General features: G+C 35.7%; 99 protein-coding genes and 1 riboswitch (2 of these 100 only partly in view). Of the genes, 15 read left to right on the forward strand and 84 right to left on the reverse strand.

The window, feature by feature from the left end:
* From ACVWM0_RS06310 to ACVWM0_RS06335, 6 genes are all read right to left on the reverse strand, one after another.
* Positions 1 to 493 carry the 5' portion of a thymidylate synthase gene (locus ACVWM0_RS06310; protein ID WP_476471798.1) on the reverse strand. 455 nt of this gene lie to the left of the window's left edge, so only the first 493 of its 948 coding nucleotides appear in the window; the start codon lies at positions 491 to 493; its stop codon lies beyond the left edge, outside the window.
* Between the two features lie 11 nt (positions 494 to 504).
* Entirely contained in the window at positions 505 to 2,406 is a 1,902-nt protein-coding gene (locus ACVWM0_RS06315) for an ABC-F family ATP-binding cassette domain-containing protein (RefSeq protein WP_476471799.1), read from the reverse strand.
* A gap of 112 nt (positions 2,407 to 2,518) precedes the next feature.
* Positions 2,519 to 2,977, reverse strand: coding sequence for a hypothetical protein (locus ACVWM0_RS06320; protein WP_476471800.1), 459 nt, complete (start codon positions 2,975 to 2,977; stop codon positions 2,519 to 2,521).
* A gap of 110 nt (positions 2,978 to 3,087) precedes the next feature.
* Positions 3,088 to 3,450 carry a thioesterase family protein gene (locus tag ACVWM0_RS06325; RefSeq protein WP_476471801.1) on the reverse strand — a complete coding sequence of 121 codons (363 nt, stop codon included), beginning with the start codon at positions 3,448 to 3,450 and terminating at the stop codon, positions 3,088 to 3,090.
* Entirely contained in the window at positions 3,447 to 4,661 is a 1,215-nt protein-coding gene (locus tag ACVWM0_RS06330) for a CCA tRNA nucleotidyltransferase (RefSeq protein WP_476471802.1), read from the reverse strand. The genes ACVWM0_RS06325 and ACVWM0_RS06330 overlap by 4 nt, the downstream gene beginning before the upstream one ends.
* A 10-nt stretch (positions 4,662 to 4,671) precedes the next feature.
* On the reverse strand, positions 4,672 to 5,001 hold the full coding sequence (locus ACVWM0_RS06335) for a nucleotide pyrophosphohydrolase (protein ID WP_476473678.1): 330 nt from the start codon (positions 4,999 to 5,001) through the stop codon (positions 4,672 to 4,674).
* A 164-nt stretch (positions 5,002 to 5,165) separates the two neighbouring features.
* Between ACVWM0_RS06335 and ACVWM0_RS06340 the strand changes: the two genes are divergently transcribed.
* The gene (locus ACVWM0_RS06340) at positions 5,166 to 6,026 is read left to right on the forward strand and encodes a YitT family protein (protein ID WP_476471803.1); all 861 of its coding nucleotides are present in this window, start codon (positions 5,166 to 5,168) and stop codon (positions 6,024 to 6,026) included.
* Between the two features lie 10 nt (positions 6,027 to 6,036).
* Here ACVWM0_RS06340 and ACVWM0_RS06345 read toward each other — a convergent pair whose 3' ends face one another.
* From ACVWM0_RS06345 to ACVWM0_RS06395, 11 genes are all read right to left on the reverse strand, one after another.
* On the reverse strand, positions 6,037 to 6,579 hold the full coding sequence (locus ACVWM0_RS06345; protein WP_476471804.1) for a YpiB family protein: 543 nt from the start codon (positions 6,577 to 6,579) through the stop codon (positions 6,037 to 6,039).
* Positions 6,580 to 6,594: 15 nt separating this feature from the next.
* Positions 6,595 to 7,836, reverse strand: a complete 1,242-nt coding sequence (locus ACVWM0_RS06350) for a tetratricopeptide repeat protein (protein ID WP_476471805.1) — start codon at positions 7,834 to 7,836, stop codon at positions 6,595 to 6,597.
* The gene (locus ACVWM0_RS06355) at positions 7,823 to 8,893 is read right to left on the reverse strand and encodes a hypothetical protein (RefSeq protein WP_476471806.1); all 1,071 of its coding nucleotides are present in this window, start codon (positions 8,891 to 8,893) and stop codon (positions 7,823 to 7,825) included. Before ACVWM0_RS06355 ends, ACVWM0_RS06350 begins: the two co-directional genes overlap by 14 nt.
* Positions 8,894 to 8,917: 24 nt before the next feature.
* Positions 8,918 to 9,163 carry a GlsB/YeaQ/YmgE family stress response membrane protein gene (locus ACVWM0_RS06360; protein ID WP_476473679.1) on the reverse strand — a complete coding sequence of 82 codons (246 nt, stop codon included), beginning with the start codon at positions 9,161 to 9,163 and terminating at the stop codon, positions 8,918 to 8,920.
* 110 nt (positions 9,164 to 9,273) lie between these two features.
* Positions 9,274 to 9,549 (reverse strand): HU family DNA-binding protein, encoded by a 276-nt coding sequence (locus ACVWM0_RS06365; protein WP_476471807.1) that lies wholly within the window; start codon positions 9,547 to 9,549, stop codon positions 9,274 to 9,276.
* Positions 9,550 to 9,784: 235 nt separating this feature from the next.
* Complete coding sequence (gene der / locus ACVWM0_RS06370) at positions 9,785 to 11,095, reverse strand: ribosome biogenesis GTPase Der (protein WP_476471808.1); 1,311 nt, start codon at positions 11,093 to 11,095, stop codon at positions 9,785 to 9,787.
* A 125-nt stretch (positions 11,096 to 11,220) separates the two neighbouring features.
* Positions 11,221 to 12,402 carry a 30S ribosomal protein S1 gene (gene rpsA, locus ACVWM0_RS06375; protein ID WP_476471809.1) on the reverse strand — a complete coding sequence of 394 codons (1,182 nt, stop codon included), beginning with the start codon at positions 12,400 to 12,402 and terminating at the stop codon, positions 11,221 to 11,223.
* Between the two features lie 93 nt (positions 12,403 to 12,495).
* Complete coding sequence (cmk, locus tag ACVWM0_RS06380) at positions 12,496 to 13,170, reverse strand: (d)CMP kinase (protein WP_476471810.1); 675 nt, start codon at positions 13,168 to 13,170, stop codon at positions 12,496 to 12,498.
* Positions 13,171 to 13,232: 62 nt separating this feature from the next.
* Positions 13,233 to 13,883 (reverse strand): LysM peptidoglycan-binding domain-containing protein, encoded by a 651-nt coding sequence (locus ACVWM0_RS06385; protein WP_476471811.1) that lies wholly within the window; start codon positions 13,881 to 13,883, stop codon positions 13,233 to 13,235.
* A gap of 63 nt (positions 13,884 to 13,946) precedes the next feature.
* A complete protein-coding gene (locus tag ACVWM0_RS06390; RefSeq protein ID WP_476471812.1) occupies positions 13,947 to 15,380 on the reverse strand; it encodes a RecQ family ATP-dependent DNA helicase in 1,434 nt (477 codons plus the stop codon).
* The gene (locus tag ACVWM0_RS06395) at positions 15,368 to 16,426 is read right to left on the reverse strand and encodes a helix-turn-helix domain-containing protein (RefSeq protein WP_476471813.1); all 1,059 of its coding nucleotides are present in this window, start codon (positions 16,424 to 16,426) and stop codon (positions 15,368 to 15,370) included. Before ACVWM0_RS06395 ends, ACVWM0_RS06390 begins: the two co-directional genes overlap by 13 nt.
* 23 nt (positions 16,427 to 16,449) lie before the next feature.
* Here ACVWM0_RS06395 and ACVWM0_RS06400 point away from each other — a divergent pair, with 23 nt between their 5' ends.
* On the forward strand, positions 16,450 to 16,656 hold the full coding sequence (locus ACVWM0_RS06400) for a ferredoxin (RefSeq protein ID WP_476471814.1): 207 nt from the start codon (positions 16,450 to 16,452) through the stop codon (positions 16,654 to 16,656).
* Between the two features lie 35 nt (positions 16,657 to 16,691).
* On the opposite strand, the gene ACVWM0_RS06405 is transcribed toward ACVWM0_RS06400, so the two are convergent.
* From ACVWM0_RS06405 to xerD, 6 genes are all read right to left on the reverse strand, one after another.
* Positions 16,692 to 18,545: an acyltransferase family protein gene (locus ACVWM0_RS06405; protein WP_476471815.1), complete on the reverse strand. Its 1,854-nt coding sequence runs from the start codon at positions 18,543 to 18,545 to the stop codon at positions 16,692 to 16,694.
* A 234-nt stretch (positions 18,546 to 18,779) separates the two neighbouring features.
* Positions 18,780 to 19,367: an ECF transporter S component gene (locus ACVWM0_RS06410; protein ID WP_476471816.1), complete on the reverse strand. Its 588-nt coding sequence runs from the start codon at positions 19,365 to 19,367 to the stop codon at positions 18,780 to 18,782.
* A gap of 127 nt (positions 19,368 to 19,494) precedes the next feature.
* Positions 19,495 to 19,620, reverse strand: a riboswitch (FMN riboswitch).
* 56 nt (positions 19,621 to 19,676) lie between these two features.
* Positions 19,677 to 20,396: a pseudouridine synthase gene (locus tag ACVWM0_RS06415; RefSeq protein WP_476471817.1), complete on the reverse strand. Its 720-nt coding sequence runs from the start codon at positions 20,394 to 20,396 to the stop codon at positions 19,677 to 19,679.
* 11 nt (positions 20,397 to 20,407) lie between these two features.
* Positions 20,408 to 20,998, reverse strand: a complete 591-nt coding sequence (gene scpB, locus ACVWM0_RS06420) for an SMC-Scp complex subunit ScpB (RefSeq protein ID WP_476471818.1) — start codon at positions 20,996 to 20,998, stop codon at positions 20,408 to 20,410.
* Between the two features lie 17 nt (positions 20,999 to 21,015).
* Positions 21,016 to 21,756 (reverse strand): segregation/condensation protein A, encoded by a 741-nt coding sequence (locus ACVWM0_RS06425; RefSeq protein ID WP_476471819.1) that lies wholly within the window; start codon positions 21,754 to 21,756, stop codon positions 21,016 to 21,018.
* A 20-nt stretch (positions 21,757 to 21,776) separates the two neighbouring features.
* Entirely contained in the window at positions 21,777 to 22,673 is an 897-nt protein-coding gene (xerD, locus tag ACVWM0_RS06430; protein WP_476471820.1) for a site-specific tyrosine recombinase XerD, read from the reverse strand.
* Between the two features lie 153 nt (positions 22,674 to 22,826).
* On the opposite strand from xerD, the gene ACVWM0_RS06435 reads away from it, so the two are divergent.
* Positions 22,827 to 23,588, forward strand: a complete 762-nt coding sequence (locus tag ACVWM0_RS06435) for a hypothetical protein (protein ID WP_476471821.1) — start codon at positions 22,827 to 22,829, stop codon at positions 23,586 to 23,588.
* A 38-nt stretch (positions 23,589 to 23,626) separates the two neighbouring features.
* Here the strand turns inward: ACVWM0_RS06435 and ACVWM0_RS06440 are convergent, their stop codons facing one another.
* Complete coding sequence (locus ACVWM0_RS06440; protein WP_476471822.1) at positions 23,627 to 24,817, reverse strand: coenzyme F420-0:L-glutamate ligase; 1,191 nt, start codon at positions 24,815 to 24,817, stop codon at positions 23,627 to 23,629.
* A gap of 118 nt (positions 24,818 to 24,935) precedes the next feature.
* Between ACVWM0_RS06440 and ACVWM0_RS06445 the strand changes: the two genes are divergently transcribed.
* Entirely contained in the window at positions 24,936 to 25,829 is an 894-nt protein-coding gene (locus ACVWM0_RS06445) for a LysR family transcriptional regulator (RefSeq protein WP_476471823.1), read from the forward strand.
* A 2-nt stretch (positions 25,830 to 25,831) separates the two neighbouring features.
* Here the strand turns inward: ACVWM0_RS06445 and ACVWM0_RS06450 are convergent, their stop codons facing one another.
* Positions 25,832 to 26,203: a TIGR02328 family protein gene (locus tag ACVWM0_RS06450; RefSeq protein WP_476471824.1), complete on the reverse strand. Its 372-nt coding sequence runs from the start codon at positions 26,201 to 26,203 to the stop codon at positions 25,832 to 25,834.
* A gap of 124 nt (positions 26,204 to 26,327) precedes the next feature.
* Between ACVWM0_RS06450 and ACVWM0_RS06455 the strand changes: the two genes are divergently transcribed.
* The gene (locus ACVWM0_RS06455) at positions 26,328 to 26,885 is read left to right on the forward strand and encodes a hypothetical protein (RefSeq protein WP_476471825.1); all 558 of its coding nucleotides are present in this window, start codon (positions 26,328 to 26,330) and stop codon (positions 26,883 to 26,885) included.
* Positions 26,886 to 26,926: 41 nt separating this feature from the next.
* Here the strand turns inward: ACVWM0_RS06455 and ACVWM0_RS06460 are convergent, their stop codons facing one another.
* Positions 26,927 to 27,820 carry a LysR family transcriptional regulator gene (locus ACVWM0_RS06460; protein WP_476471826.1) on the reverse strand — a complete coding sequence of 298 codons (894 nt, stop codon included), beginning with the start codon at positions 27,818 to 27,820 and terminating at the stop codon, positions 26,927 to 26,929.
* Positions 27,821 to 27,947: 127 nt separating this feature from the next.
* On the opposite strand from ACVWM0_RS06460, the gene ACVWM0_RS06465 reads away from it, so the two are divergent.
* Positions 27,948 to 29,342, forward strand: a complete 1,395-nt coding sequence (locus ACVWM0_RS06465) for a pyridoxal phosphate-dependent decarboxylase family protein (RefSeq protein ID WP_476471827.1) — start codon at positions 27,948 to 27,950, stop codon at positions 29,340 to 29,342.
* A gap of 38 nt (positions 29,343 to 29,380) precedes the next feature.
* Here ACVWM0_RS06465 and ACVWM0_RS06470 read toward each other — a convergent pair whose 3' ends face one another.
* The 6 genes from ACVWM0_RS06470 to recQ form a co-directional block, all read right to left on the reverse strand.
* A complete protein-coding gene (locus ACVWM0_RS06470) occupies positions 29,381 to 29,554 on the reverse strand; it encodes a hypothetical protein (RefSeq protein WP_476471828.1) in 174 nt (57 codons plus the stop codon).
* 13 nt (positions 29,555 to 29,567) lie between these two features.
* The gene (locus ACVWM0_RS06475; RefSeq protein ID WP_476471829.1) at positions 29,568 to 29,816 is read right to left on the reverse strand and encodes a hypothetical protein; all 249 of its coding nucleotides are present in this window, start codon (positions 29,814 to 29,816) and stop codon (positions 29,568 to 29,570) included.
* 89 nt (positions 29,817 to 29,905) lie between these two features.
* Positions 29,906 to 30,616 carry a LutC/YkgG family protein gene (locus ACVWM0_RS06480; RefSeq protein ID WP_476471830.1) on the reverse strand — a complete coding sequence of 237 codons (711 nt, stop codon included), beginning with the start codon at positions 30,614 to 30,616 and terminating at the stop codon, positions 29,906 to 29,908.
* Positions 30,616 to 32,082 (reverse strand): LutB/LldF family L-lactate oxidation iron-sulfur protein, encoded by a 1,467-nt coding sequence (locus ACVWM0_RS06485; protein WP_476471831.1) that lies wholly within the window; start codon positions 32,080 to 32,082, stop codon positions 30,616 to 30,618. The genes ACVWM0_RS06480 and ACVWM0_RS06485 overlap by 1 nt, the downstream gene beginning before the upstream one ends.
* Before the next feature lie 22 nt (positions 32,083 to 32,104).
* Positions 32,105 to 32,857, reverse strand: coding sequence for a (Fe-S)-binding protein (locus ACVWM0_RS06490; RefSeq protein WP_476471832.1), 753 nt, complete (start codon positions 32,855 to 32,857; stop codon positions 32,105 to 32,107).
* Positions 32,858 to 33,428: 571 nt separating this feature from the next.
* Complete coding sequence (recQ, locus tag ACVWM0_RS06495) at positions 33,429 to 35,192, reverse strand: DNA helicase RecQ (RefSeq protein WP_476473680.1); 1,764 nt, start codon at positions 35,190 to 35,192, stop codon at positions 33,429 to 33,431.
* Between the two features lie 167 nt (positions 35,193 to 35,359).
* Here recQ and ACVWM0_RS06500 point away from each other — a divergent pair, with 167 nt between their 5' ends.
* Positions 35,360 to 35,824, forward strand: a complete 465-nt coding sequence (locus ACVWM0_RS06500) for an FUSC family protein (RefSeq protein ID WP_476473681.1) — start codon at positions 35,360 to 35,362, stop codon at positions 35,822 to 35,824.
* A gap of 31 nt (positions 35,825 to 35,855) precedes the next feature.
* Here the strand turns inward: ACVWM0_RS06500 and ACVWM0_RS06505 are convergent, their stop codons facing one another.
* The 3 genes from ACVWM0_RS06505 to ACVWM0_RS06515 form a co-directional block, all read right to left on the reverse strand.
* The gene (locus tag ACVWM0_RS06505; protein WP_476471833.1) at positions 35,856 to 42,575 is read right to left on the reverse strand and encodes a SpaA isopeptide-forming pilin-related protein; all 6,720 of its coding nucleotides are present in this window, start codon (positions 42,573 to 42,575) and stop codon (positions 35,856 to 35,858) included.
* A 477-nt stretch (positions 42,576 to 43,052) separates the two neighbouring features.
* Positions 43,053 to 43,409, reverse strand: coding sequence for a hypothetical protein (locus ACVWM0_RS06510; RefSeq protein WP_476471834.1), 357 nt, complete (start codon positions 43,407 to 43,409; stop codon positions 43,053 to 43,055).
* Positions 43,410 to 43,537: 128 nt separating this feature from the next.
* Positions 43,538 to 44,425: a helix-turn-helix domain-containing protein gene (locus ACVWM0_RS06515; RefSeq protein ID WP_476471835.1), complete on the reverse strand. Its 888-nt coding sequence runs from the start codon at positions 44,423 to 44,425 to the stop codon at positions 43,538 to 43,540.
* A 145-nt stretch (positions 44,426 to 44,570) separates the two neighbouring features.
* Between ACVWM0_RS06515 and ACVWM0_RS06520 the strand changes: the two genes are divergently transcribed.
* Positions 44,571 to 44,789: a helix-turn-helix domain-containing protein gene (locus ACVWM0_RS06520; RefSeq protein WP_476471836.1), complete on the forward strand. Its 219-nt coding sequence runs from the start codon at positions 44,571 to 44,573 to the stop codon at positions 44,787 to 44,789.
* 324 nt (positions 44,790 to 45,113) lie between these two features.
* Here ACVWM0_RS06520 and ACVWM0_RS06525 read toward each other — a convergent pair whose 3' ends face one another.
* From ACVWM0_RS06525 to ACVWM0_RS06600, 16 genes are all read right to left on the reverse strand, one after another.
* A complete protein-coding gene (locus tag ACVWM0_RS06525) occupies positions 45,114 to 45,797 on the reverse strand; it encodes a class C sortase (RefSeq protein ID WP_476471837.1) in 684 nt (227 codons plus the stop codon).
* The gene (locus ACVWM0_RS06530; protein WP_476471838.1) at positions 45,798 to 46,625 is read right to left on the reverse strand and encodes a class C sortase; all 828 of its coding nucleotides are present in this window, start codon (positions 46,623 to 46,625) and stop codon (positions 45,798 to 45,800) included.
* Between the two features lie 71 nt (positions 46,626 to 46,696).
* Positions 46,697 to 48,490 (reverse strand): SpaH/EbpB family LPXTG-anchored major pilin, encoded by a 1,794-nt coding sequence (locus ACVWM0_RS06535; RefSeq protein ID WP_476471839.1) that lies wholly within the window; start codon positions 48,488 to 48,490, stop codon positions 46,697 to 46,699.
* A 49-nt stretch (positions 48,491 to 48,539) separates the two neighbouring features.
* Complete coding sequence (locus ACVWM0_RS06540; protein ID WP_476471840.1) at positions 48,540 to 52,292, reverse strand: SpaA isopeptide-forming pilin-related protein; 3,753 nt, start codon at positions 52,290 to 52,292, stop codon at positions 48,540 to 48,542.
* 166 nt (positions 52,293 to 52,458) lie between these two features.
* The gene (locus ACVWM0_RS06545) at positions 52,459 to 53,526 is read right to left on the reverse strand and encodes a response regulator (protein ID WP_476471841.1); all 1,068 of its coding nucleotides are present in this window, start codon (positions 53,524 to 53,526) and stop codon (positions 52,459 to 52,461) included.
* 1 nt (position 53,527) lies between these two features.
* On the reverse strand, positions 53,528 to 56,518 hold the full coding sequence (locus tag ACVWM0_RS06550) for a histidine kinase (protein WP_476471842.1): 2,991 nt from the start codon (positions 56,516 to 56,518) through the stop codon (positions 53,528 to 53,530).
* Positions 56,519 to 56,677: 159 nt separating this feature from the next.
* Positions 56,678 to 57,859, reverse strand: a complete 1,182-nt coding sequence (locus ACVWM0_RS06555) for an iron-containing alcohol dehydrogenase (RefSeq protein WP_476471843.1) — start codon at positions 57,857 to 57,859, stop codon at positions 56,678 to 56,680.
* Between the two features lie 179 nt (positions 57,860 to 58,038).
* The gene (locus tag ACVWM0_RS06560) at positions 58,039 to 59,292 is read right to left on the reverse strand and encodes a hypothetical protein (protein WP_476471844.1); all 1,254 of its coding nucleotides are present in this window, start codon (positions 59,290 to 59,292) and stop codon (positions 58,039 to 58,041) included.
* Positions 59,293 to 59,386: 94 nt separating this feature from the next.
* Positions 59,387 to 59,860 carry a GNAT family N-acetyltransferase gene (locus tag ACVWM0_RS06565; RefSeq protein WP_476471845.1) on the reverse strand — a complete coding sequence of 158 codons (474 nt, stop codon included), beginning with the start codon at positions 59,858 to 59,860 and terminating at the stop codon, positions 59,387 to 59,389.
* Entirely contained in the window at positions 59,857 to 60,330 is a 474-nt protein-coding gene (locus tag ACVWM0_RS06570; RefSeq protein ID WP_476471846.1) for a hypothetical protein, read from the reverse strand. The genes ACVWM0_RS06565 and ACVWM0_RS06570 overlap by 4 nt, the downstream gene beginning before the upstream one ends.
* Before the next feature lie 74 nt (positions 60,331 to 60,404).
* On the reverse strand, positions 60,405 to 60,848 hold the full coding sequence (locus ACVWM0_RS06575) for a YaiI/YqxD family protein (RefSeq protein ID WP_476471847.1): 444 nt from the start codon (positions 60,846 to 60,848) through the stop codon (positions 60,405 to 60,407).
* 25 nt (positions 60,849 to 60,873) lie between these two features.
* On the reverse strand, positions 60,874 to 61,341 hold the full coding sequence (locus ACVWM0_RS06580; RefSeq protein ID WP_476473682.1) for a YehS family protein: 468 nt from the start codon (positions 61,339 to 61,341) through the stop codon (positions 60,874 to 60,876).
* Positions 61,342 to 61,451: 110 nt separating this feature from the next.
* Positions 61,452 to 61,973: a hypothetical protein gene (locus tag ACVWM0_RS06585; protein WP_476471848.1), complete on the reverse strand. Its 522-nt coding sequence runs from the start codon at positions 61,971 to 61,973 to the stop codon at positions 61,452 to 61,454.
* Between the two features lie 32 nt (positions 61,974 to 62,005).
* Positions 62,006 to 63,262 carry a hypothetical protein gene (locus ACVWM0_RS06590; RefSeq protein ID WP_476471849.1) on the reverse strand — a complete coding sequence of 419 codons (1,257 nt, stop codon included), beginning with the start codon at positions 63,260 to 63,262 and terminating at the stop codon, positions 62,006 to 62,008.
* Between the two features lie 16 nt (positions 63,263 to 63,278).
* Complete coding sequence (locus tag ACVWM0_RS06595; protein ID WP_476471850.1) at positions 63,279 to 63,794, reverse strand: hypothetical protein; 516 nt, start codon at positions 63,792 to 63,794, stop codon at positions 63,279 to 63,281.
* 118 nt (positions 63,795 to 63,912) lie between these two features.
* Entirely contained in the window at positions 63,913 to 65,091 is a 1,179-nt protein-coding gene (locus tag ACVWM0_RS06600) for a multidrug effflux MFS transporter (protein ID WP_476471851.1), read from the reverse strand.
* Positions 65,092 to 65,426: 335 nt separating this feature from the next.
* Here ACVWM0_RS06600 and ACVWM0_RS06605 point away from each other — a divergent pair, with 335 nt between their 5' ends.
* Positions 65,427 to 66,197, forward strand: coding sequence for a DeoR/GlpR family DNA-binding transcription regulator (locus ACVWM0_RS06605; protein ID WP_476471852.1), 771 nt, complete (start codon positions 65,427 to 65,429; stop codon positions 66,195 to 66,197).
* Positions 66,198 to 66,220: 23 nt separating this feature from the next.
* Here the strand turns inward: ACVWM0_RS06605 and ACVWM0_RS06610 are convergent, their stop codons facing one another.
* The 17 genes from ACVWM0_RS06610 to ACVWM0_RS06690 all read right to left on the reverse strand — a co-directional run bounded on the left by ACVWM0_RS06610 (position 66,221) and on the right by ACVWM0_RS06690 (position 88,124).
* A complete protein-coding gene (locus ACVWM0_RS06610; protein WP_476471853.1) occupies positions 66,221 to 67,120 on the reverse strand; it encodes a phosphate acyltransferase in 900 nt (299 codons plus the stop codon).
* Positions 67,121 to 67,144: 24 nt separating this feature from the next.
* The gene (locus ACVWM0_RS06615) at positions 67,145 to 68,518 is read right to left on the reverse strand and encodes an aldehyde dehydrogenase family protein (RefSeq protein ID WP_476471854.1); all 1,374 of its coding nucleotides are present in this window, start codon (positions 68,516 to 68,518) and stop codon (positions 67,145 to 67,147) included.
* Between the two features lie 31 nt (positions 68,519 to 68,549).
* Positions 68,550 to 69,635, reverse strand: a complete 1,086-nt coding sequence (gene buk / locus ACVWM0_RS06620) for a butyrate kinase (RefSeq protein ID WP_476471855.1) — start codon at positions 69,633 to 69,635, stop codon at positions 68,550 to 68,552.
* Positions 69,636 to 69,661: 26 nt separating this feature from the next.
* Complete coding sequence (locus tag ACVWM0_RS06625) at positions 69,662 to 70,702, reverse strand: s-methyl-5-thioribose-1-phosphate isomerase (protein WP_476471856.1); 1,041 nt, start codon at positions 70,700 to 70,702, stop codon at positions 69,662 to 69,664.
* Complete coding sequence (gene mtnK, locus ACVWM0_RS06630) at positions 70,699 to 71,898, reverse strand: S-methyl-5-thioribose kinase (RefSeq protein ID WP_476471857.1); 1,200 nt, start codon at positions 71,896 to 71,898, stop codon at positions 70,699 to 70,701. The genes ACVWM0_RS06625 and mtnK overlap by 4 nt, the downstream gene beginning before the upstream one ends.
* 52 nt (positions 71,899 to 71,950) lie before the next feature.
* Complete coding sequence (locus tag ACVWM0_RS06635) at positions 71,951 to 73,099, reverse strand: iron-containing alcohol dehydrogenase (RefSeq protein WP_476471858.1); 1,149 nt, start codon at positions 73,097 to 73,099, stop codon at positions 71,951 to 71,953.
* Positions 73,100 to 73,113: 14 nt separating this feature from the next.
* Positions 73,114 to 73,752, reverse strand: a complete 639-nt coding sequence (locus ACVWM0_RS06640) for a class II aldolase/adducin family protein (protein ID WP_476471859.1) — start codon at positions 73,750 to 73,752, stop codon at positions 73,114 to 73,116.
* 22 nt (positions 73,753 to 73,774) lie between these two features.
* A complete protein-coding gene (locus ACVWM0_RS06645; RefSeq protein WP_476471860.1) occupies positions 73,775 to 75,172 on the reverse strand; it encodes a YfcC family protein in 1,398 nt (465 codons plus the stop codon).
* Between the two features lie 25 nt (positions 75,173 to 75,197).
* Positions 75,198 to 75,770 (reverse strand): GNAT family N-acetyltransferase, encoded by a 573-nt coding sequence (locus ACVWM0_RS06650; protein ID WP_476471861.1) that lies wholly within the window; start codon positions 75,768 to 75,770, stop codon positions 75,198 to 75,200.
* A 220-nt stretch (positions 75,771 to 75,990) separates the two neighbouring features.
* Positions 75,991 to 77,031 (reverse strand): NAD(P)/FAD-dependent oxidoreductase, encoded by a 1,041-nt coding sequence (locus ACVWM0_RS06655; protein ID WP_476471862.1) that lies wholly within the window; start codon positions 77,029 to 77,031, stop codon positions 75,991 to 75,993.
* Between the two features lie 204 nt (positions 77,032 to 77,235).
* On the reverse strand, positions 77,236 to 77,562 hold the full coding sequence (locus ACVWM0_RS06660) for a hypothetical protein (RefSeq protein ID WP_476471863.1): 327 nt from the start codon (positions 77,560 to 77,562) through the stop codon (positions 77,236 to 77,238).
* 17 nt (positions 77,563 to 77,579) lie between these two features.
* A complete protein-coding gene (locus tag ACVWM0_RS06665; RefSeq protein ID WP_476471864.1) occupies positions 77,580 to 82,883 on the reverse strand; it encodes an ATP-binding protein in 5,304 nt (1,767 codons plus the stop codon).
* Entirely contained in the window at positions 82,864 to 84,207 is a 1,344-nt protein-coding gene (dptG, locus tag ACVWM0_RS06670; protein WP_476471865.1) for a DNA phosphorothioation-dependent restriction protein DptG, read from the reverse strand. Before dptG ends, ACVWM0_RS06665 begins: the two co-directional genes overlap by 20 nt.
* A 2-nt stretch (positions 84,208 to 84,209) precedes the next feature.
* Complete coding sequence (gene dptF / locus ACVWM0_RS06675; RefSeq protein WP_476471866.1) at positions 84,210 to 86,129, reverse strand: DNA phosphorothioation-dependent restriction protein DptF; 1,920 nt, start codon at positions 86,127 to 86,129, stop codon at positions 84,210 to 84,212.
* Positions 86,130 to 86,295: 166 nt separating this feature from the next.
* Entirely contained in the window at positions 86,296 to 86,721 is a 426-nt protein-coding gene (locus tag ACVWM0_RS06680; RefSeq protein ID WP_476471867.1) for an Rrf2 family transcriptional regulator, read from the reverse strand.
* Between the two features lie 19 nt (positions 86,722 to 86,740).
* Complete coding sequence (locus tag ACVWM0_RS06685) at positions 86,741 to 87,550, reverse strand: MBL fold metallo-hydrolase (protein WP_476471868.1); 810 nt, start codon at positions 87,548 to 87,550, stop codon at positions 86,741 to 86,743.
* A 13-nt stretch (positions 87,551 to 87,563) separates the two neighbouring features.
* Positions 87,564 to 88,124, reverse strand: coding sequence for an NADPH-dependent FMN reductase (locus tag ACVWM0_RS06690; RefSeq protein WP_476471869.1), 561 nt, complete (start codon positions 88,122 to 88,124; stop codon positions 87,564 to 87,566).
* A gap of 224 nt (positions 88,125 to 88,348) precedes the next feature.
* Here ACVWM0_RS06690 and ACVWM0_RS06695 point away from each other — a divergent pair, with 224 nt between their 5' ends.
* Positions 88,349 to 88,549, forward strand: coding sequence for a hypothetical protein (locus tag ACVWM0_RS06695; RefSeq protein ID WP_476471870.1), 201 nt, complete (start codon positions 88,349 to 88,351; stop codon positions 88,547 to 88,549).
* 57 nt (positions 88,550 to 88,606) lie between these two features.
* On the opposite strand, the gene ACVWM0_RS06700 is transcribed toward ACVWM0_RS06695, so the two are convergent.
* The 10 genes from ACVWM0_RS06700 to ACVWM0_RS06745 all read right to left on the reverse strand — a co-directional run bounded on the left by ACVWM0_RS06700 (position 88,607) and on the right by ACVWM0_RS06745 (position 102,057).
* A complete protein-coding gene (locus ACVWM0_RS06700) occupies positions 88,607 to 89,776 on the reverse strand; it encodes a M20 metallopeptidase family protein (protein ID WP_476471871.1) in 1,170 nt (389 codons plus the stop codon).
* Positions 89,777 to 89,802: 26 nt separating this feature from the next.
* Positions 89,803 to 90,915, reverse strand: coding sequence for a sensor histidine kinase (locus tag ACVWM0_RS06705; RefSeq protein ID WP_476471872.1), 1,113 nt, complete (start codon positions 90,913 to 90,915; stop codon positions 89,803 to 89,805).
* Positions 90,905 to 91,606, reverse strand: coding sequence for a response regulator transcription factor (locus ACVWM0_RS06710; RefSeq protein WP_476471873.1), 702 nt, complete (start codon positions 91,604 to 91,606; stop codon positions 90,905 to 90,907). Before ACVWM0_RS06710 ends, ACVWM0_RS06705 begins: the two co-directional genes overlap by 11 nt.
* A gap of 12 nt (positions 91,607 to 91,618) precedes the next feature.
* Entirely contained in the window at positions 91,619 to 92,494 is an 876-nt protein-coding gene (locus tag ACVWM0_RS06715; protein ID WP_476471874.1) for a D-alanyl-D-alanine carboxypeptidase family protein, read from the reverse strand.
* Positions 92,495 to 92,665: 171 nt separating this feature from the next.
* The gene (locus ACVWM0_RS06720) at positions 92,666 to 93,655 is read right to left on the reverse strand and encodes an alpha/beta hydrolase family protein (protein ID WP_476471875.1); all 990 of its coding nucleotides are present in this window, start codon (positions 93,653 to 93,655) and stop codon (positions 92,666 to 92,668) included.
* 183 nt (positions 93,656 to 93,838) lie between these two features.
* Positions 93,839 to 94,993 carry a class C sortase gene (locus tag ACVWM0_RS06725; RefSeq protein WP_476471876.1) on the reverse strand — a complete coding sequence of 385 codons (1,155 nt, stop codon included), beginning with the start codon at positions 94,991 to 94,993 and terminating at the stop codon, positions 93,839 to 93,841.
* Positions 94,990 to 96,204 carry a class C sortase gene (locus tag ACVWM0_RS06730; RefSeq protein WP_476471877.1) on the reverse strand — a complete coding sequence of 405 codons (1,215 nt, stop codon included), beginning with the start codon at positions 96,202 to 96,204 and terminating at the stop codon, positions 94,990 to 94,992. Before ACVWM0_RS06730 ends, ACVWM0_RS06725 begins: the two co-directional genes overlap by 4 nt.
* 142 nt (positions 96,205 to 96,346) lie before the next feature.
* Positions 96,347 to 97,987 carry a SpaH/EbpB family LPXTG-anchored major pilin gene (locus ACVWM0_RS06735; protein ID WP_476471878.1) on the reverse strand — a complete coding sequence of 547 codons (1,641 nt, stop codon included), beginning with the start codon at positions 97,985 to 97,987 and terminating at the stop codon, positions 96,347 to 96,349.
* Between the two features lie 51 nt (positions 97,988 to 98,038).
* A complete protein-coding gene (locus tag ACVWM0_RS06740; protein WP_476471879.1) occupies positions 98,039 to 98,824 on the reverse strand; it encodes a pilin N-terminal domain-containing protein in 786 nt (261 codons plus the stop codon).
* The gene (locus ACVWM0_RS06745; RefSeq protein ID WP_476471880.1) at positions 98,821 to 102,057 is read right to left on the reverse strand and encodes a SpaA isopeptide-forming pilin-related protein; all 3,237 of its coding nucleotides are present in this window, start codon (positions 102,055 to 102,057) and stop codon (positions 98,821 to 98,823) included. Before ACVWM0_RS06745 ends, ACVWM0_RS06740 begins: the two co-directional genes overlap by 4 nt.
* A 534-nt stretch (positions 102,058 to 102,591) precedes the next feature.
* On the opposite strand from ACVWM0_RS06745, the gene ACVWM0_RS06750 reads away from it, so the two are divergent.
* Entirely contained in the window at positions 102,592 to 103,962 is a 1,371-nt protein-coding gene (locus ACVWM0_RS06750; RefSeq protein WP_476471881.1) for a helix-turn-helix domain-containing protein, read from the forward strand.
* Here the strand turns inward: ACVWM0_RS06750 and ACVWM0_RS06755 are convergent.
* Both ACVWM0_RS06755 and ACVWM0_RS06760 read right to left on the reverse strand, forming a co-directional pair.
* Positions 103,954 to 105,330 (reverse strand): helix-turn-helix domain-containing protein, encoded by a 1,377-nt coding sequence (locus ACVWM0_RS06755; protein ID WP_476471882.1) that lies wholly within the window; start codon positions 105,328 to 105,330, stop codon positions 103,954 to 103,956. The genes ACVWM0_RS06750 and ACVWM0_RS06755 overlap by 9 nt on opposite strands.
* 355 nt (positions 105,331 to 105,685) lie before the next feature.
* The gene (locus ACVWM0_RS06760) at positions 105,686 to 106,135 is read right to left on the reverse strand and encodes a GNAT family N-acetyltransferase (protein ID WP_476471883.1); all 450 of its coding nucleotides are present in this window, start codon (positions 106,133 to 106,135) and stop codon (positions 105,686 to 105,688) included.
* Positions 106,136 to 106,297: 162 nt separating this feature from the next.
* On the opposite strand from ACVWM0_RS06760, the gene ACVWM0_RS06765 reads away from it, so the two are divergent.
* Complete coding sequence (locus ACVWM0_RS06765; protein WP_476471884.1) at positions 106,298 to 106,729, forward strand: GNAT family N-acetyltransferase; 432 nt, start codon at positions 106,298 to 106,300, stop codon at positions 106,727 to 106,729.
* Positions 106,730 to 106,809: 80 nt separating this feature from the next.
* On the opposite strand, the gene ACVWM0_RS06770 is transcribed toward ACVWM0_RS06765, so the two are convergent.
* The gene (locus ACVWM0_RS06770; protein ID WP_476471885.1) at positions 106,810 to 107,763 is read right to left on the reverse strand and encodes an alpha/beta fold hydrolase; all 954 of its coding nucleotides are present in this window, start codon (positions 107,761 to 107,763) and stop codon (positions 106,810 to 106,812) included.
* Positions 107,750 to 108,409: a TetR/AcrR family transcriptional regulator gene (locus tag ACVWM0_RS06775; RefSeq protein ID WP_476471886.1), complete on the reverse strand. Its 660-nt coding sequence runs from the start codon at positions 108,407 to 108,409 to the stop codon at positions 107,750 to 107,752. The genes ACVWM0_RS06770 and ACVWM0_RS06775 overlap by 14 nt, the downstream gene beginning before the upstream one ends.
* A 457-nt stretch (positions 108,410 to 108,866) precedes the next feature.
* On the opposite strand from ACVWM0_RS06775, the gene ACVWM0_RS06780 reads away from it, so the two are divergent.
* Positions 108,867 to 109,337: a YdeI/OmpD-associated family protein gene (locus ACVWM0_RS06780; protein ID WP_476471887.1), complete on the forward strand. Its 471-nt coding sequence runs from the start codon at positions 108,867 to 108,869 to the stop codon at positions 109,335 to 109,337.
* Entirely contained in the window at positions 109,325 to 109,423 is a 99-nt protein-coding gene (locus ACVWM0_RS06785; RefSeq protein WP_476473683.1) for a hypothetical protein, read from the forward strand. Before ACVWM0_RS06780 ends, ACVWM0_RS06785 begins: the two co-directional genes overlap by 13 nt.
* A 456-nt stretch (positions 109,424 to 109,879) precedes the next feature.
* On the opposite strand, the gene ACVWM0_RS06790 is transcribed toward ACVWM0_RS06785, so the two are convergent.
* Positions 109,880 to 111,265, reverse strand: coding sequence for a Sau3AI family type II restriction endonuclease (locus tag ACVWM0_RS06790; protein ID WP_476471888.1), 1,386 nt, complete (start codon positions 111,263 to 111,265; stop codon positions 109,880 to 109,882).
* Positions 111,266 to 111,409: 144 nt separating this feature from the next.
* On the opposite strand from ACVWM0_RS06790, the gene dcm reads away from it, so the two are divergent.
* Positions 111,410 to 112,702, forward strand: a complete 1,293-nt coding sequence (dcm, locus tag ACVWM0_RS06795; RefSeq protein WP_476471889.1) for a DNA (cytosine-5-)-methyltransferase — start codon at positions 111,410 to 111,412, stop codon at positions 112,700 to 112,702.
* Positions 112,703 to 113,314: 612 nt separating this feature from the next.
* Here dcm and ACVWM0_RS06800 read toward each other — a convergent pair.
* Positions 113,315 to 115,343: the 3' portion of a UvrD-helicase domain-containing protein gene (locus ACVWM0_RS06800; protein WP_476471890.1), read on the reverse strand. The gene runs 20 nt beyond the window's last position; only the last 2,029 of its 2,049 coding nucleotides appear in the window; the start codon falls outside the window, past its right edge; it ends in the stop codon at positions 113,315 to 113,317.

The raw sequence follows: 115,343 nt of genomic DNA on the forward strand, positions 1-115,343 counted from the left end.
CTTTTAATTGGTCAATAGTCTCACCATTTGTTGTTTTCCAACGACGCCACTGAGACCCATAAATATTTCCAAGTTCACCATAAGTCTGAGCAAATAGATCGTCAGATACGATTTTCTCACAAAAAAGTGCCATTTGTTCTCGGTAAACGTCGTTAAAATCAGAATCGACCAAACAACGACGACCAAAATCTGTCATATCAGGCCCCTCGTAAGCTTCACTTTGGACATATCGTTCAAAAGCCCACTCATCCCAAATATGATTGTTGTGCTCTAATAAATATCGTATATTAGTGTCCCCTTTTAAGAACCACAATAACTCACTTTTGATAAGAGAAAAAGGCACACGTTTAGTGGTTAGTAGTGGAAAGCCTTCAGACAAATCAAATCTCATTTGATAACCGAATAAACTTTTTGTTCCTGTTCCAGTCCTATCACCTTTGACATCACCATGAGCTAAGATATCTCGACCTAATTGTAAATACGTTTCTTCCATGTCTACCTCTCCTAATCCTCTGTTTGAAACTCGCTTAAGTATTCCCAGCGAGCCATTTTATCTTCTAGAGCTTCTTCTGCTTGTGTCAGTTCTCTCTGAAGTTCTTGAAGTTTTCCTGCATTGCTTGCTTCTTTTAGCATGGTTGATTGAATGGTTTCGATTGTTTCTTCCATTTTTTCAATGTCGTCTTCAATAGTTTCCCATTCTTTCTTTTCCATGTAAGTCAATTTTTTCTTCTCTTTTACTAAATCCTTCGTTTCAACCGCAACTTCTTTGGTAACTTTAATGGCTTTTATGTCTTTCGTTGACGCCTCACCTTCAACTGTATCAAGGTAATCACTCATTGTACCGTAATACGTTACAATCTCGCCTTCTCCTTGAAAAATTTGTAACTTATTGACTGTTTTATCCAAGAAATAGCGATCATGGCTGACAGTGATAATAGCACCTTTAAAATGACGCAAGTAATCTTCTAATATCGTCAACGTTTCTACATCCAAATCATTGGTCGGCTCATCTAGCAATAGCACGTTAGGTTGTTTAATTAAAATATTTAATAAATACAGGCGACGTTTTTCTCCACCTGATAGTTTAGAAATTAATGCCCCGTGGGTATTTCTTGGAAACAAAAAGCGCTCCAACATCTCTGTTACACTAATGGTCGTGCCGTCAGATTGTTTGACTTCTTCCGCCTGTTCCTGAAGGTATTCTATCATTCGCTTAGACTCATCCATGTTTTCATTCTCTTGGGTGTAGTAGCCTAATTGAACCGTTTCTCCTGTTTCAAGAATCCCTGAATCCAAGCTTAATTTGCCTGCTAAAATATTCAGTAAGGTTGACTTACCTGACCCGTTCGCTCCAGTGATACCAAGACGCTCGTTTCCTTGAATCAATAAATCATAATCCGTTAAAATCACCTGGTCTCCCATATTGAAAGAAGCTTCTTTTAATTCGAATACTTTTTTACCAAGTCGTTTGGAAGCCGTAGTAATCTCCATGTTATCAGCACTTTGCCCGTTAGCTACCTCTTTTTTCAAATCATCAAACCGATTAATACGCGCTTGTTGCTTGGTTCCTCGGGCTTTAACCCCAGCACGCATCCACGCCAGTTCCTGTTTAAATAATTGTTTCTTTTTATGGGTCGCTTTTATATCAATTTCTTCTTGTTCGGCTCGTTGGACCAAATAAGATTGATAGTTCCCTTGATACTCTTTTAAGTGTCCTTTAGATAATTCAATGATTCTATTAGTCACTCGGTCTAAGAAATAACGATCATGGGTAACAACGACTAGGGCTCCCTTGTAATCCTTTAAATAAGATTCTAACCATTTGATACTAGCATAATCCAAGTGGTTGGTCGGCTCATCTAATAACAATAAATCTGGTTCTTGTATTAAGACTTGGGCTAAGCCTAATCGCTTTCGTTGCCCCCCAGAAATATCTGATACTTTTTTATTTAAATCAGCAATACCTAATTTGGTTAAAATCGTTTTGGCATTCGTATCTGCCATCCACGCATCTTCTCGGTTCATTCTTTCTTCTGCTTGCGTGTATTGGCGTTGATGTGCTTCATTGCTTCCATCGATTTCTAATAAATGCAAAGCTGCTTCGTACTCTTTTACCGCTTGCATGATGGGACTATGTCCTTTAAAAACCGCCTCTAAAATCGTGCTATCTTCTTCAAAGGTATGTTGTTGTGAAGCGTAACCTATTTGATAATCTTGTGGATGATCTAACCCACCTTTTTCAGAGCTGTCTTTGCCTGATAAGATGTTCATCAACGTTGATTTACCTGTTCCGTTAATACCGATTAAACCTATTCTATCTTTTTCTCTGATGATAAATGACACATCATCTAACAATACTTTATCCCCATACGACTTTACTAAATTATCCGCACGTAGTAGTTTCACAGAATCACCCATCCTTAATATTCTTGTACATTTTAACAGATATACTTCTAAGGAACAACTCACTCAAATGAAAAAACCACCGAATCTCTTCGGTGGTTACTCATATCACTCTTTAAAATTTATCACCATAAACCTCTGTTACGGTTTGATTAGCGTCAATTACAATGTATAATTTATTCTCACTTGAGACTTTCGTTGATTGATGTAAATTATCTAATCCCTCTTGCCCTGGTGTTCCTTTGTCTTGATATGGGAAATAAATAAGATCCTCTGTCTCGTCATCAAAATGAATGGCCATTTTTTCGATATCTTGATACTTCACTGCTCGGTCAAACATTCCTAATTCTAAACCGCCTAAATTAATATCATCAGTTTTCACATGGTCTGCCTCATTCAAAATTTCAATTTTGAATCCTTCGCAGGGATGAATTTTTTGGAACTCTCCGCCATGAATTCTACCATAACTTGTAGAAATACGACTAATCCACAAATCTCCAATAAACTCTCGATTAATTGTCCAAGTTTCACCGTTTCTAAAATAAAATTTCAAACTTTGCATTTCTTTTGACATGTGCAATCTCCTCTTTCTATTTAGAATGAATCACTGACTTCATGGATAATTATACCACGATATTTATAAAATGAAAACGACTTTATTAAAAACTTCACAAATAAATCACACTATCCTAATTTACCCATAAAACGCTCTTCATTCACAATGTAGCGAACGTGGGTACCATGAGCAACGGTCTCTCCCTCTTGAACTAAGCGACAATCAAAGGTCAGCGCCTTTCCTTCTCTGGCAACCAATGTCGTTATCGCCTTAATAGACGTCCCTACTCTAGACGCTTTAGTGTGGTTAAAATCGATTTTCGTACCTACTGTCGTTTCGCCAGGCGATAATCCTTCTTTCGCCAGTAACATAGATACATTTTCTACCATCGCTATTGCTCTTGGTGTGCTTAGCACCTGTAAATTGCCCGACCCCATAACCAAAGCCGTGTCTTCTGGAGCGATAAAAAACTCTTTTTCTAATGCTGTCATTCTCCTCTTCCTTTCAATGTTTGTTCCCAGTATGTGAGTAATGTGTCTGATTCGTTCACTAAGTTCCCAGCCACTACTTGTTCTTCTAAACATTTCAGAGAATTACCTAACCAAGGCCCAGGTTGTTGGCCACTATATGCCATTAACTCTTTGCCGCTAATCGCCATATCTCTCAAATGATGAATGGGCAAAGCATTGTAATCTGTAATAGCTTCTTCTAACTGAGAAGGGTAACCTAGATAATCTAGGGCTTCTTCTACTAGTTGGATTTGTTCTTCTCCCGCTTGATATAGTAGTGCTTTTGTCCAACCCTGTTCTTTTCTAAAATCTAACAAGGGACAGGCTTCTTTTATTAAGGTTGTGATGCGATTAGACGCTTTCCATTTTTTGAAAAACAAGCTAACTTTCGGTATACCAAGAGTATCGATTAATAACAACCAAGCCAATTCTTCTGTCATTACTTGTCCTTTAGTCAATCGTTCTTTAAATAAGATTAATTCTTCTTTTTTACCTTGTAGACCTGGACAATAGTTGTAGCTACCTGTTGAAATAAATGGAGCTAACCCTTTTGGTGCAGACTGACCCATTAATAATTTGACCCATTCAACGTAAATGCGTTCCACTGAAATTTTATCTAATAAAGCATGATGCAAATGAATCGCTTCTAATGTCTTTTCTTCAATATCAAAAGATAACTGACTAGCAAAACGTAACCCTCTCATCATTCTTAAAGCATCTTCAAAAAAGCGTTCCTCTGGTTCACCAACTGCACGAATGATCCCTGTTTGAATATCACTAATCCCATTAAACATATCAACTAATTCACCGTCTTTACTTAAAGCTAAGGCATTCATTGTAAAGTCACGGCGCTTTAAATCTTCTTCTAAAGACCTAACAAAAGTTACTTCATCCGGACGTCTAAAATCTTGGTACGTCGATTCTGTCCTGAACGTCGTAATTTCGTATTGTTCTCCTTCGAATAGCACAAGCACTGTCCCATGCTCAATCCCTACATCGATGGTATGCTTAAAAATGGTTTTAATTTCATCCGGAAACGCACTGGTTGCTATATCTACATCGTGAATAGGTTGATCTAAAATAACATCTCTGACACTCCCACCTACAAAATAAGCCTCGTATCCCGCTTCCTCTAATAAGGATAGTACCTCTTTAGCCTCTATAAATTCCTTTGGTAACTTATCTAATTTCATGTCATCTGTCCTATCTCTCTGTCGTTTCTTGTGTTCTATCATCCACTCGCTCAAACCGGAATTTATCTCTGTTATTAAATTTGTCCATGTTCTTGTTAAAGATATCTGTCAAATCAATCTCTAAAGAATTAGCCATGATCATAGAAACAATCAAAAGATCTCCCAATTCTTCTTCCACTGTATTTGGCGCTTCTGTGCTCTTCTTAGCCTTTTCACCGTAATGATGGTTTACTTCCCTAGCCAACTCCCCAACTTCTTCTGTTAGTCTAGCAAGTTGTGCTAAAGGAGAAAAGTACCCCTCTTTAAATTGATTAATGTAATCATCTACTTCTATTTGCATTTCTCTTAATGTTTTATCCACTTTTTTGACCTTCCTTTTACATTGCTCTGTTATGCTTATCTTATAAAAAAAAACAAGATTACGCAACACGTTGCTTTCCCTCTTGTTGTCTTATTTAGACAATGCTACTATGAAGAGGCAAGAATCAAGACAGGAGACTTCTCATGAAAACAAAAAAACATTTTTTAGTCAATGCGTTCTTTATTTTTCTCGGAACGTGTATTTTTGGGTTTGGGTTAGTAACATTCAATATGGCTAATAATTTAGCAGAAGGCGGTATGACTGGGATTACTTTAATTATTTACAATCTGTTTAGTGTCAATCCGGCCTTATCCACCATCATTTTAAATATCCCCCTCCTTCTCATAGGGCTTAAAATATTAGGCTTTGAAGCGTTAATCTATACCTTCATTGGTACCTTTTCTCTTTCTTTAAATTTATGGTTTTGGCAAAAATTTCCCGTCGCACTATCTGTTGACAACGACCTCCTTATCGCAGCTCTTTTAGCAGGTTTATTCGGTGGACTTGGGAGTGGGCTTGTTTATAAATTTGGTGGAACCACAGGTGGAACAGATATTGTGGCTCGAATTATCGAAAAACGATACGGATTAACCATTGGTAGATCACTGCTACTGTTAGATGTGGTGGTCTTATTACTATCTCTATCTTACCTATCCATTAAAGAGATGATGTACACGCTCATTGCCGTCTTTGTCTTCAGCCAAGTGGTTGACTTCGTGCAAGAAGGGACCTATTCTGCTAGAGGCGCTTTGGTTGTATCCGACTCTTACGACCTCATTGCTCAAAGAATCATTAATGATATGGGGCGCGGTGTCACGTATTTAAAATCAGAAGGGGCTTACTCCAATACTGAACGAAACATTATTTTCTGTGCAGCTAGTAGCGTTGAGATTAATCGCATTAAGGAGATTTGTTTTGAAGTAGATAAAGATGCCTTCATTTCCATCATTACCATTAACGAAGTGCTAGGTGAAGGATTTACCTTCGAAAAAAAGATTGACTAGATTATCATATCTAGTCAATCTTTTTTATGTGCTGGTATTCTTTACTCAATTGCATAAATAACGCTTCATCGCCGTTTTCTAGTGCTTGATCAATACTATTCAACAGCTTATTCAACGTTTGGTGTTTATGATACTGTGTCAAAAACGTCTCTACTTTTTGACACATGTCTCCGTCCAACTCTTCATCTCTTAAAGAAATAAAAGGGTTCGCTTCAATCAATCGTTCAAACACACTTTGACCCACATCAGGTTGAACCATAACACTGATATATAACGTTTCTTTTTGTCTTTGTCTAACATCTTGAAAAATAACATTAGGATCTGTGATTGTTTCATGTCCTTTTCGAAGCAACATACCAGGTCCCTCGAAACTTTCATCCTTTAGGATTAATCCCCTAGGTGTCTCCTCCGCTTTATCCACAAACACCACTCGGTGCAGGACTCTTTCATGATTCAATAAAAAAGTGAGCACCCAATAAGCATGCTTTTCTTTTAAAGGAATGTCATTAAGCAACCATGACACATAGCGTTTCTTATCACTCAACGTTACCATGCTAATCACCACCTATTATTCTTCAACGAGTGACACAATCTCCATATCTCCAGGTACCATTTCTAAATAACGAGCTAACAATGACATTGCCTCTTCCTTGCGTCCTTCTTCTCTTAAGAACAAGCCAAAATCACGGATAAATTCAGCATCATCAAGTAAATAATCTTTTGCTTTATCATAGAAATCACTTGCCTTATCAAACATTTCTTCTCCGTAGTACGCTTGTGCTAAGTACCAGTAAGCCAATCCTTGATCTGGGTTTTCCAAGTGAGTCAGTAAATCAATGACTTCTTCATAGGCTTCTTCTTTTAACAATAATTCAGCTAATTTAATCTTAGAAAAGTCCACTTCGACTTCTAAAGAAATCACTTCTTCCAAATAACCTTTTGCTTCTTCTTTTAAGTTAGAACTATAAGCAGCTGCAGAGGCTAAGTGATACAACATAACTTCATAAGGGTTCGCTGAAATCCCCGCTTCGGCTACATCTAACGCTTCTTCAAATTCTCCTTCATCAAACAAGATTTGACCTAATGGGTAATGAACTTGATTGAACTCTTCATCCATTAAATGCACCTGTTTTAATAAATCAATGGCACGTTGATTCTCTCCAATTTGGTAGAACGTTAAGGCTAGTTGGAATAAGCGTTCAACGGTCTCTTCTTCTTCAACAGATGTTTCTAAATAAGCAATAGCTTCTTCAAATTCTCCGATTCGAGATAACGCCACACCAATACGTTCCGTTAGAGACACAGGAGAATCGAAGGTTGGGTATTGTTTTTGTAACCCTTGATAAGATTCAATGGCTTGTTTGTAGTTTTCTGATGCAAAATAAAGTTCTGCTAATGACAAATCTAATAACGGTTCATCTGGCATGAATGCTTTCGCCGCTTTTATTTTTTGTTCACTCACTTCAGGGATACCTAACATTTGATAAATGTCAGCCTGAGTGACTAAACTTTGTGGATAAACATCGCTACTTTCCTCGATTTGTTCTAACCATTCAAAGGCTTTCTCTAATTCATCATTTTCTATAGCAATTTCAGCCAAAGAAATGCGTAACGCATCATCTTTAAATTCTTCTAATAATTGCTCAAATAAACTCTGAGATTCTTCTAAAAAGCCTAATTGAAATAAATTATCGGCTAATTGTAAGCGCTCTTCAGGTAAGTCTTCTTTTTTAGCTTTCTCAAAAAAGACCTGAGCCCCCGCTAAATCGCTATTTGATAATGCTTCTAACATTTGTTTACTGTATGACATGATTAAAAGTTCCTCTCTCTTCGTAGTATGTCCGATATGATTCAATGGCATGATACAACTCTTCTAAAGTAGGTAAAGACGTATCACATGCTTCCCCTATCTGAGTTAACCCCAGAATACGTGGTGATCTCTGGCACTCTTTTAGGATAGCTTCACTTAAATCATAAGTCACCATACGACGTGGTAATCTTAAATTTATAGATACTATCTGTGCTACCCAATCATAAAACGTTTCCCTATCAAAGGTCAAGCCTCCCCTATCAAAAGCCCAAGTTAAATGTAAGAGTAGGCCAATGCATTCCTTTTGAGTACTATCCAAATAGTGCCCTTCGTGCATTTCATACAGTCCTTTACTGAACAATTGACCAAAACTCCGATAATCAGTAGGTAGTTTTAAGCTACTTTCAATGATTTCTGGCAAATAAGCAATTAATTGATTGTCCATAAAATGATTAAATAAAGTCTCCAATAATCCTTGATTCGTTAAAAAACCAACACGTAATAACAAGTTGAACTCTTGCACTGTATGGACGTAAACGTCGGTTTCTGGAGTCAAATGCAAGTCATAAACAACTTTTTCTGGCAACAAGGAAAGACGGCATTGATTCAATCTCTTATGGTCGTCCAACATCGCTTCCCCTGACAAACTATCTATTAACCCAACAATATCACTTGGTAAATAATACAACCCCGTAATATAATTAGATGTGGCTGCTACATACCCACACAAATGATAACAAGAAGCATCACCCATTGAAAACAGTAGGGTCTCTTTTGGTAACGCCATTTCGTCAATATAGTCAATCAACTCCTTGTAGGCATCCAAAGTATTATGCTTCACTGCATTAGGAAGAATGTACCAATGAAAAGCATCAATCGTCGGTACAAGCTGAATTAATTTATCGTACCATAACTCATAGTAATCCTCACTAGAAACAAACAAAACGTGAGTTTTCCTCATTAACTCTTCAAAATATCCCTCGTGTATTAACTTATTAAGGGTTTCTGCATAGGTTAATTCAAGTACTTTTTCTTCTTTTTCTATAATCTGTTTCACCTGGTTCCTCCTTTAGAACAATCATTATCTTTTTCTAGTAAAGATAGATGATATTGCCACAACAATCACGGCGCCTAATATAGAAGGTACCAAGGCCATTCCTGCTAATTGACCACCCCAGTCATTCCCAAAGAGTTTCTGACCAATCGATGCGCCTACAAGACCTGCTACAATGTTAAACAAGCAACCTTTCGAATCCCCTTTACTTACTAACATCCCTGCGACTGATCCAATAAAAGCGCCGACGATTAATATCCATACCCAATACATCATGTGTTTGTCCTCCATTTCTTAACTGTTCTTCTTCTATTTTAAAAGTTATTACCATAAAATGCAAAAAGTAGCACTAATGTTTGACCATTAGTGCTACTTTTTATACATTATTTAACCGCATCTTTCAATGCTTTACCTGGTTTAAATGCTGGAACTTTGCTAGCTGCGATTTGAATTTCTTCACCTGTTTGTGGGTTGCGACCTTTACGGGCTGCTCTTTCACGAACTTCGAAGTTACCAAATCCAATAAGTTGAACTTTTTCACCTTCAGCTAAAAAGTCTTGAATTGAAGCGAAAACTGCATCTACTGATGCAGTTGCATCTTTTTTAGTTAGACCAGTTGCTTCTGCAACTTTTTCGATTAATTCTGCTTTGTTTGCCATGTTTCAATTTCACCTCCTCAAAAAAGGATAGTTTGTGTATTTGGACATCATATTTTAGGCAACCATTTTTGAGTGGTCCAAAAATGATAAATTGAAATATTGTACCATCAATACTTCTTTAACAAAGATACCACAAGAAACAAGTGATATCAAGGTTTTTGACGCTTTTTATTACGAATATTATTTCTTTATAAATAAAATTGAATAAAATAAAAGGGTATGTTAAAATGCCCTTTTATTTTCTGCGTCTTGCAATCACCCGAATTGGTGTTCCCTCAAATTCAAAGGCTTTTCTAATTTGATTTTCTAAAAATCGTTCATAAGAGAAATGCATTAATTCTTCCTCGTTAACAAATACAACAAAAGTAGGTGGTTTCACCGCTACTTGTGTGGCATAGAAAATTTTCAAACGTTTCCCTTTATCCGTAGGTGTTGGGTTCATTGCCACCGCGTCCATAATCACGTCATTCAAGATAGATGACGGGATTCTTAACTGTTGATTCAAGCTAACTGTTTCAATCATCTCTGGCAATGTATGAAGTCTTTGCTTAGTTTTAGCTGATACATAAGCAATCGGTGCATAATCTAAATAACGAAATTCTTTACGAATGTCTTCTTCAAATTCTTTCATAGTGTGATTATCTTTGTCTAAAGTATCCCACTTATTGACAACGATAATCACACCTTTACCTGCCTCATGAGCAAATCCTGCAATACGTTTATCGTATTCGCGAATTCCCTCTTCAGCATTTAATACCACCAATACAACATCTGAGCGGTCAATAGCACGCATGGCTCTCATTACGCTGTATTTCTCTGTGTTTTCGTAAACTTTTCCTTTTTTACGCATACCGGCTGTGTCAATCATAATGAATTCTTGTCCTGATTGTGAAACAAAGGATGTATCAATGGCATCTCTTGTTGTTCCAGCAATACCAGAAACAATCACTCGGTCTTCACCTAACATAGCGTTAATGAGTGATGATTTACCAACGTTAGGGCGTCCAATTAAACTGAAACGAATAATATCGTCTTCTTCTTCCTCTACTGAGAAATCTAATTGTTGTAAGGCTTGGTCTAACACATCTCCTAAGCCAATCCCGTGTGTCCCTGATACTGGGTAAGGATCGCCTAATCCTAGTGAATAAAACTCAAAGATGTCATTTCTCATCTCAGGATTGTCCACCTTATTCACGGCTAAAATAACTGGTTTGTCACTGCGGTATAAAATTCTTGATACATATTCATCAGCGTCTGTGACACCTTCTCGGCCACTTACTACTAAAATAATAGCATCCGCTTCTTCTATTGCAATCTCCGCTTGATGTTTAATTTGATCCATAAACGGCTCGTCGCTCATTTCAATACCACCTGTATCGATAATACTAAATTCGCGTCCTAACCATTCTCCATGAGCATAAATTCTATCTCTCGTAACGCCAGGAATATCTTCCACAATGGAAATACGTTCTCCTGCGATTCGGTTGAATAATGTGGATTTCCCCACATTTGGTCGGCCAACAATGGCTAAAGTTGGAATTGCCATATTTGCCACCTCCTATAATAACTTATTCGTTCTTTAGTAGTTTATATGAAGGATAATCATGTTGCAAGTAAAACATGATACTTCCCACATAAAAAGTCAGGTTCTCACCTGACTTTAATGAAAATTTATTCTTCAATTGTAATATCTGTGTTAATCACATCGGCTAAAGTAAAGCCTGTTGATTCTTCTGGCATAGTATAGCTTTCTTCTACTTCTACTTCTGCCTCTTCTTTTTCTTCTAAGGCTTTAATGCTTAAGCCAATACGTCTATTTTCTTCACTAACGTCTAATACTTTTACTTGAACCGTTTGGCCTTCTTCTAGTGCTTCATGTGGTGTTGCAATGTGTTTGTGAGAAATTTGAGAAATATGAACCAATCCCTCAACGCCTGGTAACACTTCTACAAAAGCACCAAATGATGTTAAACGTTTAACAACACCTTCTAATACCGATCCAACCGCTGCATTATCAGCAATGTTGTCCCATGGTCCTGCCAGTGTTTCTTTGATTGATAATGAAATACGTTCTTTTTCAGGTGTCACACTCAATACCTTCACGTTTACTTCATCACCTACTGTTAACACTGAATCTGGTTTAGCAATATGTTGATGCGCTATTTCAGAAACATGAACTAATCCATCAACGCCACCTAAGTCAACAAAGGCACCGAAGTCAGTTAAACGAGCCACTGTTCCAGTCAACACATCTCCTGCTTGGATTTTTTCTAGAATTTCTTTTTTAGCGATTGCTTTTTCAGCTTCAATCACCGCTCTATGAGATAAAATCAAACGATTCTCAGAAGGTTCAATTTCAATAATTTTGTATGTTAATGTTTTTCCTTTATAATCAGAAAAATCAGAAACAAAGTGATCTTCGATCATTGATGCCGGAACAAAACCACGTACACCTGCGTCAACGACTAATCCACCTTTAACAACATCTGTTACTGGTGCTTCGATGACTTCGCCAGCTTCGAAAGATTTTTCGATATCTTCCCACACTTTTTTAGCGTCGATGCGACGTTTTGATAAAAGATAATTACCATTTTCTTTGTCCTTGCCGATTTCTGAGATAACAACTAAATCAACTACATCACCGATGTTTACAACGTCTGTTACATTTTCAACTGGTATTGTTGATAATTCTTTCAATGGAACGACACCTTCGACACCTGCGCCAATGATACCAACAATTGCTTGTTTGTTATCATCAATCGATAATACTTCACCTTGAACAGTATCACCAATTTTTACTTCTTGTACACTTGCCATTGCATCTAACATTGTTTCATTATTGTGCTCTGTCATACTCTCTTCCTCCTAAACAACAATTGGTCAAAATCTACCTATATCTCTATTTTACCTAAAATAAAAGAACTTTACTAGAGTAAAAGCTTTATTTTAGTTAATACTTGTTTGAAACACGCTTTTTATAGCGTTTACCACTTCGTTTATGTCCATTCCTGTCGTATCTACCAAGATAGCATCTTCAGCTTGGACTAAAGGCGAATTTTCACGAGTAGAATCATAGTGATCTCTTGCAGCAATTTCTTGTTTTAACGTGTCAAAATCCGTTTCAATGCCTTTTGATTGATTTTCTTTGTAACGACGTTCAGCTCTCTCTTCCACACTTGCGACTAAAAATATTTTCAAATCAGCGTGAGGTAAAACAACTGTACCAATATCACGACCGTCCATAATAATACTAACCGAATTAGCGATGTCTTGTTGACGTCTTACCATTTCTTCGCGAATCAACTTATGTGCGGATACTGCCGACACGTTATTGGTTACTTCTGTAGAACGAATAGGTTCAGTAACATCTACATCATTGACAAACACTTTTTGTCCCTCTTCATGGTACTGAAAAGTAATACTCATTGTTTTTAGACAGGCCACTAAATCAGATTCATTGTCAACATCTAATCCATTAGCTAGTGCTTGATACGTTAATGCTCTGTACATTGCTCCCGTGTCACAGTAAATAAACGATAACTCTTTAGCTAAAATCTTAGCGACTGTGCTTTTACCAGCTGATGCTGGGCCATCTATTGCAATTTGTATAATTTTATTCATTTTCATAACACCTTTGTCTTAATATAATTTAAAAAGTCGCCATACGACGACTTCTTGTTTTCTTATTGTACTCGGATTGCTTGACCACTTTGAATGTTTTGAGAATCAATACCTGGGTTTAATTGAATTAATTCTTCCACAGACATGCCATTGTTTTGGGCGATACGCCATAAACTAATGTTTTCTCCCTCACCAAAACTTACAGATGGGCCACTTGGTGCTTGTTGTTGGTTCCCTTGGTTTGCTGTATTAGCATTGTTTTGCGCTTCAGCAGGGCTTACTTCTACATCTTCAAACGTGCTGCTTGGCGTTGTATTAACTGGTGCCTTGCTTGGGCTTGTACTAGCAGAGCTACTTGATGACGATGATGTTGAAGACGATGATGATGTCTCCTTCGTTTCAGAGCTCTCAACACTTGATGATTCTTTTGTTTCTTTTGTTTTTGATGAACTTTCCACCACAATTGAACTTGGTGTTACTTCTTGATTGTTCATTTTGTTATTCATATTAACGTATAAAATCGCTCCAGTTGGAATTAATACAATTAAGAATAATAAAATGATTAGTACAACCATATACCAATTTTTATTTTCAGATTGAGTACGACGATCTGTTCTAGAACCATCATCTTCTCCCTCTTCATAAATCGGTTGTTCCCATGGTTCTTGAGTATTTGTCTCTTTGTCATCAACATTTTTATTTTTTTTGCTCACTTATAAACCTCCTCAAAACTTCTTTTATTATTCTATCACATTACTGAAAATAAAGCTTTACATTTATTGAAAAAATAATTTTTCTAATCGTTTTAACCCACTTTTTTCATCATCTGAAATGACTGTTATATCAGTCATCTGGTTAATATCCGGTCGTTTATCCGAACATAAATCACAACAATATTCTGGTTTTTCTAAATGAACATCATCGTCCCCAAAGTAACTTAAGATATGCTCTCTTCGGCATTCTTTTTGAAGCATGTAATCTTTCATTCTATACACATTATGTGTGTGCTGTTTTTTCTTACGCTCTAGTTGTTGCTCAAATTGTTCCCAACTTGTGTCGCTTTTAAGGATTTGTTCTAACCATCTGGCTTGTAACTCTGTTAACAGAGGCGTCATCTTAGCGACTTCCTCCTCTGTTTTCCCTTTTAAAAACATTAAATCTTTTTTTTGATTAAAGGTGTCATCATGTAAAAAGAAATGAATTCTCTCATCCCCTTCATTATAAAGGACAATTGAAATACTCTGCTCACCATCCCGTCCCCCACGGCCAGATTCTTGCACGAAACTTTCTAGGCTTTCTGGCACATGGTAATGAATCACATAACGGATATTAGGCTTATTGATTCCCATACCAAAGGCACTCGTTGCACATAAAATCCGAATGTCATCTGTGATAAACTGCTGTTGAATTTTCATCCGGTCTTCATTGCTCATATCACCATGATAAAAAGAAACCTTGAAATCAAGCGCCTCATTTAATAAGTTAGCGACACGCTCAGCTTCTTTCTTACTAGAAAAATAAATAATACCAGGCACGGGATTCGATTTAGCAAAATCAATAATATAAGCACTCTTATCTTCTGTCATCACTACATCATAATAGATATTGTGGCGATCAACAGATAGTAATACCTGCTCATACTCCTTTGTAAACAGCTGTTCTGCAATGTCTTGTCGAACAATATCAGTAGCTGTTGCAGTGAGTGCCAATGTTAACGGGTTCGATAACCTCGCTTTAACCTGATTCAACTGTAAATAACTAGGACGAAATTCATGGCCCCACTGGGAAATACAGTGAGCCTCGTCCACAACAAACAGACTAATACCAATGTGCCTTAATTGTTCTAGGATGTCTTCTTGATTTAACATTTCTGGACTCGTAAAAATAAATTTAAACCGAGACAATTGGCGAATTAATTGTTGCTTTGAGGTAAAATCTAGGAGGCTATTAATAGCCACAACAGACTTTTCCCCTTGTTGTCTTAATTGATTGACCTGATCCTCCATTAGGGAAATGAGAGGAGAAATAATGAGAGTATGGCCTTCAAAAAAATAACTAGGGTATTGATAACACAAAGATTTACCTGTCCCTGTTGGTAAAATAGATAAGACATCCGACCCTTTCAACAAGGCTTCTACAGTTGCTTTTTGCCCTGGCTTAAATGTCGCATAACCAAACCGTTTGTTTAATATTTGTTCTAAGGTTTCCATCTCTCAGCCTCCTGTTCGGTTAAAAAATATTGATAAAATCTAAATTGATAGAAATTGAGTTGTGGAAATGCTGCTTGGCACTCTTTAAAACGCCAATGCTTAAAATCAGGGTTCGTTGCAACGTATACTGACATCTGTTTTTTCGTGTCCTCAGTTAAAAACAAATCCGAGCCAGATGCCATGTTTGTCAAATAATACTCTAAAATATGATCTGTTATAGTACTGCTTTTCAAATGCCTCTGAATACCAATTTCTTCTATAGACATCCCCTTAGAAAAATAATCAAATGTTATTTCCATGGTTTCTTTTTTGCTCCCGTTCATATCCAAATTCAATACAGATAAAAACACAGGGTATCTATCAGGATTAGACAAGATATGAGTTATAACCCTGTGCCAAGTGTCATAAAAAATAAAATCACTTTCATAATAAGACATCCCCTGTTCTTGCCCAAGTTGATACAAGGTTTGTCCCGTTATGTCATGTCCTACTAATTGATATGTTAGAAATATCTCACGTTCCTCAGGGAGTATTTGAACGATGGATACCCATTCATTATAGAACGAGCCTATCACATCATCTTGTTGTTGAGCTAACCAGTGTTTAATGATTTGCTGCTTATAGGGATTGCTTTCAATCGGCCAATACCTTGCATTCTTATGTTTCTTTTCTGATAAAATTTGAGTAATAAATAGAATTTTTTGCCAAAAAGACACATCGTATTTCCAATACCTTATTTTATCTAGACCAATCATGTTCATTGGATGATTTGCCACAACCACCTTCCCCTTCTCGGTCATTCGGTAAATCCCTTCCCCTTCCTTAGACAAGTACCCTTCCTGAACAAGCTCATATAGGATATGTTGGTACTCTTTTTCTTCTAAACGAGGGTATAGGTAGTAATAAGGTAATAATTGATAAAAATAGCCATAAGTTAAGGTTGAGGCAGTTTTTTTTCCTTTCAATAGGTGGTACAATGTGGATGCACGCATGTTTTCTTCGTGTTTAAAACAAGATAAAATAAATCGATTAATATAAGTCATCATTCACCTCAAAGGAGTTTTTAGTTATGAAATGTGTTATTGTTCCAGAAAAATGTATTGCTTGTGGCCTTTGTCAAATCAAAGCACCTGATTTTTTCGACTATTATGATAATGGGCTTGTCAAATTTTTAGAGTCTGAAGACCTTGATAAAACAGTGCCAGATGATATTCCAGAAGCTCTATTAGAAGCATACAGACATTGTCCCACTCGCGCTATCTTACTTAAAAAATAAAAAGTTATCTCACCCATCACGGCGAGATAACTTTTTTATTTGACTTCTTTTAATATTTCACGTGTTACTAAAGAAGTAAATGCCTCGCTACCTTCAATATTAACATGAATACCGTCTTCTTCAAACCATGTCGTTTGCCCTTCGGAAATACTTTTCCAATCAATCAAATGGGCATTATCATATCTTTTCGCTGTATTGTCAAGTTCCTTATTGACTGATGTTTGCCAAGGCCTGTTTACCATTGTGTTCATGAAGAAAACAGGTCTGTCACCAATAACAGCCATAATCTCATCGATGTCTTTCTTCTCAAAACTACCATTAGTACCTAAAACAACAAGTACCACATCTCCTAATTGCTCTTTTTTCTCTGCTTTTTTAAACACCTCTAAACTATCCATCAGCTGTCTGCCCACTTCTGCATCTATTTTACTGTTAGGGAACACTGTTTGGATTTCTGGTGCAGCACTTAATAAAAGAGAATCACCTATCGCTCCAAGTTTTATGCTCTTAGCCTGTTCTTTTTCCTTTTCTTTTAAGGGAGCAATTATCGGATTAGGCTCAATTGTTTCTTCTGTCGACGCTATGGTTGTTTCTGACGTAGATTCAACTGTACCACTTTCCTCTGTTGTTGAACTTTCCTTGACCTCGGATGTAGCTTGTGTTGGGCCTTCTTCTAGTTTATTCTTATTTTCTTTTAGCTTATTTTCTAGATTTTGGCTTGCTTCGGTCTTGCCGCTCGTAGCCATCACTAAACTGCCACTAAAACCAAGCATTATCAGGACACAGACGCCCATTATTAACTTCTTCTCTTTGATTGTAGAGAAGACATCCTTCAAGGAAGAACGGCTCATTTTCGTAACGATACGATACGTTAATTCTGATAAAATTAAGATAAGAGTCAGTTGTAGCAACAAATGTAACCAAACATTTTGACCATTCCAACCGGTTATTTTTTCATAGGCCACAATAACTGGGTATTGCCATAAGTATATCTCATAACTTCTGGTCCCAATCCAATCAAATAAAGGATTAGTAAACAAACGATTCATGTCTTTTGACACAATAATTGTCCCAAGAAGCAATGTAGCGATGCCACTAAAAACAAACATCCCACCAAAATAAGTCATTTTCGCTGTATCCGTCACAAAATAATAACTAGCACATAGTAACGCGAAAGAAACCAACCCTACAGCTTTATCTCTAGCAACCATTAAGTCGTATATTTTATTTTTCTCTTGTAATTCAATGGCTAACCATGAACCAAACATAATTGAAAACAAACGCGTATCTGTTCCATAATACACTCGGTCAATCATATCAGGTTGATACAACAAACCCATCAATAATGCAGATATACCTCCTAAAAATAGCACGGCATGCTTCAATCGTTTCGTATCTTCTTGCTTGTACATCACAAAAGCAAACACAATAGGCCAAATAAGATAAAATTGTCCTTCTATTGATAGTGACCATAAATGAGTAAAAAAGGATTCATTCCCAAAACGATCAAAATAAGAAGACCCACTGCTCATTTGCCACCAATTATTGATATTAAGTAAACTGGTCGCAACAACTTCTCTAAAGTTTAATAAAAATGCCTTAGAGTAAAACATTGCCCAGTTACCAAAAAGAAGTAACACAATAAGTAATGAAGGATAAATCCGTTTCATTCTTTTTTTATAAAAGGATCCCAAGGAGACTTTATGCGAACGCCCCCATTGATTTAGTAATATATTTGTCATTAAATAACCTGAAATAACAAAAAATAAAGGCACTCCTAAGTACCCTCCAGGTAAATATTTCGGTAGTAAATGATAAATTAGAACACCTAGCACGGCGATGGACCTTAGTCCATTGATTCCTGTAATGTATGTTTTCTTGCCTTCCAACCGCCACACCTTCCTTTACCGTTATGTAACATATATTAAAACAATTTTACAATTATATCAATAGATTTCTTGATTTTATGGTGAAAACTACAAAAAAAGCTCAGATACATCTCTATTCTACACTAAATCACGCGTTTATGTTACAGTTATATGACTAAAGTTACAAAACGATCGGAATTAATTCACAATTTATTCATAAAAAAAGAAGCGTCGAAACGCTTCTTTCTACATTTATTATTGAGATACCTTATGATCAACGACGGTTAATCGTTTTTCAATGGTTGGCAGTAATTTTTTATAAACCACAACAAAGGCAGAACTCACTATAATTCCTTTAATAATATTAAAGGGAACAACACCGTACAGCACCATCTCTGCTATAGGCATACCAAAATCCATTCCTAAAACATATAGATAGAACGGCGTAATAACGTAGTAGTTAGCAACGGCCATAAAAACCGTTAACATGGCTGTACCTAATGCCAGTCCTCTGATTAACCCTTTGGTTGATGTGCCTTTTTTACTTAAATAATACACTGGAAAAATTAATGTCAGAGACGCTAAGAATCCTGTTGTATTTCCAATCAAACTACCCAAATCCCCACCACTTGTGATGAATTTTAAGGTTGAACGAACAAATGCTATCATCGCTCCTCCCGCTGGACCGTATAGAAATGCCCCGATTAATATTGGGATATCACTAAAATCAATTTTTAACCATGGAAAAGTTAATAATACGGGGAAATCAATTAACAGCAATATATAAGCAAATGCTGCTAATAGTGAAATAACCACCATTCGTTCTGTTTTCGTTTTTCTCATTGAAAATCCTCCTGTTAAGGGACATCTTCAGACACTTCAAAGATAACAATAAAAAAACCGTCTTTCTGCCTCACATATGCATGGCAAAAAAACAGTGCTTTACTTGATATTATTATCCTCAAATAAGCCCTATCTTCTTTACTCAGACTCTAACTGTCGGTATTGGAATTTCACCAATTCGGCTATTTACGGATAAATAGTTCGTGGACTATAACCACCGGTCGGGAATTACACCCTGCCCGTGAAGACGACCTTGTTTATTTTTTTATACTTTCATTATACAATAATTTTCTTAAAAATCAAAGATACTTACTTATTAGCAGCAACAAAAAGTTGGCTTACTTCTTTTTTACTCAATTCACGGTAATTACCTGGAGATAAACCAATTAAATCTAAATGCCCAATTTTTTCACGTTTTAGTTTTAATACTGGGAACCCAACAGCTTCAAGCATGCGTTTTACTTGATGATTACGTCCTTCGTGAATAATTAGTTCTACTAAACTCGTTTCTTTTTTCTTATCTGCAGACAAAACTTTGAACTTAGCAGGAGCTGTCTTACGCCCATCTAAAGTCACACCATGACGCAAGGCCTTTAACAATTCGTTAGAAGCCATTCCTTTTACTTTCGCTACATATGTTTTTTCCATTTCGTGTTTCGGATGGGTCATACGATTCGCAAACTCTCCATCGTTCGTCATAAGGATCAAACCTGATGTATCATAATCTAAACGGCCTACTGGAAAAATACGTTCTTTCACCATTGGGAAATAATCATTAACCACTTTTCTCTCTTTGTCATCTGTTACTGCTGAAATAACTCCACGTGGTTTATAGAAAGCGTAGTATACGTGATGTTCTTGATAAATTGGTACACCGTCGACTTCCACTCGGTCTTTTCCACTTACTTTAACACCTAGTTCTCTTACTATTGTGCCATTCACTGAGACGCGTCCTTGTTGGATCATCTCTTCTGATTTACGTCGTGATGCTACCCCGCTATGAGCCATTACTTTTTGCAATCGTTCCATGTTCATTCTCCTTATTGGTCACTTATTTGATCAAACTGATCTTTAAATCGTTCAAAAAACAAATCTTGTGGAATCACTTCTTCTGCTTTGTTTTCTAATTCTTCTATTTCAGGTAATTCTTTAATTGTTTTTAAGCCAAAGTAATCTAAAAAATACTGTGTCGTTCCATATAACTTAGCTCGGCCTGGCCCTTCTACCCGACCTTCTTCTTGGACCAGCCGTCTTGCTTGAAGCTTTTGAAGAGAACCACTGGATTGTACGCCACGGATTTCTTCAATTTCAACACGTGTGATAGGTTGTTTATAAGCAATAATCGCCAAACTCTCTAATGCTGCTTGGGACAAAGATTGACTAATAGAAGATTGTGCGTATTTTTTTAAAACACTAGCTAATTCTTTTTTAGTGCTTAGGATAAAGACATCCCCCAATTCTAGAATGGTCAATCCTTTGTCTTCATCTGCTTCATATTGCTCTTTTAAATACACAACAGATTCATACACATTTGAGCTACTGACATTGAGTACATAGGTTAACTCATTAAGAGTCATTCCCTCTTCTCCAGCAACAAAAAGCAGGCTTTCAATTTTACTTAAAATACTCATAACTCTGTTTCTCTCCCTTATTTGGCAAATAATAAAATAGGTTGGGTCGGATCTGATTGCCTGGCAACAATTTCTCCTTCTTTCATCAATTCTAACACTGCCATAAAAGTTGTCACGATTTCCATACGATGATACCTTTCAAACAGAGACTCAAAACTGACAGAACCTTTATCTTTCAACCCTTTCAGTTTTTGTCTGATTATCTCGACTCTACCTTCAATGGTAAATTCTTCCGTGATAATCGTCGCCGGTATCTCTCGTTGCTCTTTTTGTCGGTTCAAAATATCATGAAAAGCTAAAAACAAATCAATCGTTGTGATTTCATTTGGGACAAGCTCGATTGGTGCCTCTCTAAAATCATCTAACGTCGCTGACTCTCTCGTATAATACAAGCCACGCTCTGATTCTTTTTCTTTCAATACCTGAGCCCCGTATTTATATTTTCTATACTCTAATAGTTGGGCCACTAATTGCTCCCTTGGATCATCTTCATCGTATTCCAGTTCATCATCAAAAACGACCTCGACTTTTGGTAATAGCATTTTACTTTTTATTGACATCAAGGTAGCTGCCATCACTATATATTCCCCTGCTATTTCTAAATCCAATACTTTCATTGATTTAATATAGGCCATATACTGCTCAGTGATTTCTGCGATGGGAATATCATAAATATCAATTTCTAAGGTTTTTATTAAATGAAGGAGTAAATCCAATGGCCCTTCAAAAATTTCTAATTTTACGTTCAAATTACTCATTCTGTCATCCTTCAGTTCTCTTATGATCGAGGAAAATATTGTTTGTAAACATCCGCCATACGTTGTTTACTAATGTGGGTATAAATTTGGGTAGTTGATATGTCAGCGTGACCTAATAATTCTTGCACAATCCTTAAATCAGCCCCATTTTCCAACAAATGGGTAGCAAAACTATGACGCAAGGTATGAGGGGTAACTTCCTTATCAATCCCTGCATGCTGGACATGTATTTTCAGGTTCTTCCAAATACCTTGTCTAGAAAACGCCTTCCCTTGATAGTTTAAAAAGAGTTCCTCTGGTTGGGCCCCTTTATTTTTAATCACTAAGCTAGGTCTAACCTCATCTAAATAACGCTGAATCCAGTTCATAGCAATATCACCAATTGGAATGATACGCTCCTTTTCACCCTTACCTATGGTTTGAATCAAGCCTAAAGAAAGATGCAAATCGTCTAGCTTTAGAGTAATTAACTCTGTCACCCTTAATCCCGTAGCATACATTACCTCTAAAATAGCCCTATCCCTAATGCCAAGTGGCGTTGTTACATCCGGAGATTCCAGGATCTTCTCGACTTCTTTAATGGATAATGTTTTTGGTAATTTTTGCTTCTTTTTTGGCGTATCGATGTATTGCATAGGGTCAACCTCCACCAATCCTTCTTGACGTAAAAATTGATGAAACTTACGTAAAGTCGATACCATGCGAATAATTGTAGCTGATGATTTACCAGATTGGCGAAGGGCTTCTAAAAAATCCAACACAACAAATCGGTCCACTTCAGACCAAGAGCCTATCTGTTGCTCTTTTAAAAACAAGAGGTATTGTGTCATATCTCTTTGATAACTGATGACCGTATTTTCAGATAAACCTCTTTCAATTTTTAAATAGTGACTGTAATCGTCTAGTTCTTGTTTCATTGTCTTTTCCTCCACATACCGCACTCTATTTTAACAGTTTTACTAACTGATTACTATTCTTATCCTATTTAAATTTAGCAAAACCAAAACTTTAAATAGACTTTTTTTCGACAAACCGATACAATAGGAGTGTTATAAAAAGGAGTGAGTCTCTTGTTTTCACGAAAACGACATAAGCGCTACTATGAAAACTTGGATTTATTGACTCTTGTCCAGATCAATATCGATAAATATCTAACAAGATTTGATGACTACAATTCAGAGAAGAACATGTTATTTAAGCTTTCCTTGACTTTGTTACTTCCTATTGTTAGTGTCATCAGTTTTTTTTGTTTGTTTCACTTTAACACACCTTGGTGGTCTTTTCTTTTATATGCTATGCCAACAGCTATCATTTCTTTTTTCTTTGTTAGCTTTCCAGTCTACCGAGCCTTGGTGAAACCAATAGAAAACAACGAAGAGAATCTATGCATTGAAATAGATGAACATTTAACTGAATTAGCGAAACAGAACTATTTTTCTAAAGACAGTAAAGCCAAACGCCTACTAAACCAAGAATTCCAACTAGTAAAGCTAGAACCTGTTAATGCGAATCAAGTAAACCTCATACTAGACAATCAAACATTAGCAACGAAAACATTTGATACTATCAACATTATCACCAAAGAAGTGGTATCATCTTCTACCCTTTTTTATGAACAACGTCCGATGGCACCAATCATCCTTGCTACGATCAAATTTTTAGGTCCTGATAAGAAATTTTCTCGGCGCATCACTGTCCCCATTGAATTTGAGTTAGTTAGGGGACTTGTTAGCGAGCAAATCACCTTTTTGGATAAAGAAAATTACATTGTCAATCCAATGATATATATTGATTTTGATCATTTTCAAGAGATTTATGAATCCGAAGAATAAAGAAAGACCTTGCCATTCACGACAAGGTCTTTCTTCTTTTATTTTGTATAGTTATCAAAGTAGCCTTGGATATAAACGATTGGCGTTCCTTTGTCACCACTACCAGAAGTTAAATCAGCTAAAGAGCCAATTAAATCTGTTAATTGTCTTGGTGTTGTTCCTTGTGCTTCCATTGCGCCAACTAAATCATCTGATTTAGCGTCAATGTGTTTTTTGATAGCCGCTTCTAAATCTGCCCCTTTTAGGTCTGAGAAGTTGTTATCAGCAAGGTATTTTAATTTCACTTCGTTTGGTGTTCCTTCTAATCCACTCGTGAAGGCAGGTGAAACCACTGGATCTGCTAATTCCCAAATTTTCCCAACTGGGTCTTTGAATGCACCATCACCATAAACCATTACTTCAACATGTTTGCCCGTTTTTTCTAATAATTGGGCTTGGATGTTGTCTACAACAGGTTGGCAATCGCGAGGGAATAGTTTAACCCCTTCTTCTGTTGATTTATTAGAACCTAATAAACCATAATTTTCATTATAGCCGCTTCCGTCTACTGATTCTGATAATACATCATCAAGTGTGAAGACTTTTTCAGCGCCATTGGCTTCTAGAATACGTTTCGTACGGAATCTTGTATGAATATCACATGCCAACACTGATGTGGTATGCGCTAAAATTGATTTTGGTTTTTGTGAGAAGATAACTTCTACTTCTGCTCCTTCTGCTTGAATCAATTCTTTGTAGTATTCAATATAATCCACACCTGTAAAGTGATGTTTGTTATAACCAAATAGTTCTCTGAATTCAACTTCTGTTAATTCATCTGTCCAAGGATTAACACCTTTTTCATCTAAAGCATCTAATGAAATTAAGTGATTCCCTACTTCATCTGAAGGATAGCTTAACATTAAGACAATTTTTTTAGCCCCACGAGCAATCCCTTTTAAGATGTTTGAAAAACGATTACGACTTAAGATTGGGAAGATAACTCCAACTGTTTCGTCGTTAAATTTATGTTTAATATCTGTTGCGATGTGATCGATTGACGCGTAGTTTCCTTGCGCACGTGCCACGATTGATTCTGTTACAGCAACAATGTCATTATCTCTTAATTCAAATGTTTCACCAGCTGAGGCATTAAGGACGCTCTCAACCACAATATTTTCTATTTTATCGCCTTCATTGATAATTGGGCAACGAAGACCTCTTGTAACGGTACCGACTGTTCTTTCCACTAAGACTCTCTCCTCTTTCATAACCGTTCGTTATTAATCTGACTACCATAGTACTATACCGTTTTTTTCATCATAAGTAAAATTAATATATGATATAATAGGTATAAGGAGGAGTTATATGGTTATCAAATTAGATCTTTACCGAATTTTTATTTCTGTTTCAAAACATAAGAGTTTTTCAAAGGCTGCTCATGATTTGTTTCTCACTCAACCTGCCGTCAGCCAGTCCATTAATCAATTGGAAACAGAACTGGATACCCTTCTATTCAACCGAAGTCCCAAGGGAGTTACCTTAACAGAAGAAGGAAAAATACTGCACGATTACATCAACAACGCTCTTTCTTTGATTGATTCTGGAGAACAAAAGTTAGAAGAATTAAAAAACTTATCCGCAGGAACCTTGGCTATTGGTGTTAGTGATACTATCTCTAGGTATTTCCTACTTCCTTTGCTGGAAGTCTTTCACGAGAAACATCCCAACATAAAATTCAAATTAGCTAACGGAACCACCGAAGAGTTATGCACTACTTTAAAAAATGGTGAACTGGATTTAATTATCTGTAATCTTCCAATTGAAGAGTCTCAGCTAAACATTATCCCCTGTAAAACCATTCAAGATACCTTTGTTTACGGGAGTAAGTTTAACCACCAGTTTGAGCAAGAGATTTCTTTAGAAGACTTACTAGATTATCCCCTAATCTGTTTAGACCAAGAGTCCACTTCAAGACACTTTATTCAACGCTACATTGAAGAACAAGGATTTAAGCTCATTCCTGAATTCGAAATCGGCTCCCACGAATTATTACTTGATTTAGCTAAAATTAATTTAGGCGTCGCGTGTGTCACCAAAGAATTTTCTTTAGAATATCTAGAAAGAGACATCTTAAGGGAAGTCACTCTAACAGAGCCCATCCCCAAACGCTCCATCGGCATCGGCTATGCTAAAAACATGGCACTTTCCTCTGTGGCAAGTACCTTTATGACGATTTTAATGGAAGCCAATTCTTTGTAACCTTATTTTTCTCGTAAATAAATCCCTTTTTCTTCTAGATTAAGGAAGCACTCTTCTAAATAAAGGTCATCATGTTCCTTATAAACAGGCTCAGTCCATTCAACTTCTGACAATGCCACATGGGCTGGGCAACTTTTTCCCCGGTACAACGGATCCTCCCAGATGGCATCTGGTTTGTACCCTCTTTTTTTCATTTCCTTCATAATAAGTTCATGGTATTGGTATAACTTGTAGGGAGAATAACCAAAAACATAATCCACCGTTCGATGCCTTCTTTCCCAACCATTCCCTCTTAATGCGCATACTTCCCTATGCTGCCCTAACAATTGTTGCCTTGGCAACCGGGTAATTAATGACTCGTGCCATAATCTCACAATGAAACATCTCCTTTATTGTCTATTTCAAATTAAAAAATATATGTTATTTACAATTAAAGCTATCCGTGTTCAGTCTTTTTTGTTAAACTAAAAGTATGATATATGAAAGGATGAAATATTTATGAAACGTTATGTTATAACGGCTGGTTTACTTTCTTTGATGTTATTATCAAGTTGTGGTAATAACCAACCGACCACAACAGAATCTTCAGTTGACACCTCAACAGAAATCCTTGATAGCGAAACAGAAGGTGAAACAGATGCTGAACGCATCACTCAATTTAACGCACTACCTCAAAACATCCAAACATTATTAGCAACAACTGTCGTAGATACACGGGCAGAACCTTTAGAATTTGATGGGTACGTCCTACATTACAACTACGAAAACGAAGACTTAATTGTTAGCGTTAGTTCTGAAATGAGTACGGGTGAGCCTTGGTTCAGATTACATATTACAGAAGACTCTGTCACTGCTGTTGACGGTCTTAACTGGTTAGGAACAGAGGGCGTTGAAGCGATTAAAGTCAACACTGAACCTGTATCAAAAGCCGAATTGTTTAAATTATACCAAACATCCCAATCTATTTACGACAAAGGTGCTCAAAACAGTGAACTCAGCAAAGAGATGACTGTAGAAGCCTTTGAAGCGAATAAAGCCATGATTGACAACGAATAACATCAAACAGGAATAAAAGCTGAATCTTCAGATTCGGCTTTTTATTGTCTCTTTTTATAATAATCAATCAGTAACTCGCTAAATGCTTCCATGGGACCTGTCATTTGCTTGTCTTTATGATGAATGAGTTGCGCTTTGATATTAGACGAGGGAACATTAAAATCAATTCTATCAAATCCACCTAAAGAAAAACCATGTTCCACCACAAAGCGTGGTAAAAAAGAGAAACCAAATCCTTTACTTAAAAGTTGAAGAATGGTTTCTGGGTTAGCAAGCTCTAGTTCTGGCATGAGTTGGCACTCTTCTGTGGCTAACATTACTTCCAGTTCTCTTCTGTAACTGACACCTTCTTGGGTTAAAATAAATGGTTGCTTAATAATATCTATTAACTCTGGTTGATCAGGCAATTGTTTGATGTAGTCTAGGGATCCAACAAACACGCTGTCTTCTTCTTCCTCATATATTTTGACCCATTCAGAGCCATATACCAAATAATCCAATGTAAACATCATATCAATTTCATGGTGTTTCATTTTGTTCTGTAATTCTTTTGTGGTACCAATAGAAACCACCGTTTTTATTTCTGGGTAACGCTCATGAAGTTGGAGTAAAATAGTAGGAATAATGGTTGTTCCTAAAGAATCCACCGTACCAATTCTCAATGAGCCTGTTGGCCGGTCAGGGGTTTTTAGTTTAAATTTAGCTTCCTCAATTTGTTTCATGATGCCCATGGCGTCTGTCAAAAACAACCGGCCCGCATCAGTCAAATAAACTTTTCTGCCCATTCGTTCAAACAAAGACGTATTCAATTCTTTTTCCAGCAATTGAATGTGAACCGTGACGGCTGATTGCGAATAACCTAACGCCTCTGCTGCATTAGAAAAGCTTAGTAACTGGGCGACTTTTATAAATGTTTTCAATTGATTAAATTCCATTATAGACCTCTTTTTATTATTAATATTATTAATCCTATTATTCAAAAAGTTGAATAATTCTAATGACAATTCCATGCTACACTAATCCTTAGTTAATAACAATTATTTTTAGGGGGATGTTACTGTTATGGAAATCAAACACCATATGGAACAATTTATTGAAGATTACTTTACGCAAGAGACCAATTTTAGAGAACAGCCAGTGGTCCAACTAGCTGACAAAGACACTTTTGATTTGCTCGGTGGGATGACAATACCTGAAACTGGGAAACCTGTGGATGAGATGGTTGAGGTGCTACGTCAACATGTCTACCCTAATCGAAGCATTAGTGAGCACCCTAGAAATTTTGCTTTTATTCCAGCACCTATTGAAGATATTTCTAAACTTGGAGACATGATTAATACTTTCTATAACCCAAATGCATGCGGATGGTACCCAAGTTCTGGTACTTCCTTCATTGAACATAGCCTTATTGATTGGTTATGTCAGCAAGCAGGATATACAACTAAAGCAAGCGGAATCTTTGTTTCTGGCGGTTCTACAGCAAACCTAACCGCAGCGATTGCCGCAAGAGATGCTTATCTGACACTTGATGAGATTACCAAGGGTGTGGTCTATATTTCTAACCAGGCCCATCACAGTGTGAACAAAGCACTTCACGTTGTTGGTATACCAAATGACCGAATCAGAAGAGTTCCTACCACTGCAGATTTAAAAATCAATCCAGAAGCATTGGATCAACAAATTAGCTCTGATATTGAAGCCGGATTAAAACCATTCCTTGTTATTGCGACAGCAGGAACAACAAATGCGGGTGTGATTGATCCCTTAGACGATATCGGTCGTATTGCACAAGAACGACAACTATGGTTTCATGTTGATGGCGCTTTTGGAGCATCTCTCTTACTTTCTGGGAATTACAAACACCTAGTAAAAGGGATTGAAACAGCTGATAGTATTACTTGGGATGCTCATAAATGGTTATTTCAAACCTACTCTTGTGCCATGCTTTTAGTGAAGGATAGACAAACTCTGCTTAATAGTTTTAGTGATGATCCTGAATATTTAGAAGATGCGCACCAAGATGACTTAACAAATTTCTGGGATTTAGGCATTGAACTATCTCGTCCCGCTCGTGGCGTCAAACTCTGGTTAAGTTTACAAACATTAGGTACTCAAAAGATAGGTGAACAAATTGATTATGGCGTACAAATGGCAGACTATACTCAATCAATCATTGAAAAGGACCCTAACTGGGAACTCATTACTCCTGCTCAAGCAGCTATCCTAAACTTCCGTTATACTAATCCGGAATTGACGGAATCTGAACTAAACCGATTAAACACTAAATTATCTGAGGCTATCACACAGAGTGGGTTTGCTCATGTCTTAACCACTAAATTAAACGGGATGACTGTTTTAAGAATGTGTACGATTTCCCCTGATACAACCAAAGAAGACATTCATGACACGATTCAATTTCTAAACACACAATTAGACTCAATCCTTCAGACCTTATAAAAAAATAACCCACAGACAACCATTATGTCGTCTGTGGGTTATTCCTCTTTGTTTTTGAAATCTACTGCAATTGCATAAGATAGAATGAGTAGGCCTATCCAAGTTAATAAAGGTAGAAAGAAGCCATCACTTAAAAGAGATAACCATCTAGCTATTCGTTCCAAAGCAATAAAATTTAATAGCGTATACAACATAATTTTTACCTTTTTCATTAATAGCTACCTCCTACCGGATGTGATTAATCATTAAAACAAACAGTAAAATAACAATAATCATTGGAACATACTTCAGAATCATATTACTAATTTTATGGTCATCTGTCTGTTCTTCCAATAATAAACTAGCGTTTTTAACAAGAGAAACGCCTTTTTTTCGTTTGATAAAAAAGGCCGAAATAAGTAAGATAATACCAATTAGAATTCCTATCATAGAAAGGGTTGATAATTCTTCTACCCCTTGGAATCTCACACTCATTTTTTTCACCCCTTCATTCATTATTCGCCCTATAAATATAACATATTTGTAAATAAAAAGCTCCTAGAATCTACTAGGAGCTCCATTTTTTATAAATCGTCTAAAATAACGTAAATAACTTTTAATGGTCCGTGTAACCCAACCACTAACTGCATTTCAATATCTCCTGAGTTAGAAGGTCCTGAAATGAAATGAATGGCCGAGCCTGTTTCTTCACCCTTTGTGATTTTGTTAGCGTAAAAATCAGCGGCTTGTGTCGAACGAGGCACAATTTTACTTTTAGGCACTAATGAAATATAGTGTTTTGGTAAAAAGTGCAGTGAACGACCTTGTCCTGCTGTTGTTTCTACGACAATACTTCCGGATTCCGCTAATAAGAATTCTGCATGAGCAATCGCAATATTCGCTTGTTCTGCTTTCTTAATGTTGGACTCACGGTTTTCAACTCCTGGTTCCCAAACAGAAACAGCCTCACCATATGTTTCCTCTAAGAAGGCTTGTGTTCCATTATCGAAACGAGTGTCTGTTGGAAGTAAAATGTTACCACCTTCAAAATCTTTGATTAAACCTGTTAATACCTCATTCAAATTCTCACTTGTTGTGCGAACTAAATTCGTATGGATATCTTTTAGCTTTTCTTCACAGATTTCGATTAATTCTTCTGTTGTTTTATCCGCTAATTGTGTGTGAGGTAAGTCATTTTTGGGAACAAAAGGATGAACCTCTGTATCTTCAGGGCTTGTTCCTAATTGTTTGTGTAAATGAGCTAGGAATGCTTCCCGATTATGAATAGTCGTCATTATTGTTCACCTGCCTTATGATCTTTAAACCATTTTCTAAAGCTATCTTTGTATTTCGGTGGACGTGGTAAATCTTTTACATCTGTCCATCCCTTAGCCATAGCTGGTGCTTTAGAAATATAACCACCGTATTGATACATGTTTTGTACAGAAATATTACTCTTCTTACTTAATGCACCCATACCACCATGAGCTAATTTAATCGCCGCGCCAAATAAGAAAGGTGAAGCCGTTCCTTTTCCGATAACCTTCATTTGGAAATCATCAAAACCATGTTGCATGCCAAGCTCATCTGTCATGACTTTACGATGCTCAATTAATAAATCATGCAACGGAATCTTAACTGGACATGTTTCAGTACAAGCGCCACATAAACTTGAAGCATAAGGTAATTCACCAAACTGTTTGTAACCACCAATAACGGGTGATAAAACAGCGCCAATGGGTCCTGGATAAATAGAACCGTAACCATGCCCACCAATGTGACGGTATACCGGACACACATTCAGACATGAGCCACAACGAATACATTGTAAAACAGATTGGAATTCTGTTCCTAATGCTTTTGAACGACCATTATCAACAATGATTACGTGAAAATCTTCTGGTCCATCTGACTCGTATTCTTTTTTAGCGCCTGCGAAGGTAACGTAAGTCGTTAAACTTTGACCTACCGCACTTCTCGCTAATAAGTTATCTAAGACCTCTGCTTCTTTCATTGAAGGAACAATCCGTTCCATTCCCATTAAAACAATCTGTGTCTTAGGAATACTGATTGTTAAGTCTGCATTACCTTCATTGGTATCTAAGTTAATCATACCGCTATCAGCAATCGCAAAGTTACACCCTGTAATCCCAACGTCCGCTTCTAAGAAAAACTCACGCATTTCTTCACGAGCGCATCTTGCTAAGTTAACAGGATCATTATCCCCTTCATAACCTAATTTTTCTGCAAACACCGAGCGAATTTGGTCACGGTTTTTATGAATACTTGGGAAAACAATATGAGATGGCTCATCCCAATCATCCATTTGTAAAATAAATTCCGCTAAATCCGTTTCCATGACACTAACGTCACCTAATTCAAGTAACATTGGGTCAACGTCCACTTCAGTGGTTACCATTGATTTTGATTTAACGACTTTTTTTGCTTCTTTCTCTAGAACAATTTGTTTAACGTATTCATTCGCTTCTTCTGCCGTTTGAGCAAAATAAACATGACCGCCTTGTTTTGCCACATTATCACTGAATTGTTCTAAGTAATTTGGTAAATGAGCAATCGTGTGTTGACGAATTTGTTCACCTAATTCACGCCATTCTTCCCAGTTACCTAGCTTATCTCTTGCGCCTTCACGTTTAACCCATTGTGTGTCTTGAGCTTTTGCAACGGCTTGTTGCATGAACACGTCTTTTTTACTGTCTTCTAATCGTTCTTTGAACGGTTTAGAACTTGTAGAAATTCCCATTTTTAGTCACCACTTTTCCTTTTTAAACTTTTGCTTCCAATTTAATACGTGATGGATCCACGTTTTCATTTAGAACTTCTGCAATGTGCATGACTTTAATCGGTTTACCGTCACGGTTAAATTTCCCACCGATATTCATCAAGCAACCCATATCAGCACTGATTAAAATTTCTGCCCCAGTACTTAATACATCGTTCATTTTCTCTGTTACCATCATTTCTGATATTTCTGGCATTTTAACAGAGAACGTTCCACCGAAACCACAACAGTTTTGGATATGTGGAATAGGAATCATCTCTAACCCTTCAACGTGATCTAATAACACAAAGGGTGCTTCTTTCTCACCTAGTAAACGCGTCATATGACATGACCGATGATACGTTGCTTTGCCGTCTAAACAAGCCCCCACATCTTTCAAGCCAAGCACACGATAAATAAACTGACTAAACTCATAGGTTTTTTCAGCCAATTCTACTGCTTTTGGTCCATATATTGGATCGTCAGCTAATAGATGAGGATACTCTCTTAACATCCCCACGCATGAACCTGCACCACCAACAACATACTCTGATCCTTCAAATGCTTCAATTTGGTTAATTAATGTTGCTCGACTTGCCTTTTCATACCCGCTGTTCATTGTTGGTTGCCCACAACAAATCTGTTTTTCTGGAAAATCAACCTCGCAACCCAATCTCTCTAAAACCTCGACCATTGCTATGCCAACATTCGGGAACATCAAGTCAACGACGCAACTAGTAAAAATACTAACTTTCATCTGTTTGCCTCCCTATTTCAAAATTAGAACTACACTAAAATAATAATAATAACTATTACCATCTGATTTTATCACTATGAATTCAGAAAAAAAAGGGAATATTCAAGGTTATCCTCAAAATAACCCTATATTTCCATAATTCTACGACAATACTAGCTATTTACGAACATATTTTATCATATTTTTTTGTAAAAATCTCTGATAACCTGAATTCATTTTGTTTATAAATATGATAATGAACAAAACATTGATATCATAAGGTTCTACCTCTCTTTTTTAATTGATAATGATTATTATTTGCAATGGATAAGACCGAACAATTCTTCGGATATTTTGTGAAAATGGTCAGGTTTAACCGTTCGTTATTCGCATCTTTTTTTATAAAAGACGCCTTGAATAATTATTACCGAATAAGAAACCGTTTATTGTCATAAAATTAGTTATTAATACCATACTATCTAACATTAATAGTTATATATGTTATTTTGTTAATAAAAAAAGAACCTCTGTTATTACAGTGGTCCTTCTCTCTTTTTTTATTGATATAAAGCATCATCCATTTTACTTTGTATTAATTATCATTTGATAAACTTTCTTTAATGAGTGCCATAAAGACTTCCCCGTATTTATCCAGTTTATTTTGTCCGACGCCTTTAATTTGTAAAAATTCTACGTTCGTTTGAGGTTGTTTTTCAATCATTTCTTGCAATGTTTTATCTGAAAAAATGACATATGGTGGCAAGTTCTGTTCATCTGCTAAATCTGAACGTAGCTCCCGTAATTTATCAAATAAAGCATCATCTACGACTAATTGTTTAATCACTAGTTGTTTTCTAAAGACCTTTTCTTTTCCCAATAACACATCGATACCTAATGCTGTGAGTGATAATAACGGGTATTGGCCTTCAGAAGGGGCTAAATAACCTTCTGCTGTTAAATAATCAATGAGCTGTACGATCTCTTTTTGAGTCCAATCGCTCATTAAGCCGTAGGTTGATAAATCTTGAAATTTCCATTGAGTTATTTTTTGATCTTTAGAACCGGTTAACACTTTTCCTACCAGACCTTTACCAAACCTCTCCCCCATACGTTTCACACAAGATAAGACTTTTTGAGCCTCTAGAGTGATATCGACCGATTCCCTATCATCTAAACAATTACTACATTTACCGCAATCGCTCCCACTCTCTCCAAAGTAACGTAGTATATAACATTGTAAACAGCTCTGTGTGTGGGCATATTGGTTCATTTCTCTTAATTTCAAATATTCATTTTGTTTGTAGTCTATTTCTGATTCCGATTGCTCAATAAAGTAATGTTGAATCTGGATATCCTGAGCCCCATATAATAAAATAGCTTCACTTGGTAGGCCATCTCGTCCTGCTCTGCCAGCTTCCTGATAATAAGACTCTATGTTTCCTGGTATTTGTGCATGGATCACGAACCGGACATTACTTTTATTAATCCCCATGCCAAACGCATTGGTTGCGACCATCACTTGTACTCTATCATAAGAAAAATCTTCTTGGCTCTTGGTTCGCTCGTACTCCGTTAGACCACCATGGTACATGCCTATTTTAAGCCCACTGTGTTGAACCAACCTAAAAATACGCTCGACCTCTTTACGAGTGCTGGCATAAATAATACCAGATTGCCCTTTATTCATTTTTAAGTACTCTAATAAATACACATCTTTTTGATCTTTTAAGACGTGAAAAGCTAGATTTTCTCTAGCAAAACCTGTTGTGACTTGATTTTCTTCTGGTATGGATAATTGTTGACAAATATCTTTAGCTACTTCCGGCGTGGCAGTAGCTGTTAGAGCAACTATGGTAGGTTTCGGAACAAAAGACCGGATAGTTTCTGCTAGTTTTAAATAACTTGGTCTGAAGTCATGTCCCCATTGGGAAATACAGTGGGCTTCATCTACCGCAATTAAATCAACTTGTACATGTCTTACAAGCTCCATAAAATCAGAAGTTTCTAAGCGCTCTGGGGCAACATAAAGTAGTTTGACTTCTCCACGAGCCGCTTGTCCTAATCGGTACCTTATGTCTGAATAGTCTAATGTACTATTTATATACGTAGCCGGTATCCCCATATCATTTAAGGCATCGACTTGATCTTTCATTAATGAAATCAGTGGTGAGATAACGAGGGTTAATCCCTCCATCATAAGGGCTGGTAACTGATAACAAATCGATTTCCCTCCACCTGTTGGCATAATTCCTAAAACATCTTGTTGTTGTAAAATAGCTTGAATAATAGTGTCTTGTCCTTGTCTGAAGGTTTGATAGCCAAATTTTTCTTCTAATATAGATAATAATTGATTCATCGTCATCCCTCTCTCCTTGACCATTATACCTGTTTTATACAAATATCCAACCGTCTAAGCCATCTAAAGACAACTATTTCTTTTCCTCTATTGAAATAGGACCGTATTTTGGTCTATGATAAGGAGGACAGCAACAGTTGGAAGGAGAAACATGTTTGAAAATAGGAATGAGAACCATTAAAACCGGAGTCTGCGTCTTTTTAAGCATACTCATTAGTATTATCTTCAAGAGAGAAACCTACATTGTTATCGCTTTGACTTCAATCTTCACCTTACGAGAGGATATGATTAATACCATTAAATATGGGAAACATCGTGTCGTTGGAAACTTAGTCGGTGCACTTACCTCTATTTTCGTGATTTTTATTTTTAGTTTAATTGGTAATTCTGATATGATTCAACTATTCGTTATCCCTATTACCGTAGTTATCATGATTGCTACTTTAGCCAACCTAGGTTTTCATGAAGGAACAGTTGGTGCTTGCGCAACTTTACTCACTATTTTATTTATGATCCCTGGAGATAAATCTTACTCTTACGCGTTTGCACGCGTGATTGATAGTTTTATTGGCATGGGGATTGCTTTACTAGTGAATAGTTATTTACCAACCAAAACAAAAAAGGAATCTTAGTCATCTTCGACTAAGATTCCTTTTTATTTTACTACTCTTTTTTTCGTTTAACATAAAGAGTTACAGCACCTAATAATATAACAATACCAGCAATAGCTAGGATTCCTTGATTTTTTTGTCCTGTTTGAGGTAACAATGGTTTCCATGGATTACTTGGTTTAACAGGTTTTCCTGGAACAACAGGTTTTGACGGTTTTATAGGTTTTCCAGGTATCATTGGTACCTTGGTGTTTGTAATTTCTAAGGTTGTCACATTTGTTTCTTTGCCTTCCTTAACACTCACTTTAATTGGCGTTGTATCTAATTCATAACCTTTTGGTGCTTTCGTTTCTACTATTGTGTAGTCTCCAAATTCCAACGGCACACTGGTGTAGCCATGACCTGAAGCATTCGTGATAATATGATCTACTTTATTACCTTTTCCATCCAACACATCAAATTCAGCTCCGGCTAGTAATATCCCTTTATCTCCCGCATCTTGCTTCACGATGTGAAGCGTTCCTTTACCTGGTAATGTTGGGATGATTGGCACGCCTGGTGTTTGACTGTTTGTGATTTCTAAGGTTGTCACGTTTGTTTCTTTGCCTTCTTTAACACTCACTTTAATTGGCGTTGCATCCAATTCATAACCTTCTGGTGCTTTGGTTTCTACTATTGTGTAGTCTCCAAATTCCAATGGCACACTGGTGTAGCCATGACCTGAAGCGTTCGTGATAATATGGTCAATAGTTTTTCCTGCCTCATCCAGCACATCAAATTCTGCTCCAGCTAGTAACTTCCCTTTATCTCCCGCATCTTGCTTCACAATGTGAAGCGTTCCTTTGCCTGGTAATGTTGGGATGATTGGCACGCCTGGCGTTTGACTGTTTGTGATTTCTAAGGTTGTCACATTTGTTTCTTTGCCTTCTTTAACACTCACTTTAATTGGCGTTGCATCCAATTCATAACCTTCTGGCGCTTTGGTTTCCACTATTGTGTAGTCTCCAAACTCCAATGACACACTGGTGTAGCCATGACCTGAGGCATTCGTGATAATATGGTCTACTTTATTATCTTTTCCATCCAACACATCAAATTCTGCTCCAGCTAGTAACTTGCCTTTATCTCCCGCATCTTGCTTCACGATGTGAAGCGTTCCTTTACCTGGTAATGTTGGGATGATTGGCACGCCGGGTGTTTGACTGTTTGTGATTTCTAAGGTTGTCACGTTTGTTTCTTTGCCTTCCTTAACACTCACTTTAATTGGCGTTGCATCCAATTCATAACCTTTTGGTGCTTTGGTTTCTACTATTATGTAGTCTCCAAATTCCAATGGCACACTGGTGTAGCCATGACCTGAGGCGTTCGTGATAATATGGTCAATAGTTTTTCCTGCCTCATCCAGCACATCAAATTCTGCTCCAGCTAGTAACTTGCCTTTATCTCCCGCATCTTGCTTCACGATGTGAAGCGTTCCTTTACCTGGTAATGTTGGGATGATTGGCACGCCTGGCGTTTGACTGTTTGTGATTTCTAAGGTTGTCACGTTTGTTTCTTTGCCTTCCTTAACACTCACTTTAATTGGCGTTGCATCCAATTCATAACCTTCTGGGGCTTTGGTTTCTACTATTGTGTAGTCTCCAAATTCCAATGGCACACTGGTGTAGCCATGACCTGAGGCATTCGTGATAATATGGTCTACTTTATTATCTTTTCCATCCAACACATCAAATTCTGCTCCAGCTAGTAACTTGCCTTTATCTCCCGCATCTTGCTTCACAATGTGAAGCGTTCCTTTGCCTGGTAATGTTGGGATGATTGGCACGCCGGGTGTTTGACTGTTTGTGATTTCTAAGGTTGTCACGTTTGTTTCTTTGCCTTCCTTAACACTCACTTTAATTGGCGTTGTATCCAATTCATAACCTTTTGGTGCTTTGGTTTCTACTATTGTGTAGTCTCCAAATTCCAATGGCACACTGGTGTAACCATGACCTGAGGTGTTCGTGATAATATGGTCTACTTTATTACCTTTTCCATCCAACACATCAAATTCTGCTCCAGCTAGTAACTTGCCTTTATCTCCCGCATCTTGCTTCACAATGTGAAGCGTTCCTTTGCCTGGTAATGTTGGGATGATTGGCACGCCGGGCGTTTGACTGTTTGTGATTTCTAAGGTTGTCACGTTTGTTTCTTTGCCTTCTTTAACACTCACTTTAATTGGCGTTGCATCCAATTCATAACCTTCTGGCGCTTTCGTTTCTACTACTGTGTAGTCTCCAAACTCCAAATTAACTGTCGTCTGAGCGACACCCGATGAATCCGTCACGATATGATTGACTATTTTTCCAGTAGCATCAATAATATCAAACTCGGCTCCTTCTAAGAGTTTGGCACTGTCCCCTGCATCTTTTTTAATAATTTTAATCGTGCCCTTACCTGGTAGTGTTGGAATAATTGGCGTCCCTGGTTTTAACTTGTTAGGGACTCTAATTGTCGCAACGTTCGTTACTTTTCCTTCTAACACCCCCATAACAATCGGTGTTTCATCTAATTCATAACCTTCTGGCGCTTTCGTTTCGATCAATCCATACTTACCAAAGTCAAGCGGAATGTTAGATTTCCCTTTTCCATCTTCTCCTACAATAATATGGTCAATTTTTTGAGCACGTGAATTATATAAATCAAACTCGGCTCCAGCTAGTAATTTTTGTTTATCCAACGAATCATGTTTAATAACCTCTATGGTTCCTTTACCTGGTAACCAAGGCATAATAGGTACTCCAGGTTCCCACTCATTGGTAATATTCAACGTGATGATATTGCTCTCTTGACCTTCTATCAAGTTAACATATCTTGGTTTAGTGTCTAACTTATAACCTTCTGGGGCTTTCATTTCAATCACTGTGTATTTACCAAAATCTAAAGGTTTCGTGGTCTGTCCATGCCCTGTTTTATCTGTCACGATGGTATCAATTAAGGTTTCTCCATCTGCAGTGTAGACATTAAATTCGGCTCCAGCTAATAGTTTTTGATAATGAGCTTCATCCCGTTTAATAATATGAATACTTCCTTTTCCAGGCATACCTGGCTCTGGTGGTAACGAAGGAAGTGGGGTGTTTTTAACTTTAATCGTGACAACGTTGGCATCATTATCATCCTTTACAACAACAATAATTGGACGATCATCCAGTTCATAACCTTCTGGCGCTTTCGTTTCAATTAAGGTGTACTCTCCCAATTCTAGTCCTTTGGTTGTTTCGCCATGTCCTGTTTTATCAGTGACAATATGGTCCACGGTTTCACCCAAAGCATTTCGTACATCAAATTCAGCTCCGGCTAATAATTTAGTGTAATCTTCTTTGTCTTGTTTGACTAAATGAATGCCACCTTTTTCTTTGTCTGTATTCAATACTTTAAAAGTAACCACATTGCTGTCTTTTCCTTCAACGATGGTGACATGAATAGGTGTTTCATCTATTTCATAGCCTTCTGGGGCTTTGGTTTCTACTACTACATAGTCACCAAATTCTAAAGGTTTGGTCGTTTGACCGTGCCCTGTTTCATCTGTCACAATCCGAGTAGTATCACTACCATCTTCATTAGTAACGCTAAATTCCGCTCCAGATAAAGGCGCGAATGTTTCTGAATCTTGTTTAATAATATGAATGCTTCCTTTTCCAGGTACACCTGGTTCTGGTGGTAGTGACGGGAGGGCCTCATTCATAAAATGTAACGTAATTTGTTCTGTCTCTTCTCCGCGACTCAACCTTACTTCTAGTGGTGTATCGTCTAATACAAAGCCTTCTGGCGCTTTGGTTTCTTTTAGTATGTATTTACCAAAAGGGAGTGGATTCGTTGTTTCGGCAACACCTAATTCATTACTCGTTATGGTTTCCACAACAATCCCTTCACTATTTGTCACACTAAATTCGGCTCCGGCCAAAGGGTTCTTGCTAGATGTATCGTCTATTTTTTTAATGGTTATCTTACCTAATTCTGGTAAAGCCACATTGTCCATGTGTACTTCCAATACGTTTGACTCTTTTCCTGGTTGAACGTCTACTTCTTTAGGTGTCACGTCTAATTCATAACCTTCTGGGGCTTTCGTTTCCACCAATGTGTATTTACCAAAGTCTAAATCAACCTTAGTCCAACCATGTCCTAAAACGTCTGTTACAATATGATCCACTTTTTCTCCGGCTGCATCCAACACATCAAACTCTGCCCCTGATAACATGATTCCCTTATCTGATGCGTCGTGTTTCATTAGATGGATTGTCCCTTTTGATGGTAGCTCGGGAATAATAGGTTCACCAGGGAGTGGATTATTATTGATATCAAGGATCGACACATTTTCTAAGTCATTCTCTGTGACCTCAACAGCATGTTTCGTGGTATCTAATTCATAGCCTTCTGGGGCTTTGGTTTCAATCACGTAGTATGAGCCAAGAGGTAATTTAGCAGTACTCTGCCCCTCACCCTTCTCTCCTATCACAATATGATCGATCCATAAGCCTGTAGTAGCTTCAAACACGGCAAATTCGGCGCCGCTTAATAATTTAGCAAGGTCGGTGGCATCATGCTTAATGATCTTAATCCCACCGGTTGGCTGTTTTATTTTTTGATTGACTAACTCAACGGTTACAACATTAGTTATTTTTCCTTCTACAACTGAGACTGTTTTAGGTGTTGTGTCTAATTCATAGCCTTCTGGGGCTTTGGTTTCAATCAGTGTATAGTCACCAAAATCCAGTGGTACTGTGGTGTTTCCTTGCCCGTTACTTGTCGTTACAATGTGATCGACTACCTCTCCTTGTTCATTTTTCACATCAAACTCGGCTCCTGATAAAAGAATTTCTTTATTCTCCGCATCTTGTTTAATGATTGAAATAGATCCTTTACCAGGTAAGCCTGGAATAACTGGCTCACCAGGTAACTGATGATTGTCAATTGGGACAGTGACTATATTAGATACACCATTTTCAACCACTTCTACGGTAATGACATCTTCTAATAATTCATAGCCTTCTGGGGCTTTGGTTTCTTTCAATGTGTACTCACCAAACGCTAAAGGAATCTTTGTGACAGCTTTTCCTTTCTCGTTAGTAATAAGATGTTCCACAATGTTCCCTTCTTTATCCAACACATCAAATTCCGCTCCTGTAAGTAACTCTTGTTTGTTTGCAAAATCTCGTTTAATAATCGCAATGCCACCGGTTTCTTCTAGCTCTTGTGTATTATCAACGAATACCGTTGTCACATTCGATTCGCCATCCTTGGTTACGGAAACCTTGATAGGTGTTGCGTCTAATTCATAGCCTTCTGGGGCTTTGGTTTCAATCAGTGTATAGTCACCAAAATCTAACGGAACATTCGAACTACCTTGCCCTGATGTCGTCGTTACAATATGATCCACCTTATTATTGTCATGATCAAACACATCAAATTCAGCACCCGACAACAACTTTTGTTTATTGATACTGTCTCGTTTAATAACCGAAATAGCACCCTTTGGTTCTTTTATTAACCAGGTATTCCAAAAATTATGGACTTCCATATGATTCCGTTGATGCAAATCTGCTGCAAATAGATACCCATTAATATTACCTGATGAGAAAATAACTGTGGCTAAAGGCGCTACCACACTACCTATAACAGCAACACCACCACCGTACTCGGCTGAACCATTAGCGCCGCCGCTGACTGCGTATTGTTTAAAGTAGTCATGATTATACTTATCTTCTCCTGATTCCGTCACTCCTGCGTCATTGTGTTCAATACCAGTTGGAGGAAGCACTTCTGCTCCGTAGCCGGCTTTATCAAAATAATTGACCACGGTCGTTGCTTGTCCAAAATTATAGACTAGTTTTTTGGCATGTAAATACGCGCTAGGATCAGACAAGCTAAGGACACTCAAACCCCCTTCTTTGTTTTGTAAATAATTCCCTTTGAAAACAATGGTATCTGCCTGACGGCCTGAAGCATCCATAGATGTTACGATAATGTTAGAAATAGCGTCATTCGCAATCACCTCGTTATAATCAAATCCAAAACTCTCAATAATGGTGACTAATTTTCCATCTACTTCTTTAGGTGGAATATTCAGCACAAGAACAGAATAGTCCTTATCACTGACATCATAAGGATAGGTCATCAGCTTACCATCCATATAATCTCCCAAGGTTTCACCTTTTGGACTACGCTCGGCTACATAACTCGCCATATCTTCAGATAAACTAAACATGTCTGTTTCCATTTTATTAAAGGCTGAATCAATAAATTCATTTGAAACAGCTTTTTTTTGAGCGTCTACTACATCTACTTTTTGAAAATAGCCTTCTTCACTTACATGTGGAGAACTTAACCACCCTATTTTTTCAGAATTATAACTTCTTGATTCAATCACCGGTTTAATAGTAGTTGAATGATTCTTGATATTACCACCAATCAACAGAGCTGTTTTTTGCGTATCAAAATGCAAGGGTGTCCCAACTGTATTAGGTGTAGCATTGAACATAGCTCCATAACTGTATGTCTCCAACTTAGAACCAAAACTTGAATCTTGTCTCACAGCTAATGGTCCTTCGATATCTGCAGAATCTGCAGAGTGATACCCGCTCAAAAAGACATTATAATCGTTCAAATTCTTTGATACTTTGCTTTCAATTGGTTCTGCTGCTTCAACCTTTATTTGAGAAAAACTTAACATACTTTGACACAATAAAACCATGACACAAAGCAAATGAGCATATTTTTTATTTTTACTTAGCATTAACATTCCTACTTTCGCTACATATTTTACCTACATTTATTATTACCTATGACTGTTTAACACATAAAAAAGAGAACGTGTTATTTAAAGTACATTACCTCCTCATAGTGTTTTTATTATCAGTCACATTGTAACATCTTATAGATATTTTTGTTATATATAGTGCTAAGAATCCTTTTATAAACCCTCGTAAATTACATTTTTTATACTTTAGTACGTTTTTTAAAAAGATATAATAAAAATAATCCTCATGAGAGAGGATCATTTTATGTGACACTATTCAAAAGAAAAGTCTAGCCATTTGGACGAACATCAGATAGTCCCTAATGTGTTGAGATATTAGTTTTTCTAAATAAATACAGCTTTTACCTGTCAGTGTTTGTAAGAGAAACCATGACAGATACCTCATTATTTTAAAACGTTTTAATCCATTGCCCAAATCAAATAGTCCTTTTATTTATTGCTCGTTTCCCCTGGTTAGTTCAATGAGCCAAACGTAATGCCTGTTTCTTTCTTCTTTAACACAGCATCAATGAGTTCATATTGATTGTCCCTCACCATTAAGATCAGACGATCTTGTTCCGTTCGATTTAATTCTTTCAAATTTAAACGATACCCTGTAATCAGTTCTGACACTATACAAGTACGTAGGTGTTCCAATCTATCATCATCTTTTTTTATCTTGCCCTCCAACTGAATCTGGCTTGTCATTAAGCGTTTCATTATAAAGTAATTAGCCTCCAACTGATTACTTAACTCTTCGCTGAGAGAGTAATTTACTTCCAATTGTTCTTCTAACAACACCATCTCTTTCAACCAACCGCCGATTCCCATTTTCTGTCCTCCTTTCTATCTATTTTATAAAAAAATTTGGAAAAAATGAAAAAAGAACAACTTAAGTTGTTCTTTTGTCGAAACATTTTCTTATCACTGGTAAAAACAATACTTTAAGTGTTGTTTTCTCACTGATTCCCCTTCACTTCTTCCAAAGCCTGTTGCAGGTCCTTAAACATGTTGTTTACCAAAACTGGGTAGCCTCCAATGAGTTCTAATGCTCTCATATATCCTTCAATTTCAGACTTACCTTGTTCAACTTCTCCTTGTAAAATCTTGATAATACTTATCTTGGATTTAAAAATTAGTTTATAAAACATATGGACTGGGTCATTTTCCTTTAACATGTATGCTCCTAAATGATCCAATACTTCTAAAGCTAAATCTAGTTTTCGTTGGTTCACAAAATGACTAATAATAAAGCTCACAAGTTGGATATTCTCCATACTCAGGTCAGCAAAATCTTTTTGATTTTTTTCAAAATTTCTCGCGACTCTTCTGTAATGTAGCATAATATCATCATCAGACAAATACTGAATGAAACTACCGAATAAATAGTTCTCATAATCACACCATTGATCCACACTCTTCAAATAATCACGAATAATCATTAATTTATCTTGAGTAATTTCTTTATCGATATTAGCATAATAACTCGCTTTGATAATTAAAGACATGTGTAGATCTTTATTACTTTGACTGTCACGATATAATTCATCGTAATATTTTCCTATTTTATCCAGTTCATAAAAATTATTTGAATAAATAAAATGCCCTACTTCTCCTGTTTTGCGGTTAACACTATCCAAATTATTCCCATTATGGAGCCGCATGAATTCTTTCCATGACACTAAAATCTTATTTAGTAAATCATTTAATTTTGGAACAGTAATACTTGATTCTCCTTTTTCAAACTTTGATAGAAATTGTGTTGACACAATCCCTTCCGCTGTTTCTTTTAAAGAATACCCTTTATCAATCCTGATTTTCCTAAATGTCTCCCCGTAATCTTCCACGGCTTAATCCAACTCCTACCATTATTTCTTTTTAAGTTTTTTATAATATCTATACTATTGAGACATTCTAATGACCTATCACTGTTCTTTACTACGTTTTTTGGATACACTATAGATAAGTATTAAAGAAACGAGGTGCTAATACATGACTTATACGTTAAAATTTAGACTTAAAGAATTAGCCGATGAACATCATATCTCATTACGCGAACTGGCCCGTCTTTCTAATATAGAACCTTCTATCATCAATAAAATGGCTAACAATAAGCGCAATAGCATTTACATCGAACATCTTGAACGTATTGCTAATGCACTTAATTTAGAGGATCTTTCTGACATTGTCTACTTACAAAAAGAAAAGTGATGGTAACAAGTCACTCAGTTATAACTATTGTATGACCTTTTAATACACCAAAATCAGCTAAACCCATCTACTTCTTCCAATCCGTCACAAACTCCCTGAAACCACTTAGCCTATATTTCTTTTACTCTTTTTAATTCTCTTCTTTTTAAGATATCACATCGATAGCTATATAGACAACATTTTATCATCAATATTTCTATTTTATTATATTATACACCTTTTTTTCTGTTTTATTTATCACAAACTTTAAATAGGTTAATATAAAATAAGGTGAGAAAAAAGAGAGGAACATTCCTCTCTTTTTTCTATTCTCTTGTAACCACATTACTGAACTCTTTCTCCGTGTATCAACAATCTTTGCTCATCTGTTGGAAAAGGGTGACAAGTAATAAGTGTTGCTAAATCTTTGCCTTCCTCGACCTCTAATGAGTTTGTTTCGTCTGGGTAAACAACTTCTGTACTATATACTCTATATTCTAAGGTCTCAATCATTGTATGAATATAAAAATAATGACCTTCTTGAATCTTATCTGCATACATAAGCATTTGTTGTGTCCATAAGCCTCGATGCCCTGCTAAAACGGTATGAGTACTATCTCCACCAATGGGTAAAGAAGAACCTTCTACGAGTCCTATCCCTTTAGATAAAAACTCTTCCGTAGCACTTAAATAAATAGGGACAACTAAGTTTAAGACAGGTATTTCTAAAATCGCAAACACATCTTCTTGATTCATCCCTAAACAAGTCTTCATTTGATCCAAATTTTCTTTATTAGAAGAAAAAGGATCCATTAATTCTCCTTGGTTCGTTTTCAATTTATTATTACACTCTGTAATTTTTGTTTGTAAGGCCTCAGCTTCCTTCTCTGTTAATCCTTTAGAAGCCTCAACCAACTGATCGTAACTACTTTTATTTTTAATCTCATGATAGTACCTCACACTATAAGGAAAAGCAATTAAACCGATGCCTATCACTAATAACGCTAGGATGAGTATTTTTCGCTTCATTTAATGTCTCCTTCTCTTCTTATTAGAACGACGGTACCATGTATATAGGAATAATAATAAAAGAACGACTAACAATATGGCAGCAACTAATAATATCATCTGTTTAGAACGACTCTCTCGGCTGATGGTTATCTCTTCTGCTTCATAAGGAATGCGTTGTCCAAATACTAATAATCTATGCGTATTTAACATGTAAGGGTCACACGTTAACAGCGTCACAACTTCTTTTTCTTTGTCTTGTTGTAACCAATCCGTTTCATCAGGCAAGACCACTTTTGTATCAAAGACTTCATAAGTATGAATCTCATCTAGGACTGTAATATAGAAGATATCTCCTTTAACTAAGTCATCCAAATACCTAAATAACTTAGCAGACGGGAGCCCTCTATGAGCCGTTAACACACTATGTGTCCCTTCTTCTCCAATCGGTAAGGCTGAATTTTCTAAATGGCCAACCCCCTGACTTAACACTTTATCTCCTGATCCATGATAGATAGGTAAGCTTAAATGCAACTTTGGAATATCAAGCACTGCCATCACGTCCCCAATATGAAGGGCATCGTAATAACTTTTAGCGCCACCTTCCTCCGTTCCATTTGAAAAAGGATCCACATAAGTGAGCTCTTCTTCTTTAATTTTATCATTGTGTTCCTTTGCTATCCTGGCTTCTTCTTTTTTTTGCGCGTCACTTAATTGGCGCATTTTTTCTTCGTAACCGTTCACCGTTTTAACGTACCCTGTTGTGGAGACATAATTAGCGATAAATGGGTATGAAAAAATAGAGAGTCCAACCAATATAAATAGAGCAATTAATCCGTTTTTTTTCATTGTGTCACTTCCTTACAAAAGGACAAAAGAATCCTAACCACTAGGATTAGAATTCTTTATGTCATTCGTGATTATGCTTGTTTACGGTCTTTACGTGCTAATAAGACAAAACCAACTAACATAAATAATGTTCCTGAAACTGTGAATAGAATCGTTCCTAATCCACCTGTTTTTGGTAAGTCCCAGCCAGATTGAGAGTTTTCTACAACAACTTCTTTGTCATTCACTTTGTTTTGAACCACTACTTCTAATGGTTTTGTTAATAGACGGTAAGGTTTTACTTCCCCTTTATCATTTGTAAAAGTTGGTGCTTTTGTTTCATGTAAGTAGTAAGTACCTGGTGTTAAACCAGTAATGTTGATTTCACCGTTTTTACCTGTTAATAATCCTTCTAATTTACCTTCCACAGAAGCTCCATTTACTTTAATAACTGTTCCTTTTGCGTCCACAACGTTTTTGCCTTCAGCATCTGTTGTTAACTTAAATTCAGCATTTTCTAATTTTATCTTGTGGTCTTTTTTATCCACTTTGATTACTTTTAATCCACCATCTTTTGGATCAACCGTTACAACGGGTGGTTTTGGTGGGTCATATGGTGGTTCAGTTGGATCTTCTGGTCTTACTGGTTTAGTAAATGAGCCATGATTATTGTTGAAATCTAATTCAGCCGTATTCGGAATAGGTTTCGTTTGGCCTTCTTCATCTCTCTCTAATACTGCATCTTTTTTAATTTTTGCTGCAAACGTAATTTTTACATCTTGGCCTGGTGTTAATAATGATAAGTCTTTGACAGACCAAACTAATTTTTGTCCTTCTTGTTTGAACTCGATGTTACTTGCATCTGTTCCAGCAACTGACCATTTACCAGCATACTCTAAACGGTCATCTAATGTATCTGTTACAGCTAATAAAGCATATTTTTCAATATCTTTTGGTGCTTTAATTGTTAAATTGTAGTTGAATTCAGTATCACGATCAACTTCGTGGTGGTTCTTTTCTTCCACATCTTTTTTAAGGTCTGGTAATTTGTAGTTGGTTACTTTACCATCTTCTGTTAGGTATTTATCTTGTGCTGTCCAGTTAACTTCAACTTCTTGTCCTGATGCATCTTTTGTTACTTCAAAAGCTAATTTTGAATCGTTTAATGCTAAACCAGGTAATGTTGATAACTCTTGGAAATAGTATTTTCCAGCTGCTAAGCCTTCTACACTAATTTTACCTTCTTTTCCAGTTGTTAATGTTGGAATTTCTTTTCCTTCTGTATCAACTGCTTTTGTGCCGTCTTCGTTAAATAAACCAAAGGTAACACCACTTAATTTTTCACCATCTTCGTCTTCTTTGATTAATTCAACCGCACCACGAACTGTTTCATTCTTTGGATACACGTGAACATCATAGTTTAATTCTGTTCCTTCTTTACTTGTCATTGGAACATCTACTGAAAATGCGTCTTTGTTCAAGATAACATGTGCAGGTCCTTTTGTTTCTTGTACTTTATAACGACCAAGTTCTAAGCCATTATCTTTTGTAAAAACAGCTTGACCTTTATCATTTGTGATAGCTTCAATAGTCTTGCCATCTGTTACTTCTGTCCAAGTGTCTGCTTGAGCGTCATACTTGTGTGTCATTGTTAAGGTAAAAGTAACGCCTTCAACAGCTTTACCTTCTGCGTTTTGACCTGGAAGACCTGTTCCTTCTTCCCCTTCTTTAGTCCCTGGTTCTTGTTCAAACTTATGAATCGTTAAACTTGGGTTTGATACCTCTCCCTTTGTTTCATATGCCATAGCAATACTAGGTACAAATACTGATACAAGTAAACCTAATGTTAATAATAAATGAATGGCTTTCTCTTTTAATAAACTCATCTATTTTCTCCCTTTCTTAATTTCCTTTTTATTTATATGAAGAACACTATTATTGTTCTGACATATCAAGCTTTTTGTTTCTTTTCTTCTGTAACACTAAGTATCCACCGATACCCATCATTGCTAAACCAACACCATAGAATAGTGCCGTCCCAATACCTCCTGTGTTTGGCAAATGCCATCCTTGTTTGGTATTTTTAATTGTTAATTCAACCTGTGACTCTTTATTTGTAATGGAAACACTGATTGGTTTTTTCAATACATTGTAACCTTCAGGTGCTTTTGTTTCTTTCAATGTATACTCACCTAACGGAAGCCCTTTAATTGTTGCTGCCCCTTCTGTATCAGTAATTAACGTTGTTATTAATTGGTCTTTGTCATTATATAATTCAAATTCGGCGCCAGATAATTTTTTAACATCTCCTGTTGCTGTCTTCTCACTATCAATCTTAGTAATAGACAATGAACCATCCAGATCCATGTACACTCCCACTTGGAAAGGTTCCACAGGTTGTCCACTATCCGTTGCTATCGCAAAAGAATTGTATGCAGCTCTCTTATGAATATCTTCCATCGGATCTAATAAAGACTGATCACTGATATCTTCAGCTTTTGGTGCTTCCATGGTATAAATAATCTCCATGTCGACACCCTTAATCCATGTTTCACCTGGTAATAATTCTACCTTGAATGAATGAATAGATGACCAATCACCTACTTTTGACTCACTTATCCAGTTTGGCTCTTCAGCACCTGCTGGGTTCGCCAGTTTCATAACACCATTGGGGTACTCAACATTTCTCGTTAAGTCATCCCTTTTCGGATTTTTTGCTTTACTATAGAATACTTTTACTTTACCTTGCCATTCTACTGGTAAGTTGATTGGCCCTTTTAAGAATGGTGTAAATTTACTACCTCTAGCGACATTATCTGTGATACCGATATCGCCAACAGAAGGTAACACATCAATTAATGTCATACTTGATAAATCTTTTCCTGTTGTATTAGTCATAAATAACTTATACTCGAAATTTTCACCTGGCGTTATTTTTGCTAAGTTACTCCATTCGTTATCATCTGTATGACGAACAAACTTTTCAGCCTGTAAATCATGTATACTACTCAATACATAACTATTTCCTGATTTAATACGAATACTATCATTCTTACCATCACCATTTAGATCATCTGTATTTTTTGTTTGTAGCAGAGTATCTGTGATACTGTTATTCCCTGAACTCGGCACCTTAAGCGCATCATCTCCAGAAAATCCGTAAACATCAAATAACAATCGATTTGGTGCATTGTCTGAAATATCCACATCCAATTCAGCTTTGATTGTTTCGCCAACTTTAATTCGGTCTTCATCCCAAACAATCCCCACTAATTGACGGCCACTTCCATTATAATTATCAGAAATCACTCGATAAGAGCCTGATGTTTTTTCGTCATCTCCATCAATGAATGTAGCATTTGGTTTTGTTGCCAATTTAACACCCGGTGGTAGCAATACACTGGACTCTAATTTTTTCTGAATTGTTAGAACAGATGCATCATCATTTCTAAAAGCAATTTCCATTCTATTTTTCCCATTAGTTATTACCCCACCATTTTGGTCTAATAAACTAATATTTATTTTTGCGACAGGAGGTTGATTCGTTGGTCGCTTAACAATGGTTGCATGTCTAGGCCCAGCAGGTGTATTCCTCCCTACAAAAATGCCAGGAAAGTCTTTAGAAACATCAAAAGGTCGTTGGGTATTAGGTGTAAAGAATTGTTCTGCTGTAGATACCCCACCATTTGATGCCTTTTGTCTCGTCCATGTAGTCGTACCTGTCATGTTAAAAACATTTTCTACCTCACCTATCGCACCTTTTTTAATTTTGAAAAAATATTTAGCTCTAGGTGCTCCTACAGCCTGAGGAGCATTTTTAAAAACATATTGCACCTCTTTAATTCGATTAGAGTCAACAAATCCTTGAGCAATAAAATCTTTTCGTGTAAGAAAAGCACCTTGTTCAGGTGATGGAATTGTTAATTTACCTTCTTTTCCATTAGGAGCCTCATAAATTAGTACTAAATCATATTCTGGAACAGTTTTTAATGGTAGCTTTTTGCTGGATTCCTCATTATTCCTTCCCATGTACCAATCTGTCCCCATAACAGGTCCACCGATAGTCTTAACTTTATCAAGTATCAACTTCTCATCAATTTTATATGATATCGTCCAACTTTTCATTGGGTGATGATAACTATAAATATGTCCCCTAATCCCATGCTCAAATAATAAATAGGCATCGTCATAGACTTTTGGATTAGGATCTTTATTGGCATTAGTTCCTACAGATTCACCTTTACCATCTTCAGGTCCGATATGTTGAGGCATTACTATTGCACCTTCTATTGGACCAGTACTTGGTGCTGAATCTCCTATAATGACATTTGCTTTTGTTGAATCAGCTGGACTTAATGTTTTCCCATCAATTGTAACCCCTGCTATAGTTGCTTTATTTTCTAGCTCGCCGACATATTTATTATTCGTGCTTACTTTGGTATCAATAGACAATGTTTTTGTAAATAAACTGTCTGTACTCTTGATTTGCTCTTCCAAACTTGGTGCATCAAACGTCCAAGTCAACTTTTTCCCGCTAATAGTTGGATTAGGAGTGCCTGACTGACTTTTTATAAATGTTAAGCCATCTGGCAACTCATCCTGTACAGTAATTTTTGTACCAGGTTTCAAATACATTTGACCTGTTTTATTCTTAGGAACACTTACCTTAATTACCCAGCTAACGGTACTACCTAATGTTGGTATTTCTTTCGTTCTTATCACCGCTTTTTGAATTGCCATGGAATGACTTGATTTTATCTTTTTGATAGCATTATCAGTTTGGATAATCTCAGCGTCACCATTCCCTAACTTTAATTCAGATTTTACTATCACCGACGTCCCATTAGCAGACATGCCATTTTCAGTATGTAATTTAATAATACGTTCATAGGTTTGACCTGACTTTAATTCTTTAAATATATACGTTAATTCTTTTGTATCTGAATCGTACGTAGGGACGACTCCTGCAATTTCTAACTCATTTAAATCTTGTTTAAAACTGACAACTTCTAAGTCTGGTAGTTGGACAGTTATTTTACTTTGATTGTATTTCACTTGTGAACCGGTTGTTTTCAGTGTCAATTTGAATAGTGCATCATTACCAGATTCCACGAGTCCTTCACCCACACGTTGAATACTTAAATCTCGTTGTAGTTCTGGTGCTGTTTCGTTATGCACTGGTAATTCTTCTTGGTTTGTAATACTTTCTTGTTTCTCTGCCTCTATTTCTGTAGCCTCTTCTTGTGTTTCTTCTATGACACTCATTGTTTCAAAGGAATGGACAACTTTCTCTGCCTCTTGCCCTTCGTATAAAGGAATGACTGATAACACGTGCTGCCCTGTTGAAATATTTTTAAGTGAGACAGTTACTTCAGTTATGTCCTCACTTATGTTGTGGATCATCACTTTATTCTGTTCCTCGTCGTACTCCCACTGATAATCTCGTGCCTGATTATCCATCTCATCTTCATCAACAGTGGAGAACTCTGGCAATTCAATATTGAGCGTGTCTACTGTTCCTGGCTTTAATACACCAATTTGAAAAGAAGCGCGGTCTTCGGATACTCTGTTTCGTTCTTTGATTTCTATGAGATCAGAAGAACTTGTACCAAACACAACTTGAAGAGGATATATGATATTTGAAAGTACTACCAACAACAACGTCATAAATGTTAGTCTTTTCTTCATCTATTTACTCCTTTCTTTTAATTACAGATAAAGAGTAACAAATGAACAATGAACCAATACTGAACGAAAACGGTTTTATTTAATATATAATATAGGATTTTTATAACAAATAAAAAAAGGTGAGACACAATCTTAATCATTGTGTCTCACCTTTCAAGTATGTACATTAATTCACCCGTTTTTCTATCCCTAATGGCAGTGGCAGGTGAAGTTCTGTTTCCCAATGTCTTAATACACGCTTCCCAAAAATTTGCGCTTCAATTTTATAATGATGCCTATCATAATAATTTAAAATTTCTTCGACACACTGCTCTTTGCTTATCACATCTTCTTTGTTTCTTTCGATAAAAGTGTGTAGATTAATATAGGAAATAGCGTCACTTTTTATAGAATACATGATATATTCTAAGACCCGTTGATGTAAATCATTTCTGTAGATACTGGCCCATTCAACATGTTCTTGTTCTAAATACAAGCCCACATAGGTAGAAATAATATACTCTGTTCCTTCTAAGCTAGGCTCTTTTTGTATCATTTCTTCTACTACATCTAAATCATGTTCTACTTCAAGGATTAAATAGTACCTTCCTTGCTTGTATTGAATCGGATTTTGAAGACCTGCTTTTTTAAAACTTTGTCTAATTTGGTAAATGGTTGTGTGAAGCATCATGGTACTTGATTCTTTTGTTTGATGTTCCCACAGTTTTTCCATCATTACGTCTTTCGTCACACCTTCTCGAAAATGATGCCTCAATAGGAATAATAATTCATAGGCTTTTTTTGTGCGTAACTCAATAGGCACGCCTTTGTAGTCCATAATAAGCCCCTCACCAAACACAGCCATCTTGATTTTATCGCTAGAGGTAATAGTCTGTGTTTCTTCAAAACTGATTCGGGAAATCCCTTGATTAAACCGCTTTTTGGTCACAGGTTTTAATAAATAATCCAGCGCATTTAACTCAAAAGCTTTTACAGCATACTCTGAATAAGCCGTAATAAAAATAATTTGAATGCTTGGCTCTAACCGGTTGATTTCTTCTGCTAAATCTACACCAGATATACCACCCATATTGATATCTAACAGTATAAGTTCAGGTTTTACGTCATCTAGTTTTGCTAATACGGTCTCCGCTTGATGTGTGCTATAAACTAAAGTTAATTTATCGTGGTCAACTACCAATTTTTCTAACATTTTTAGTGCAGGTACCTCGTCATCTACAATCATTGTTCTCATTCTACCGATCCCCTACCTCTGCCTTTAGATGAAATATTAATTCCGTTCCTTGATTTTGTTCAGAATGGAATGTCAATCGTACGCCCATAATTTTTTTTAACCGATGATACGTATTGCTTAAACCAATACCTGAAGATGTTTTCATCTTTTGAGAGAGTATCTCATCTAATGTCAATGTTGTTCCCAAACCATTATCTAAAATCCTTACTTCAATTTCACCATGTTTCTCTTGTACGGTAATAGTCAGAACGCCCTTGCCTTCTAAAGGTAAGATACCATGTTTAATCCCATTTTCTACTAAGGGTTGAATCGTTAAGGGTAAAATATCGACCTGTTCCAAATTAACTTCTGGGTCAATGTTCCAAACCACTTCTATCTTGTCACCAAATCGGGCTTTTTCTATCACAAGGTACGACTCAACCAAGTCCAATTCGTCCTTTAAAGTAATAAGATCATTACTACCACTGTATTTATATTTCTGATGTAATAGTAACATAAAGGCATCCAATACCTCATGCATGGCCTCTTCGTCGTAGGTTGATAAGCTAATAATCGTATTGAGTGTATTAAATAAAAAATGTGGTTCTATCTGAGCTTGTAACCAAGACGCTTCGTAATGAATAGCTGAGGCAATGCTTTCTTTCATTTCAAGCAATGTCCTCACCTTTATTTGTAGTTCATTACCATCTATTGGTTTTTCAATATAATCATTCGCACCAGATGCATAAATAGCATCCAGTTCAAGTTTGTATTTATTGGTTGCTACTAATAAGATAGGTAACTCAATCATATTATATTCTTTTCTTAACGAGGCAACACCTTCATAACCAGTAATACCACTCATTAATACATCACTAACTATCAAATCTACTTCATACTCTTTAATATAAGATAAACCTTCTTCAAAAGATTCTGCTATATAAACATTATTTATTTCATTTGTTAGTAGCTCCTTTAATACAATTAACTGTTTAATATTATTACTGATTACTAAAATACTATGTTTCGTATCCGACGTGTCATTAGATAAACATAATCGGTAATTTTTTAGATATTCATAATCATCGTACTGTAATTCAGGTTTTTCTGTTGCTTGAAAATCCATACATAACACAATATCATTTTTCTGTTGTTGTATTTTAAATTGACCTCTTTGATGATCAACCAATTGCTTGATTCTCATTATAGGCACACTTAGATCATCTTCAAATAAACCATTGTTCAAAATAGTATCCTGAGATGTTTTATTTAGATCTATTAGCATACTCTCTTTCATCTCACACTCTATTAGTCTTACTTCCAGTACAATTCTATCATTCTCTCTTGTATCAGAAAAAATGATCTTCCCTTCTGTCATAGAACCATGAACCACTGAAAAAATTTGATAAATCATCTGAACAAATGATTTGAAATCACCAATCATGTAGTCATCTCGTCTTGTTAACTGTAGTTCAATAATAAATGAAGCAAATTTATCTTCTTTTTTAATCATCTTACAACAGTACTCAATTTTATCATGGAGACATACAGCAGTTAATTCCGACTCTTCTAAAGGTAAGTTATCTGTGGTAATATCCATTACATTCTCTATCAAAATCAGAGCTTCTTTATTCATTCCCTCTAATCTAATCAAGTCATCTTTCACATAAAGAGCCTCTTCCTTCTTTAACGTATGGTCTATAATACTTAACATGTCATTTAAAGGCTCATTTAGTCTTAAAGTTGCCTTTGTAAGCAATTCTTTTTTTGACTGACTGCTCTCTATTAATGATGTATTTAAATGATCCATCGTCCCATATAGATCTTTGTAATTTTGGAACCAAGCTAATAATAAACACACTATTGATAACAGTAGATCAAAAGGATAATGGGGCAGTGTGATACTAGACGTTATATAATAAATCCACCACACTAAATGGTTACCACCACTCAATAAAGAAAATATCAAAAACAAACTCACTTTATCATTATGAATACCACTTTTTTCAACACCTACTACAGCGATTACGATAGACAATACTCCACATATTTTATAAAGTATAGCTAATTGAAACACCACAGAACTCGGAACAACGAGAACTACCCCACTCATGATTAATAAAAAGGTTGTAAATCTATTCACCCAAGCTTTTGTCGTTAATAACCGGTGATTGTCTGTTAACCTAATGATAGTAAAACAGAATAGATACACCAAGCTAGACATCAAAGAAAAACGGATTCCATTAGGTAAGCTAAGTAGCTGTTGTAATATTTTTTCCCCACTTGCTAGCATCAGAATCATCGACAATAGTACTAGCGCTAAACCAAAGTATAAATATTGTCTATTTCGTTTCACAGTAATATATAGCCCTAAAGAAGCTAAGCCAACCAGCAAAATAATAGAAGAGGTCAGCAGTTCAGAACTATTTGATATGTTAACACTTTTCATCACTTTTTTAGCATCACCAAATCTAACACCGCGAACATTTTTTTTAGTAGAATGGGCTAATCGTTCTGAAACCTGGATGACGATGTCTAGATTATCTACTCCTTCATCCTTTTCATAAATGACTGTATATGGAAAATACCCAACTCGCTTCATTTTATTAAGAGTAGGTTCATTCAAAACATCAAACACACACTCATTGTTAATGAATATTTTATCTTTGCTACTAAAGCTAGAAAAATGTAATGCTAAAACCATTTTTTTCTCTGTTAGTGTCATTGATAAGTGATATATCCCTTGTTCAATATTTTTATTATTCCTTGTTGTCTGCCATAGATTTTTTTCCTGTACCTGTGAAAGGGGCGCATCTCCTGAATAAAAATCCCATTCGCCATTTAAAAAGACCGTTTTATTTACTAATTCATTAGCCTCTATAAAAGCTATTTTTCCATTTTCAATTGATTTTTCTGGAACAAAAAAAAGATAGCTCCAAAGAAATCTACCCCCAACCAAACCAATAATAAAGAGAATTATCAGTGAACCTCGCTTCATCACTTTATGATCCAACCTACCAACATCCCATCTATAAGCTTCTAATAAATTAAGTCAACTTTATAATTAAATAACATTTACAATTTATTATATATTACCACCTATAACTTTGTAAGGGCTTTTAAATAAAAAAACCTTACTTTTACAAGTAAGGTTCCTTAAAATAAATCACTCTTAAAATGTCATCTCTTCCATTGATGCTTCATAAATAGCAACCACATCTTCTACAGATAATGGCACATAACCATCGGTACTAATTTTACTATGTTTCACTGCTTGTGACGCCATCTCTTCAAGTAGACTTGTATCAATTCCCACTTCTCCAAGTGTCATTGGCACGCCCCAGCTCTTAGATGTTTCATATGTTTTTTGAATTGCTGCTTTAGCATCCATCATGATATCACCTGTTACAGGTAAATCAAAGACACGGTGTCCATAATTAGCAAAACGAGGGGCTGTCTCAGCGTTTAAAACATGCATCATCCAACGTGGTGTCACAATCGCTAAACCAATACCATGTGTAATATCATAGTAAGCGCTCAATTCATGCTCAATCGCGTGACATGACCACACCCCTTTTTTACCCGACCCAGTAAGGCCATTTAAAGCAAGAGAACTTGACCACATTAAGTTAGCACGTGCTTCATAATTATCTGGCTGCTCTAATGCAATCGGTGTGTAGTGTAATACCGTACGCATCAAGCCTTCTGCAATACCATCTTGAACCATTGTATCTGGTGTACTATTGAAATAATTTTCAAATAAATGACTTAAAATGTCAGATGAGCCTGCCAATGTCTGGTAAGTTGGCACAGAAAAAGTATAGGTTGGGTCTAAAATAGACACTTTAGGTACAACTAAGCGACTATGGAAGCTTAATTTTTCTTTCGTCTCAGCATTTGTTATAACAGAGCCCCAGTTCATTTCTGATCCTGTTGCTGCCAAAGTTAAAATGGTCACGATGGGTAATGCTTTTGTTACCAAACGGCTATCTGCTGTAAAGTCCCAAGGATTACCATCATAGAAAGTTGCTGCGGCTATGGCTTTTGAACAATCGATGGTTGAACCGCCACCTACTGATAAAATGACATCAATGTTATGTTCGCGACATAACTCTGCCCCTTTGATGACTGTTTCTAATCGAGGATTAGGTTCAATTCCTGATAATTCAAATAAGGTAAACTCATCCCCTAGTAATGATTGAATATGGTCATATAATCCATTACGTTTAATGCTTCCTCCACCATAAGTTAGTAATACATTTTTACCATAATTAGATAACACCTTTGGTAATTTTTCAACTTGGTTTTTACCAAATAAAATATTTGTTGCTGCTTGGAAATTAAAATTTTGCATAAATAACTCTCCTCTCACACCCATCATTCAATGGGTCTCACCTTTTATTTTCTTCTTTTTTTCACACACTGTCAATCAAAAAGAAACACGCGTTAGCTTTACCTCTAGGGATGTCTTCACATTTTTTCACAATGTACAGCTAGTTCATACTACTAGACAATTCTGAGCCATTCACACGGTTACTCTGTCATCGAAATAATCACTTGCATCATAGCAGGTGCCAGTTCTTCGAATGACAGATCAGACATAATTCGGTAATCAGAACGAGTATCAATAATATCAAAAAAGGTTTCCGGCAAATGAATCTCATTATCTTGTCTAGGAGTCATCGAAAAATTGGTAATTCGATGATAATCATACACAAAATCTGAGGTATCATAGATTTTATTAAAGACTCGGTCTGTTCGTTGAATGCCATAATGGTAATCCGCTGCGAGAGTGATTAGGGCATCTGTTAAAAACCGTTCATCTTGTAACGTGGATGGCCTTATCTTGTTATCAGATAACTCCTCTAAAACTCTAAAGACATCTTTTGACGCGATAGGGTGCGTCATACGGTACAATCGTCGATCATCCCATAAAGAATAAGTGCCTGTATAAGGTAGCGCTTCGTTCAGCACTAAAGTGGGTATTTTCTCAATGTCCTCTAAACTCTGTATTAAGTGAGCATCCGATGTTTTATAACGATCATATAACAACTCACTTTCAGCTAACGTGTCCTCCGCAATAGCAACTGGACGTAAAAAAAGAGCATTGATTTGATCGATCTCTACATCAAATAGCAAAGCAAATAACACCCAACCTAATTGTTCGAAAGAGATATTCGTAATAACCGGTGTACTATCGTCACAACAAATATCGTACACCACTTTAACCCCTTCATCACGAAAGATAGCCCGCTTACTTTGATGCATCACTTGAACGTCTTCCTCGTCATACAACACAATTCCCTGATCATCTGAATCCCTGCCCACAAATAAATTGACAGGATTGATATCAAAGGCTAACTCCTCGTCTGTTGGTTGCATTTCTTTTTTCAATGCCTCAACATTGTCAATTTTCCATGTTTCGTAGCGACTGATTTTACGACCGAGGACAAATAAATCTCTATCTACTAACTGTAAAATAAGTTCAATGATTCCCTCTTTGAAACGCTCATCATCTTCTATCGGAACTAACTTACTTTTCAATAGTCTTGGTGCTTTATGCTCAAACATTTCTTTCTTCATGTTCTCTACATAGCGTTGACCATACTGATCGTACATTTCAAAACGCATATCTTGCGTAATACGAGTACTCGTATTTTTAGAAAACAAGGTTAAAGGAGCCCCTTCTTTTAACTGTTCTGTTGGTGTTGTGTGATATTTAATCATGTTTACGTTCAAATCTCTTATTTTTAAATACCGATTTAAATCAAATGTTGATTTTGGCACAATGGTCCTCCTTTGTTCGTCTACGTTAATACTCCTCATTCAGAATACCATATCATCCATCATTTTTCTTTGGAACAACAAAAAAGAGACCACATTAAGTCATCTCTTTTGACATAAAATAATTGGTAAAGCTGACTTCTGATAAAACAACCACATTTCTTTTAACCATCTGGTACCCTTGTTTCTCAAAAAACGGGCGTGCTGTGATGGACGCGTGTGTGGTATATCTAGCCTTGACGACTTGTTTTTCAAGCTCTGAAACTAAGGCGTGACCTATGCCTTTCCTTTGATATTCTTTATGTGTATAAAGCCTATCTAAATAACCTTCCTGATCCATGTCTGCAAATCCTAATATCTGATTATCCAACACAGCAACTAGCGTCACATGCCCCATTAATCTTTCATTCCATTCAACAGGATCAATCTCCCTCTCATCTCCAGCCCATACAGCAAGTTGTTTTGGGGTATAATCTTGTTTATTTACTTCCCTCACTGTCTCTTGAAATAAGCGAAAGGTGCCTTCACTATCAGTAGGACGATATGCTCTAATATCTATTAAAGGCATCATATTTTATCTTTGATACTGGTCATTTCAAATTGCTCGTACGCTTTAAATGCGTCGATTAACTGATTAGAATGGTCGATCAAAAAGAGAACCTGATCGTCTTTGGCAATTTGGCCACTCTGGCAAGCAGTTAAAAAGATACTGTATTCTGCTATCGCATGACTTAGCCTTTGGTAATGTTCATTGTCACTGTTCAACAACAAATTCAAGGAATCTCGGTTTCTTAACACCTGACCAGAAGGATTAATAACCTCTTTAGAAATAAATTCATCGTATTCCATGATGTATTGTTTTAACTTGCCTAAATCAGTTAACCGGTAAGCAATTAAGCTATCATAGGTTTTGGTCCTTCTTATTTCTTTTCTTTGAACAAAAAATTGGAGTACTTGCGCAAATAACACAAGAACAGCCACAAAGGTTGTAATAACAGCCCATTGAAATGAACCGTTACTATCATAAAACACATTCAACATATCTACTACTCCTCTTTGACGCATCCCAACAAAAAATGGCCAAGCTTAAGTACCCTCTCGACCATTTTTTCTTTTTATAACCTGTCTAATACTTTTTTAAGCGTTGCTGTAAAATAATCACGATCACTCTGCGTAAATGGCTTAGGTCCTTTGGTTCTTTTACCAGCTTTACGCATCTGCCCACCGATATAGCGTTGCGTTAACAAGGCGTCGATGGTTTCTGGTAAATATTCTTTCCCGCTGTGATGAAACACACGCACCTGTTTCCCTAATAACAAAGAAGCTAGCCCATAATCTTGCGTGATGACTATGTCCCCAGGTTGGATTTCTTTTACAATGCGATAATCAGCACCATCTGCTCCCTTATCTACATAAATAAAGGAAATAAAATCAGGGTACTCTTTTGTAGTAAAGTGATCCACACTGGTGACAATTAATACCGGAACAGAGTATTCTTTTCCTAGCTGAATCACTTCATTTTTCACAGGAGATCCGTCTCCATCAATAACAAAACGCACAAACATACGCTCCTTATGACCTTATTTATTTTCGATAGCGTGGCATTAAACCTTTAAGAAAATTACGCGTGAAATTGTCACCACATGGCTTATAATTACGATGCCCTTCTTTTCTTAAGAACGCACCTAATTCACCCTTGGTCACAATCACACCAGCATCATCCCAAATATCAATCATCTCTTCTGTTGTTAAAGATAACGCGATTTTTAACTTCTTGATAAATAAATTATTGGCATTGTCTTGATTTAATTCAAGCTCTGGTTCTGGTCCTTCTTTTGGCCCACGCTGAGACGTAATCATACCATTCATAAACCGTTCAAAGTCCTCATCAGACAAATCTAGCTCATAATGATCTTCGTTCATACGCTTCAACATTTGTTTGTAGTCATCCATACTAACCTCAACCCCGCCCAAGGCAAAAATCCTTAGCATGTCACTGTCTTTAATATCTAAGGCGTAACGCAAACGCGTTAAGCGGTCATTGTTACTCATATTCATTTATATCCACCATCCATTTCTTCTCAATTTATTATAACAGAGAAATACGCCTCGTCTACAAAAAAACAAGTATTCTCCAAAATCGAAGAATGCTTGTTTTAATTTTATTCATTTAAAAACGGGTACTCTTTATTCGTTCGCTTTTTATACTCACTCTGGACGTAATCATCCCAGTCTTTAAAAAGAGCTTCTCCCTCTAACCCTTCTTTCGTTCCGTCCTTATAGTAATCTCTCTCTATTTCACTCATGACCCATTTCATTTCTACGTAGTCTTCCTTATCTGTAAACTTGTTGAAAATGTCTAGTTCAGCTGGATCAAAGTGAATAAAGACATTTTCTTTATCCCCATCGTGTGCGGATATATAATCCCCATCTTGAGAACCTTGCCCTCCTATATAAACTTCTTTATAGTGTGCTTTGAAGGTTGTTTCTAAGAACGTCATCATCTCTTCTCGTTGACGAACATATGCTTCCAGTTCCTCATTTGGAATACACCAACCACCAACTACAGTACAACCTTCGTACGTCATCTCTTGTTCTGTCATTCTATCATCTCCCTCAAGATCTTTATTATATTCTAACCCATGCCCGTTGATCCACCAATGACCTTTTGGTTTAGTTGTCACTCCATCTTTAGATGTAAAACGCCTAGTCTTTGTTACTGCTTAGCAGACCCATTTCCGTGACCAGGGCTATAATTTGATGCTTCAGCTACAGTAATTAGCCCAAAATTACCCGGATTCTTCACTTGACCATAGGTTTTACCACTTTCCCATTTAATAAATTTAAAGCCATGAGGTGCTTGATACCAACTTCCAACTAATTGAGGTTCCCCTGGTGTGTTCCTAGCAACCTCTTCTGCTTGCTCCTTAGCTATTCTTGCTTCTTCTGCACGTTGTTGTTCTTTTTTAGCTTCTTCTTGTTTCCTTTTCTCTTCCTTTTTAGCATCACTGCTCTTTAGAGCATTAGTATAACTCTCATCCCACTGATGATAATTCTCCCCTAAATCCCCTGGATCGTAGCCCTTTAATTTTAGTTTCTCATTTATCTTCTGATGATTTGTCTTGAGTGTTTTCGTTTCTTCATCAGTGAGTAATCCATCCGACAATAAAGTGTCCATGGACGTAGCCAATTCTTTCGTTTTCTTCTCGTACCCTTTAAAATCTTCAGTTGCTAATTCTTTTTTCTTCTGAATCGTTTCTATTAACTGATACGTCTCTTCTCTTTTGTCTCTCGTATCATCGACACTGTTTAAATTTTTTAATAATTCTTGATTTGTTTTTTGATCCGCTTTTAACTTACTTTTTTCTTCCTCGGATACAAACTTATTTTTTAATAACTCTTCAGATGTGTTATTACTCTTTTCCAAATCTTTAACGAGTTCTACCATTGCCTCTTGATTAAGCTTAACAGTCTGATTTAAATGATTAATCTCTTTGGATAAGTCTCTAATAGGTCCAACTTTACTACTATCAGATAATCTGTCTACTTCCTCTATAGCCTCTTTAATATGACCCCTATCAAGAGCCACAACAAAATCTTCTTGTCCTTTTTTCTCTAATAAATCAGACGTTTTTTTTAACTGTTTGAATTCAGCTCTCGCTACACGTTTTTCTTTCTCTAATAATCTATCTTCTATTTTTTCTAAATGATGACTATCCTTTTTAATTATACCCTTTAATTGTCGTCTTGTTTTTTTTGTTTTTTCTTGGTCAAAATACTCTAAACGTTCAGATAACAATGCTTGATCTTCTTGGGATATAAATTCAGACTCTATGGCATTATTAATCATTTTTTCTTGTTTTTCGTGTTGTTTATAGACAGTGTCATAAGCGTTAGCATCCGCTCCAGTCGCTATGACTCCTACTGTTGAAAAGGCTAGTACAATACCTAATAACTCTTTCTTTAAATTCATTGGTCTCCCCCTCCTATTAAACTAAGTCCTTCTTTCGATGATCAAAAGAGTGTTGATACCATTCAAGAGAAAGCGTATCATCACTCTTTTCATGAATATCCTGTTCTAAATAGTCATAATATTCTTTTATTTCATTAATAATGACTCCAAAATACTGGTTCCCTTTTTTTTGTTTTATTTTTTTCTTGATTCCTACTTCCTCTAAAAATATTTTTGTTTCTTCTTTAAAATAGGCTTGTAATTGATAGTCAAGAAAAAACATAAAAAAAGCATCCTCTGCTAATTTTTTATCAAACTCTTCTACAAAACAGACAATCTTTCGGTAATCTTTACTGATTACTTTCGTCTTGTTAGCATAATACAGCGCAACACTCATTGATAATAGATAAATAATCATAGGACTTATATTAATAACATCCAGCCACACAAACACACTAGAAATAAATAATAATCCACCCGAAACGACCAGCACTCGCTTGATATATTGATCATGTTTTTTATATAGCGATTGGATATAACGATATTCACTCACTTTACTACTCCTAACATTAGTTATTTTATAATAATGATAGCCTTTTCTAATTTAGCTTTCAACTCTAAAATAAACAAAAAAACATCTTCCGCCAAAGGAAAGATGTTTTTTCTATTAATTATAAATATTTTTTAGCCATAATATAACTCACTGACAATAATCCGATACTATATAGTGGTAAGACCGCTAAGCTTCCGTTGTGAAGAACACTCATCATAAATGTAATCAGGCTTACTAATAAATAATAACCCAAACTAAAGATGGCTCCTGCTGTGCCGATCACGTCTTGAAAATCAACTAAAGCAAGACTCAAACAGTTAGGTATCATCATCCCTGTCCCATATAACAAAATAAATACCGATCCCATATAAGCAATAGGCATCAGATTTGTCGTGCTAGGAATCGTGCCGATAACAAGTAACAATAAACACGCACCAATTAAACCAATGCCTAGTCCTAGTCTAATAATCGCTTCAGGTCTTTTTTTAGATAATAATCGTTTAGACGATAGAGCACCTAAAATAGTTGCTAAAGCAATGATCAAGCCTAAAAAACCATATTGAGACTGACTCAAGCCAAATACTTCGATAAATACATAAGGCGCTTCTGCATAATAGCTGAATAATAAGCCATTAATCACGCCAATCAATAGGCCAAAAGTCAAGACTCGTGGACTACTTAATAATCTCTTAGCCACGTCCATAATAGATACCTTTTGTCTCATTTCTGGCTGGAATGTTTCAGGTAATCGTAGATACGAAAAACTAAAAAGGCCGACACTCATAACAACCAATGTCAAGAAGACACCTTTGAATCCATAGTATTGCCCTACTATTCCACCAATTAACGGTCCTATAGCAGGTGTAAACGCTAGGGCTGCTGATATTTGAGCGAAAAGACGGTGCCGCTCATCTCCAGAAAAGCCTTCCCTAAGAATCGTTTGTGTTGTAATAGACCCTGTACTGGCACCAAAGGCTTGGATGAATCTTGCGACCAATAGAAAAGAGATTGTCGGGGAAAGATAACATAAAATACTCCCAACACCATATAATAAAATGCCGGCATTCATCGCCCCCCTACGGCCAATGATGTCTGATAACCATCCCCAGGTAAAAACACCTAACGCAAAGGCTAGGAAATAGATACTCAAGGTCATCTGGGCAGTGCCCATGGATGTGTTATAAAAAGTAGCAATCTGTGGCAACGATGGTGTAAAAATAGTTTCGCTAATCTGGGGAAATCCTACTAAGACAATTAATAGGATAATTCCTGGTTTATTTTCGATGTTTTTTTTCATTATGTACACTCCTAATTAGTATAATCCAACATAAAAAAAACATCCTCTGAAGGGAAACGGTGGAATCATGACTTTTATCCATTCATAGGTGGTCATTAACTCACCCCTTTCTCATTAATAGTATGAGTATAACTAAAATACTTGTACAAGACAAGTGCATTTTTCTTACCTTACCATCACACCATCTGTGGGAATTTGACTACTTTTATAACTATTATAATTTTAACCATAAATACACAGAATAATCCTAAAAAAAATGATATAATTAGTTTAAAATACAAGCGAGTAGATCACACTGAACGACGTGTTGCTACCACATAGAAAGTAGAATTAATATGATACCTAAAGAAAGACAAGAGTATATCAAATCAATAATATTACAAACCAAATCCGTCCAAGTTTCTAAATTAGCTACTGAACTAGATGTCAGTGAAGAAACAATTCGCCGCGATTTATCAGATTTAGAACAAGAAGGATTCATTAAAAAAGTTCACGGAGGAGCTGTTCTTTCTAATCGTGTTCAAGCTAAAGTTGATAATAGTATGCTGAAAACGATTTTTGTTGAAAATAAAAAACAAATTGCTAGACAAGCAGCGGATATGATTAATACTGGAGACAGTATTTTCTTAGATTCTTCTACAACTGCTCTAGCTCTCTGTGAAGAAATAAAAGGCATGAATATTACTGTATTAACCAATTCTATCGATATCGCTCATAGCCTCTCTACAAATGATTCTCAAGTCACTTTACTGTGTGCTGGTGGTCGTTTACTAAAATCTAGAGGTTGTTTTGTAGGGAGTCAAACCCAAAAATTTCTAGATTACTATTCATTTGATAAAGTTTTCTTTTCCTGTAAATCACTTGACATAGAAACTGGAATAACAGATTCTGACGATGCCGAAGCTGAGATTAAAAAAATGGCTTTAAAAAATAGCCGTAAACGGATCTTACTTGCTGATCATTCCAAATTTGGCCGTGTCTCTTTTGCAAAGATTTGTCCACTTAATGATTTGACCACACTCGTAACAGATAAAGTTCTAGAACCACTATGGCTAGATGTATTAAGTTTATCAGATGTGGATGTGAAATATCCTAGTATAAAATAAAAAAAGCTCTTTATGAGCTTTTTTTATTTTATACTAGCTAAACAGGCTAATATAGAATCATATTTAGCTTCTGCGGTAGAACCTCTTGAAGTCAAAACAATAGGAACGCTTGCTCCTGTAACAAAACCTACAGCATTAGCCTTACCAAAAATTCCTAAAGCTTTAGATAACAAATTACCTGATACTAAGTTAGGAACAACTAATATATCTGCATCACCTTTTATGATACCCTCATAGTGTTTCTTATTAGCTCGTTCTTTATTCATCGCAATATCAAAAGATATCGGTCCATCAATCACACAATCCGTAATCTCTCCTACACGATTCATTTCTTTTAGTTGACTAGCATGAATAGTTTCTTGCATCCTGTCATTTACAGTTTCTACAGAACAAAGGAGCGCAACTTTAGGTTTTTCATAGCCCATACCATTCATGACTCTTACTGCATTATCTATAATCTCTCGTTTTTGCTTTAAACTAGGCTCGATGACAATTGCAACATCTGTCAATATGAAAATCTTATTATACTCTTCTAGTTCCATTATATTAACATGTGAAATAGTCGATTTTACAGCAATACCATCATTTTTATGAACTACTGCTCTCAGCATATTTGCGGTATTCAAATGTCCTTTCATTAAAAAATCAACATCTTGATTTTTCGCCAATTTTACTGCTATTTCTGCAGCATGATCATCATTTACAGAATCAATCAATTGATACTCACTTGATTTTTCACCCAACTCTTCTAGGTATTCTTCCATTTTATTTTTATGACCGATTAAAATAGGTTCGATGAACCCCTTTTTTTTAGCTCTGACAACTGCGCTTAATGTTTCTTTATCATTAGCAGCAGCCACCCCTAACTTTTTTTTACCTTTCATCTCTGCATATTGAAAGACATCATTCAACGTTTCGTACATAACTAACTACCTTTCTTTTATAATTCAATCAGCCCAAACTTCTTCCGGAGTCGGTATATAGGCATCTGAAATAAGCTTCGAAACTTTTGTTACATTCATTAAGTGTTTGTACGTTAAATTTTCAGAAATAGAATTATTTCCCCAAGATCCACAACCTAGAGAAATAGTTGGATCCAAACCATTGTTATATCTTGCTCCTGAACCAGCTCCTCCACCTTGGTTTACCACCAATCTACCTACCGGCAGTCTATCTCCTGCTTGAATAATGTTTGCTTCCGTTTCAGAAAAAATAGTTGATGTATGTCCAGCGCCTTCCATCAATAGATTAATTCTTCCCCACTCAAATGCTTCGCTTATGTCTTCGTAACATCTATAACGGACAATCGGCCATAGTATTTCTTTGGCTAACACTTCCTTTGGCCCATGGTTCGTTACTTTTACTAATAATATCTTAGTTTCTTTTGGAACCTCAATATTCAGCCCCATAATATTAACAGCTTCTGATGGTGTTTTACCTGTTAGCTCTAGATTTTGGTGATTGTTAATGAAAACTTTTTGACGTAAACTATCTACTATTTCTTCATCTGATATGATATAGGCATGATTGGATTCAAAAGAAGACAACACTTCTTTTTCTAAAGATTTCGGAATATACACTGTTTGATCTCCAGTACATGGCAATCCCAAATCTGCTGATCTATTTGCGACAATTGTTGCGGTCGCATAATCAATATCTGCAGATGTATCAATATAAGACTGTACATTGCCTTGCCCTACACCATAAGAAGGTTTTCCGCTAGAATAAGCAGATTTTACCATACCAAATCCGCCAGTCGCGACAACAATATCTGCTTCTTGCATTAAATAATTAGTCATATCAATACTAGGTTCTTCAATCGCTAAGACCAAGTTTCTAGGTGCACCTACTGATTCAATCGCATCTTGCATAATTCGAACCGCATGTAATGTACAATTTTTAGCTTTTGGATGTGGTGCAATAACAATAGAATTACGACTTTTCAAAGAAATCATGGCATTGTGTGTCGCTGTGGATGTTGGATTCGTACTCGGTGTAACACTCGCAATAACGCCCATTGGTTTGGCTAAGGTGATCACCTGTTTCAAAGGGTCCTCCTCAATAACTCCTACTGATTTTTTGTCTTTTAAATAATCCCACATAACAGTGGTTATTCCTGTATGCTTATTTATTTTACTCAAAACATTACCAAATCCCGTTTCCTCGGCTGCCTCTTTAGCTAATATCTCAGCATGATCGTAGATTGCTTTTCCTACAACTTTTACCACACGATCAATTTGCTCTTGAGTATAATCTTCAATTTCCAGTTGTGCCTCTTTAGATTTCGCCACTAACTCTTTTATTGCATCTTGATTTGTCATCGTCGGATATCCCTCCACTTAATATTATTCCTTATAGTTGTACCGGTTTTTCTTCGCCTTTGATAACTCTTAATGCACCTAATGCAAGTCCTTCATTTTCAAATTCTCCTGGTAAACAAATAGTTTGTGCTAATTTATTCACTCTTTTATTTAAAGCACTTATTAATTTTTCAGAATAGGCCATACCTCCTGTATAAACAATGGCATCTACTTCACCCTCTAATACTGTGACACATGATCCAATTTCCTTTGCTACTTGATAAACCAACGCTTCCCAAATCAACGCTGCCTGTTCATCTCCATCTAGAATCATTTGTTCTACTTCTCTCATATCATCTGTTCCCAAATAGGCTTTTACACCGCCACCTACTCGTAGTTTTAATTGTGCTTCTTCTAGTGAACAATTACCTTTATACACAGCCTCTATTAATTGGCTCATTGGTAATTGGCCTGCTCTATTAGGAGCCATCGGTCCATCTCCTCTAGTGACGTTATTAACATCGATAACACGGCCATTGCAATGAACGCCTACAGAAATACCAGCGCCTAAATGTACAATAATAAGCCTCATCTCTTCATAATTTTTATTCATCTGCAGAGCTATTTTTCTAGCTACTGCACGCTGGTTTAGCGCATGGAATACAGGAATTCTTTCAAAATCTGGATGACCTGCTATTTTTGCTACAGGCTCTAACTCATTGACAGTAGGTGGGTCTGTAATATAGATATCAACCTGTTTATTTCCAGCTAATTTTAAAGCAATCGGAACACTTATCACTACCCCGTGATAGAATGGACCCTCTTCTTCATAATTATCTCTAATAATTTGTTGTAAGTATTCATCAATCTTATAAGTGCCTCCACTTGTTGACATATCACTAGGTAAATTCCCGCCTCTTACACCAATAGCCGTTATCTCTTTTTTATCAAAGTCAACACTCTTCATCCATCGCTCAATCATCAATGAACGGTACTCAATATGGTCACGGTTAGTAACTAAGCCAGCTAATTCATCTTTTTCATGCCTAATCGTTGTTTTTTTATGTACCATATCATCGAAATAAATACTTACTTTTGATGATGTTCCCCCTAAATTAATGACTAATATTTTTTCCAAAAGACTCCTCCTTCTTACAACTCAAGTTAGTTAAAATAGCTCTTTATATCAAAAGCCGTAAATACACCTTTATTAGTAACAATTCCACTCACTAGTTGAGGTGGCGTAATATCAAAGGCTGGGTAGTATGCTTGCACACCTTCCATAGTAACGCGCGTTCCAATTAACTCCATCACTTCATCAGGATTACGTTCTTCTATCGCTACTGTATCAATTGTCGGATGTTTTGGATTAGGAGTACCGGTACAAAAATAAGGAATTCCATAGTAGTTAGCTAATAAAGCTAATGTCATTGTTCCTACTTTATTAACAATATGACCATCCATCGTTATCATATCTGCCGCAGATGTCACAAGATCTACTTTTTTATCTTTCATAATATAGGCCGCCATGTTATCTGTGATAACATGGACGTCGAACCCCATATCTTGAATAACACTCGCTGTTAAACGAGCACCTTGTAAAAAAGGTCTTGTTTCTGGGGTGATAAATTTAACTCCGATATTTCCTGTTTCTTTCAAGCGTTCTAAAATAAAGCCAATAACGGCATCTGCAAAACACTGTGTCATAACAACTCCATCTATAGGGATTAAATCCGCCAAGTATCGGCCTACTTCTCTAACACTAGCGTATCTAGTCGTTGCTTCATTAATGGCATATTCCTGAATAAGACCCAATAAGCTTTCATTATTATCCCAGTCGCTTGTTCTCATTACCTCTACAGCACCATCCACAATTTGTTTCATACGGGTTGATGTAGTTGGCCTTGCATTAGCAATATTAGCGGCGGCCGTTTCCATAAATGAAATCATCTCATTTTTTTCTAAATGACGACCTTCATAACAAGCTAATACCATTCCCATTGAAGCTGCAGAATAGGGTCCACCGCTCTGTGTTACCATATCTTGAATAGCTTTGACAACATCTTTATAAGAGTAGCAAGTAACATAAATAACTTCTCTAGGATAAATCCGACGATCTAAAATCTTTACAACGCCGTCTGCAAACCAAGCAACGTTTTCAAATCGTAACATAAAAGCTAAATTCTCATCAATCCTCATCATCATTCCCCTTTTTCTCGAATTATTTCTTGTTCTACTATTTCCATAAATCGACGTTGTTCCGCAATCTCTTTCCGATTCATAATAAATGCCTTACCGATTCTTATAATTGCTCTCTCCATCGTTCCCATTAAAGGATGTTCTTTATTATTATCTAAGTCCCATACTTTGGCCACACCTACGGTTCGTCGAATCATCTCAGTTGCAGCATATCCTAAAGAATCACTAATAATAGCAGTTAGATAACTATCTTTAAATGCTTCCGTCTGAAACATTGGAGTCTTAACATCTTCTAAAAAACGACTATTATAGGTAGAGATAAACGATGTCATCGTCGCATCTATTGATTCTTTTAACCATTCCTGATAATTTGAATCATCTTCTGTAAAAACAGCGGTCACATAACTAATAATTAGGTTGCCTAATACATTTCCAATGTCATATCCCATAGGTCCATAAAAAGCAAATTCCGGATCAAATACTTTTATATCTTCATGGTTGATGAAGATAGATCCTCCGTGTAAATCACCATGAATCATTGATTCACTCTTATTCATAAACTGATTTTTCAATTTGGCTACTTCTAATTTTAATTTTTCATCTCTATACAGTTCTGTCTCGACAAACGCTATATTTTCTTTGTTATAACGGTTTAAACCTTGTTGATTAAGATAAGGCTCTGTAAATACCAATCGTTCACTAATTTCACACATGTCTATGTTAACTAATTTACTTTGCCATTCTTTTTTCTTATCGACATCCATTACCAAATCCGTGGTCTTTACTAAAGTATTATATAAAAATGTCCCTAGATCTTTTCCTAAGTGAGGGAAGATCTCTTTATTCAGCATTCCTTCTCTTAACACCTGATATTCACTTAAATTTTCCATAATAATACAATGATGTTCTGGAGAATAATAATATACTTCTGGAGCCTGCCCTCCAGATAACTCGAACTGTTCTTTTAAAATATCATATTCAATTTCATTTCGTTTAGTTGATAATTGCCTGGTATTAGAATCACGAATAAAACTGTCAGCAAATTTTACAATAACAGATTTTTTATCCCCTGTTACTAAATAGATATAATTAACGTTACCATCCCCGACTTCTTTTACTTCTAATCTTTCTTCTTTCCCAAATAAATCAGTATGTTCTTTGGATAACTGAATAATGATGTCTTTTGATAATTTCGTACTCATTTACATAGCCTCCTTGAAATTAAATACTCATATTACGATAATGTCATACCATCTATAACGCTAATTTGAAAATACTTTCTATCTCTTCCTGCGTTGGTTGAACTGGATTTCTCGGTAAATTACCATCCAACAATGTCTTTTCAGACAAAAGTACTATATCTTCTTCTCTTACACCAAGTTCTTTTAACGGTCTCCTCGTTCCAATGGTTTCAGACAATTGAATCACTGAATCAATCAACCACTGACTCGCTTCTTCCACGGTCATATGTTGTGTATCAAAGGGGGCCACCGCATTGGCAATAGAAGCATAATCCTCTAAGGCTACAGATTGGTTGAACGTCATCACATAAGGTAGTAAAATCGCATTACATAAGCCATGTGGAAGATTATACACGCCACCTAATTGATGCGCCATGGAGTGTACTAGTCCAAGTCCACTGTTGCAAAATGACATACCTGCCAATGATTGTGCGTAAATTAGTTCTTCTCTTAATATAGTATTGTGTGGATCTTGCACCACTTTAGGCAAACTCTTTAGAATGAAAGAAATCGATGCTATGCTCATTGATTGAGTTAAAGGATACTTACCAGTCGATACATAACTTTCTATAGCGTGAGTCAATGCATCCATTCCTGTACTTGCTGTAATAGATGTCGGTAGCCCCATCATTAAATCAGGATCATTGAAAGAAGCAAAAGGAAGAGTATGGATGTCTTTAAAAATTAGTTTCTCTTGCTTTACCTCATCTGAAATTAAAAAGGCCCGTGATATTTCACTAGCTGTCCCGGCTGTTGTATTTACCATAAATAGTCTAGGAGATGGGTGCTCACTCTGATTAAAGCCAACATACTGTTCTATCTCCCCACCATTAGATACCATCATGCCAATTGCTTTAGCACAATCGTTAGGTGAACCACCTCCGATACCAATAATTAAGTCACATTTTTGATCTTTATAAACTCGTGTGCCCTCTATAACATTTTCCTTTGTAGGATTTTGCTTAACACTATCATAAATAGTGTATTTTATATTAGCTTCTTCTAAAGAACTTATCACTGGTGAAATAACTCCAAGAGAGACAAGATTATGGTCTGTCACGATTAGTGCTTTTTTTCCTTTAGTCTCTTTAATAAGTGTGCCAATACTCGATACACACCCTTTACCAAAACGATTGATAGAGGGTAAGACAAACTCGAACATCTAGAAACCTCCTTCTAATCCATGTTATATTTTTTTTTCAGTATATTCACTGCTGCTTGAGAAACAAGTTTTGGATGTCCCATTTGTCTAGCAAAGTGATAAATTGTCGCTGCATCCTCAACATAAACCGCTCTTAAGTATGCCTGATTTAAGTTGGTCCCTACTGCTAATACACCATGATTTTCTAATAAACAAGCATGACGATTTTCTAACGCAGATACAGCAGATAATCCCAATTCAATTGTTCCAGGCAACTCGAACTTGGCCAAAGGAATATCTCCTCCAATAAAAGGTAGCATTTCAACAAGCACTAATGGAATGTTTTCATGAACTACAGCAAAACTTGTAGCTCTAGGTGAATGGGTATGAATCACTGCATTAACTTCCGGTTTATGGCGATAAACACCTGCATGCATTTGCCATTCAGAAGAAGGGGATAGTTCCCCCTCATATTTTTCACCATCCAAAGACATGATGATAACATCTTCTGGTTTCATAATAGCGTAATCCAAATTAGAAGCCGTAATAGCCATTACTTGATTTTCTCTATCAAATATACTAACATTACCGCTAGTCCCTGCCACTAAACCTTCATTATAAGACTTAACAGCTATACGTTGCACTTCTTCTTTCATTATTATATATTTAGACATTTAAGTTACCTCCAACATTTTTTTAGTAGCCAATTGCTACTGCGATGGCTAAGAAAATCCAACTCATTAAGAATAAAATACCTGTTAATTTCAATGCAAAGCGTAACCAACGATCAATTGGTACTCTAGCAATACCTAACATTGCCATACTTGCACCAATTGTTGGATATATATAGTTCGGTAAAGTTGCTCCAAATTGAAAAGCCAACACTGTTGTCTGTTGTGTTAACCCCATAATCGTTCCTAATGGTGATAATACTGGCATAATTGATACCGCTAGACCACTTCCCGATGGTATAAAGAAATGGACGATAGCTGTGATAACCGAAATAGCGATTGCTCCTGCAGTTGGACCTAAGTTAGCAAGAGGTGCTGATAAGGAGTTGATGATAGTATCCATAATCATCCCTTGTTCCAATACGATTTGAATTCCTCGAGCAATACCTAAAATTAAAGCGATACTCGCTGCTGAACTGACTCCTTTAATTAATAAATCAATAATTTCTTGAGTTTTATAACCATAAATATACCCTGCTACTAGACCTCCGATAATGAAAACAGCTGAAATTTCATCCAAATACCACCCCAATTGACTCGCGCCATAGATGATAGCCCCAAACATTGATATTAGAACAAATAATACTAATTTATGACGTCCTGCCATTTCATACTGATCAAAAGATTTGGAAAAACCTAACCCATCCGTATTAACATCTTTTACTAAACTTTTTGAAGGATCTTTTGTAATTTTTTTTGCATATAATGATGTAACTATTGCCACAACACAAGTTCCAACAAACCAAATAACTAAACGGTAACCCATACCAGAGAAAATAGGTAAACCAACAATAGAATGAGATGTTCCTAAAATAGATGCATTGATTGGTCCAAAGTTAAATCCCGCATAACCACCACCCATGATCATAGCCAAACCGACAATTAAGTCATAGCCTAATCCTAAAGCAATTGAAATCCCGATTAAGGTAAATGGAATTTGTATTTCTGGACCAACAATCATCCCCAAAAGTGAAAATAAGAATGTAATTAACCAAATAACTGCAATTTTTGGAGTTTTAGAATTGTTAATTCTATTAAGTAAGACACCAATACCATTTTCTAAAGCACCTGTACTATTAATAATAGTGAATGATGCTGTTGATAATAATATTAAGAAAATAATACTTGCTGACCCTACCATACCTTTAGGAATCGCAAGAAAAATTCCAAATAATCCCACACCCTGTTGTGGTACCTTTGCATAAGAGCCTGGTATAACAACAGGGTTATTTAATCCTTCTACTACTTCTCTCTGGAATTGTCCCGCTGGTAAAATCCAAGTCAAGATAGCTGCTAAAACAATCATTGAAAATAAAATTACATAAGTATGTGGTATCTTCTCCCACCAGTTTTTCTTCATCATAGTTAAAACTCCTCATTTTTTATTTTTAAACCTGATACTGTTTTACACCAATAACATTATCCCTAGATTGCTGTTTTACTTGCTGCTCCTCTCTATTAAATAGCATTCCCATATGAACAACGTCTTCATAACAACCATTAACAACTGTATCTTCTCTTGATATCCCTTCTATCTGAAACCCATTCTTTTGATAGAGTTCAATCGCGCGATGATTCTTCTCTAAAACGGTCAATTCTAGTTTTCTTAGCATGAGCCAATTACCTGACAGATCAAGCATTTCATTAAACAATTTAGATCCAATCCCATAGCCTTGGTAATCATTATGTACCGCAATACTAATATTTCCTTTATGTCTTCTTCTGTTTTCTTCATCTATGACTAACTTAATATAACCAACTATTTTTTTATTTCCTTCATCCAGTTCTGCGATAAAAGTATGTGTTCGATTAATCTCCTTGGTAAAATAATTATCTGTTTCGCTCATCGTCTCATCCTTTAACGATAAGATTGTTTCAAAAACACCCTCACTCGTCCGAATACGATTTAACTCCGGGATATCCGCTTTACCTAAAGATCTAATGATCACATGATCAGACATTTCCTCACCTTCCTTTTTATGACATATATATTTCAAGCGCTTTCATAAACAATATATCATAAACCCAAATATAAAACCACAAATTCTGTTGTTTTCACGTTAATTAACCACAAAAAACAACACTTAGCTTATTTTACACTAATTAAATTGAGATTTTATTATCATTAAAAGAATTTCCAACAAAAAAACAGTAAGAACTCACATAAGTCCTTACTGTTGGCTATTGATTGAATGCTTCCTTGTATATCTCTTGATTCCGTAGTTTTAACTTAGGAAGTTTTGTTGATTTTTTTTCTATTTTTGACGCATTTGGGTCTATAAATGTTTTGATTTGATTTACGGCATGAACCGCATCTTGATAGGCACCTGCAATCAAATTCAGTTTGCCCTCATATGTCAAGGCATCTCCTGCAAGGTAAATACCAGGCTCTGATGTTTCTCCTAAGTTGGTTCCAATTAACCCCTTTTTCTCATGCTTAGCTATTTTAATATCACTTGTAGTCATCAATCTCATATTTTTCTCATAACCATGATTAATAATCACAGCATCTGTTTCTATCCTCGTTTCAGTGTCTGTCTGTTCTTCTCTAATAATCACAGAGTCAATTGACTCTATGCCGTTCAACTTTTGAATAGAAGCACCTAATATCACCTTAGCTTGACTGCTCATTAATTTCTTAATCTCTGCTTCATGCCCTATCATTTCACCGTTACGATAAACAATCGTAACACTTCTGGCCACATGTAGTAATGTGTTCGCCCAATCCACCGCAGACTTGCCACCACCTGATAATAGTACCCTTTGACCTCTGAATTGTTCAATCGTAGGTACGGTATAGAATAGATTAGTCTGTTTAAAAATTTCTTCTCCTTCAAGGCCTATTTTTTTAGGCTTCACTGTGCCAAATCCTGCTGCAATTAGTACTGTTCTTGATTGATACTCTTGTCCGGTCAACGTGGTGAGACTAAATCCTCCCTCTTCTAACCGTCTAATAGAAGAAACTTCTTGATTGCAACAAATTTCAGGATGAAAGGTTACCCCTTGCTCCACACTATTTTTCAAGAAATCAGATCCTAAGATTGGTGGTTGCCCCCCAATATCCCAAATTAATTTATCTGGATACACATGGACTTTTCCGCCCAAAGCTGGTTTTGCTTCGATAATTCTAACACTCATATCACGTAATCCTGCATAAAAAGAAGCAAACAAGCCTGCTGGTCCACCGCCAATAATCGTTACATCTATTATCTCTGTTGCCATTTTTTAGTTCTCCTTTGGTTAAATCCATAAAACAGACCTAACATCTATCTCAAATAAACACATGATTTATCAGTCTATTCTTGATAATGATAATCATTATCAATTATGTAGTCAAGAGATAACCTTAATTATTCGGAATAATCTTATGAGTTAATTACAAAAAAAGGCAGAAAATATAATAACTTTCTGTCTTTTAAGCTTACCTTATTTCAAAAAACGATGACCACAACTTTTACATACCCAGCCGCCCTTTTCTTTATTACCAAGTAAACCTAATGACGCCCCTTTCTTACCGTATAAACTGGCGCCTAATAAAGCCTTACTATAAGAAAAAGGACTTCTGACATCTTTTAATAAAAAGATGTCCTGGCTACCACACTTAGGGCATTTTTTCTTTTTTTTATCACTAGCGTCACCAATTATATACATAACAACTAAGACAAAAACAATAGTTAATATAATAATAGCAACAGTGGGGAAAAATATAAAAAGGCCTATGATAAATGTAAATATAAAAAACAAGTACCACATAAAATCTTCTCCTCTTCTTATCTATTCCTCTGTTCAAAAGAAGCTATTTTCACTTGATTTATTTTAGGTTCAGATAAATCCCCATTTTGTTTTTTTACTGGTCCATAAGCAATAGCTTCACCTTTTAGTAACATCTTTAAAGTAGTCTCAACCTCTTTTCTATCAGTCATATCAGAAGTCATAGAACGAGCAATTGCTGTCACTTGAGACTCAGGCGGTAAAAAATGTAATTGTTCTGCGGCATTATAAATCGCTTCTGCATCATTTCCTTTAATAGAATCTAAAGATTGAGTAGCAAAAATACCCGACATCCCAAATTTTCGTCCTTCTCTTAAAATTTTAACTGCAGGAGAGGACGCGTTGAAATTAAGATTTTGAACTTCATCTAAAACTAGCGGTAAAGGTTTCCCTTCATTTCCAATTCTAGTAGCAAACTGGTATAGATCCCAAAGTAAAAATTCTATTAGCACTTTTTGAATATTTAACTGGAAACCTTTTAGTTGAAATATATTAATTTGACCAGTATTACCATAAATGTTAGTCCAATCAAAGTCATTATCATAAGAAAAAGGATCTCTTGTTAATAAAGCGCTAATACGGCCATATAAATTTTGTTGTGCTTTGTCTTCACTATACTTTAAATCAGCTGCTAAGTGACTAAATTTATAATTATCTCCGTTAGATCGATAACCAGATAATATCGATTCTGATAGTAATGTCCTTTGCTGAATACCTAAATCAAAAACAAAATCTATCACTTGTACTACCCTATCTACCATATCTTGTTCACTTTCAGGTATAACAAAACCACCCAAATCAATTTCTTGTCGTTTAAATGGATTAATTGGCAATTTATCTTGTAAAATGAACCTATTCTTAATTTTATCATTGTAACGATTATTAAAATGAGAATCTAGCTGATTAGGTAGAAAACCATCAGTGTAATCTATAACCAATGTGTCAATATTATGATTTGATAGTTCTGATAACAACGTTTGAACAAAGTATGTTTTTCCTTGTCCAGATTTACCTGTAATGAACAAATGCCTGTTAGCTAATTTACTATGACCAAACTCCCAATAGAGATGGCTACCTGAATCCACAGTATCGCCAAAATAAAGTCGAGTATCTGATAATGTAGGACTAGCTTTTATTTCATCAACAATATTAGTTTGTATTATATCAGTTTCATCTGGTTCTACTTTAATATTGTCACTTATCATTTCTTCTATTTCATCATTAACTAAATCTATATAATTTGTTCTAGGTTCCTCACTAGTAAATATTTCATGGATATTGCTCATTTCTAGTTCATCTACTCTATCTAAAATAACTTCTTTCTCAAATATTATATCCTCAGATATAACATTGTTCATTGATAAATTATGATTTAGCAATACTTCTTTTCTAAAATCAAATATTTCTTGCTGAATTTTAGAAACTACATCCACTGTTTTATCCGCTACAACATTATATGCGTCTGATTCAGGAACTTTAATTAACATCGTATTCCGGCTAGTTATCAAGTTGGCTCTACGTACTGTCTGATCTTTAGAAAATTCAAATACTATACCCTGCCCATAATATTCTTCTAATTCATAAGAAATATCATATTCTCCTATTACTAGCTTATTTTTAATTTCTTTATAGTTCGGAATCGCTCTCCTAGTAAAAATATTACTACTCAGCATTTTCTCTAAGTTCCCCAACATAATAGAAACAAAAAAGTTACGATAGTACTCTCTCATAAATTTGTCTTCGTTATCCTTACCCAGATATTTTTTTAGTATATCAGCAGTATGCTTTAACTGTTTAAATGCTTTATCTGTGACTGACTGATTATTAATCCCCACTTTAACCTCAATTGGAAGAAAGTGCAGTTTAATCCTAGTTCCCCTTAAATCAATCCCCATAAAAAGTAAATCGTCACTTGTTACACCAGTATGTCCTAAATTTTTACTACTGAATAGACCTTCTTTCATACTTAAGCCTACCATACCTGATACTCTTAATATTTCCTCAAGTGATATAGGTACCCAATAAAAATCAGGATGATCTAAAATACCTAGCATTTCTTTATACGAAGAAATAATACTCAGTTTTTCTCTAAGTGCATTAGAATTTGTTCTCTTTTTTGTTTTGTCTGAAATTAATTTTAGTAACCATTGTCCATTAATAACATTAAAGTTTTTAATTACTTCTTTTGTATCAAATACTTTCCTATCAGATAAATCTTCTAAAAGAGTCTCCTTTAACAATCTATCATATTGCTTAATATCATTTGTAACTGTGACAGATTCATACTGCGCCATTGTGCTCTGATCTGTATAATGGATAACCAACATTTCACCATTAGACTCATCAAAAAAGTAAGATAAATCAACATCTAAATTTAATAATGTCACCCAACTACTATGTTTTAAAATAGGAGTTATCTCATCTCGGTTCAACTCTGGTATATTATTAATCAAAGTGTCACCACTTCTGAAGATATCTGTATCTTTATTAGTAGATGCTATAAAACTATTCCATTTAATCATAAAGTTTACAAGAGGGGTTCTATTATGTTCTATTATTTCACCCAAACCAAATCCATTAGCATAACTATTAGCCTCTTTATTATATTGAGGACTGCTTAACAAACCGCCTAAGGCATAATTTTTACCTAACTTATCCATTTTAGCCACACTAAGACCTTTTCGCTGCATGAATTGATAAAAAGTGACATGGAAAAACAAATCCATCTCTTTCATTGTTTTATTCTCAGGTATCTTATAAACATTTATTTGTTTTTGTAATAATTCTAAAACTTCATAATCTTCGAACTTAGAGCCTTTATAAGGTGTTTTTAACAAATCGTTCAATTGTGTCATCGTAGTAACATCATACAGTTCCTTAAACAATGAATTTATTTGAACACCAAGTTTGTCGAAGTAAATATTGATTGGATTAATTTGTTCTAATGAGTCCACATCTTTCAATCTTTTCACAATAAAGTTTATGATGGCATCAAAGAAACTAGTTTCATCAACGATTCTTATCGCTGCTATGTTTAATGCAATTTGACTGTTGGTTTCAAACAAAAATTTATACTGTATCATATAGTCATCTAACCTATGAATAATAACATTCGAACCTAAATCAGATAATTGTCTCTCTTTCATCTTATTATAAAAGAGCCACTTAGGTACTTTTTTAGTATATGATGATTGATACTCATGATCGTTAATTTTTATATACGGCATCAAATATTGAGGATTCAAGGTTGCTATAATAGGTTCTTTAGGTACTTCAGTCGTCTCAGACAACTGTTGATACTCTTCTATTTGATAGGCAATCATAAAAGGACTCAAAGGGGTTAACCCAATTGAATCTCCTTCAACTACCATCCCAATATATTTAATATTTTGAACATCAGTCGCTGTTTTTTCCCCTTCTACCAAGCTGGAGTCTAAACTTTCTTCAACAGATAGGAGAACTTTCTGTAACAAAGATATATACTTATCGTTGAATACTGCCAAAGAAGGCGTCGTTTCCTCAGCTTTATAATAAGCAATTAACTCCTTATAAGTATTAACTACTTTTTCAGGTAAATCTAATTCTTTAGGATAATAAGTTTCATGTGTGACTTCACCGTATAAAGAACAGTTGTTTAACATAGTCATCTCAATGTTCAACCTATTCTTATACATTTTTTCAACTAGCAGTACATTTGATCCATTAAATATTTTATTGTCTTCATAAACTAATTGTGAGTCAGACAAACCTAATCTAGTTCTTTCAATGCTCAAAGGGAGGACTGGGACTGGTTTTTCGGTAATATCTTGAAACGCTATCGGAAAGAAAGAACCCTCTAAGTAAGTTGTTGCAAATAAAGACCCATTGCTCTCTTCTTCATAAATAGTATCTTCAAAAATTATTTCTTTATCCATTACATCCAAAACCTTTAAGTCCTGAAGTTTATTAACTTTAACGACTTCTTCAGTCGATAAACCAAACTTATATACTTTAACATCTGAAGAGATACCAAAATAATATTTTTTCTCACCTTTCAAGATATCCACTTTAAAATTAGGTCTTAGTTTATGAATTGTATTTAGAGAAGGTGGGATAATCATAAATTTAACAGAAAACGTTAACTTATTGATATTTTTGTGTTTATATTTCAAAAGACCACCATATGATTTTTGCCTGTCGAATCGATGAATAGTAATGTTAATTTTTTTCCCCTTAGCAATTACTTCAATATCATCATGTTTCACACCATGAGTTTCAAAAACAAAAGTATTGGAATCAATAATACTCGATTTATTAACAATATCATCAAAGAAAATATCAAAGCTAAAACTATCCATTTCGTGATTAGCAGAGGACATTATTAGATGAGCTTTTTTACTTTTCGCTCCCTTGTCTCCTTCCAATCGATACCAGGCACTTTGGTTACACATATTGAATTTATCAAAATCAAAATTTAAAGTTATTTCCTTATCTTTATTTTTTTCCTGTATTCCTTTTTCAACTTCTCTGTATTCCGTCACTTTCCAATCTTCAATTTGACTCAATTTTTTGATGACATCTCCGGAGAATTCTTCATTCAATCGCTCTTCTAAATCAATATGATCATGTAATCTTTCTACTTTTTGAAACATTGATTTGTTACTTTCTAATCGTTTATCCATCACATTTTCAGGTATTGTATCTAGAGACCTATCTGGAAAGAATCCCATGTTATTAAAGTCTTCATCATCAATGCTTGACTTTTCTAGAATTGAGAACAATGTTTCGTAATCTTTTAATACAGTATTGCTATTATTCGTAACATCTTTAACATATAAGTCCAAGGCTTTTTTTTGACCTAAAGACAGTGATTGATTATTACTAATATCTTTTATCACTTCACTTTTTATTTTTGAGATAGAGAATGGACCATCTTGTTGCGTCACATCAAAGGATCCTCCGATGATAGAATCTAAAGCATCGAACACAATAAAGAATACTGCTGTATTTTGCCATTCTGCATTATTAGCATTCACACGATTTCTAACTGTTACTAAAAAGTCTTGTGTTATTCCATTAATAGGTGCTACAAAAAGGACATTGACGTCATCTTTCTTATAACTAAATGTTTCGTAATCAAATTCCGACGATTTAAATTTTGTTTTATTTGGATAATTTGACTTAGACAACGAATGATAAAAGTTAGTTGCTTCAGCGATATCATCAAGCAACACAAAATATTTATCTCCTGCTTTTAACGTTTCTCTATTATCTAACCACTGAATTAGCCGATTTGATAAAAATTTATAATATTGATTTAACATATTGTGCATCCCCACTATCAGATAATTTTTCTAGAATATTGATATCTTCAAAGAAGGATATCAATTCTTTTCTACTTTTCTTATCAAAATAGATTCCTCTCTCCTCAAATTCTAAGAACAATTTATTTAATAATATCTTTTCACGGCTTCCTATAATAACACCAACAAACATGATAACTAATTCCTGAGTAGCATTCAGTGTGTATCCAAGTCTACCTCTGCTTTTTATAAATCCAAGATTAGAAAATTCATCAAAAGATTTTCTATATCTGTTCACCGTTTCGTATGCAGTATTTTGTTTAAGATAACCTTTAAGCTGTTTTATTTGGAATAAGACGTCTTCCTTAGAATCAAATGCTTCTCCAGTTGATTCTGAAAATAATTGGTTAAATAACAAAAGGTTATTTTGAAGCTTGGGTAGATTATTCACATCTTCTAAAATGTCCTTTAACATTCTGTAAGAGTCATTTCCTGAGAGTACATTGATATAATCTAACAAATCATTATTTATTAACAACTCCTTGGATACTTCATTAAAAACTCTGTACCCTTTTTTTATAGAGTCCCTACCTGCTGTCACTTTTTCTTTATCATAAGAAAACCATAATTCCACTTTTCTATCAGAATAAGATGTCATTAATAGCGTTTGTTCTAAAATATAATAAAAAAAGTAATAACTAATAAGCAATTTGATATCATTCAAGAAAAACTTATCATTCCTCATCAGCTGATTTAGATCTTTATTAAACATCGTGACTAGTTTATCCTGATTGAAAAAGTGGAAATTATCTTTTCGTGACTCCCTCTCGTTTATTTGAGGTAAGCAACCAATATATAACTCTTCATACAAATCGGTAATACCAGTCATAGATATGTATGTCTTCCACTCCTCATTTTCATCTAGTCTTAATAATTTAGTAATATAATAACCTAATAGCGCCTTCCCTTTTGATTCTACTTGTTCTGATTTTGTTTCTAATGCAACTGGATAGTACTGAATCAAGACAGGATTGGTCATGTTATTAAAATCAATCTGAAATAATTGTTCCACTTCTTGGTCACTTATATCTCCTATAAACTCTAACTTATCAACAATCAGATGAGCATGTTCCTCCCTAACATCCTTTAAAATAAGCTCCTTATCTAACGTAGTTCGTGCAATAATACCGATAATTTCATTAAAACTTGTAGTAAATTTTACACGCTCACTTGCCCTTGTATGAAAAGGAAAAATACGTCCTTGTAAATGATGCTCTGACCTAGGTTTTTTACCTTCTTTATCCATCCCTAAAAATTTGACTAATTGATCCACTTCTTGAGACATATTTAAACAATTCCTTTCGATAACGTTATTTTACTCATGAATTTTTTCAATTCGTAGCGCTCTTTTGTTTCAACATCCAATATAATATTTTTATTCATTACCTTCATAGAATTAACTACTTTATTTACAAATAAATCAAACGTTATCGCTATTTGTTTGTCCTCTTCTTTAAGAAAATAGCCATTATTTAGTTTATGCAAAATTTCAAATGTTCGATAATCAATTTCTACCTCTTGCAATTTATCGTTAACTTGAAAGCTTAAAATAATTCCAGCTCCAGATATCGCATTTTTTATTGGGACTAAATCAATTTCTACTAAGATTTTAATTCTACCTTTTCCTGGGTTTTTAATAATATATCCAGGTATACCACTATCTCCATTCCACTTGGAGAACGATTCATTAACTAATTCGAACAGTGAAATAGCCTGTCCTTGATTGTCAATTTCAGAATAGTGTTTCAGATACTCTTTAAATAATTGATTATCAAATAACTCATCGTGGATATCAATCAAGTACTTTACTCTAAGATATGTATTAATAAAATTATTAAAGTCTTGTTCTTTATCTTTAAAAGATTGAAAAACACCATAGAAGGTATTTGATTCGCTTCCCAATAAATCAGATACTTTATCTAATGTATTAGCAGCATGATACATTTCAATTGAGATTTCATCAACTTTACGGGTTTGCTTTCTAATGGGATCCAATAAATTAATAATTGTTAAAAGTTCCGATTTATTAGTATTTTCAAAAAGCAAGAAAGGCAAGTATGAATTAAAACTACTATGATTATCTCTAGGCATGGTTATGTCATAAAAAAAGTTAAACAACATTCGTGCAGAAATAATAATTTTATGCTCTATTTCTGCCCTTGCCAAGAGATAGATAATGGTTTGTTGAAAATCAGTCCTAAGTAAATATTCATAATTAACATGTAGTAATTGATTCATCCCATCATCCATATCTTCTAAATAAGCTTTATAAAAAGGATTATCTACATTCTTATTATATATTTTTTTAATGATTTGTTGGTAAAACTCACTTTCTACTTCACCGTTAATTAGCTCAAAGTTGCGTTGTTCAATAAAAGAAATGATATTAAACGGCAATTCTCTTGTCTTTATCAATTTTCTACTTGATAAAATATCTGTTCCTTCAAGGTATTCTATAAGTTGTGTGAAGCCTCCTTCTTTATTTAATTCTGTAATAAGATTTGTTAAGATACCTAAATTTATAGCGACAATTAAGCGACATTCCCCTATATTAATCTGGCTATCTGAAAAAGGTAATAAAACTCTTTTCATGGAATCTATAGCGGTACTAGTAGGAGAATCTGTCTCTGTTGCATCATTATGAATTTTGATATCGTATGTATCAAAACTTTTATGGTATTTGTTCATCATGTAAGAAATGATATGACTTTTACCATCTCCAACATTACCTACAACAAATAAGATGTTTTTTTTATTCGGTATAATCTCATCAAATAATATCTTTTCAAACTCATCTTCTATAGGACGTCTGACGTGCATATATTCTTTAAACTCATTAAATTCATTTTCATTGATAATAGCATCCCTAGATTGCATAGATAATTTTCTGAATTGAACTTCCAATCGGCTAAGTGTTGTTGTTCTATTAATATTTACTTTCTTAAAATGAGCATATAGCTCTGTAAGTTCATCTAGTTCTTTGTCTGTTACTCGGTATCCTTCTGACACTGCATTCAGCGTTCTAGAAATGTTTAAAATTTTATTTGTCTCATCAAAGGAAATCTTTTTTAATCTATTCCCTAATGTATAGGCGACATTATTAAAATTATTAATTGAAAACTCACCTTTTTTAATATTAAATTTATCTGATAATAGTTTATATAAGTTAATCGACAGCGCTTTAAATTGTTTGTTATTGTCCAACATCTAGACCTCCAAATGTATAATAATAAATCGTTGTAATATATATTATAGTATAAATAACAACCTATATTTAATTTTAGTTTATTTTATCCCCATAAACAATACATTTCTCCTTTTTGATATAAATTACCAAAAAAAGACAAGCATGAGCATCATGCTTGTCTTTCCTTTATTTTTCTTCAAGAGCGAGAATAGTCTGTATGACATCAGCTAATGTAACGCTCTTTAATTCCTCATTTAATCGTTCTTCAATTTGATCTACATAGTCAGTCAAGGATGCCTGAATGTTTCGACCAACAAGGCAATTGGGTGACGTATCTTGATGTATCATAAAGAGATCCCGAGGTGACTCTACTGCTTTGTAGATATCATATAACGTCACAGTCTCCGGTGGCTCCTTTAGTACTGTTGGTACAGGTCCTGGAGAACTATCAATTAAATTAGCTTTCTTTAATTGGCTTAATATTTTACGTACCACAGCGGGATTGGTTTGAATGCTACCAGCTATTTGAGTCGAAGTAATCCCGGTGGCTCCTTCAAGATAAATCAATGCTAACACATGAGTGGCAACACTCACTTTCGTTGAAAAGGCCACATGCATCACTCCTTGTCTTTTATTGCCAGTCCATTTCCCCTGTGACTACTTTGACACTCAGTTCTAATGCCCCTTCACTAATATCTGGAAAGGCTGACGTCATCTCTGTGATGATTTCGTCACTTCTGGTGTGTTTTTCTTCTACTTTAATGAATGTATTAATATAATCTTTCGTAAACGCGATGTTTTCTTTATCGAACCGATTACCAGAACCAAAATGCCCTGGTATCAGCACATCAATGGCTAATGTTTCTAAGTACTCTAAATCTTTCACCCAAGACCTTTGACTAGACAGTGTTTTTGTATCTGCCATAAACACATGCGTATCTGCTATCACCGTGATGCCACCAATAAGTACTTTTGATGCCTCATTATAGAGCTGTGTTCGATGCTTATCTCGGCCAACAATGTTGAATCGTTGCCCTTTAAAATCAATCCCGTCATTTTCTACATGAGGGATTACTATATTAGTCGGAGCCCCTTCTTTTAATACCTCTGACCACACCTTTAATTTATCTTGCCAAGTCTCTTCGATTCTGTCAATGGTCTCCTGAGTAGCGTAACTCTTAGCATGAGGAAATGCTTCTAAAATAAAGGGTAGGCCAAAATAAAAATCTGGATCACTATGAGTGATAAAAACCTTTACTAATTTAATACCCCGTTCTAGCATAAAATCAATAACTACCTTAGCATCAGAGGATGAAAATTGCGTATCAATCAGGAAACCTTCTCCCTCTTTTTCCACAAGTGTCATACTTGCACCCATAACTGGATCCGGCTGAAACACATTATAATTCAAACCATTTAGGCTGATTTCTTTAACTATCATAGGTTCACCATCCTTATTTATAAAACTGCTCAGTTAATGCGACAAAACCATCAACAATGGTTTGGAAAAAGCCTAAAGTACCTTCATTAGTAATAGACCCATCTTCATTAATAAAAGACGTCACGTTGCCTAAATATGCTTCTGGTTGTTGCATCGTTAGTACATTCAAGAATACCAAAGATTGTCTCAAATGATGATTCGCTCCAAAAGCACCTGGGGCTCCAGTCGATGCACTCACTACTGCACCCACTTTTTTGTCCCATCCACTACTACCATAAGGACGAGAAGCAACATCTAAAGCATTTTTCATAGCGGCAGGAACGGAACGATTGTATTCAGGTGTTACGAATAAATAACCATCCATCTCTTTGACTTTTTTTCTAAAGGTTGTCCAAGCTTCTGGTACCATACCTTCCACATCTAAATCTTCATTGTATAGAGGTAATTCCCCTATTTCGATGATTTCTACTTGGTAATTTTCAGGGAATTGCGACATCAGTTGACTGGCTATTTTGCGATTGTACGACTCTTTTCTTAGACTTCCAATAATAACTCCAATTTTTCTTGTTTCCATCACGATCTCTCCTTCAATTTTTTTACCTAACTAGAAACTAATCTACTACTTACTTAGTCCCTTCAAGATAGTAACTCAATCAGTTACTATCTATCTAACTTAATTTAAACAGAAAATCAATGTTTTGTAAAATGATAACCCTTCGTTTCTAAAGATATAACACATCAATAGTACAAATAAATAATTTATGTTATCTTATAACTACCAAAAAAAGAGGTGATACTATGCAAGAAAAAATGTTTTTAGTTTCTATTGTCGTTTTATTTATTAGTTTTCTGCTTCTAGGGCTAGTTGGCTTTTCTTTTAAACTACGTGCGGTAACTAATAAGCGTGCTTGGGATGGTTGGACTAAGCCATTGACCATTAGTGGCGCGATACTTTTTATCATCGCCTTAATACTACTCTACGCCTTCTATCCTTATTAACAAAAAAAGAGCCTTCAGAGCTCTTTTTGTATGGGTACCTTACTAATCCTATTCCTTTTATAACGCGCTATGATCTTTCACCAATTGGATATACATAGCCAAACCTGATGCCATCGCTTTCTCGTCAATATCAAATTTAGGGTGATGATTCATGTAGCGATACCCATCCTCTTCTATCCCTCCACCTAGTATCATGAAACAGCCTGTGTAACGATCAGTATACTCAGAAAAGTCCTCACTTACCATTTTCTGGGGATTAGAAAAAATAGCTGGCTCTCCGACACTTTTTAAAGCAGAACCGTAAGCCATCTCTGTCGCTTTAGAATCATTGATGACTGGACTATATCCCTTAATATAATTCAACGCATACTGTGCATTGTGAGCCTGACAAATACCTGAGACAACTTCATGAACCCTTGCTTTTATTAGTGTTCTTATTTCCGGGTCTGTAGTCCTTACATTGCCTTTAATAACAGCCTTATCAGGAATAATATTAAAAATATCTCCAGAATGAAACTCACCAAAAGAAAGGACTGCTGAGTGATAAGCTGAAATATTTCTTGATACAATGTGATGCAGGCTACTGATTAATTCTGATCCCACTAAAATAGGATCTACCCCGCATTCAGGTGTAGCACCATGAGTTCCTTTACCAAATACCTCTAACTCAATAATGTCTTGCGAAGCCGTAATCGCTCCCTCAGCAATCCCAATATGTCCCACAGGGTGATTAGGAAACACATGAAAGCCGTACACAAAAGCCACTTCATCTAGTACACCTGACTGAACCATTTCCACCGCACCACCTGGAGGTACTTCTTCAGCACTCTGAAAAATTAACACGACTCTATTAGAAAATGCCTCTTGATTGTGTCCTAACCACTCCGCTAAACCAAGCAGCATCGCCATATGAACGTCATGACCACAGGCATGCATCACACCAGGAACCGTAGATGCAAAGGATAGACCAGTCTCTTCTTCAATCGGTAACGCGTCCATATCTGTTCTAAAGGCAAGCACTTCTTTTGTTCCAGATTTATGACCATCTATAACTGCCACAAAACTCGTTTTACCCACCTGTTTAATCTGGTATTCTCCAAAAGAACTTACCAAGTTCTGTAACCACTGACTCGTATTGTACTCCTTATATGATAATTCTGGGTGCGCGTGAAGATACCTGCGCCATGCAATCATGTTTTCTAACTGTTTTTCCTTTTGTAAAACCATTCTTACCACTCCTTTTTTATGTCCCATCATATCTTCGGTAAAAAAATAGTAAAGGTTGTGACTCTATCACGACTAGCCACAGCTATCTGTCCATCATGGGCTTCTATAATATCTTTAGATATAGCCAATCCTAGGCCAGCCCCACCATTATTGGTTGTCCTCGCTCTATTCAGCCGAATAAATTTATCAAACATAGTAGCCATGGCCTCTTCACTCAAGGTATCACTCGCATTAGCGATAGTAAGGGTGACACCCAGTGCCGTGGCCTTGGTTTTGATGTTTATAGGGCTATGGTCGTCGCCATACAGAATGGCGTTTTTGACAAGATTATTCAGTACTCTTGCGAATTTTTCTAAGTCCACAGAAATCAGGAGACTCTCCACCTCCATCTCTGCCCATTGACCTTTCGCCTCCATTTCAAAGCTTCGCTCATCCACAATTTGTTGCAACATTAATTTCAAATCTGCCTGTTGCTTTGTTAAAACAATGTCTTGCATATTGAACCGAGTAATGTCAAAGAATTCATTAATAAGCCCTTCCAAGTCATTGGCCTTGGTCAAAACCAACGCAAGGTACTTTTGACGTACCAACTCGTCGATTTCTTCAGCCTCCACAAGGAAACTTAAGTAACCAATAATGGAAGTTAAAGGGGTTTTGATGTCATGAGCCAAATACACCACGAGATCATTCTTCTTCATCTCGGAATCCTTTAGTGCCATTTCACGGTGGTTAATAATCTGCTTGCTCTGATTGATTTTTACAGAAATACTAGATAACTCCGGCGATAGTTCCGTCAGGGTGTCACTTTCCGTTACGATGGTTTTGAGGTTATCATCAATTTCATTAAAATAAGTCATCACCGTATTAATTAATTGCCTGAAAATAAAATAAATGGCCCCTATCATTAGAAGCGAGATGATTTCTATTTTATTTTGTCGAATGGCACGGTGATAAATTGTAAAGGCACTTTCATAATCCAGAGACAATTTTGTTTGGAAAAATTGCAATACCCATTCTGCTACTACACCACTGAACAAAGAAAATAGAAACAATAACACAACAACACTTACCACTAATCCTTGAATTAACTGAATTAACAACCGACGTTTCAGTAACGTAAAGTTAGCTTCATTCTTCAAACTTATACCCCACTCCCCAAACCGTTGTAATGTATGCCACACTTGGACTAAATACTTTTAATTTCTCGCGGATGTGTCTGATATGTACCATAATCGTATTCGTTGCTGATTCATAGTAGGCTTCACCCCATACCTTGGCAAACAATTCTTCTGAAGACATGACTTGACCTGGGTGTTTAGTCATTAATGAAAGAATACCAAACTCTTTAGGCGTCAGCTTAACTTCATGCCCATTCACAAAGCATTGATGGTTGTCATACTTCACCATAAGCCCTTTGCTTTCAAATACATTGGTGACTTCTACCACTTTGTCCCCTTGGCTATAATTCGTATGACGTCTTAGCTGAGCTTTGACCCTAGCCACGAGTTCTAAGGGTTGAAAGGGTTTAGTAACATAGTCATCTGCTCCCATTGTTAGGCCATGAATTTTATCCATGTCTGTGTTTTTAGCCGTTAACATAATGATCGGAAACACTTCCGTTTGTCTCAACTTCCCGCACAAATCAAACCCATTCATATCCGGTAACATCACATCAAGAATACCTAAATCAATAGCGTCACTTTCAACAAGTGCTAAAGCCTTGGCACCTGTCTCCCCCACTACTACTCGAAACCCTTCATTTTCCAAATAAAGTCGCAATAAATCAGAAATTTCTTGTTCATCTTCTACTACTAATACACAGTCTGTCATCCTATTCGCCCCTTATAGTTGATTGTAGAGACTCTTGGCATCAAGCATATTAAACTGCTTGGTTTTGTGATCCCCTTTTGCCCCCACGGTAATCACAATGTACTCCTCACCCTCTACTTCTGCAAGGCTTGCCAAGCAAAGACCCGCTTCTTCCGTGTAACCTGTCTTGCCACCAATGATATCACCTTTTTTAACAGATGTATTCCCTAATTTTTTAAATAAGGTACTCTCAAAAGAATAATTGCTTCCCACATACTTTTCAGTCGTAAAGACGTCTCTAAAAGTGTCATTTTGAAGAGAATAACGCAACAGTAAGGCTAAGTCATTCACAGTAGAGTACTGATCCGCTGATTCGGTTCCATAAGAATTGGTAAAATGTGTCTTTGTCATACCTAACTCCCCTGCTTTTTTATTCATCTCTTCAGCAAAAGCAGCATCGCTCCCTGATATAACGTGAGACAATGTTACGGCAGCGTCTGCTCCAGACGGCAACATCAATCCGTACAATAACTCTTCCACCGTTACCATAGCATTGGGTGCAAAGCCCGCAACAGAAGCTCCTTCGTAATACAAGTCAGTGATGCCACTTCCATTGATAGGAACCACTTGTGTCACATCTGGTAACGTTTCGATAGCAATAATAGCCGTCATCATCTTCGTTAAAGAAGCGGGTTTAATTGTTTCATCGCTGTTTTTCTCAAACAACACTGTCCCATCTAATTGTTGCATGGTTGCGTTGTTACTGTATATTTTGTGTTCTTGTCGTAATTCACTTTTTGAGCTTCCAGTCCCTGCAAAGATATCTGTCATTTCATTATACATATAATAGCCTAAACTTAAGAATAACCCTACTAGCATTATCACGAGTCTTGTCATATTTTTTGTCATCTGTCTCGCCTCCTGTAACCATTTAACCAATAAAAGAGGCGGCACATCTTCATTTCCTCTGAAGGATTTATTAATGTTTTCTTAAGTCGCAATGTCATAGGTATTATTTGCTATTACCTATCAAAAAAGCTAGGAATGCATGACGCACATTCCTAGCTTTGGTTAGTATCCTTATATCTCTTCAGCAATATCTTTCAAACTATCCAGATAGTCCGGTGAAAAAATCCATCTAGGATTAAAAAGAGCCTCAAAAAATGTCATAAAAGTGTCTTTTTGGTGCCGTGGTTTCAACATTCTATGAGTCGCTTTATTTATGTGCTTTACCCTTAAATGTTCTCTAGTCACGCACTCTCGGTAAATCTCTTCGGTTTCTCGTACATCAACATTGATATCATGGTCTCCTAACAATAAATAATAAGGCTTATTGATTGCCTTGAGCTCTTCTGTATTATCAAGAGTCATGTTTTTATGAATAAACGCCCACCTATCTTCTGAAATGACCTCTTTATCCAACCCACTATTAAGATACCCTTGGTAATCATTTCGTTGTAGATACTCTGTGATATCAGCTTCTACTAATCGTTTGTCCTCGATTTCCTTTGACGAATACCCTTCGTAGGTCATCTCACTTATCGTATTAAATTCACCTTGTCTCAACCAATTAACAGCTGGTGCGACGCCAACGGCAAACTTGACAGAATCATTGTCAGTTAACAGTTTGGAAATCACCCACCCTCCTTGACTAGCTCCCCAAACCCCCACTCTCTCTGGATCAATATCAAAGGTTTGACGTGCCCATTTTAACACTGTTTCCGCCTCATTTTTGCGGTCTTCCATGTCTTGTGTCAGCCAATTTCCTGTGGACTCACCTACACCGGCCTTATCCCAACTAACTGATATCATGTTTTCTTTTGACAACACTTCCCAAGCCGGGTAATACCCTTCGTCTAGGTTCTTATTAGCAGGCCCATCCCCATGAATAAATAACATCAATCCAGGTCTGTCACTGCTCTTTTTAGGCATAGCATACTCTACGGCGATGCGGGTTCCATCACTATGAATCACCTCATCGTTAATAAGCATATCAAATTGGTTATTATAACTGATCACCCCTACCAGACCAAGGATGATTAACCCAAACACTAGGCTATATTTTTTCATTCGCTACCTTCCTTATCAAGTACTATTTCCTCCCATAATAAAACATCCTATTTGTAAACAGGAAGCCTTCAGTGAAATTGTAGCACTCTGTTGATAAAAAATCTATGTCACAGTTTGTTGTACGTGGTTCATCCAACAACAATAGGAACATAGCTTCTGCCATGTTCCTACAATTTATTACCTTTATCTTCTTGCCGTACTCTTTTTCTTTCTTACCTTTTTAAGATAGATCACGTGGTCTTGTGTATCACTCTTAAACAAAGGACTCAGCATTACTACTTGAATGTCTTGCTTTATTTTTTTTCGTCCCACTTGCATCAATGGTTGATTGTTCCATTTTATGCTGTACATATTACTAGGTAAATCAGTGAATTTGGCTACATCATTAGGTTCAAGATGGATGTCATATGGAACACCATGACGAAGCATAGGTTTTTTCCCTTTTTTATCAAATAAGGCTAATGTAACAGCTTTATGTTGGTTAACAATCACTAGCTCAATTGTCATTGTCATTTGACGCAACCGGTATAAATGAATATGTCGCCATAAAAGAAGCACCCATAATAAAACTGCGATAACCATTCCTATCATGATCAGCCACTGTTTAAGCTTACGCCATTTGTCCCCTTCTTCTTGTTGTTTCTTGATTTTTGGCGTATAGGGGACACGGTAACCTGTCACTAGCAACCGATGGGAATTAATCATATACGGTGTACACGTCACTAGTGTTACTAAATCTTGACCCCCTTCTTTTTTCAATATATCTGTTTCGTTTGGTAACACTACATGAGTATCCCGTACCTTATAAGCTAAGGTCTCTCCTAATACGTGAAGTAAAAAGAGGTCCCCTCGTTTTAATTCAGGAAGGTTAGTAAACAATGTGCGTTGTGGTAGTCCCCGGTGGGCAGAAATAACGGAATGGGTTCCCTCACCACCAACAGGATAGGAGGTTCCTTCTAATACGGTGGCTCCTCTATTAAGTAATTCATTGTTTGTCTCATCATATAATGGGATATTAAGGGATAGACTAGGGATGTCAATCGTACCAATCAAATGTTGATAAAAATAAGCTTCGGTTTTATCAGTCGGTTTTTCTTCATTAAAAGGATCACTTCTTGGCGAAAAATAGGCTTCGTTTTTTTTATTCTCTTCAGCTAATTCGCTTTTTTTCTGCTCAAACTTCTTTTGTTCGTTTTTTAAATAAACAGCAACTCGTTGTTGGTCGATAACATGGTTCAGTGCATTGATATAAAACGGATACGTCATAATCAGAAGACCTATTAAAAAAAAGAGTAACATACCTATTTGTGAGATTAATTTATTTCGTGGGTTCTTCATTTCTTTTTCCTCAATTCAAGTAAATAGTTCTTTCCATTCTCGGTCTTAATCGTTTTAAAACTCTCACGTTTACCACGCAACACAAATTGTTTATCCTTCAATGAATGAATATAACCTTTTACCATTGGGCCTTTCTTTGATTGACGTGGTCTAGCCCAGTATTTACCACCAGGTAGTTGATGAAAACAGACTTCTCCGTTGACATCACTCACTGCCTTTAATGTCTTTTTATGTTTGCGCACAACGTCTTTCCCTGTTGTTAACACAAATACCTCACCTACCACGGGCTTACTATTTTGGTGGACAGTAAAGATAAAATCATAGGTGTATTTACCGCTTTGATAATAAACAAATTTACGCCACATCCAATAAAAAATAAGACCAAAAAGAAAAGGAAAGCCAATCAGAAATGCACGAAAACGACGTTTATGATAGTCTTGTGTTTTCTGTTTGTCATCTTTCATTTGTTCCGCACTATAGGGGATACGATGGGCGGTCACTAGTAACCGATGGGTATTAACCATATAAGGGGTGCAAGTGACAAGCGTGACTAAGTCTCGGCCGTTCTGGATTTTAACATCGTCCAACTCATCCGGTAATACCGTCTTAAAACGATTCACTTCATAAGCCAACGTCTCATCCCCAACCTCTATATATATCACGTCTTTCAGTTCTAATTTGTTCAAATCAGTCAATAATTTTTTATCTGGCAAACCACTATGTCCTGTAATAACGGAATGAGAATCCTCGCCACCAATTGGAAAAGAACTCCCTTGTAAAACGGTCGCACCAACCTCTAATAACTCATTCGTTGTTTCATCAAATAAAGGTAAACTCACATGGATCTTCGGAATATAAATTGCTCCAATAGTATGTTGTTTATAATAATCCGGTTTTTGCTTAACTCCTTTAGTATTTAAAGCAGAGGCAAAGGGATCCTCAACTGCTCCCATCCCAGGGATATTTAGGCTCTTTTTATTGGCTGCTAACTCTTTATTGCGTTGAGTCATTTCTGCTAATTGTGCTGCTTTTTTTTGGTTAAACGCTGCTTGATTTTCTTTATGTAAAGCTTCAATAACTTTTTGATCATAATAATTATTAATTGAATCCACGACGAAAGGATACGAAAAAACCATGACACCTGAAATGAACAGTAAAGCCATCAGTAATTTTAAGATTAGATTGAGTCGTTCCTCTTTTTGCTTTGTCATAAACTACCTCCTTTATTTGCTCAAAAAATTAGAGAGCCACATCGACCTCTGATAGATGTACTATATCTAATTTTTTCAACTTAAAAAGAAAAGGTAACCCCTGAATGGCAGTTACCCTTAATTGTTTCATTCGTTATTCCGATTAGACGTGCGCTTGTTTTCTAGATTTAGAAAACCAAACATACGCTATAGCCATCATGGCTGTTCCCACTGCGATAAAGGCATAAATACCTTTACCACCTGTAGCTGGTAACAACCCTTTTGGTGTGTTCTTAACTGTTTCTAGGAAAGAGGTGTCTTCATATTTACCATGCACCACTGTAAAGTTATAAACATCTGTCAACAACGCATACCCAGTTGGTGCTTTGGTTTCTTCTAAGGCATAATCTCCGTTGGTTAACCCTTTTACAGCAAATGTACCTTCTTTGTTAGAAATAAGTGTCGTTGCTTTCGCTTTGTCTGTTGTCCACTCAGCAAACACATATTCACCCGTTGTTTTATGCGTTGTAAAGATAGCATAGTTTGCGCCTTGTTTCACCACAAATTCCGCCCCTTCTAATGCCTCGCCTGACTGAGCATCCGTTTTGATGAACTTACGGCCACCTGTTCCGAATTTTACTGGTGGGTCCTCTGGATCTGGGTCATTAGGATCTGTTGGTTTTTCTGGATCGTCTGGGTCTTTTGGATCCGTTGGTTTATTCGGATCTTCTGGATCTTTCGGATCAGTTGGGTCTTCTGGATCTGTTGGTTTTTGATGTGTCACCATCTCTGTTACTGTTTCATTGTTAATCTTAACGATGGCCTTATTTTCTTCTAATAGTTCTGGTTTAACATCAGCGGTTAAGGTCATTTGGTAACCCACAACGATTGCTTTACCAGCTAGTGCTTGTACTTTATTGCTCTGTGTTTTTAAAGATAATTCAAAACCATTTCCTTTTTCAGTCAATGTATAATCAACGTCTTTAACTAGTCCACCATCGAAGTAGAGACCTAAAGAATCTGTTACGTATTTTAGATTATCAGATGGTGTATCAGTTAATGTATAAGTGTCTTTTTGATCAATATCAGCTGGTATATTGAGTGTGACATTAAAGTCCAAAACGTCACCGGTTGATACATTAACATAGTCAGTTCCGTCCCCATTTTTGTCCCACTCAAACTGATTGCCCACATTTATAAATTCTTTTGTGTCATAACGCGTTTCATTTTTTGGGTATAAATGAATGTCTGTGTTTAAAGTGTCTGTTGATTTACCTTCTGCATCTAGTTTATAGATTGGCATACCAAGAACGATAGGTGCTGACTTTTGTGTCACACTCACTGTGTTCGGTGTTTTCGTTTCTAAGAATAAGTAGACTTGGTCGGTTTTGCCATCCGCTGCTTTTAAGGCTAAATCAGAAAATGTGACAAGCCCCCCATTGCTAGTTGTCCCTGCTATGACTTTATTTGTCTCGTTTGCAACGTACTCTTTCTGAAGCTTAGCAATCGCATCCGCAGGAGATAAAGGATTATCCCCTGAACGTAATCCTTTATACTGTGCTGTCACATCATAGACAGTAAATTCAGCACCGTCTAGTGGCTCACCTGTAAAACTAGCATCTTCCGATCCTGTGTTTTCTTTTGTCCCTCGATTATCCGTGTAAATTAATTTATGCAAGGTCACATCCGCTGTAGTGGTCACTTCTGCTGCAGAAACTGGCATAGAACCCATGGCTCCCAAAACAACTGGCAAAGCTAACAGACTCAACGCTAATGTTTTTAACGTTTTGGTTATTTTTTTCATTTATAGTTCCTCCTATTTTTGTTTTCTTATTTAAATATGACGCATCATACCTTAAATACTCCGGTGATTCTTCCTTTTTCTATACCACACATAACTAATTACGGCCGTCAGCACGACTCCCAATAATGCCATGATTGATTTTACTTCACCTGTTTGTGGTAAGAAGGGTTTCTTAGGCCTTGGTGTTGGCTTTGGTTCAGGTGGTTCTTTTTCATCTGGAACAGGTACTTTATACTGTGCATTCTTTGGATATAAGTGAATGGTAGCTAAATTCGTTCCTTCTTCTAAAGGATTTTCTACGGGCAATATCACAAGCATCGGTGTTGCCATCTTGATGATTTTTTGTCCTTTGACTAATGGTGCTGCTTTTTCAAGTATTAAGTACGCAGGTGTTTCTTCCTTAGAAGACGTGTGAATCACTGCCATACCACTCTCACCCTCAATGGTTTTAGTAACTACCGTATCTAACAAATTAGCTTTAAAGGTTTCTGCTAACCTGGCAGGCTCTGTGTCTCGAAAATAGGTTTGGATGTCTTGTTGTGTTTTATTATCCTTTTGTTGTTGCTTCACATAATCCGTCACATCATACCATTCAAAGACAACATCATTTAACCCATAAGCTATTTCCTTATCCATAAATGGTGCATCTGGCATTGGCGTTCCCGTGTTTAAAATATCTTCTGGTTCTGCTTTAGGATCAATGTACATTCGTTTATGTAAGACAATCTCTGTTTGGATGGTTGGTGTTTCTTCCGCCTGTACTTGTGTAATACACCCTACGTTCAAAGTAAGAGTGAGCAAAAACAAAAAAGAAAATACGTTTGTCCCTTTTCTCATTTGACTCTCCCCCCTCTATGATGACGATAAACATAGTAAGCTCCTACTATAGCCAAAAGGGCACCTAATACCATGGCGGTAACTAAATAGGTTCTTGTCCCAGTCCCCCCAGTTGCAGGTAGCAAGCCTTTCACACTATTGGTAACTGTCAGTTCAATCGTATTTTTTTCACCTAACACGACCGTTGCTGTATCCTCTTTTCCATCCACAGCTACCTTACCTGATTCGCTAATGACAAGGGTGATGGGTTCTTTTAATCCCACATAATTCTCAGGTGTCACGGTTTCTTTTAACCTGTATGTTCCAGGTTTTAAAGAGGTGAAGGTAAACTTGTTTCCTTCTAATTCGTTTCCTTCAGCTGTTACTTTTGTCCCATCAGCCGTATTGGTTAATTCAAAGACCACTCCCATGACGGGTTGGTTGTCTTGATCCACTTTGATAAGGTTTAACTCAAATTCTTTTATATAGTTAACGATGTCATTGTCTTTTGGTAAACCAATAACTTCTAGCTCTCCTGTAGCGATATTTTGTTTAATTTCCAATGGGATTGGTTTAATTGGCTCATAACCAGCCAAACTTGCTTTTTCTCTGATAACATATTTCCCAATTGGTAAAGGATGAAACTTTACTTTCCCTTCTTTGTCAGAGATGACTTCTTGAATCATATCTGTTTCTTGTTCAGAGGAAAGGGTAAAGACGACTCCTTCTAACTTTGCTTTTCCACCATTAATTTTTGTTAATTCAATCGGCGTTGTCATTAATTCATTTCTAATAGTGATGGTTTTATTAGCAGTCTCTCCAGTGACTTGTTCCTTGTCGTAAGAAGGAGTGTGATAACCTAAGACACGTTGATTGCCGTCCGACGTTTCAATAACTCTGTAATGAATCATCTGTCCCGATGGCCCTTTTTTAGCTAAACGGTTAAACACATGTTCCAACTCTTGGCCTGTGGCATCTGCTGGAAGAGTGACCTCTTTTCCCTTCACTTTTTCCCAATCACCCGAACCACTTCTTGACTCTAACTGAAGGGTGATATCTTGTCGTTTCCCCCAACGGTTCCCTTCATCTTCCCATTCTTTTTTCACAGGTATATCAAAAACATCCGCTCGAACTGATGGTACAGCAAAGCCAATGGACTCTCCGTAATTAAAGGCTTTAGCTGAAGTAGGGCCGTTTGCTGGATAAAAGCTGCCATCTCTGTATTCTTCCTTTAATTCCACTTTATAAGTAAAACGAATACCAAATCGTTCAAGACTCGTGCCTGAAAGGTTCATTTCTGAAAGCTTAATCGTGTTATCTTCTACTTTGGCATTTGATTGGATCATTTGTGCGTACAATGGGAAGTTTGGCGTCCCTTGACCGATAATATCGAGAGAATTAGGGGTCCCTTTTTTTAACGTTAAGGCATCAAATCGGATAGTAGACACATCATCAACAAGGTCTACATATTGACTCATTGGATCCGTCGTAGTTCCCAGTGCAAAGACATCTTCATACCCTCGAATCACACGAGAAATCGTTTCAATGGCTTTGTTTAAATCAACTTCGCTTTGAGCATCAAACTGACCATCAGGACCAATCGCAGAAAGTGTTCCCGGGATATACGGCCCAGAAGCACCTAGACCAATAGAATATTTATGAAAGCTACCCACGTTTGGGTAATACCTATTGTTATAAATTCGATTGTTTAAATAAACGATGGTATTATCATAAGAATTCTTCGGATTATCGGAAGATTCCGTCCCGTTACCTAAAAAATTACCAGACGTTAATTTATACGTTGTTTTTCCAGACTGACTTGTCACTGTAGACTGTGAAATGCCTTTAGGGTTGGTGTTGTTAGGATAAAAAGTAGCCATACCATCCGTTAATACAATTAAGAATTTTTCAGCTTCTGGCCGAGCCTTTTCTTGTAAAATCTTCGTTCCCAGTTCAACCCCCATATAGGTTGGCGTCCCACTTGTCGTCGGATTCGTGGTAATAATAGTATTGTTCATGAACGTGGTGGCATCATTTGTAAATGGCGTGTTGTTAAAATTCGAATGCTCCGCCCAAACGGCCGTATTTTTATTATTCCAATCTGAACCAAAGGATACTGCTGATAAACGCACATCATTCCCTGGAGCCAATAGTCCTTTTGATAGTTTATTTAGCGCACGTTTCGTCATCTGCCACCGCGAATTATAACTAGAAAAACCAACATTGGTTCCATTAATATCATTGGCCATACTTCCTGACTTATCGATAACAAATACTACGTCAACAGGTTTTGCTACTTCTGAAGCCCCCGCAATCACATCAACAGATACATCAAATTGATTCGGATTGGTGGTTGGTTTCACTACTTTTTTTGTTAAGACACTGCTCTTTTCAGATGTTGTACCTGGTCTTGGATGTTCGTGGTAACCATTTAGTAGATTAGCATTCCCTCCAATAATATTTGTCGTTGTTGGAGGTCCCTGATAGGCTTTACCATAGTCAAAATTGCGGGTTGTGTTCTCTTGATTGGTGTTAATGGTTGAACCCGTTAAATACTTATTTGTCCATACTTCAGGGAACACCCCTTCTTTTGTATGGCTGTATACAAAGGGATCCGTATAGGGTAGTGTCCCTTGTCTTTCTGTTCCCGACAACAAGCGCTCGAATCGATTAACCTGCTGATGTTTGGGAGGGTCGAGAGCCTCACTTAGCTGTGTAATATTCCCTTCATCACTGCCAATTTCGCTAGTTTCAGTAGATTCGAGAATCAGTTTTTCACTGTCTTCTTCTTTCTCCCTTTGTTCTTCAATTATGGGAAGGTCAAGCTCGTAAGGTCCTTGTAAATCTACGGATAAAACATCCATGTTTTCTTCAGTATCTATCTGGACCTCTAAACGTAATTCAGGGATGTCTTCTTTGGTAACGAGAGATAAAGAACCAGCACTTGAGTGTGTTGCATTTAACTCAGTGAACCAGTCTTCCTTTTGTTCCCAATGTCTCTTTTTTAAGACTCTCACTTCTTCCCCTTCAGAAGTCAGCCGTAACTTTAGGCGTTGATTTTCCGTCCCTTCTTTACGATAATCAACGGTCCAAACAATCTCCTGATTAGAACGAGTCGGAGTGACAGTCAGTTGTAATTCATCCGTATCGATAATCCTTTGTTCCCTATTTGACGCACTAGTCACTTCAACGGATGGCATCAATAAGGTTAAAACAATCGTTAATAAAGATAACCAAGCAATTATTTTTTTCATATTCCTCCTCCTTAACACGTATTGAGAATAATAGCCTTGTATCCTCGTATCTTCTTCCTCCGTTTTTATAACCGAGGCGTTTCTGTCTGATACCAATACATAAAACAGATGATTGATTCTATCATTAGTTCAGCTACCTCATCCCTTTACAATCCTTCAATTTATTCATAAACATATATTGTTACCACAATCTATAAATAAATGAGACATAAAAAACCTTGGATAATTATATGATAATCGTTATCTTATTATTTTTTTTGCTAATAATTCCTATTTTCATTCATATATTCGTCAAAATGACGTTAAAAATGCTAATAACAAATCCAAAAAAGGAACAAAATATATCTTTATGTCCCTTTTTCTTTTTATTTTATTTTTTTATAAACAAATATAAATATCACGCTTTTTCTTTAACGGTCATTTTTTAAAAATAAAAAGAAAAAATGACAAAGATTGCCTTTGTCTTTGATTTATTTTTTTCTGTATTTAAGATATATTTAAAGTGAATCATGTCAATTTAAGGAGTTGATTCAAATGAAAGATATACTTGAACCTGTCTATCAACGTCAAATAGACATTTTAGATTACTTACTCATACATCATAATAAAGCATCATTAAATGAATTAGCTTCTGTCGTGAACGCTTCAGAGAGCACTGTCTTAAGAGACATTCATTATTTTGAACAACAGTTTAGTCAATATATGGAAATGAAACGAGACAATGTGAAAGACATAGAACTTATCAATACCTCTTCCCAACAAATCAAACACATCCAATCAACCATACTGAATAGCTCATTAAACGTTCGAATGATTAAACACATATTCTTAACACCTTTTAACACTATTGACTATTACGCAGACCTTCTCAACGTCAGTGCTTCTTCCGTACGAAAAAACATTAAGGAGGTCAACAGTAAATTAGAAGAGTACCAAATTAACATAAAAAGAGTCAGTCACAAATATTTTATTTTTGCGGAGTCAGAACAACTGCTCAGAGAGTTATTGAGTATTTTTTGGGTGGAAACGCATCTCTTTAATTTTGAAGACAGTATTTCCGATTACACCGACATCATTTATGAATTGAACCATCATGTGGCACAGATTTTTACAACCGACAAATTCCTAAAAAACTACTATCTTGCCTTTATTTATGTCTCTATTGTAAGAGAAGAAGGTCATTTTTTCTTAGCTGAGGCTCCCATCATCCCAAAGGAAGACAGCCGTGAAGAACTCCTTGATCGTATCAAAAAGAGCATTCTATATTCGCCCTATACCGATAATGTCTTTTTTATTAATCGCAAATTTTATAAGCTAACTGACTACTTACAACGGGATCTCTTTAATACGGATAATCTTGACGCCATCCTGCCATTTTTTAATATTATCAGAAAAATATATGAAAATGAGATTTCTCATCAAGTACCGATACAATTATTCATTAGCCAATTAACGTTTTTTTATCATGAACTTGAAAATACCCCCTATATCTATAGCGAGGTACATTCTATTATTTTGAACATACAACAGATTCTCCACATTGATTTAACAGACTATACCCCCTTACTCAGTTATATTTTAGTGGTCTATTACCCCAACATTGTTCGTTCCCATGCTAATAAAAATGAGATTATATACGTCCATAGTATATTTTCTACACGACACGCTCAGTTTTTAATCCATCAATTAGACTCTTATTTTAATTATTATTATCGGTTTTATCCCATTGATACTCCGGCTATCCCTTCTCTCAAAACAAAAGGATTGATCATCACTAATGATCAAAAAATGGTGTTGAACCAGAGAATCATTGTGGATGAATACATCACTCACCAAAAGTTAAAAGAAATAGAAAACCAAATCATCCATTATAAAAACAAAGAATCACCTTCTAAGTTAACTTAGAAGGTGATTCTTTATTTCTTGTAGCTGCTCATCAAAAAATGGGAATATATCTACAACAATGTTATTTTCAATAGCTAATGGCACATCAGATAGGATAAAAGCAAACTCTGATGGCTCCTTTGTATCAATGTCCTTTGCGTCAATCCATGTAAGATTATCAATATAAACACTGCTAAGTTGCAATTTTTCCTTAATATAATCAGAAAGAAAAGCCGCATGTTCTATAGAAATCTCACTCACTACTAATATAGGGTCATAAAAAATATGGTTTAAAATACTAGGATGGGTAATCGCAAGGATATAGATCAAATAATCCTCATACTTAGCAAAAGAAATACCCGTTTTGTCTTCAAAAGAAGCGAGTAATTCTTTTAGTTGAACATAATTATGACGGTGCTCTTTCTTTATATTGCCAACAAAGAAAAAAATTCGGTCATAATAAATGGCGTAGGTCTTGCTGTAATATTTTAGAGCCAGATACACATCCATGAACATATTAAATACGTAATGATCCCTTTCATCTAAATGGTATTGTGTGTAAATAGTATCCAGGAGTTCTGTTATAACTCGAATGTCTTCCCTCTGAATGGCGGAAGATAAGGCATAGTTGCAAATATAAATGGTGGATTCTATGGCATGCAATCTTTGCGTCTCTACCAGTAGATTCATTGTGTTTAACTGACCTATCTCAGTATCCGTTACCTCAACATCTTGTCCTATGAAATGAGGAGAATACTCAACATGGTGTCCTTCTCGCTCCCTTGTCAATGAAATAAAATAAAACAAAGAATAGTAAGCGATGTAATCATCTGAAATGTCCACCTTATTAGCATGGTACATATGTAATAAGCGTTCCTTAAACAATTGGCACATTTCTCTATCCATAATTCTAAGAACATCATTGCCATACACTTCAAGGAATAATCCCGTCACAAAGCGTCTATAATTATATTCGTCTTTACAATGTATAGAGTACAAGGTTCCCTCACTCCCTATCCTTATCTGATAGGCGCTAAAATAATCGTTGAATTCATTAATCATTCGGTAAACAGATGATTTACTCGTATATAGCTTATCCGAATAATAATTGATATCTTTATTAGGAGTCTCCAACAACTCAAAGATAAACTTAACGATTAAGGAATCTAATAGAATCGTTGACTGAATCATAACAAAATCTTCTATGGATACATTCGTTTCAATCTTTTCATTGTTACACTGGTACCTTACATACAATCCCTCAATATCAGATAAATAGTAACTCAGTTCTTTCAAATCTTTCGCTAATGTTTTCGTTGATATATCCAGCCGCTCAGATAGCTCATTCATTGAATACTGGCGGTCGTTTTGTACCAATACTTTTAACATACTTATCATTCTTTTGGATGATTGGTTTATGATATTATTGATAATTACACTTCCTAACTAAAAAAAGAACCTTATTAAATTATGATAGCTATATCATAGACAAAAACCATCGTTATAGCAACTATTTATTATAAAATAGCTATTACAATCGTTATCGCCATAACTAGTATACCTTCATTAACACCTCCGCTGAGTAACGATTATATATTCTCTTTTATAGAACGAAAACGTGCAACAAAAATACGATGACCTATCTCCATTACATAATGGAAAAGCCACCGTATCAGCCTAATTATTTTATCAAACCACACAGCTCATCATAATACGTTTCTCATTCTTCCAACTAGAATCACTCTTAGTTAGTCAGTTCCTTCCCGTATAATCTAATCGGTTCCTGTGTCTCTTCTTCTTCGACGAGTGTCACAAAAGACCACCCGTATTTTTCATATAGTCCTTCATGATCCGTAATTAAATAGAGATGATAGACTTCTTTAGACATCAGATACTGCTCCATCTCGTTAAATAACTTCTCTGATAGTCTGTGCCCCCGGTAACCTTCCTCCACGTACAAGGCACAGATATTTGGCGTCAAATCCGGTCGATTGTGAAAATCATTGTCAATCACACCAGCTCCAGCGATAATGGTATCATCCTCGATTGCAACAAACCAACTAGGAATCACACCTTCTGTCACCATACTTTCTAAATAAATCCCTTCATCAATGCCCCACTTACTAGAAAACCATTCGGCTGCTTCCTTCTGTAGTGGCGGTTGATCGGCTAAATTGATGATACTAACTGTCATATTCTCTCTCCTCTGCTTCATCTGGTTATATTGATTATATCTGTTCAGCCTTGAATAGGGAAATATGAGCTGGCTCCATATATAATCAATAATTGATAAATTTTTTTCTTTATATTACAATAATCGCAAAGTAGCCAATAAAACTTAGAAAGGAGAATGATTATGTTAAATAATAAACTAGCAACCACAGAAGACTACCACATGATTTTAACCATTTGGGAGAAATCCGTATTAGCCACACACGATTTCCTTAGCACCACTGACTTACATTTTTATAAGGAACAAATTCCCCATTTCCTAGACCAGGTAGAATTACGTATTTGGTCTATTGATGAACAGCCAATTGGCTTCACTGGCACAGGACATCATGAATTAGATATGTTCTTTCTGGCTCCCGAAAAAATCGGTAACGGTTACGGGCATCTCATTTTGACTTGGCTCATTGACCATAAGCATATAACTAAAATCGATGTGAACGAACAGAATCATCATGCAAAAGATTTTTATCTAAACCATGGTTTTAAAGTCGTCTCAAGAAGTGAAAGAGATGGTTTCGATAAACCTTATCCGATATTACATTTGGAAAAAGAATAACCGTGCCCACTCACGTTGAGTAAGCACTTTTTCTTTTTGTATATATTAAAGGTTGACTGCCTCCACTTAAGCTCCTCTAACTAGTTTAAAAAATCAGATGTTTCTTTCACAATGGTTTCCGTTTGTGTGTGGTGCAAATAATGAGCACCTGGCAACTGAATCACTGTCCCTTTGTCTAAACCTTTCACTTGATCCTGATGCATTTCCAACCAATTTTTTTGATTGTTTTCATTGTCCGCTACAAATAATAAAACAGGCATATCTGTTGGATACCTTAAGCCACGTGACTCAGGAAAACTATTGCTCAGTTCTTGTAACTCCTCTTTCATTGCTCGGCTACTCATGTTTTTCATTGTTATTAGCTTCATCTGCTCAAAGTTAGGATTCTCTTTTGACACACCCAATCCCACTTCCGGGTTTACTTTAATTAATGTCCTGAAAACACCTGCTGTTTTCAAGAAATCAAACAACCTCATATCTATCCCTGGCCAAGGTTGCTCTGGTGTACTTGAATCAATCCCAATAAAGCCTTCCATCTCTTCAGGATAAGCTTGCGCATAGTTAACAGCATACAATCCCGCGATTGAGTGACCCATCAACGTGTATTTAGATAAATTAAGTGCGGTTGCCACTTGATGAATCTCCTCCACTATATTTTCCACGCTACGAGGACGATTCGTTTGGCTACTTAACCCATAGCCAAATGGTTCAATTGTCACCACACGATACTCTTTCTTCAATTCATCAATCATTGGCTTGAAATCAAGATAAGGAGTCGCTGTTCCTTGACCTGGTAAAAGTAAAATCGTTTGTTCTCCTTCCCCCTCATCCACAATCGTCATATCACCATCAAAGATGTGCAGCTTCTCACCGTAAGGTTCAATTCGGTTAACCTCACTCTTAAGACTCACTTGGTGGACAGTGAAAGTCACCACTAAGAAAACGACTAAAGCAATGATACACCCTAATATTACCTTACCAAAGCCTTCAAGTAGCCTTCTCATCAATGGTTTATTTTCATCATGCTTTATCATTTAATTCTGCCACCTTTTTCATTATTTGTTGGTCAATCTCGGTTAATAACTCGTCACTAAGAATGGGCATACCCGCATGTTCCAATACGCTTTTTGCTGCTCTAATTTTTTCAAAAAAGGTTTCTGATGTGTTCGGAAATAAGGCTTGTATAAACCAGGTACTTAAGATTAAGATGGCCAGTTCAGCCATTTGCTTCGGCTGTTCAACTGACACTGATCCATCTTGATTTCCTTCAACCAAACAGGTTGCCACTAGGGGAGCCATCACGTCATTCGTCGTTTGAATATACATTGAAAAAAATTTAGGATTATCTAGTAAAGTAAAACTCAACATCCGTGATTGACTCGCATCGCTATTAAACATGCCCTCAAAGAGAAGCGCTTGTATCTTCTCCAGCCCTGTTACTTTTTTTTGATTCATAATAACTTCAAGAGACTCTTGTTTAGGTATAAATCGCCTAACAACGGCATCAATAATCTCATCTTTGGACGCAAAATGATGGTAGACAGCTCCTTTGGTTAACCCGTCTAATCCTTTAACAATATCTGAAATAGATGTTTTCTCATAACCTTTTTCAACAAATAACTGAGTTGAAACATCTAATATTAATGATTTAGCTTCTTCTGCTGTGTATTTTTTAGCCATTACTATCTCCTTTCGCAAAAACATTCAATCGGTATGTTTTTATATTATGCTTTTTACATAGTCTTGTCAAGGTTCCCGTTTATCTTTGTTAGATAGTATAAAAAAAGCTATAAACCTGATAGTAGATTAACTCTATCATCTTCATACTCTTTTAATTTATCAATTAAAGTAAACTTCCTATAATAATCATTAATAATAATGAACCTCTTTTTCTATTCTTTATATTTGTTAACCTACAGCCCATGCCATTAAACATATTGAGATATCTTAGGCGACGTATCTCCTATTGTTCATCAACCAACATTGATGATCTATGGTGAGAAAGATATCATTCCACCACTTCCAACTATCAAAGATTTTGTACCAAATATAGGTATTGAAACTTTAGATGCTGGACATCGGATTCAAGAAGAACGACCAAACGAACTGAACAAAATGATAATGGAGTGGTTAAAACATGAATGAGCGTTTATTTTTTGAAAACAAAACTGAATTTACTAATTGGTTAGAAGTTAATCACCAATCATCTAATGAAATTTGGCTAGGTTTTTACAAGAAAAAATCTAAAAAAGTCAGTATCACTTGGTCTGAATCAGTCGATTGCGCACTTGCTTTTGGCTGGATTGATGGCATCCGTAAAACGATTGATGATGAGAGTTATAAAATCCGCTACACACCTCGTAAGCCTAATAGCGTTTGGAGTAAAGTTAATGTGGATAAAGTTCACAAATTAATTGAACTGAATCATATGAGACCTGAAGGATTAGTTGTTTTCAATCAAAGAAAAGATCAAGTCGGCTATTCATACGCACAAATAAATGCAAAGTTATCAAAAGACTATCTAGATAACATTAAAAAAATACAAAAGCACTTGAATTTTACAACCAACTGCCGCCTTCTTATAGAAGAGATTCTATTTGGTGGGTAATGAGTGCTAAAAAAGAAGAAACACAACTACGACGTCTACATCGTTTAATTACTGCATGGGAAGAAAAGGACATGTTGCGCCCATAATACTTTTAATCAAAAACGATCTAATCATAAAGTTAAAGTAATAAAAAAAGACTATAAGCGCTGATAATCCAGCATTTATAGTCTTTTTTTATTACCCTACTGACCCTTCTAAACCAACGTTATTAATTAACTTGATTTAACCTCAATTATCATTATGTTTAAGATCTTATCCGGGACAGTTTAAGGTCACATAACTTTCAAATTAATCTTAATATTAATTATATCGCATTAAATTGTAATTTCGACATCTCCAGAAATTAAGCGTTCAATTGTTATCTCTTTTGTAACTGATAATTTAATCAAAGGTCTATCTTTAATTATCGAATTAGTAGCTATTGATAAAAATAATAAATCCTTTTTAATACATAAGAAGGAGCCATTGCTGTTAAATAATACAAAATTTTATAATAAAACTTTGTTCCTATAAACAATTAAATTTCCCCTTTCTATGTTCAACTAAGTATTTTTTATAATATCAACAATGTAATCACGATTAATCATTAAGGCTTTCCTTTTTATTTCTTTTGTTGTAATAGGCATACGAATTATCACACTTTCACCGCTACCTTTAGGTCTAACTTGAAATGGTTCATATGTATCTTTTTTAGGTAAGTTATCTCGCCAGGTTTGGTGACGTGTTTTACCCTCGTTATAAACTTCAACTCTATCATTTTGCAGCATTTCTTGAATATGGTTAAATAACCTCTCAGCTTGGTCAATTAATGCTTGATCAGGCTTCCAGATTTTATAGCCAACAAATCTATATCTTCCTTCTTCAAATTCATCCCAAATAGCTAAAACATACTTCGTTTCAGCAAACATTGAGTACCAACTCGATTCTTCAAAGTCATCATATGATAATTCTGTAAAGTCTAGGTTAGGGAATGACATATCTTGATTTTTAGACTCATCAAAACGATTACGAACTGTTTTAATTGCATACCCCTCTTTTGTGAATTCTTCTGTTTGATTAACGTTTTTACCATTTGTTTGGAACATGGAACTCATTACATCAAAGTGGTAGCTTTTAGATGTTCTCTTTGTTTTACAGCCTGTTTGGTTGGTTATTACGATATCTTCTTTACCTATATACTTATCAAGAGTTGAGGTAATAGTTTCTTCAAATGATTTCTTTTGAGGAACTAAAATATGCGTAATTTCTTCTGGTGTCATTAGCTTTCTAAAGTAAGAACTCATGTATCCGACTTTATATGAGTAGGCTCTTGATTTGGCATCTTCATCTGAAAAAGGCTGTTTTACTAAATCTTTACCTTTTCCTTGCCCCTTTGTACATGCACCTAAGTATTTTTGATCTTTTTCTGTTATTTCATGAGCTCGTCCACTTTCAATCATTGATGTTATCTGCTCATAATCAATTTGTACTATTTCTTTGTCTTCTTCTGGTAAATTAAATAATACAGATTTTAAAACTTTAAATTCATTTACTGGCGTATTTTCTTCATGAAGGTAAAAAATTAATAGCATACTCTTGGTTTTCTTATTAGGTAGACTATCTTTGAACTCAATTTTATAATCATTCATATAATTGATCATTCCTAAAACTAATCTTTCTTTTGAAGAATACAATTTTCCATTCTTGACCTTTTTAACAGGTGTTACTTTTAATTCAATACCATGATAAGTAAAATCAGCACCTCTATCTGAATTAGCTGGAATACCAAAATAATCAGATTGAATCATATTACCTATGCGGCCTTTATTACCACCATTTTCCAACCAGCCGCTTTGATCCAACTCACTTAAGCTTTTACCTTCTAATTTTTCGGATGCTACTAAAATGTCCGATATGGACCAATCTTTAGAATATAAATAGACACTCATTTATTTACCCCTTTTTAACTAATAGTATAACTAAGTTAATTTAATTAAGCTAGGGGATCTTTAGACTTGATCTCTTGTGTGTTTTACGTTATAATAAGCAATGCAAATCGAAAATATGTTCTTATTTTAGTTAGGAGAATTTTTATGAAAGTTTTTTCAATGTTTGATGGTGTCGGGGGATTTATCATCGGCTTAAATGATGCTGATCCTTCGTATTTCCAAACACTTTATTCAAATCAGTATGAGCCATCTAGAAAATCTCAAGATGCTTTTGAGGTTGGGTTATATCGTTTTCCTAATATGGAACATATTCCAGACGATGTCTCTACTATAAAAGACGACAAATTTATTGAAATGAAAGAAAATGGAGTAGATATGATTGTTGGGGGATTTCCATGTCAAGACTACTCTGTTGCACGTAGCAAGAAACATGAAATGGGAATTGAAGGTAAAAAAGGGGTTCTCTTTTGGGAAATAATAAGAGCAACCAAACACATTAAACCTAAGTACCTTATCTTGGAAAACGTTGATCGTCTGTTAAAATCGCCATCAAAACAACGCGGACGTGACTTCGCTATTATGCTTGCCGCCTTTAATGAACTTGGTTATTCTGTTGAATGGCGAGTTATCAACGCAGCTGATTACGGAAGAGCTCAAAGAAGAAGGCGTGTTTTCTTCTTTGTTTATCGTAACGATACAGGTTGGGCTAAACATTGGGACACAAAAGAGGGAACTTTACCTCATGATAATATTCTTAATGATGAAGTTACTTTATACGAAGACTATATATTTAAAAAGGGCCTTTTTGCTAGACAATTTCCTGTATCCAATATAGCTTATAAAGATCGTCATGCTTATGGAGAACTATCTTCTGATATAGTTGAAATATCTGATACTTTTGTTGGTCAAATATGGAATACTGGGATTATGAGACATGGTAAGTACTATTCAATTGATACTGAACCCACCTTTGCGGAACAACCTATCACTTTAGCTGATATTCTTGTTCCAGATAATGAAGTACCTGAAAATCTGTATGTTACGGGTGAAAAACTTGAAAAATTTAAATATTTAAGAGGACCAAAAAAGATACTACGTACATCAGCTGACGGCCATCAATATACTTTTTCTGAAGGTGGTATGAGTCCATTTGATTCATTAGATTTACCAGGAAGAACCATGTTGACTTCTGAAGGTTCAGTTAATCGTTCTACCCACCTGTTAAATATTGATAATCAGTATAGGCTAATTACTCCGATTGAAGCAGAAAGAATGCAAGATTTCCCAGATGACTGGACTAAGTATAAAAAGACCTCTAATGGCGAATTAGTTGAGGTTTCTTATCGAATGAGAATGTTCTTTATGGGAAATGCACTTGTAACTGGAATAGTAAAACGTATAGGTGAAGAATTAAAAGAGATTGATTCAAATTATTAAAAGTAATACAAATTAGATAAAAATGAGTATAATTTAAAAGGGTGATGGATCAAATTATGATTCATCACCCTTTTTTTATATATTTAAGAACGTTTCACCTGTCTAGTAAAATTTATCAGTTGTATAGGAATATTTATATTTAACTAGCACAGAGAGATTCAACTAAAAAATTCCTACTACTAATTTAAAAATTTCGTATAGTTTTACAGACATATACAGGCCTTTTCACAGACCCCACATATTTTTAAAAAAATAAGCTATAAACATTGAATTAACAACGTTTATAGCTTATCTATTAGTGTTATCCCACTGACCATTCCAGCAAAAAGAGAGGGATTCTGATGAACCCAACAGATTGTAAACGCTATCATATCAGCGTTTGCATTCCTATAAGCTTCTATCCATTCTTCATAATTTTTCAGCATTGGTGCTAGTTTCGGTGTTAGTTTTCGAAGAAAAATGTACCAAATTCACTTCATCTATCGATATGATTATTCATATTAATTCTAAAGATTGATATCAGTATCACTACAATTAAAACTTTTAATAAGTGGCAAAAGTACAGTCTATTTTTCTATTTCAAAGCCAATATAAGTATACTTTGAAGCATTATTAAAAAAGCTTTATTTTTCCAAAAATCTCAACTATATTTTCTTTTTCTTTTTGTTGTAAATCTTCCGAAATATAAATAACATACAGATTTTTACGTGCTCTTGAACAAGCAACATATAATAAATTTCTAACACTATTAAATCTAGTAATCTCTTCTTCCGTTAAATACAGATTTCCATAATTTTTAAAGAAAAATTGGACATAATCTTTCCTATTCGCAAAATTATTTTCAAGTACAATAACTACATTATCAAATTCCCGCCCTTTTGATCCATGTAACGTATAATAATTTATGTCTTTTACTTCTTCATTGGAATAAATATATTCATACCAATGAAAAAACTCTTTTATCTCTAAATCAAAGAAGGTATTTATATTACTCATATCCCTTTCTTTATCGTCATCTTCATGAGTAAAATAGAAATAGTCATGTGCCCGTTTTTTTATTTGCTCCATGTAATTATTAGCAGAATCAATCGAAAAAATATTTTTCAAAATCAAACTAAGTTCAAAATTATTTTCTGTATATTTATTATTATTGATTTGTAGTTTTCCAAATTCTTTTATAAAGTCACCAAGCTTTGTAGACTTTATAGATTCGATTCCTTTAATAAATTGAATAAAAAAATCATAAGTAATTTTTCTAGGTTCTTCTATGAAATTTGTAACCATCTTTACTGTAGAATCCTCATTTTTCACTTTTTCTATAAGGTCTATAAAGTTGAGTATATCTCTTAAAAACCATCCCATGTTTTGTAGATTATTTGACAAAAATTCTGAACCAATATTATTGTAATTCTGACCACTAAATCTTGGAAATTCTCGGATTTTATTTAATAAATTTTTAAATTCTCTTTCTTTTACTATATTATCATTCTTTAAAAATAAAATTGCACAATCTTGATCTATTTCTTTCTGTGATAAAAAACTAGATAGATTTTTCAACTTAATATTTGTATGATATAACCTATGCTCACCTTCATTAAAATTTTCATAGATACTTTCTTGTCCAAAACCATCATTTCTTATCTTTTCAATGAGCTTAACAATCTGTGACGAAGATCTACGATTAAATGTCTTTTTTATTGGAGTAAAATCTTTAACTATTGTATCTAATCTGCCAACTCCACTTTCATAAATATTTTGCATATGATCGCCATAATATCCTATCAAAAAGTTGGTCTTTCTTTCTCTTGAATAATCTAAGATACTAGCAAAGATATCAACAACCCTTCTATCAGTATCTTGATATTCATCAATTAAAACATAAGGATATTTATCGTAAAATAATCTTTTTAAGATATTATTATCTCTAATAATCGAATAAGCATAGTCAAGTAACGTGTCATGACTAATAATAAATAAATTGAGATCATCTCTATTACGAATTGGATTGTACTTCACTTTATTTTTTCCTTTATTGGAATTATTCTCTAATGTTTCCTTCAGCTTTTCCTTATTCCTTAAGTTTGATATAATTTTTTTAAAATTGGATACATTTCTCAAGATTTTTGTATCAATCTTTCCAGTGTCCATTATTGCTGCTTTAAAAATTGGTGCTGGCTCACTATAGTATTTATAGAATACATCAAGAAATTTTTGATCTAAGACTATCTTTTTAAAATTCTCTTCATCATCACATTCAGTATATATTTCTAGTTTAGATAAATTTTCTTCTATTTTTTCCAATTCTTCTTCTATTTTTTTCTGATGTTCATTCATTAATAATGGCTGTTGATTTGCTATAAACCTCCACAGAAATTCATGTATCGTCGATACAATAATAAGTGAATTTTGCCCAATCCTTTTTAAAATTTCATTTTTGGCTGAGTTAGTATATGTTATACATAATATTTTTTGCTTCGCGCGAAATAATTCATCAGTTTTATTCTCTAATATATACTCAATTGATTTTTGTAACGAGTACGTTTTTCCAGCACCCGCACCGGCATCAAAATAAAAACTTTTAAAATTCTCTAAACTTTCGTTTATTTGATTTTGTATCTCTATCTCTTTTTCTCTGTTTTCT

The organism is Vagococcus sp. 211 (assembly GCF_056322705.1).

Coding starts and splice junctions, on each gene's coding strand:
- ACVWM0_RS06490 (WP_476471832.1), bottom strand. CDS start 32,857: ATGAAAGTTAGTATTTTTACTAGTTGCGTCGTTGACTTGATGTTCCCG.
- dptG (WP_476471865.1), bottom strand. CDS start 84,207: ATGTCTCAAGAAGTGGATCAATTAGTCAAATTTTTAGGGATGGATAAA.
- ACVWM0_RS06460 (WP_476471826.1), bottom strand. CDS start 27,820: ATGGAATTTAATCAATTGAAAACATTTATAAAAGTCGCCCAGTTACTA.
- ACVWM0_RS06610 (WP_476471853.1), bottom strand. CDS start 67,120: ATGTACGAAACGTTGAATGATGTCTTTCAATATGCAGAGATGAAAGGT.
- ACVWM0_RS06480 (WP_476471830.1), bottom strand. CDS start 30,616: ATGACGACTATTCATAATCGGGAAGCATTCCTAGCTCATTTACACAAA.
- ACVWM0_RS06540 (WP_476471840.1), bottom strand. CDS start 52,292: ATGAAGAAAAGACTAACATTTATGACGTTGTTGTTGGTAGTACTTTCA.
- ACVWM0_RS06320 (WP_476471800.1), bottom strand. CDS start 2,977: ATGTCAAAAGAAATGCAAAGTTTGAAATTTTATTTTAGAAACGGTGAA.
- ACVWM0_RS06615 (WP_476471854.1), bottom strand. CDS start 68,518: ATGACAAATCAAGATGCAATAAAAGAGTTAGTGGCGAAATCTAAAGAG.
- ACVWM0_RS06390 (WP_476471812.1), bottom strand. CDS start 15,380: ATGGAAACCTTAGAACAAATATTAAACAAACGGTTTGGTTATGCGACA.
- ACVWM0_RS06710 (WP_476471873.1), bottom strand. CDS start 91,606: ATGACAGACTGTGTATTAGTAGTAGAAGATGAACAAGAAATTTCTGAT.
- ACVWM0_RS06780 (WP_476471887.1), top strand. CDS start 108,867: ATGAATGAGCGTTTATTTTTTGAAAACAAAACTGAATTTACTAATTGG.
- recQ (WP_476473680.1), bottom strand. CDS start 35,192: ATGAATCAATTATTATCTATATTAGAAGAAAAATTTGGCTATCAAACC.
- ACVWM0_RS06395 (WP_476471813.1), bottom strand. CDS start 16,426: ATGATGACTTATATTAATCGATTTATTTTATCTTGTTTTAAACACGAA.
- ACVWM0_RS06750 (WP_476471881.1), top strand. CDS start 102,592: ATGAAAGATATACTTGAACCTGTCTATCAACGTCAAATAGACATTTTA.
- ACVWM0_RS06740 (WP_476471879.1), bottom strand. CDS start 98,824: ATGAGAAAAGGGACAAACGTATTTTCTTTTTTGTTTTTGCTCACTCTT.
- ACVWM0_RS06790 (WP_476471888.1), bottom strand. CDS start 111,265: ATGAGTGTCTATTTATATTCTAAAGATTGGTCCATATCGGACATTTTA.
- ACVWM0_RS06465 (WP_476471827.1), top strand. CDS start 27,948: ATGGAAATCAAACACCATATGGAACAATTTATTGAAGATTACTTTACG.
- ACVWM0_RS06600 (WP_476471851.1), bottom strand. CDS start 65,091: ATGAAAAAAAACATCGAAAATAAACCAGGAATTATCCTATTAATTGTC.
- ACVWM0_RS06570 (WP_476471846.1), bottom strand. CDS start 60,330: ATGTTGAATGTGTTTTATGATAGTAACGGTTCATTTCAATGGGCTGTT.
- ACVWM0_RS06730 (WP_476471877.1), bottom strand. CDS start 96,204: ATGACAAAGCAAAAAGAGGAACGACTCAATCTAATCTTAAAATTACTG.
- ACVWM0_RS06645 (WP_476471860.1), bottom strand. CDS start 75,172: ATGATGAAGAAAAACTGGTGGGAGAAGATACCACATACTTATGTAATT.
- ACVWM0_RS06445 (WP_476471823.1), top strand. CDS start 24,936: ATGGTTATCAAATTAGATCTTTACCGAATTTTTATTTCTGTTTCAAAA.
- ACVWM0_RS06605 (WP_476471852.1), top strand. CDS start 65,427: ATGATACCTAAAGAAAGACAAGAGTATATCAAATCAATAATATTACAA.
- ACVWM0_RS06650 (WP_476471861.1), bottom strand. CDS start 75,770: ATGTCTGATCATGTGATCATTAGATCTTTAGGTAAAGCGGATATCCCG.
- mtnK (WP_476471857.1), bottom strand. CDS start 71,898: ATGAGTACGAAATTATCAAAAGACATCATTATTCAGTTATCCAAAGAA.
- dptF (WP_476471866.1), bottom strand. CDS start 86,129: ATGTTGGACAATAACAAACAATTTAAAGCGCTGTCGATTAACTTATAT.
- ACVWM0_RS06340 (WP_476471803.1), top strand. CDS start 5,166: ATGAAAACAAAAAAACATTTTTTAGTCAATGCGTTCTTTATTTTTCTC.
- ACVWM0_RS06365 (WP_476471807.1), bottom strand. CDS start 9,549: ATGGCAAACAAAGCAGAATTAATCGAAAAAGTTGCAGAAGCAACTGGT.
- scpB (WP_476471818.1), bottom strand. CDS start 20,998: ATGAGTATTTTAAGTAAAATTGAAAGCCTGCTTTTTGTTGCTGGAGAA.
- ACVWM0_RS06325 (WP_476471801.1), bottom strand. CDS start 3,450: ATGACAGCATTAGAAAAAGAGTTTTTTATCGCTCCAGAAGACACGGCT.
- ACVWM0_RS06335 (WP_476473678.1), bottom strand. CDS start 5,001: ATGCAAATAGAAGTAGATGATTACATTAATCAATTTAAAGAGGGGTAC.
- ACVWM0_RS06505 (WP_476471833.1), bottom strand. CDS start 42,575: ATGCTAAGTAAAAATAAAAAATATGCTCATTTGCTTTGTGTCATGGTT.
- ACVWM0_RS06695 (WP_476471870.1), top strand. CDS start 88,349: ATGCAAGAAAAAATGTTTTTAGTTTCTATTGTCGTTTTATTTATTAGT.
- ACVWM0_RS06415 (WP_476471817.1), bottom strand. CDS start 20,396: ATGGAACGATTGCAAAAAGTAATGGCTCATAGCGGGGTAGCATCACGA.
- ACVWM0_RS06735 (WP_476471878.1), bottom strand. CDS start 97,987: ATGAAAAAAATAACCAAAACGTTAAAAACATTAGCGTTGAGTCTGTTA.
- ACVWM0_RS06720 (WP_476471875.1), bottom strand. CDS start 93,655: ATGAAAAAATATAGCCTAGTGTTTGGGTTAATCATCCTTGGTCTGGTA.
- ACVWM0_RS06655 (WP_476471862.1), bottom strand. CDS start 77,031: ATGGCAACAGAGATAATAGATGTAACGATTATTGGCGGTGGACCAGCA.
- ACVWM0_RS06770 (WP_476471885.1), bottom strand. CDS start 107,763: ATGATAAAGCATGATGAAAATAAACCATTGATGAGAAGGCTACTTGAA.
- ACVWM0_RS06345 (WP_476471804.1), bottom strand. CDS start 6,579: ATGGTAACGTTGAGTGATAAGAAACGCTATGTGTCATGGTTGCTTAAT.
- ACVWM0_RS06360 (WP_476473679.1), bottom strand. CDS start 9,163: ATGTATTGGGTATGGATATTAATCGTCGGCGCTTTTATTGGATCAGTC.
- ACVWM0_RS06535 (WP_476471839.1), bottom strand. CDS start 48,490: ATGAGTTTATTAAAAGAGAAAGCCATTCATTTATTATTAACATTAGGT.
- ACVWM0_RS06765 (WP_476471884.1), top strand. CDS start 106,298: ATGTTAAATAATAAACTAGCAACCACAGAAGACTACCACATGATTTTA.
- ACVWM0_RS06725 (WP_476471876.1), bottom strand. CDS start 94,993: ATGAAGAACCCACGAAATAAATTAATCTCACAAATAGGTATGTTACTC.
- ACVWM0_RS06330 (WP_476471802.1), bottom strand. CDS start 4,661: ATGAAATTAGATAAGTTACCAAAGGAATTTATAGAGGCTAAAGAGGTA.
- ACVWM0_RS06470 (WP_476471828.1), bottom strand. CDS start 29,554: ATGAAAAAGGTAAAAATTATGTTGTATACGCTATTAAATTTTATTGCT.
- ACVWM0_RS06400 (WP_476471814.1), top strand. CDS start 16,450: ATGAAATGTGTTATTGTTCCAGAAAAATGTATTGCTTGTGGCCTTTGT.
- ACVWM0_RS06455 (WP_476471825.1), top strand. CDS start 26,328: ATGAAACGTTATGTTATAACGGCTGGTTTACTTTCTTTGATGTTATTA.
- ACVWM0_RS06425 (WP_476471819.1), bottom strand. CDS start 21,756: ATGAGTAATTTGAACGTAAAATTAGAAATTTTTGAAGGGCCATTGGAT.
- ACVWM0_RS06590 (WP_476471849.1), bottom strand. CDS start 63,262: ATGAATTTAAAGAAAGAGTTATTAGGTATTGTACTAGCCTTTTCAACA.
- ACVWM0_RS06660 (WP_476471863.1), bottom strand. CDS start 77,562: ATGTGGTACTTGTTTTTTATATTTACATTTATCATAGGCCTTTTTATA.
- ACVWM0_RS06640 (WP_476471859.1), bottom strand. CDS start 73,752: ATGTCTAAATATATAATAATGAAAGAAGAAGTGCAACGTATAGCTGTT.
- ACVWM0_RS06760 (WP_476471883.1), bottom strand. CDS start 106,135: ATGACAGTTAGTATCATCAATTTAGCCGATCAACCGCCACTACAGAAG.
- ACVWM0_RS06545 (WP_476471841.1), bottom strand. CDS start 53,526: ATGAGAACAATGATTGTAGATGACGAGGTACCTGCACTAAAAATGTTA.
- ACVWM0_RS06665 (WP_476471864.1), bottom strand. CDS start 82,883: ATGTTAAATCAATATTATAAATTTTTATCAAATCGGCTAATTCAGTGG.
- ACVWM0_RS06775 (WP_476471886.1), bottom strand. CDS start 108,409: ATGGCTAAAAAATACACAGCAGAAGAAGCTAAATCATTAATATTAGAT.
- ACVWM0_RS06350 (WP_476471805.1), bottom strand. CDS start 7,836: ATGTCATACAGTAAACAAATGTTAGAAGCATTATCAAATAGCGATTTA.
- ACVWM0_RS06525 (WP_476471837.1), bottom strand. CDS start 45,797: ATGAAGCGAAAAATACTCATCCTAGCGTTATTAGTGATAGGCATCGGT.
- ACVWM0_RS06625 (WP_476471856.1), bottom strand. CDS start 70,702: ATGATGATGAGGATTGATGAGAATTTAGCTTTTATGTTACGATTTGAA.
- dcm (WP_476471889.1), top strand. CDS start 111,410: ATGAAAGTTTTTTCAATGTTTGATGGTGTCGGGGGATTTATCATCGGC.
- ACVWM0_RS06530 (WP_476471838.1), bottom strand. CDS start 46,625: ATGAAAAAAAACGGATTAATTGCTCTATTTATATTGGTTGGACTCTCT.
- ACVWM0_RS06555 (WP_476471843.1), bottom strand. CDS start 57,859: ATGCAAAATTTTAATTTCCAAGCAGCAACAAATATTTTATTTGGTAAA.
- ACVWM0_RS06475 (WP_476471829.1), bottom strand. CDS start 29,816: ATGAGTGTGAGATTCCAAGGGGTAGAAGAATTATCAACCCTTTCTATG.
- cmk (WP_476471810.1), bottom strand. CDS start 13,170: ATGAATAAAATTATACAAATTGCAATAGATGGCCCAGCATCAGCTGGT.
- ACVWM0_RS06755 (WP_476471882.1), bottom strand. CDS start 105,330: ATGTTAAAAGTATTGGTACAAAACGACCGCCAGTATTCAATGAATGAG.
- ACVWM0_RS06410 (WP_476471816.1), bottom strand. CDS start 19,367: ATGAGAAAAACGAAAACAGAACGAATGGTGGTTATTTCACTATTAGCA.
- ACVWM0_RS06685 (WP_476471868.1), bottom strand. CDS start 87,550: ATGATAGTTAAAGAAATCAGCCTAAATGGTTTGAATTATAATGTGTTT.
- der (WP_476471808.1), bottom strand. CDS start 11,095: ATGGCAATTCCAACTTTAGCCATTGTTGGCCGACCAAATGTGGGGAAA.
- xerD (WP_476471820.1), bottom strand. CDS start 22,673: ATGAAACAAGAACTAGACGATTACAGTCACTATTTAAAAATTGAAAGA.
- rpsA (WP_476471809.1), bottom strand. CDS start 12,402: ATGACAGAGCACAATAATGAAACAATGTTAGATGCAATGGCAAGTGTA.
- ACVWM0_RS06580 (WP_476473682.1), bottom strand. CDS start 61,341: ATGAGTAACAATGACCGCTTAACGCGTTTGCGTTACGCCTTAGATATT.
- ACVWM0_RS06715 (WP_476471874.1), bottom strand. CDS start 92,494: ATGACAAAAAATATGACAAGACTCGTGATAATGCTAGTAGGGTTATTC.
- ACVWM0_RS06520 (WP_476471836.1), top strand. CDS start 44,571: ATGACTTATACGTTAAAATTTAGACTTAAAGAATTAGCCGATGAACAT.
- ACVWM0_RS06745 (WP_476471880.1), bottom strand. CDS start 102,057: ATGAAAAAAATAATTGCTTGGTTATCTTTATTAACGATTGTTTTAACC.
- ACVWM0_RS06635 (WP_476471858.1), bottom strand. CDS start 73,099: ATGTTCGAGTTTGTCTTACCCTCTATCAATCGTTTTGGTAAAGGGTGT.
- ACVWM0_RS06690 (WP_476471869.1), bottom strand. CDS start 88,124: ATGGAAACAAGAAAAATTGGAGTTATTATTGGAAGTCTAAGAAAAGAG.
- ACVWM0_RS06510 (WP_476471834.1), bottom strand. CDS start 43,409: ATGGGAATCGGCGGTTGGTTGAAAGAGATGGTGTTGTTAGAAGAACAA.
- ACVWM0_RS06485 (WP_476471831.1), bottom strand. CDS start 32,082: ATGGGAATTTCTACAAGTTCTAAACCGTTCAAAGAACGATTAGAAGAC.
- ACVWM0_RS06565 (WP_476471845.1), bottom strand. CDS start 59,860: ATGATGCCTTTAATAGATATTAGAGCATATCGTCCTACTGATAGTGAA.
- ACVWM0_RS06500 (WP_476473681.1), top strand. CDS start 35,360: ATGAGAACCATTAAAACCGGAGTCTGCGTCTTTTTAAGCATACTCATT.
- ACVWM0_RS06700 (WP_476471871.1), bottom strand. CDS start 89,776: ATGGTTTTACAAAAGGAAAAACAGTTAGAAAACATGATTGCATGGCGC.